The sequence below is a fragment of the Neisseria sp. 27098_8_112 genome (assembly GCF_041433235.1).
Classification (GTDB): Bacteria; Pseudomonadota; Gammaproteobacteria; order Burkholderiales; family Neisseriaceae; genus Neisseria.
In genome coordinates this window covers 57,672-144,931 of the sequence record NZ_JAPWBB010000006.1, presented here as the reverse complement: position 1 = coordinate 144,931, position 87,260 = coordinate 57,672, and the positions used below count along the sequence as shown (strand labels likewise).

Sequence of the window (87,260 nt, the reverse complement as noted above, 5' to 3'; positions counted from 1 at the left end):
TAATAGAATGGACATGAGTCCTTCCCTGTTTTAGATCTTATACGCAAACTGCCACCGGTCAGGCTTCAATCTTTACTCTTTACCCTAGAAATAGCCCATAAGAACGCAATTCGCATATATACTTCTAATTATATATATCATTTGTAATAAAAGCATTACAATTACAAAAACTGAGACCTTTTTGAAAACATCATTTCATTTATGCGCCAAATACTTTCAGACGGTCTTCGATTGGTTGGAAGGCTTTTTCACCGGCTGAAGCCGCGATACCGCCAATCACCATTTGCGCACGCAACAACCAGCTTTCCGGCAGGTTCCATTCTTTGGCAATGGCCGCATTAGGCAACGGATTGTAGTGTTGCAGATTGGCACCGATACCGGCAGCCGCCAATGTTGTCCAAACAGCATATTGAACCATGGCATTTGCCTGATCCGCCCAGATCGGGAAGTTGGCCGCATAAGATGGGAACTGCTCTTGCAAGCCTTTGACAACATCTTGATCTTCAAAGAACAAAACCGTCGCCGCGCCTGCTTTAAACAAGTTCAGTTTTTGCGCAGTGGCTTCAAACTGCTCGGCAGGGACAACCGCACGCAAAGCTTCTTCGACAAAATACCACACTTTGGTATGTTCTTCGCCAAACAATACGACCACTCGGGCAGATTGCGAATTAAAAGAAGACGGCGTATGCAAAACGGCGTGTTCGATGATTTTGGTTACTTCCTCATTGGACAGAGGCAGGGTGTTGTTCAATGCATAGATAGAACGACGGGTTTCAGCAGCTTGTTGCAAAACAGAATAAGTCATGATCTTTTCCTTAAATTAATCTTTATCTTTACCAAAAACGTTATCCAAAGCCCACGCTCCACCGCCGGCTACTGCCAGGTACAAAAACACGAAGCAGAACAAAACGGCAGATTCACCCTGGTTGACCAATGGAAACAAAACATTACCAGAAGACGCGTGCGCCATAAAGTAGGCGGCTGCCATCTGACCGGACAAAACAAACGCGGCCGGACGGGTGAACAGACCCAATATCAATAAGATACCGCCGACAATTTCCAAAATACCAGCCACCAGCATCAAGCCCTCAGGCGCGCCGCCCATAGACATCGGAAAACTGAAAAACTTGGCCGTGCCATGCAGCAAAAACAGATACGCCGTAACAATACGCAAGACGGACAATACAACAGGTTGGAATGATTTGAGGGCTGACATCTTAATAATCCTTATTTTAATGGCTACCAGAAGAGGTAGGGAACAATTTCAATAAGTGCAGTATAGATAATTCCCAGTAAGAGATATATACTCGAATTATTGATACAACGTTTCCTAATAAGAAATCATGGATACCCTATTCAGCCTAAAAGTTTTCCGCCAAGTTGTACAAAGCGGCAGTTTTACCCGTGCTGCCGATCAGCTCAACATCTCCACCGCCATGGCCAGCAAACACGTCAGCCATCTGGAAAACACCATTCAAGCCAAGCTCTTACACCGCAACAGCCGCAACCTCCACCTGACCGAAGCAGGCGAGGAATACTACCGCCAATGCAGCTACGCGCTGGATACCTTGGACACCGCCGCCCAAAAAGCGGCAGGCGGCGCAGACACGCCGCAAGGTATGTTGCGCGTTACCATGCCCCTGTGGTTTGCAGGCGGCAATATGAGCGCATGGTTGACAGAATACCGCCAGCGTTACCCCAACGTCACGCTCGACCTCGTCCTCGACAACCGCCATATCGACCTCATCGCTGAAGGTTTCGACCTCGCCTTGCGCGTTTCCAAAACTCCCTCCCCTTCGCTGATCGTCAAACCGCTGGCCAAAATCGAGTTCGTCCTGCTTGCCGCTCCCGACTATCTGGCCCGACATGGCACACCCGATACGCCCGAAGCCGTCATGCAGCACCAAGCTATCCTGCCTTCCTATACCAGTCAACAAAACTGGGAAATTACCCACCGCCAAACCGGAGAAAAAGCCATTCTCCACCTCTCCCCTGTTATCCGCAGCGACAATACGCTGATGATCCGCGAGCTGATTAAATCAGGGGCAGGCATAGGCTATCAGCCCCTTTGGGCAGTTCAGCAGGAATTGAAGGACGGCACATTGATCCAACTCCTGCCCGATTACACCATCTGGGCAGACCAACTGAACGCCACCTATGTCGACCGGGCATTTCTCAGCGCGAAAGTACGCAGCTTTATCGACTTTCTCAATGAAAAAATATCGGAAGGATAAACATCAAGACCGTCTGAAATACTTTTCAGACGGCCTTTAATCAAAGCAACAATCCAATCAATAATTGGTCGAGCAGAACTGTTCGCGTTTGTCCGCATCAGCGGCATAGCATGTCAAACCCATGCCTGACGCATTGCTGTTGTTCGCTTTCGCACCCGGTTTTTTGTTCACCAAAACCTTACCGTTTTTTCCGATTTCAACGGTCACGCCTTTGCCGTTTTTCAACTTCCATTTCAACACTTGCGCATCGGCACTTTGGCACTTACTGACCGTACAGCCGCCTTCTGTCGCGACATTGCCGTTTTTATAAATCACGCACTGCTGCTGGCTGTCGGTACAGGCCGCATACGCAGCAACGGAGAAACAGGAAATCAGCGCGGCAAACAAAACAGGTTTCATGGTTTGAACTCCTTGGGTTGTGATGATGGGTTTGTGATGTTTGGAACTATACGCTTATTTGCAGATAGCTACTACAAAATGCAACGGGCGCAGCACTATATCCATTCCACCAATTATCTCATTCGCCCCATACGATAAAGGCCGTCTGAACATCACTTTTCAGACGGCCTTCAATTGGTTTTCTACCTTAACGCTTCAACTTCGCAAACGCATCCGCCATCGCCGAATTGGTTGGGGCTCGCTCGTTACGTTGGGGTTTTCGGTCGCGGCGTTCTTGATATCGGGTTTCAGACGGCCTGTTGCTTTTGGCGGCACTGCCTGGTTCATCATCCAAACACATGGTCAGCGCGATGCGTTTACGCGCAGCATCGACTTCCAGCACTTTCACTTTCACCACATCTCCGGCTTTCACCACTTCGCGCGGGTCTTGGACGAACTTATTGGACAGGGCGGAGATGTGCACCAAACCGTCCTGATGGACGCCGATGTCCACGAACGCGCCGAAGTTGGCGACGTTGGAAACCACGCCTTCGAGTATCATGCCGACTTGCAAGTCGCTGATTTCGTGGATGCCTTCGGCGAATGAAGCCGTCTGAAACTCGCCGCGCGGGTCGCGGCCGGGTTTTTCCAGCTCGGACAGGATGTCCAGAATGGTCGGCAGGCCGAAGCGTTCGTCGGTGAAGTCGGACGCTTTGATTTGCTTCACGCGCTCGCGGTTGCCTATGAGTTCGGCGGCGGTAATGCCTTGTTGAGCCAGCATTTTGGCGACGACGGGATAGGCCTCGGGGTGGACGGCACTCGCGTCCAGCGGCTCTTTGCCGCCGTTAATCCGCAAAAAGCCCGCCGCCTGCTCGAAGGTTTTTTCGCCCAAACGCGGCACTTTCAGCAATTTTTTGCGGCTGTCGAACGCGCCGTTTTCATCGCGGTAGGCGACGATGTTTTGGGCAAGGGTTTGATTCAAACCGGAAATCCGCGCCAAGAGCGGGGCGGAGGCGGTATTCACGTCCACGCCGACGGCGTTCACGCAGTCTTCGACCACCGCGTCCAGCGATTTGGCGAGCTGGCTTTGGTTCACGTCGTGCTGATACTGCCCCACGCCGATGGATTTGGGGTCGATTTTGACCAGTTCGGCAAGCGGGTCTTGCAGCCTGCGGGCGATGGACACTGCGCCGCGCAGGGAAACATCTAAGTCGGGAAACTCGCGCGCCGCCAGTTCGGATGCGGAATAAATCGACGCGCCGGCTTCGGACACGACGATTTTGTGCAGCCCCATTTCCGGCATTCCGCGCACCAGTTCGCCCGCGATTTTGTCGGTTTCGCGGCTGGCGGTGCCGTTGCCGATGGCGATGAGCTTCACGCCGTGCTGCTTAATCAGGCGCGACAGTATTGCCAACATATTGTTTTCTTGATGTAAATAGACGATGACGGTATCCAGCAGCTTGCCCGTGTCGTCCACCACGGCGCATTTCACGCCGTTGCGGTAGCCGGGGTCGAGACCCAGCGTGGTCAGCCGTCCGGCGGGCGCGGCGAGCAACAAGTCTTTGAGATTGCGGGCGAACACGGTAATCGCGTCGGTGTCGGCGGCTTCTTTCAAACGATTTAGGGCTTCAAGTTCCAACGACAAAAAGATTTTCGCGCGCCAAGTCAGACGCACGGTGTCGCGCAGCCATTTATGGTCGTCTGAAACCTTGAAACGGCGGGCGATGAGTTGCTCGTATTCGCTTTGCTGCGTAATCGGCGTGTCATCGGGCTGGTATTTGAGCGCAATGTTCAACACGCCTTCGTTGCGGCCGCGCAAAACCGCCAGCGCGCGGTGGCTGGGCATGGCGCGGACAGGTTCGCGGTGGTCGAAATAATCGCTGAATTTTTCGCCTTCGGTTTCTTTGCCTTCAACGACTTGCGCATGGATTTCGGCTTCGTTCCACAGCTTGTCGCGCAACGTGCCGATGAGTTCCGCATCTTCGGCAAACTGCTCCATCAGAATCGCGCGCGCGCCGTCCAATGCGGCTTTGGTGTCGGGGACGTTTTCGTTCAGGTAGCCTTGAGCGGCGGCTTCCACGTCCTGCAGCTGCTCGGCAAGCAACACGTCCACCAGCGGCTGCAAACCGTATTCGCGCGCGATTTGCGCTTTGGTGCGGCGCTTGGGTTTGTAGGGCAAATACAGGTCTTCCAGCGCGGTTTTATTGTCGGCGGCTTCGATTTGCGCTTTGAGGTCGTCTGAAAGTTTGCCTTGCTCTTCAATGCTTTTTAAAACAACGGCTTTGCGCTCTTCCAACTCGCGCAGGTATTGCAGCCGCTCGGCAAGCTGGCGCAACTGCGTATCGTCCAGCCCACCCGTGGCTTCTTTGCGGTAGCGGGCGATAAACGGCACGGTCGCGCCGTCGTCCAAAAGCTCGACGGCGGCAGTGATTTGCGCGGCGGTGGCGGAGAGTTCTTGGGAGAGGATTTGGGTGATATTCATGGGGGTCCTTTGGATGGGTGCAGGCTGCTTTTTGGGCGCAGGTTATATGAAAATTATTGTTTGAACTGTTTGATTAGACTATTTAATTGTTCCAAACCGTCAAATGTGCTGGGGATTTTTTCATCGCTGGATAAGATGCTGCTAAAAATAAGATTTTCAAATTTATCTAGCGCATCTTTATCATTGGTTTTGATTTCTTTGGCATATTCGGCATAGCTTTGGATAAATTGGCAAAGCGACAACCGCAAATCTAGCTGCATGATTTGGGTTTGCACAGTACGGTAATGAAATAAGACAACGCGAAAGAAATAGATTAAGACCAATTCCAAACCTGCACTTATTGCGATTTGCTGCCAAGTTAAATTAGCACCTCCATCAGAAAGAAATTTATATGCCGGGATTGCTGAAATAATTATTGCAATAAGAAATAAAAGCAATAAAATCGATATTTTACTTGATTTCTTTTCATTAAGCATTCTGCTGAATCCATCAGATAAGGCAATAAAATTAAAGCCCTGCTTTAGATCTTTCAATGTATTACTTAACTGTTCGACTTTTCCCAGTTTCTCGTCAGCACTTTTCTGTATGTTATCTGATGTTTCTTTTAAAACAATAGAATGTTGTTCAATTTTTTTTATATTTTCTTCATAGTTTAAGAATGCTTGAAATGATTTATTTCCTAAATAATCGTTGAGCAGCATAAGCGAATAGTCGCTTTGTATGTAATTTAATTGAGATCTGTTGTTGGAGGGAATGTCATCATTTGTTAATGATTTAAACCAACCCCAAATCCTTTCATGCGTACTATCGTTCCAAATCTTTTCTTTGTACTGACGCCTCACTGTCAATTCAGCTTCTCGTAAGAATCTAATTGACATTAGGAATATATCATCTAATACTTCTGAATCCCAATTATTTTCTAAAAAGTTTAATCTTTTCTCAAAAGATTCGCCTATGTAATAATAATTGAATGGGCAGATTGATAGCCAACAATCATCTGATTGGGACATTTCATCCAATATAATCTGAGTGTAATGAATCTTATAATATTCAATATTGCCTCTCAATTCTCTTTCTTTTCTCATCTCAAGAAGATTAACTGTTTTTTCTAATAAATCCTTATTTATTCCTTTATCCATCATAAACCTTTCATGTTGTGTTTATATTTTCAGGTAGCCTATATTACCGTTTCAACGCTTTCAATTCGGCAAAATCTTCCGCTTCTGCTTAATATTTCCAACCTGCAACCCTGTTGATTTTACTGTAACCAACAAAGTGCAGGCTGCTTTTTTTATCAGAACTGCTTGAATATATCCAAAAACACGCGGTGGTTGTTATAGCGGTAATAGAAATGGTTGCTGCGGATGTGCGACCAGGTCCAGTTCAGGCGCGGGGTGAAGCCTTTCCAGGAGAGGCGGCTGTGCGACAGCGCCAGGCGGGTGAAGTATTCGGTGTCGCGGCGCTGGATATTGAAGATGTCGGGGCCGCGGTAGTTTCTGCGCTGCACGCTGATGTTGAGCGATGTGGCTAAGGTATAGAAAATAACCGCGTTGTTTACACCACAGGTTGAGAAAAATAAGCCTGCAAGACCTCAAACGGCGTATCGCCGTTCAAACTGCGGTGCGGCTTCACAGTGTTATAGAAATTAACAAAGCGGCACAACTCCTTTCGCCGGTGTTCCGGACTGTCAAACGACTGTTTCTCATGCCACATCTCCATCAGGGTGCGGATAACCCGTTCCGCCTTACCGTTGGTCTGCGGACGGGCAACCCGGGTAAACTTTTGACCAATCCCGTTCTCATAACAGGCTACACCGAAAGCATGGTTGGCCGAGCCTTTATATTCCGTACCGTTATCGGAGTAAACGCACTCAATCAGGTATGGACAGGGATCAATCAGGTGTTCGGTCAGAAACTTGGCGGCACTGTCTGCGGTTTTGTCCGGCAAAATGGCGGCGTATAGCTCCCTTGAGAAATCGTCGATGGCGACAAACAGGTAATCCCGCTTATCGGTGGCTTTCTGCCCTTTGAGCAGCGGCAGCCGTTTGGTATCGAGATGTACCAGCTCTCCGGGGTAGGATTTATTGTAGCGTTTGGCCTGCCTTTTGAGTTTTTCCTGAATGCCGCGTTCTACCTTGGCCAGGCGTTTCATTCCGTACTTTGCCTGTTTGAAACGGTTGTTGGTACTGGTTTGGGGTTTGAGCAGTCTGCCTCTTGCGGCTTTAAGGGCGCGGTAAATGGTGACGCGGCTGACTTGGTAGCGGCGTGCCAGGGAGGTGACGCTTTCCTTTTCCTGCGTGTAGGCCAGCCAAATAGCTTGGTGGTGGTGCGGGGTGAGACGGGTGTTTTTGTGCATGTTCATGTTTCAGTATTCTCTTGGAAATACTGTAAACAACGCTACTAGTTTCTACAATTAAGTTGACCTGATACAGGCCGTCTGAAAGAGATGTTTTCAGACGGCCTCTTTATCTGAAAAACACACATTCTGTCTGCTATAATCCGTTCATATTTTTTGGCTATCCTCTGAAATTTATGAAAAAAATCCTTGTTACCGGTGGCGCGGGCTTTATCGGTTCTGCCGCTGTCCGTCATATTATCCAAAACACCCAAGACTCTGTCGTCAATGTCGATAAGCTGACTTATGCCGGCAATTTGGAATCTTTGACTGAGGTAGCCAATAATCCTCGCTATGCTTTTGAGCAAGTAGATATTTGCGACCGTGCAGAACTCGACCGCGTATTCGCACAACACCAGCCAGATGCCGTGATGCACTTGGCTGCGGAAAGCCATGTCGACCGCTCTATCGATTCGGCAGGCGAATTTATCCAAACCAATATCGTCGGCACATTCAATCTGCTTGAAGCGGCCCGCGCCTACTGGCAACAAATGCCGTCTGAAAAACGCGAAGCCTTCCGTTTCCACCATATTTCTACCGATGAAGTCTATGGCGATTTGCACGGCACAGACGATTTGTTTACAGAAACTACGCCATACGCGCCGTCCAGCCCCTACTCTGCCTCTAAAGCGTCCAGCGACCACCTCGTCCGCGCATGGTTGCGTACTTACGGTTTGCCGACCATCGTAACCAACTGCTCCAACAACTATGGCCCCTACCATTTTCCGGAAAAACTCATTCCTTTAATGATTCTGAACGCGCTCGACGGCAAACCACTGCCCGTTTACGGCGACGGTATGCAAATCCGTGACTGGCTGTTTGTCGAAGACCACGCGCGCGCACTGTATCAGGTTGTTACCGAAGGTGTTGTCGGCGAGACCTACAATATCGGTGGCCACAATGAAAAAGCCAATATTGAAGTCGTCAAAACCATCTGCACCCTGCTGGAAGAGCTTGTTCCTGAAAAACCGGCGGGTGTGGCGCGTTATGAAGATTTGATTACTTTCGTACAAGACCGCCCCGGCCATGACGTGCGCTACGCCATCGACGCTGCCAAAATCGGCAGGGAGCTGGGTTGGAAACCTCAGGAAACATTCGAATCCGGTATCCGCAAAACAGTGCAATGGTATTTGGACAACAAAACCTGGTGGCAAAACGTATTGAACGGCAGCTACCGTTTAGAGCGTTTAGGCACCGGAAAATAAGTTTTCAGACGGCCTGTCCCCATATTAGGCCGTCTGAAAATCACACAAACACACACTACTCAGGAGAAAACCCATGAAAGGCATCATCCTTGCTGGCGGCAGCGGCACGCGCCTCTACCCCATCACGCGCGGCGTATCCAAACAACTGCTGCCCGTGTACGACAAGCCCATGATTTACTATCCCCTGTCCGTATTGATGCTGGCAGGAATCCGCGATATTTTGGTGATTACCACGCCCGAAGACAACGCCTCTTTCAAACGCCTGCTTGGCGACGGCAGAGATTTCGGCATTTCCATCAGTTATGCCGTGCAACCCAGTCCGGACGGTTTGGCACAGGCATTTATCATCGGCGAAGAATTTATCGGCAACGACAATGTTTGCTTGGTTTTGGGCGACAATATTTTCTACGGCCAATCGTTTACGCAAACATTGAAACAGGCCGCCGCCAAGACCCACGGCGCAACCGTATTCGGTTATCAGGTCAAAGACCCCGAGCGTTTCGGCGTGGTTGAATTTGACGAAAACTTCAACGCCCTGTCTATCGAAGAGAAACCGCAACAGCCAAAATCCGATTGGGCGGTAACCGGCTTGTACTTCTACGATCAACGCGTCGTCGAGTTCGCCAAACAAATCAAACCGTCCGCCCGCGGCGAATTGGAAATTTCCGACCTCAACCAAATGTATTTGGAAGACGGTTCATTGTCGGTACAACTTTTGGGACGCGGTTTTGCATGGCTGGACACCGGCACCCACGAGAGCCTGCACGAAGCCGCTTCATTCGTCCAAACCGTGCAAAACATCCAAGACCTGCAAATCGCCTGTCTGGAAGAAATCGCTTGGCGCAACGGTTGGCTTTCTGATGAAAAACTGGAAGAGCTGGCGCGCCCGATGGCGAAAAACCAATACGGCCAATATTTGCTGCGCCTGTTGAAAAAATAATGTTTGAGGCCGTCTGAAACTTTTCAGACGGCCTTTAGATGAAAGATAAAACGATGAACATCATTGATACCGCCATTCCTGACGTAAAACTGCTTGAGCCGCAAGTCTTCGGCGATGCGCGCGGCTTTTTTATGGAAACCTTCCGCGACGAGTGGTTCAAAACCCAAGTCTGCGACCGCACCTTCGTGCAGGAAAACCACTCCAAATCCAGCAAAGGCGTATTGCGCGGCCTGCACTATCAAACCGAAAACACACAAGGCAAACTCGTGCGCGTGGTTGTCGGCGAAGTATTCGATATAGCTGTCGACATGCGTAAAGACTCCCCCACTTTCGGCAAATGGGTAGGCGAGATTCTGTCCGCAGAAAACAAACGCCAACTGTGGGTACCCGAAGGTTTCGCTCACGGCTTCTATGTACTGAGCGATGAAGCCGAGTTCGTCTATAAATGCACAGACTATTACAACCCCAAAGCCGAACACTCGCTGATTTGGAATGATCCGACAGTCGGCATCGACTGGCCGCTACAAGGCGAGCCGAACCTGTCGCCTAAAGACTTGGCAGGCAAAGTATTGTCTGAAGCGGTAACGTTTTAAAAATAATTCAGGCCGTCTGAAAGAATGCTCCTCTTTTCAGACGGCCTACAATCCATTAATAACAATAATCGACGAAAACGCATTGTGAAAAACGCCTACATTCCCTCTCGCGGCATCCGCAAAATCCCCCATCTCTCCACCCTATTACCTGAGTTTCATATCTGCAAAGATGGAAAAGGAGCAGAGGCTGTTGTCGGCTGGGGTTTGCGCCCGACGACACACAAAGCGCGTGCTTTTGCCGCCGAACACCAGCTTCCCTTTATTGCTTTGGAAGACGGCTTTTTACGATCGCTCGGACTGGGAGTCGCTGGTTATCCCCCCTACTCTATCGTCTATGACGATATCGGCATCTACTATGACACCACGCGTCCCTCGCGTTTGGAACAACTGATTCTTGCCGCCGATGCCATGCTGTCTGAAACCTTGGCTCAGGCGCAGCAGGCGATGGATTTCATCCTGCGACACCACCTGTCCAAATACAACCACGCGCCCGAACTTTCAGACGATCATCCTTTACGTTCCCCATCCAAGCCGGAAACTGTCCTCATTATTGACCAAACCTTCGGCGATATGGCCATCCAATATGGCGGCTCAGACGCCTCTACGTTTGAACTGATGTTTCAGACGGCCTTAAATGAAAACCCGCAAGCCGATGTTTGGGTAAAAACCCATCCCGATGTTTTGTGTGGCAAAAAACAAGGCTATCTGACCCAGCTGGCGCAGCAACACCGCGTCCATCTTTTGGCAGAAGACATCAATCCAATTTCTTTGTTGCAAAACGTCGATAAAGTTTATTGCGTTACCTCACAAATGGGTTTTGAGGCGCTTTTGTGCGGCAAGCCGCTGACCACCTTCGGCCTGCCGTGGTATGCCGGATGGGGCGTGAGCGACGACCGCCACCCAAAAATCGACAGCCTTGTTCAAACCCAACGTCGCGCCACCCGCAACTTGCTGCAGCTCTTCGCAGCAGCCTATCTGCAATACAGCCGCTACCTCAATCTCAATACCGGCGAAGCAGGCAGCCTCTTTGATGTCATCGACTATCTGGCGACGGTCAAACGCAAAAACGACAAATTGCGTGGCGAGTTGTATTGCGTCGGTATGTCTTTGTGGAAACGCGCGGTTGCCAAACCGTTCTTTAACGTACCCTCTTGCCGTCTGAAATTTATCTCCTCCACACAAAAACTGGCAGGGATCAAACTGTCCGACGATGCACGCATCCTTGCTTGGGGCAACGGCAAAGAGGCCATCGTCCGTTTTGCCGAACAACACCATATCCCCCTGCTGCGCATGGAAGACGGCTTTATCCGCTCGGTCGGGCTTGGTTCTAATTTAGTCCCGCCGCTGTCGCTCGTTACCGACGATATGGGCACTTATTTCAATGCCGAAACCCCATCACGTCTTGAACACATCCTGCAAAACCAAAACTTCGACGATCAAGACTTTCAGACGGCCTTGAAGCTGCAAAAAATGCTGACCGAAAACCACATCAGTAAATACAACGTCGGCAGCTTAGACTTCACTGTCCCGTCAATCGACAAAACCGTAATCCTCGTTCCCGGCCAGGTTGAAGATGATGCGTCTATCCGCTACGGTTCGCCCAAAATCTATCGCAATCTGGATCTGCTCCGTACCGTACGCGAACGCAATCCCGATGCCTATATCATCTACAAACCGCATCCCGATGTAGTCAGCGGTAACCGCATCGGCCATATTTCCCTTGAAGATGCTGCACAATATGCCGACCAAACCGCCGAACAAGCAGATATCCTGACCTGTCTCCAATACGCAGACGAAATACATACCATGACTTCGCTGACCGGTTTTGAAGCCTTGTTGCGCGGCAAAAAAGTCAGCTGCTACGGCCTGCCTTTCTATGCAGGCTGGGGGCTTACCCAAGATCTGCTCCCTATTCCGCGCCGCAGTCGCAGACTTGAACTTTGGCAGCTGATTGCCGGCACGCTCATCCACTATCCCGACTACATCCACCCCGAAACCCATCAGGCCATCAATGCGGAAACCGCTGCCCAAATCCTGATACGACAAAAAAATATGCAAAAAAACAACAACGGATTACATCGCGGGTACTTTGCTAAAAAATTATGTAAAATCAAACAACTATATCGATCTTTCAAATAAACACCATCTAAATTAACGACACTTCATGAACTTGCCTCTGTTGCGGCATCATTGCCTTTGCATCGTTAATTCTCTTGGCGTATGCTTGAAAGTTCAACCTAAAACTATTACATAAAAAACAAAACCACATTGCGACATGAAACAGACCGTCCTCCAAAACAACCTGCAAAACCTGCTCGAAAGCGCAGAAAATATACTGCTACTTCAAGGTCCTGTCGGCAATTTTTTTCTGCGTCTTGCCGACTGGCTGACTGCAAACGGCAAAACCGTACATAAATTCAACTTTAATGCAGGCGACGACTATTTTTATCCGCCCACTCAAGCTCATACCGTTGTTTTTAACGATGACTACGATGCCTTTCCTGAGTTTTTGCAAGAATACATCGTTCAACATCACATCTAGGCCGTTGTCTGCTTTGGCGACACACGCCCTTATCACGTCATCGCAAAACGCATTGCAAACGAAAACCAAGCCAGTTTCTGGGCGTTTTAAGAAGGCTATTTCCGCCCCTACTACATCACCTTAGAAAAAGACGGCGTCAACGCATTTTCCCCTCTGCCGCGCCGTGCCGACTTTTTTCTTGAACAATTCCCCAAACTGGCCCGGCAAGAATATGAAGCGCCAACGCCGGTACGCGGCGGGTTTACGCCCATGGCAAAAAACGCCATCCGTTACTATATCGAATTGTTCCGCAATCCACGCAAATACCCCGACTACATCCACCACCGCGTACCCAATGCCGGCCATTACCTCAAACTGTGGTCGCTCTCCATCCTCAAGCGTTTGAACTACTATACTGAAGACATCCAAATCGCCAAACGTGTGGAAGCAGGCAAATACGGCAAGTTTTTTATTGTTCCCCTGCAGGTATTCAACGACAGCCAAGTCCGTATCCATTGCGACTTTCCCAGCGTCCGCAGCTTCCTGCTCCATGTTTTGAGCTCATTTGCCGAGCACGCGCCTGCTGATACCAACATCATCATCAAGCATCATCCGATGGACCGCGGCTTTATCGACTACTGGCGCGACATTAAACGCTTTATCAAAGAACACCCCGAACTCAAAGGCCGTGTGATTTATGTCCATGATGTCCCCCTACCCGTTTTCCTGCATCACGGTCTCGGTATGGTCACCATCAACAGCACCAGCGGCCTGTCCGGATTGATCCACAACATGCCTGTCAAAGTCCTCGGCCGTGCCTATTATGATATTCCCGGCATTACTGACCAGAATACCTTGGCAGAATTTTGGAATCATCCGACACCACCTGACAAAGAGCTGTTCCATGCCTACCGTATGTACCACCTCAACGTGACCCAAATTAACGGCAACTTCTATAGTCAGGTCTTTTTTCCTAACAAAAAAAATTCCAGCTCTTCCACTCCGACAACCTGACTTAGTGAAGGAAAAGTTCAGGCCGTCTGAAAAACATTTCAGACGGCCTGAAACAATCAATACCTTGGCTACTTCCATGTAAATAAAACACAAAAACCTGCATTTATCATTAACAATAAATTACAAAGACAGTATAATGACCGAGTTGTCATGAGCGCATACCGACTCAACCTGAGCCTTTTGTAACACACAAAATATGGATGTATCCCCAGGCAAAACAATATAACAAGCCAAACATCCAAAAGATAAGCCAGCAAGGCAATACACTCTACAAAACTATGCCGAGCAAAATTTTTACAAAGCCCTCAACCGGTATCGCCGCCCATATGCCGCAGCATCCGTCTTCCACTTTATATCCGCCCGCAAACCATGACCGCCGCTCCTGATATCCTCTACCGGCAAGCCGCCGCCCTTTTGGAACAATCCAATACTGCCCAAGCCCTGCCCCTGCTGCAACAGGCGGCAGAGCAGGGTTATGCGGAAGCTGCTTTCGCATTGGGCAACCATCTGCTGCAAAACGGCCAACTGGAGCAGGCACTTTCATGGTTGGAAGCCGCCACTGCCCAACGTCACCCCAAGGCACTCTTTATCCTGCTGCAACAACGCGAACACAACGGCACTCCGACCGGACAGCTTCTTAACGAATACGCCTGGCTGGGTGAACAGGGTCACCTCGAAGCCCAATTAATCCTCATGCGTTACCACGCGCAACGTAACAACCCACAATCCCTCTACTGGGCAGAGCTTGCCGCCGCCCGATATGCGGCGCCTGCGTATTACCATCTGGCACGCCATCATCAACGCCAAGGCGACGTTGAAACAGCCATCGAACAATACGAAAAAGCGGCCGCCCTCGGCGTGACTGCCGCCTGCTGGCAACTCGGTCAAATCTACTTCTACGGTACAGGTGTCAACCCCAATCACGCACAAGCCGAACACTATCTCGAACAAGCCGCGCAAGCCGGCCACATCGCCGCACAAACCCTGCTGGCCGACCTTCTTGCCGCCCAACGCAAACCCGAAGCCTTAGAATGGTATCGTCGTGCCGCCGATAAGGAGCAAGCGGAAGCACAGGCCAAGCTGGCCCAATACGCCCTAACCGGCGAACTTTCCGAACGCGATCCGTTCCAAGCGGCGCGCTATGCCAAAGCTGCTGCCGAGAAAGACCATCCCGAAGCCCTGAAAATCATGGGCGACCTCTACCGCTACGGCCTCGGCATCAAAGCCGACAACCATATCGCGCACGATTACTACCACCGTGCCGCCACGTTAGGTTCTGCCTCCGCGGCACAAAAACTCATCAGCGACGCCGCACTGTACCATCCGCAACAATACGAACAAATCAAAACAGCCGCCCTGCAACAGCAACAAACCGAAACCATCTACCGTTTGGCAGAAGCACAAGCCCACGCCATCGGCCGTCCTGCCGACTACAATACCGCGCGCAAAAATTACATGGAAGCGGCCGAGTTCCACCATAAAAACGCGGCGGCAGCCTTAGGCCGCATCTACCATTACGGCCTCGGTACAGTGCAAGACTCTCGGGCGGCTGCACACTGGTACGCCATCGCTGCCGAACAAAACCACCCTTCCGCCCAATACCACCTCGCCTGTTTTTACTATCACGGGCAAGGTGTCGGCTGTCATGTTCCGACTGCCTGCTACTGGCTGCAGGCCGCCATCAGCAACGGCCACACTTCGGCCGAATCATTAACATCCCTATTAGAACAATGGCGCCGCGAAGCGCATCATGCCATCAGACAAAAGGCCGTCTGAAAAGATTTACACTCGCATTTTTTGACAATCTTTAACTATTCCCCTAATATTTGCCAGTTATTTTTCACGGACACGTCATCGTTTTCATTTCTTTCTGAAAACACCTTGTCCGCGCATCAATACCATGGCGCCCGGCGGATAACGCCAAGCGTTGAAACACACTGCATCCGGAAAGAAACGGATACTCGGAAAAACATTTCTAGGAGGTGAAACAACATGGAATGGGAATTCAACAGTTATTACACACTGATTGCCGCCACGCTCGTGTTGCTGGTTGGTAAATTTCTGGTTCAAAAAATCAAATTCTTAAGAGACTTCAATATTCCCGAGCCGGTCGCCGGCGGTTTGATTGCCGCTATCGTCCTGTTCGCCCTGCACGAAGCCTACGGCGTCAGCTTCAAATTTGAAAAACCGCTGCAAGATGCGTTCATGCTTATTTTCTTTACATCCATCGGTTTGAGCGCCGACTTCTCCCGTTTGAAAGCGGGCGGTTTGCCTTTGGTTATCTTTACCGCCGTGGTGGGTGCATTCATCATCGTCCAAAACTTTGTCGGTGTCGGCTTGGCGAGCGCATTGGGCTTGGATCCGCTGATTGGCCTGATTACCGGTTCGATTACCCTGACCGGCGGTCACGGTACCGCCGGTGCATGGGGTCCTGACTTTGAAAGCAAATTCGGCCTGACCGGTGCAACCGGCTTGGGTATGGCTTCCGCAACATTCGGCCTGGTATTCGGCGGTTTGATCGGTGGTCCTGTTGCACGCCGTCTGATCAACAAAATGGGCCGTAAACCTATCGTCAAAACTGCCAAATCCGACGACAACGATGCTACTGATGACATCTTCGAACAAGCACAGCGCACCCGCCTGATTACGGCTGACTCCGCTGTCGAAACGCTCGCGATGTTTGCCGCATGTTTGGCTTTTGCCGAAATTGTCGACGGCTACGACAAAGCCTTCTTCGACTTGCCTAAATTCGTATGGTGTCTGTTTGCAGGCGTGGTCATCCGCAACGTCCTGACCGCAGCTTTCAAAGTCAATATGTTTGACCGTGCCATCGACGTATTCGGTAACGCCTCCCTGTCCCTCTTTCTGTCTATGGCTCTTCTGAACCTGAAACTGTGGGAATTGACCGGTCTGGCAGGTCCTGTGACCATCATCTTGGCCGTACAAACCGTCGTGATGATTCTGTACGCAACCTTCGTTACCTATGTCTTCATGGGTCGCGATTATGACTCTGCCGTATTGGCGGCCGGTCACTGCGGCTTCGGTTTGGGTGCTACCCCGACCGCCGTTGCCAACATGCAGTCCATTACCCAAACTTTTGGCCCGTCTCACAAAGCCTTCTTGATTGTGCCTATGGTGGGTGCGTTCTTCGTTGACTTGCTCAACGCCGCCATCCTCTCCGGCTTCATCAGCGTCATCAAAGGCTGATACGTCCGACATAGAAAAGCACTTGCCGCATTTACTTGCTGCAAGTGCTTTTGTTATGATAAGCACGTCAGGCCATCTGAAAGGCCGTCATCTTCAGGAGTACCCATGTACAAAAAAACCGCTTCCGTATTGATTTTAAGCACGATTCTTCTTGCCGCATGCAGCAAAGAAGAGCCGAAAGCCGCGCTTGATTGCGCCCAACCGGCCACACTGCAAAACATCCGTACCACCATCGAAGACACCCTCAAACAACAAGCGCGCTCCTTTGCCCGCAATGACAACCGCCAATTCGTCGATGCCGACAAAATCATCGCCGCCGGCCTCGAATTAGAAACCCTGCTTGAAGACCCCAAAGAAACCGAAGACGACGGCAAAGCCATCTGCCGTGCCAACCTCAAAATCCGCATTCCCGACACCATCCTCAAGACGGCCATAGACAACAGCCCACTGATTTACGGCAGTACCCCGTTGTCCGACATGCTCGAACAAAAACTGATGGGCAGCAACCTGACCTTTGAAAACAACACGTTCAGCACCACCCTGCTCTATACCCCCGACAAAGACGGCAAACCGGTTTTCGAAGACAATACCCTGAGTTCCACCGCCCAAACCCTTTCCGCCACCCTGCTGCCCTACGGCGTGAAAAGCATTGTTATGATAGACGGCAAGCCTGTATCCAAAGAGCAGGCCATCAAGCTGCTGCAAAACCAAAACACGGAAGAGCCGCCCACCCTCAATCCGCAAGACATCCTTGAAAACAACGCCGCCAGCCAAGCCGTCGGTTTGACCGATGACGGCGACGATTCAGATTACGAAGTCCTGCGCCCCGACCATGAAACCCAACGCAACGAGCCGCCAGGCCTCAGCCAAAGCGAACTTGACAACGCGCGCGCACAAAACCGTCAGGCGGACGGCGAAATCAACGACCTCTGGGGCGGCTTAGACAGCGATGTCAAACAACAAATCCTCGGCGAACAACGCGCCTGGATTCAAAGCAAAAAACTCAACTGCCAACAAGCAGCCGCGTCCGCAGATAACGCCGCACAAGCAGAATACCTGCGCCTGCAGTGTGAAACCCGCATGACCCGCGAACGTACGCAATACCTGCGCGGCTATTCCATCAACTAAAACCGATAAGGCCGTCTGAACATTCAGACGGCCTACAAGAAAGCACATCACATCATGCAATACCGAATCCACCGTGAAGGTGATGCCCAAAACACACCCTCTTCAGCCTCCACCCCCGTCGACAACTGGGAGCGCAACACCCTGCGCGAAGTCCTCCTCGCCGCCTACCAAGAACAGCGCCGCGCCCGCATTTGGCGCAATATCTGGCGCGGCGTCGCCGTCCTCATCTTCCTCAGCCTAATCTTCGGCCTTGCGGAAGAAGAAGGAAAAACCACGAGCATCCAAGCCCGCAGCGAACACACCGCCGTTATCGACCTGACCGGCGAAATCGGCAACGACATCGACGACCAAGTCCAAATCCTGCGCGACAGTATGGAAGCCGCCTACAACAACGGCAACGCCAAAGCTATCATCATTCGCGCCAACAGCCCCGGCGGTTCGCCTGTTGTGTCCAACACCGCCTTTAACGAAATCCGCCGCCTCAAAGCCGAACACAAAGACATCCCTGTCTACCTCGTTGCCGAAGACATGTGCGCTTCCGGATGCTACTACATTGCCGCCGCAGCCGACAAAATCTACGCCGACCCTTCCAGCATTGTCGGCAGCATCGGCGTGATCGGCGGCGGTTTCGACTTTACCGGCCTGATGGACAAAGCCGGTGTCAAACGCCGTCTGAAAACCGCCGGCAGCAACAAAGGCATGGGCGACCCTTTCACGCCTGAAACACCGGCACAAACCCAAATTTGGGAAACCATGTTGGGCGATATCCACCAAGAATTTATCAAAGCCGTTAAACTCGGCCGCGGCGCAAGGTTGAAAGACAAACAGTATCCCGATGTTTTCAGCGGCCGCATCTACACCGGCAAAGAAGCCAAACAGGTCGGCCTGATTGACGACTTCGGCAGCATTTACAGCGTCGCCCGCGATGTCGTCAAAGCTCCCGATCTAGTCAACTACACGCCGCAAGACGATTTCAGCAAAATGCTCAGCCGCCGCTTTGGTGCGGAAGTGAAGGCCAAAGTCAAAGAAACTTTGTCTGAAATTTGGTAAACCAAAAAACCAAAAGGCCGTCTGAAACCCAAAACATGGGGCTTCAGACGGCCTGCTGCATATTGTGCGCCATATCAAGCGCGGCGCGGACAGCGGTAATCAAACTGCCGGAATCGGCTTTGCCCGTACCGGCCAAGTTCAAGGCAGTACCATGGTCGACGGAGGTGCGGATAAAGGGCAAGCCGAGGGTGATATTCACACCTTCGCCGAAACCGGCGTATTTGAGCACCGGCAGTCCTTGATCGTGATACATGGCAAGGACGGCGTCGGCATCTTTGAGCAGGAAGGGTTGGAACACAGTATCGGCCGGATAAGGGCCGCGCGCGTCTATGCCTTCGGCCTGCAGGGCATGAAGCGCCGGAATAATGGTGTCGATTTCTTCGTGTCCCAAATGGCCGCCTTCGCCCGCGTGGGGATTGAGGCCGGTAACGAGGATGACCGGTTTGGCTATGCCAAACTTATGGCGCAGGTCGTGTTCAAGAATGCGGACAACCGACTCGATTAAATGCTTCGTGATGGCGGCGGAAATGTCTTTCAGCGGCAGATGGGTGGTAACCAATGCCACACGCAGGCCGCCGCCGGTCAACATCATGACGACTTGTTCGGTATGGCTTTTTTCGGCGAGGTATTCGGTATGGCCGCTGAAAAAGCCGTTGCCTGCGTGGGCATCGTTGATGATGCCTTTGTGCAGCGGCGCGGTCACCATACCGGCAAACAGGCCGTCTGAAATGCCTTGATACGCCGTATCCAGCAGCCGGAGGACATACGCGGCATTGGCAGGATTGAGCTCGCCCGCCCGACACTCGGCATCTAGAGGAATATGCAGGACTTCGAGTTCGCCCTTGGGCAACGGATCAGCCGCTTGGGCTTGAAAATCGTGCAGGATGACGGACTTGCCGAGCTGTTCAGCCCTTTGCGCCAACAGGTTTTTGTCGCACAAAACAACGGGACGGCAAGGAAGATCGGCAAAAGCCAAATCAAGGCAGATGTCGGGGCCGATGCCGGCCGGTTCGCCGGAAGTGATGGCGAGAATGGGAGCAGTCATGGTGTTTCTCGGTACGGTTTGCAGTATTTAGACAACGTCAGGCAAAATGCCTGCCCTACTTTTGCAGATTAACACAAATACAAAAAGGCCGTCTGAAAACAGTTTCTGCTTGGTCAAACTGTTTTCAGACGGCCTTGGCTGTTTACCGTTTTACACTTAAGAACGGTGGCCGATCATGCGGTACAAAACGTCGTGGCCTTGAATGCGGTGGACGACAACCATGACAATGTGGCCGGCGACAAGCGCGAAGAGCAGCCAGCCGAGTTTGCCGTGCGCCATATTGCCGAGGTTGGACATCCATTCGATTTTCTCTGGCGAACCCTGCATCACTTCGACACCGAATACTTTCAACGGGCCGCGGCCGCCGCCGTATTGGCGGATCATGCCGATAACGGGAACGGCAAGCATGAGGACGTAAAGGGCAAGGTGGCCTGCTTTGGCGGCAAAGCTGTCGGCGGCAGGACGTTTGGATACATTAAGCAAGGCCCAAACAATGCGCACGGCAATCACCAGCAGCGTGATGAAACCGATGGATTTATGCACGCCGAAGAGCGATTTGACCCATTCTTCGCCATCGTAGACGGTCCAAACGGTAATGGTGGAGAGGATGCCGATGAAACCGAGTACGGTCAGCCAGTGCAATGCGCGCGAGACGGTATCGTAGGTTTGGGGGCGTGTAGTGGTCATAATGTTTCCTTGTTTTTGATTTATTTGATTTTTTGAAGCGGCGGATTGTATCAAAAATACCCAACCAATTATGTTGCCTTTTTGAAGAGATTTCGTAAATGTTTGGAAAATTTGAAGAAACGGCGGTTTTATCCGTAAAGCTACACAGGCCGTCTGAAAACAAGGGCAGGAATACCACCTTCTATGCCGAACTCGGGCTAAAATAGGCATTTTTATTCTCGGGTACGCATCGATGCAGGTTTGGATTCGGCGGTTTGCGCTGTTGCTTCTGCCTTTAGGTTTCTTAGCGATTATGGTGGCCGCGCCTTTGCTGTCGTTGGCGTTTTACGACGGCGAAGGCGCTTGGGCGGAAGTGGTGGCTGATGACTATATGCGCCTGCGCTTGGGCTGGACGGTAGCGCAGGCGGTTTTGACCTGCGTCTTGGTCACGGCTTTGGGCGTGCCTGCGGCGTGGGTGCTGGCGCGGATGGACTTTGCCGGACGGCGCACGGTTTTGCGCCTGCTGATGCTGCCTTTCGTGATGCCGACTTTGGTGGCAGGCATGGGCGTGCTGGCCTTATTTGGCGCACACGGCATGCTGGCGGCAGGTTGGCAGGACACGCCGTGGCTGCTGATTTACGGCAACGTGTTTTTCAACCTACCGGTTTTGGTGCGCTCGGCGTATCAGGGATTTGTGCGTGTGCCGCAGGCGCGGTTGCTGTCGGCACAATCTTTGGGCGCGGACGCGTGGAGGCGGTTTGTCTGGGTCGAATGGCCGGTGGTGCGCGCGTGGGTTGCCGGCGGCGCGTGCCTGGTGTTTTTATATTGTTTTTCAGGCTTCGGGCTGGCCTTGCTGCTCGGCGGCGAACGTTTTGCGACGGTGGAAGTGGAAATCTACCGGCTGGTGGCGTATGAGTTGGACATGGCGCGTGCGTCGGTGTTGGTGTGGCTGGTGCTGGCGGTTACGGCGGCGGCAGGCGGTTTGTATGCGTATTGGAGCAGGCGCGTGACTGTGGATAAGTCAGTCTCGCCTTTGCCTCCGCGTGCGCCGATATGGGCTTGGGAAAAATGGCTGACGGCAACGGTATTGACCATGTTGGCAGTGTGCTGCCTGCTGCCTTTGGCGGCGGTGTGGCTCAAGGCGGTATCGGCAGGCTCTTCGTGGTCGGTTTTGTTTGAAGCGCAGACTTGGACGGCTGTGTGGAACACCGTCCGTTTCTCTGCGGCAGCAGTGGCGGCGGCGACGGTATTGGGCGTACTGTATGCGGCGGCGGCACGGCAAATGGCGTGGTTGCGCGCGCTGATGTTTTTGCCGTTTATGGTGTCGCCCGTGTGCATTGCGTTCGGCGTATTGCTGCTCTATCCGCAGTGGACGGCTTCGCTGTGGCTGCTGACGGCGACTTACGCGCTGTTGGCGTATCCGTTTGTGGCCAAAGATGTATTGGCCGCGTGGGACGGTTTGCCCAAAGATTACGCGGCGGCGGCGCGTACTATGGGCGCAAACGGTTTTCAGACGGCCTGTTATGTAACCGCGCCTTTATTGAAACCGGCTTTGCGGCGCGGTCTGACTTTGGCTTCGGCAACGTGTATCGGCGAATTTGCGGCCACATTGTTCCTGTCGCGCCCCGAATGGCAGACGCTGACCACTTTGATTTACGATTATCTCGGGCGCGCCGGTGCGGACAATTACGGACGGGCGATGGTGTTGACGGCAGTATTGACCGCTTTGGCTTTGACGGCATTTTTGCTGGTGGACGAAGCGGAAGGACAAAAGGCCGTCTGAACATGATCTGCTTAAATTCCCTTCACATTCACCACACTATTGCCGCGCCTTGTATCGAAAATTGATTGAATCCGCTATATAATTTGTTTTTAACCGCACTCAACACGACCTATCATGACCGACTTAGAAACCAAACGCCTTGAAACCCAAGCCATGCTGGACAATGCCGACTTGCTGTTTAACCAAGAACAATGCCGCGCGGCCTTGCAAAAAGTTGCCGACGACATTACCCGCGACTTGGGCGAAAAATACCCCCTGCTCCTGCCTGTGATGGGTGGTGCGGTGGTGTTTACAGGGCAGCTGCTGCCGCTGTTGCGCTTTCCTTTGGACTTTGACTACGTCCACGTTTCACGCTACGGCGACAAGCTCGCAGGCGGCGCGTTCAACTGGAAACGCATGCCCGACCCCGAGCAAATCAAAGGCCGTCATGTAGTCGTTTTGGACGACATTCTGGACGAAGGCCACACCATGGCCGCCATTCAGGAAAAACTGTTGGAAATGGGCGCAGCAAGCTGCCGTGCGGCCGTATTTGCCAACAAACTGATCGACAAAGAAAAACCAACCAAAGCCGATTATGTCGGTTTGGACGTGCCCAACCGCTACGTCTTCGGCTACGGTATGGACGCCGCCGGCTGTTGGCGCAACCTCGGCGAAATCTACGCCTTAAACAATAAATAAAACAAAGGCCGTCTGAAAAATCTTCAGACGGCCTCAACCCCCATGCTAGGAACACATCATGATAGGTTTGTTAATCATTACACATGAAACCATAGGTGAAGCCTATCGCGGTTTGGCCGACCATTTCTTTCCCAACGGCTTCCCCGAAAATCTCCACATCCTTGGCGTACAGCCCGATGAGGATCAAAACGACATCATCAACAACGCCATCGCCGCATTGCAGGAATTTCCCAACAACCGCGGCGTGCTGATCATGACCGACATCTTCGGCGCAACCCCGTGCAACGCCGCACGCCGACTGGTGCGCGAAAACAAATCCGCCATCCTGACCGGCCTCAACGCCCCGATGATGATTAAAGCCATCCAATACTCATCACAAGCCGAAAACCTCTCCGACTTCACCGAAACCGTCAAAGAAGCCGCCATCCGGGGCATTTTCGCCATTACATCCGCACCTGAAGACCTGGTGTGCAAAGAACACGGCTAAGGCCGTCTGAAAACATTCACTTTACGAACATTACATTTAGGGGACATCCATGCTCAAACAAGAAATCGAAATCATCAACAAACTCGGCCTGCACGCGCGCGCCTCCAGCAAATTCACCCAAACCGCCTCCCAATTCCAAAGCGAAGTCTGGGTCACCAAAAACGGCAACCGCGTCAACGGCAAAAGCATCATGGGCCTGATGATGCTGGCCGCCGCCAAAGGCACCGTGATTGAGCTGGAAACAGAAGGCGCAGATGAAGCCGCCGCCATGCAGGCGTTGACAGACCTCATCAACGACTACTTCGGCGAGGGCGAATAATGAGCATCGTCCTACACGGGGTGGCCGCGGGCAAAGGCATTGCCATCGGCCACGCTCACCTCATCACGCGCGGCACAACGGAAGTCCCCCAATACGACATCGATCCCGACAAACTCGATGCCGAAGTTGCCCGTTTCGACAACGCCATCAAAGCCACGCGCAAAGAACTGGAACAGCTGCGCGGCGCGATTCCCGAAAATGCCCCGACCGAATTAGGCGCGTTCATCTCCCTGCACCTGATGCTGCTGACCGACGTCACCCTCTCGCGCGAACCCATCGACATTTTGCGCGAGCAGAAAATCAACGCCGAATGGGCATTAAAACTACAAAGCGACAAGCTTTCCGCCCAGTTCGACAGCATCGACGACGACTACCTGCGCGAACGCAAACAGGACATGCTCCAAGTCGTCCGCCGCATCCACAACAACCTTGTCGGCCAAAGCAACGAAATCAACCTCGCCGGCAACCTGTTTGACGATACCGTCCTCATCGCGCACGACCTCTCGCCTGCCGATACCGTATTGTTTAAAGAGCAGCACATTACCGCCTTCGTAACCGATGCCGGCGGTCCGACCAGCCACACCGCCATCTTGGGCCGCAGCCTCGACATCCCGTCCGTCATCGGCCTGCACAACGCCCGCAAACTCATCACCGAAAACGAAATCGTCATCGTCGACGGCATCAACGGCATCCTCATCATCGATCCCGACGAAGTCGTCCTCAACGAATACCGCCGCCTCGCCCGCGAATACCGCAGCCACAAGCGCGAACTCAACAAAATCAAAAAAACCGCCGCCACCACGGCCGACGGCATCAACATTGAGTTGCTCGCCAACATCGAATCCGCCGAAGACATCAAAGCCCTGCACAACTTCGGCGCAGACGGCGTCGGCCTGTTCCGCAGCGAATTCCTCTACCTCAACCGCGACAACATGCCGACCGAAGACGAACAATACGAAGTCTATGCCGGCATCGTCAAAAAACTCAAAGGCAAAAACATCACCATCCGCACTGTCGATTTGGGTGTCGATAAAAATCCGCGCTGGTTCGGCCAAAACAGCACGCCCAACGGCAGCCTCAACCCCGCGCTCGGCCTGACCGGCATCCGCCTGTGCCTCGCCGAGCCGGTCATGTTCCGCACCCAAATGCGCGCCATCCTCCGCGCCGCCGCCCACGGCCCTGTGCGTATGATGTGGCCGATGATTACATCCATTTCCGAAGTGCGCCAATGCCTTATCCATCTGGACACAGCCCAACGCCAACTGACCGAACGCGGCGAAACCTTCGGCCCGGTCAGCATCGGCTGCATGATTGAAATCCCGTCCGCCGCCATGACCGTCGGCAGCATCCTCAAGCTCGTCGACTTCGTTTCCATCGGCACCAACGACCTGATTCAATACCTCCTGTCGGTCGATCGCGGCGACGACAGCGTCAGCCACCTCTACCAACCCGGCCACCCTGCCGTCCTCAAAACGCTGCAACACATTATCCGCACCGCAAACCGCATGGAAAAAGGCGTGTCCATCTGCGGCGAAATGGCCGGCGATACCGTCTTCACCCGACTGTTGCTCGGCATGGGCCTGCGCCGCTTCTCCATGAACCCCAACAACCTGCTTTCGGTTAAAAACATCATCCTGCACAGCCACACCGGCCATCTCGAAAACGATGCCGCCAAAATCCTGCGCTGCGAAGACCCGGAAAAAGCCGAAAAACTGATTAAAATCCTCAACCAAAGCGAACAGGCGGAATCACAGGCCGTCTGAATCTCTAAAAAGGGCGTGTTTCGATACACGCCCTTTTTATTCGTCCCCATTTTGGGTTTACGCCCGACTCTCCCTCAAGCCCTCTTCTTCCCTATTTCGCCATTTCAAAAACCAACCTTTTTCACTTTTCCCAAACACTACTTACAGGCCGTCTGAAAAATATAGGGCGCAAGTGAAATAAAACTTTTATGCCTCCACCAAAGGCCGTCTGAACCCTGATTGCAAGGTTTCAGACGGCCTTGTTTTCAACCGAATACCTTTTATTTTTTTGCAATAAAAAACCCTTTACCGATCTATTCCAGCTACTGCCCACTATGGCTTTAGGTACCCCATATCATTCCTTTTTACTAGGTCTTCAGTACACCCAAGCCCTATATAAACACTATCCCTTCGTTTTAATGATGAAACTTTTTATTTCGAAATATGTCTATCCCTACATTCGCTTGAAAAAAGATTCAATACCTTGTAAATTTATAAAAAGATAGTAATTATCATCATATTTTAAAGGAATGATTCATGAGATTTACGCAACTTTCTGCTTTGATTGCCGCCGCCGCTTTATCAGTCGGCTCCGTATCCGCTTTTGCCAAACCCGTTCAGCTGACCGATATCCTCGGTCGTAAGGTAACTGTCGACCTGCCTGCCAAGCGCGTGGTGTTGGGCTTCTACTACCAAGACTACATGGCCATCGGCGGTAAAACCGCGCTGGACAACGTCGTTGGTTTCTCCAAAGCAGTTTGGGCTGACTGGGCGCCGCCAAGCTGGGCGGCATTCAGCAAAGCCGTGCCTAAACTGAATCAGCTGACCGACGTGGGCGAAGTGGAAGTCGGCACGTTCTCGATTGAGAAAGTATTGGCACTGAAACCCGATTTGCTGGTTTTGGCCGAATGGCAATACAAGGCTTTGGGTTCCGATCTCGACCGCATCAACAAGGCCGGCATCCCCATCGTCGTGTTGGACTACAACGCGCAAACAGTGGCCAAACACGTTCAATCGACCAAACTCATCGGTACATTGACCGGCCAGCAGCAAAAAGCCGACAAACTGGCGGCAGACTACAAACGCGTTGCCGACACCATCCAGGCGCGCGTGAAAAAAGCCAACCTGCCCAAGCCTAAAGTCTATATCGAGTTCGGTAACAAAGGCCCTGCCGAACACAGCGTTACCTTCGGCAAGAGCATGTGGGGTTCGATGGCGACACTGGTCGGCGGCAACAATATCGCCGCTTCTTCGGTCGAATTCTACGGCCCGATCAATCCTGAAAAAGTCCTCGCCGCCAAACCCGACGTGATCGTGATTACCGGCCGCGAAACCGAATTGAAGAAAAACCCTGCCGCCATGGTGATGGGCTGGGGTATTCCAAAAGCCGAAGCGGAAAAACGCTTGGCAGGCTTTGCCAAACGCTCCGGCTGGGCCAACCTGCCTGCGATTAAAAACAACCGCCTCTACGCCGCCTACCACGCTAACTCGCGCACGCTGTCCGACAGCGCGTCGATTCAGTTTATGGCCAAAGCGATTTATCCGCAGTTATTTAAGGATTTCAACCCTGAGAAGACCTATCTGGACTTCTACCGCCAAAACCTGCCCGTCGTACCGAACGGCACGTTCTACCTCTATCCGAAAGGACAATAAGGTAATTTAGATTTTCAGACGGCCTTTTAAATCGGAAGGCCGTCTGAAATTTTTGCGGAAGAAAAAGGCAAACCTGTTTCTCCCCTTTCACAACACTCTTTTTTAAAGGTTTGAAACATGAATGATTCGGTTGTCGCCGAGATTGTGAAAAACCAGCGCAAGTTGGAAGGCAAGCGTTGGTTGATTGTGTTGATGTTTTTAGTCATCGCGGCGGTCAGTTTCCTATTCGACATCGCCACCGGCCCTGCGATGACGGACACGCTGCCCGTCGGCGAAGTGGTCAATGTTTTGCTGGGCAAACCCGAAGTCGATGAAATGAACCGCCTGATTGTGATGGATTTGCGCCTGCCGATTGCGGTAATGGCCTTGGTGGTCGGCGCGGCTTTAGGTGTCGGCGGTGCGGAAATTCAAACGCTCCTGAACAACCCGATGGCCAGCCCTTATACGCTGGGCTTGGCGGCGGCGGCGGGTTTGGGCGCGTCGGCGGTGATTGCGTTCGGCGGTTTCGGGCTGCCTGAAACGGTCGCCGTTCCCATCGGCGCGTTTGTGATGACCATGCTGGCTTCGGGCATCTTGTTTCTGTTTGCCTCAGCGCGCCGTTTCAACTCGGCGATGTTGGTGCTGGTAGGGATTGCGCTGTTGTTCCTGTTTCAGTCGATTTTGTCGCTGATTCAATTTATCGCCGCACCTGAGATTTCGCAGCAGATTCTGTTTTGGCTGTTCGGCAGCCTGACCAAGGCGACTTGGGAAACAGTCATCGTTACGGCGGCGGTTACGGCGGTATGCGTGTTTCTGCTTTCGCGCGATGTGTGGAAGCTGACTGCGCTGCGCTTGGGCGAAGAACGCGCCGTCGGGCTGGGCATCAATCTGCAATTTTTGCGTCTGAAAACGCTGGTGTTGGTGGCGGTAATGACGGCGACGGCCATCAGTTTTGTCGGCGTCATCGGCTTTATCGGCTTGGTTGCGCCGCATGTGGCGCGGATTCTTTTGGGCGAAGACCAACGTTTCTTCCTGCCCGGCGCGATGCTGGCGGGGGCGGCGTTTTTGTCGGTGGCCAGCGTGTTGTCCAAGGTGATTATCCCGGGCGCGCTGTTTCCGGTGGGGATTGTTACGTCGTTTGTCGGCGTGCCGTTCTTCTTCTGGATTGTATTAACGAAACGATAGGCCGTCTGAAATGTTGAAACTTGAAAACGTACACATCCGGCGCGGCGATTATGTGGTCGCCGACAATATCGATTTGACGCTGGAACAAGGCAAAGTCTATTCCGTGCTCGGCCCCAACGGCACGGGCAAATCCTCGCTGATGAAAACGATTTTCGGCGAAGTGGCGCACAAAGGCACCATCCGCTACGGCGACGAAGTGTTGAGCAAAATCCACCTGCAAAGCTGGCGCAAACGCATAGGTTATATGCCGCAGGACACCGCCGCCGAAGCCTCGCTGACCGCGCTGGAAGTCGTGTTGCTCGGCCGCATGGACGCGCTGCACATGCACGTCGGCGACGAGCTGCTGCACGAAGCCGCAAGTATCATGGCGGAGCTGGGTATCGGCCATCTGGCGCACCGCGACGTCATGCGCCTTTCCGGCGGACAGCGGCAGCTCGTCATGTTTGCCCAAGTCATGCTGCGCCGTCCCGAAATCCTGATGCTGGACGAACCGGTCAGCGCGCTGGATATGCACCATCAACTCAATCTTTTAGAACGCGTGGTGCAATACACGCACGAACACAATCTGGTTACGCTGATGGTCTTGCACGATTTGAGCCTCGCCGCGCAGTTTTCAGACGGCGTGATTCTGCTTGGCGAAGGCAAAGTACAGGCGCAGGGCGCGCCGCAGGACGTGTTGCAGGCGGACATGATAGGCAGGCTGTATAAAGTGGACATCGAGCTTTTGTACGACAGCAAAGGCCTGCCCGTTATCCGCCCGATGCGGAAGAGTGCGTAACTTAACCGCTCCTGCAAATGTCGGATTTGAGCATCCGGCCTGCAAACTCCCTGCAATTTATCCCCTCTCCCGTGGGAGAGGGTTAGGGAGAGGGCGGTAAGCCCAAGGCTTGCCTCTCCGACTCATCAGCCCGCCCCATATTTTTTTATCCTTAGAAAGGACTTTCTCCATGAAAAAATCCCTCTTCCTCCTGATGCTGACCGCTTCCCTCGGCGCATACGCCGCCAACCACGAAGTCAAAATGCTCGACAACGGCAAAGACGGCAGCATGGTGTTCGAGCCCGGCTACGTCAACGCCAAAGTCGGCGACACTGTTACCTTCAAAGCCGCCAACAGCGGCCACTGGGTACAAAGCAAAGCCCTGCCCGACGGCGTTGCCGACTTCCTTTCCGAAGACGGCAAAGACTTCACGCTCAAGCTCGACAAAGAAGGCGTGTACGTATACACCTGCCCGCCGCACCGCATGATGAACATGAGCGGCGTGATTCAGGTCGGCAAACCGGTGAACAAAGCCAAAGCGCAAGCCGTTGTCGATGAAATGGAAAACCGCGCCATGCAAAGCAAAGGCCGTCTGAAAAAATACATGGCGCAAGTGAAATAAACGCGTTTATACCTGTATTAAAGGCCGTCTGAAACCTTTCAGACGGCCTGTTTCCTTTGCGTAAAACACGCATCAAAGCTATATCTTCCGTTTCAGTTTCCGATAAAATAGGCCTATTCTGACACAAGACCCGTAAGCATGATACGCCGCCTTTACGCCACGCTGTGGCACCTTGCCCCCTTCCTGATCCGCCGCCACCTGCGCCGCCGCGCCCTCAAATCCCCAGCCTATCTCGAGCATTGGGGCGAGCGTTTCGGGCAGGCGTATCCCAATCCCGTACAACGCCCGATTTGGATACACGCCGTATCCGTCGGCGAAACGCGTGCGGCCGAACCCTTAGTCCAGGCATTACGCCGCCATTTTCCCGACTCGCCGTTTCTGATTACCCAAATGACGCCGACCGGACGCGCCACCGCGCAATCCCTATTCCCCGATGCGCAATGCCGTTACCTGCCCTACGACAAATCCGAATGGGTCGCCCGATTTTTAGCCGAACACCGCCCCATCTGCGGCATTTTGATGGAAACCGAAATCTGGCCCAACCTAATGCACGGCTGCCAAGAAGCAGGCATTCCCCTCTTTTTGGCCAACGCTCGCCTCTCCGAAAAATCCCAACGCGGCTACCTCAAAATCCGCAAGCTGGTCGAGCCTGCCATGCAGAGCCTCTCCGGCTGCTTTGCCCAAACCGCCGCCGATGCCGAACGCCTGCACCTCATCGGCGCATCCAACGTCCACGTCTGCGGCAACACCAAATACGACATCGCCCCCCCCAACGACTCACGCCCGCTTGCCGCCGCCTTTAAAGAACGCATCGGCGCACGAGCCGTCGTCGTCTGCGCCAGCACGCGCGTGTACAAAGGCACAGACGAAGCCGAGCTGCTCCTCAAAGCATGGCAGGGCTACCGCGGCAATGCCTTGCTGGTCATCGTACCGCGCCACCCTGAAAACTTTCAGACGGCCTACGATACCGCCAAATCGCTTGGTTATACCGTGCAAAAACGCAGCGACGGACAACCCGTTTCCCCCGATACACAGGTTTGGATAGGCGACAGCATGGGCGAGCTTGCCGCCTACTATCTCAGCGCAGACATTGCCTTCGTCGGCGGCAGCCTCGTTGATGCCGGCTGCCAAAACATCATCGAACCCATCTCCTGCCGCGTCCCCACCCTCTTCGGCTACTCCAACTACAACTTCGCCCAAGCCTGCAAAGGCGCCGTCGAAGCCAAAGCCGCCGTCCGTGTCGAAACCGCCGAAGCCTGGTACAGAACCACGCGCCAATACCTCGACGATGAAACACTGCGCCAACAGCTGATCAGCCACACCGAGCAATTCATTTCGCAACACCAAGGCGCCAGTGCCAAAATTGCCAAAGCGATTGCAGATTGTTTAAATCAGCGTTAAACAACAAAAAACCGCCCGTTCATGACAAACAGGCGGAAAATGAAAAACAGTTTTTTGTTTTCAGCCGTTTAATTGACTAAGAGCAGGAACAGGGTTAAGATAATCCTAACGACTGTCCGCAGTCTCAGCCATGAACGACCCGTGCAAGTGGTATGTTTCATGATTGAAACCATCCTTTCTAGGGCGGTTTCAGCACAAAGCCCCACTGCCATGGGGCTTTTTTGCTACCAGCCCCGCGATAATTATACCCAAACTTCCTAAAATCATTCCAAACAAATTTCCACTAAAAAGGCCGTCTGAAACCAAAGTTTCAGACGGCCTTTTCTCAACCTACAAACTTAACGTCCTGCTTTCAACACGCGGCGTGCAAACACGAACATACCGAAAACAAAAAACGCCAAGCCCAGCCATTTGGCGGCCGTGTCCCAGTTTTCCAGGTTCAGGGCCAAAGGCGCATCCGAACCGCCGTTGGTTACGGAGAAAGCGATGATAAACGCCATAATCACACCGATCAGGCTCTCGCCGACAATCAAACCGGCAGAGAACAGCGTACCGATACGTTCCGCATTTTTCAGACGGCCCTCACGGTTTTCTTGACGGCGGGCGATAACGGATTTCAACACAGCCGCCAATACCGCACCAATCACAATCGGCATATTCACAGACGGCGGCAGGTAAATGCCCATGCCCACGGCCAATACCGGCAAAGCACGCTTGCCGCCGGAAGATTTGCGCAATGTGAAATCAACCGCAATCAACGCCACACCAATGGCCACACCGGTGAAAATATAATCCCATTGCAGATTGTGCGAGAAAATACCTTGGGCGATGGTGGTCATCAAAGTTGCCTGAGGCGCGGCAAGGGCTTGGGCCGCATCCATGCCTTCACGCGGCATCGCGCCGGTAAAGCCGTAGGCTTCATACAAAAGCTCCAACACAGGCGAAATCACCACGGCACCGACAACGCAGCCGACAATCAGCGCAACCTGCTGTTTCCAAGGCGTCGCTTTTACCAGATAACCCGTTTTCAAATCCTGCAGGTTGTCATTGGAGATCGAAGCCACACAAATCACAGATGCGCCGCAAAACAGCGTCAACGCCAGCAGGAATTTGCGGTTTGCCTCATCAGCCATCAAGCCGCCGGATTCGCCGACTAACAGCAACACCAGCGAAATGATAACGATAGAGACGATGCCCACACCCGAAATCGGGCTGGAAGAAGAACCGACCAAACCTGCCATATAACCGCAAGCCGCGGCCACCAAAAAGCCGATAATCGAAGCCAGCAGCGTACATACGACCACCAACAGCCAAGCCAAACCGCCGGAAATATGCGAGTCGCCGATAAAGTGGAAGAAGGACACGCCCAATACCAGCATCATCGCCAACACCCAGGCAATCATCGCCTTAGGCGACAAATCCTGTTCCGTGCGTTCGGTCATATGCGCACCGCCGAAATTGCGGAAAGACAGGCGCATACCCTCGACCATCGGTTTCATCAAAGTCAACAGCGTCCAAATCGCCGCAATACCGATCGTACCCGCGCCGATAAAACGGACTTTTTCCTTCCACAAAGACATCGCAAAAGGAATCATCTCCATATCGGCAGGTTGCGGAATATGTGCCGACAGATAAGGCACGGCCACGCCCCAGGCAATCGAAATACCCAGCAAAATCGCGATACCGCCGGTCAGGCCGACCAAATAGCCCGCGCCCAGCAAAGCCAAAGAAAAGCCCATCGGCACTTGAAACACCGACGCGCCGCCTTTAAACCAAAAGCTCGCGCTGTCCGCCACCACGCGCAAACCGCTTGCGCAAAAGCTCATCAAACCGGCCAATGCGCCGCCCGACACCAATTCCTTGATACCGCTGCCGCCTTCCTGTTGGTCCGCATCATGGTCGCCGACCTTCAAAATCTCGGCTGCCGCCACGCCTTCCGGATAAGGCAAATCGCTCTTCACCACCATCGCATAACGCAAAGGCACAGTGAAAATCACGCCCAAAATACCGCCGGACATACACAGCAGCGTAGTCTGCCAAAACGGAAAGCCAGCCCAATAACCGGCCATCAGCAAACCCGGCAGAATAAAAATAATACTGGAGAGCGTCCCCGCGGCCGAAGCCTGAGTCTGCACCATATTATTTTCCAGAATATTACTGCCTTTAAAAAACTTCAAAACCGCCATCGAAATCACAGCAGCCGGAATCGAAGACGCAAAAGTCAAGCCCACCTTCAAGCCCAAATACACATTGGATGCCGTAAAAATCACCGTAATCAACGCGCCGAGTATCATCCCCCGCAGCGTCAGTTCACGGAAACTCGCATAAGGATCAACCGCCTGTTTCATAAAAATCTTCCTGTATCAGGTAAACAATCAAATCAAAACTTTTCAGACGGCCTTTTGATACATCCATCAGGCCGTCTGAAAAGCCTCTCTCTTACCATTTTAATGAACTATCCGACTACACGCAAAAGCCCTATTTATTTTCATTTGACGCCAAACAATAAAATCATATCGATACAGACGTTTGGGGCAGTTTGACGGTTTCAGGTAAAATAACGCCAAATTCATCAACCGTTCAGAAAGCCGCCGCCATGTATTCACTCGTCCGTCCTATCCTGTTCCGTTTCGATGCAGAAAAGGCCCATCATTTCACGCTCAACAGTTTGCGTTCTATCGAAAAACTCGGCCTGCTGCCCAAGGTGGACAGCCACACCCGGCCAACCGAGCTGATGGGTTTGCAGCTGCCCAATCCGGTCGGCTTGGCGGCAGGTTTGGACAAAAACGGCGAGTGTATCGATGCGTTTGCCGCTTTAGGTTTCGGCTTTGTCGAAATCGGCACGGTAACGCCCAAGCCGCAGCCGGGCAATCCGCAGCCGCGCCTTTTCCGCGTTCCCGAACACCAAGGCATCATCAACCGCATGGGTTTCAACAACCACGGCATCGACGCGATGATCCGCAACATTGAAAACAGCCGCTTTAAAGGCATTTTGGGCATCAACATCGGTAAAAATGCCGTTACGCCGATTGAAAACGCGGCCGACGATTATCTGATTTGTCTGGAAAAAGCCTACGCCCACGCGAGCTACATCACGGTCAATATTTCCTCCCCCAATACGAAAAACCTGCGCACCTTGCAAGGCGGCGACGAGTTGAGCGCATTGTTGGAAGCCTTGAAAAACAAACAGGCACAACTGGCGGCCGTGCATGGCAAATATGTGCCGCTAGCGGTCAAAATCGCGCCGGATTTGGACGAAGCGCAAATCGACGACATCGCCCATGTGGTCAAATCCGTAGAGATGGACGGCATCATCGCCACCAACACAACCATCGACAAATCAAGCTTGGGCAGCCATCCGCTCGCAGGCGAACAAGGCGGCTTGAGCGGCTTGCCCGTACGCGAGAAAAGCAATCAGGTGTTGAAACTTTTGGCGGAACGCATTGACGGCAAGCTGCCGATTATCGGCGTCGGCGGCATTATGAACGGCGCGGACGCGGCAGAAAAAATCCGCTTGGGCGCCAGTGCGGTTCAGGTGTATAGCGGTTTGATTTATCGCGGCCCTGAGTTGATTAAAGAGTGTTTGGCTGCGTTGAAATAATACTTTTCTAAAAATAAGGCCGTCTGAAATCTTTCAGATGGCCTTTTGATATGCTTTCATTCTTCAAACAGATTGCCTTGTGCCAATAAGGTTTTGACCGGTGCGAAATCGCGGCGGTGTTCCGGCAATACGCCGTATTGTTTCAACGCGGCCAAATGTTGCGCCGTGCCGTAGCCTTTGTGACGGTCAAACCCGTATTGCGGATAGCGTTTCGCCAATTCATACATTTCCGCATCACGCGCGGTTTTGGCCAAAACCGAAGCGGCGGAGATTTCAATAATTTTGCTGTCGCCTTTGACCACGGCTTCGGCAGGAACATTCAAATCTTTCGGCACGCGGTTGCCGTCTATCCATACTTTGTCAGGTACGACCGACAGCCCCTCGATGGCGCGCTTCATCGCGGCCATGGTTGCGTGCAGGATGTTCAGTTGCAGGATTTCGTCGGGGTCGGCAAAGGCAATGCTCCACGCAACCGCCTGTTCCTTAATCATCTGCGCCAACATATCGCGCTTTTTTTCGCTCAGCTTTTTTGAGTCGGTCAAACCCGGCAGGTCAAAATGTTCCGGCAAAATCACTGCCGCCGCAAATACGCTGCCGACCAAAGGGCCGCGTCCCGCTTCGTCCACGCCTGCGCTTAAAACCGTCGCCATTTCTTCACCGCCTGTCTGATTCAAAGCCGCCATTATATCCGCTTGCGGCAGAGAAATTCTGCAATAGTTCAAACCGTTGGAGAGCAGTTCAAATTTCATCTGCTTTACCAATCAGTTATAATTTACACCCCCACATACCGATACGTCTTACAACATGCCTGCCCAATCCGAACGCCTCCATTTTTCCGAACGCTGGCTCAACGCCTACGAACGCTACCGCTATCGTCGCCATATCCACGCCTTCCGCCTCGGCTTGGCAATCGTGTTTTCCACCCTGTTGGCCAAAGTCTTCCACCTGCAACACGGCGAGTGGATCGGCATGACCGTCTTTGTCGTCCTCGGCATGCTGCAATTCCAAGGCGCGATTTACTCCAAAGCGGTCGAACGCATGCTCGGCACGGCCATCGGTTTGGGCGTCGGTCTGGCCGTTTTATGGTTGAACCAGCATTATTTGCAAGACGGCGTTTTCTTCTATCTGATTATCGGTGCCGCCAGCGCAGTGGCCGGTTGGTCTGCGGTCGGCAAAAACGGCTATGTCGCCATGCTTGCCGGTTTGACCATGTGTATGCTCATCGGCGACAGCAGCCACCACTGGCTCGACAGCGGCCTGATGCGCGCCATGAACGTTTTGATTGGTGCCGCCATCGCCATTGCCGCCGCCAAACTCCTGCCCCTGCGCTCCACACTCATGTGGCGCTTCATGCTTGCCGACAACCTCACCGACTGCGCCAAAATGATTGCCGAAATCAGCAACGGCAAGCGCATGACGCGCGAGCGTTTGGAACAAAACATGATTAAAATGCGCAAAATCAACGCCCGTATGGTCAAAAGCCGCAGCCATCTGGCCGCCACATCCGGCGAAAGCCACATCAGCAACAATATGATGGAAGCCATGCAGCATGCCCACCGCAAAATCGTCAACACCACCGAGCTGCTCCTGACCACCGCCGCCAAACTTCGCGCGCCCACGCTCAACGAAAGCGAAATCCGCCTGCTCGACCGCCATTTCAACCAACTCCAACGCGAGCTTCGGCTGACCGTCCGCCTCATCAAAGGCCACTACGCCCGCCGTATCCGCATCGATACTTCACTCAATACCGAACTAAGCAAACCGGCCGCCCGCCTGCATTACGACTGGCAAGGCTTCCTCTGGCTCAGCACCAATATGCGCAACGAAATCGCCGCATTGGTGATCCTGTTGCAACGTTCGCGCAATAAATGGTTGGACAAAAAAGAATTGCAACGCCTGAAAGAATACCTGCGCAACGATACCGATCCGGAGCAACAATAGGCCGTCTGAAAAACACAAATTCAAAATAAAAGACAAAAACGAATTAGCCGCCGATGTCATCGACCAATAAAAAAGGCCGTCTGAAACCCAATGGTTCAGACGGCCTTTCCATCAATTCATCCGCAATTCGCAATAAATGCCGCATAAAGCAAAATCCCCTGCCATTGCAGGGGATTTTTATATTTGGTTGCGGGAGCAGGATTCGAACCTACGACCTTCGGGTTATGAGCCCGACGAGCTACCATGCTGCTCCATCCCGCGTCAGAAGTTGTAACTATACGGAAAGACGGAATCGCTGTCAAGCGTTTTTGACAGAAAATATCCAAACGTTGCTTTACAAAAAACCGTCCGCATGGTTTAATTTTTCGTTAATAAAGAAACAGGGGTGCTGCTTTCAAACCGAGCGGCTGAGAAATACCCTTTACACCCGAACAGGATAATACCTGCGTGGGGAGTTTCGGCAAATGTGATTTTAAACGGTTGATTGAAGATATCCACAAGGCCGTCTGAAAAAAAGCAATGCTCCTGTTTCCATTTCATAACCGAAAAACAGGAGCAATTTTTTATGACTACCGCTAAAAAAACCGGCGATGAGGCGCGCCGCCTTTCCGACTTGAGCGAAGATATCGGCATCCGCTTCCAATATCCCAATTCCGACCGCGTCTATATCCCTGGCAGCCGCGCCGACATCCACGTGCCTTTGCGCGAAATCCGTCAGGACGACACCTACACGGCGCAAGGTACGGAAGCCAATCCGCCTATTCCGGTGTACGACACCAGCGGCGCATACGGCGACCCGGCGGCACACATCGACTTAAAACAGGGTTTACCGCACGTCCGCACCGCATGGCTGGACGAACGCGGCGATACCGAAATCCTGCCCAAGCTTTCTAGCGAATACGGCACCGAACGCGCACACGATCCGAAAACCGCCCATCTTCGCTTCAACCAAATCACCCGTCCGCGCCGCGCCAAAGCAGGCCGCAATGTAACCCAGCTCCACTACGCCCGCCAAGGCATCATCACGCCGGAAATGGAGTTTGTCGCCATACGCGAACGCATGAAGCTGGACGAGCTTTTCAGACGGCCTGAATACGCCAAGCTCTTGAAACAACACGCAGGGCAAAGTTTCGGCGCGAATATCCCAACCCATCCCGACCAAATCACGCCCGAATTTGTGCGCCAAGAAATCGCCGCCGGACGCGCGATTATCCCTGCCAACATCAACCATCCTGAACTCGAACCGATGATTATCGGCCGTAACTTCCGCGTCAAAATCAACGGCAACTTGGGTAACTCTGCCGTAACCTCCAGCCTGACCGAAGAAGTCGAAAAAATGGTGTGGTCGCTGCGTTGGGGCGCGGACACGATTATGGATTTGTCCACCGGCGCGCACATCCACGAAACGCGCGAATGGATTATCCGCAACGCGCCCGTTCCCATCGGCACGGTACCCATCTATCAGGCTTTGGAAAAAACCGGCGGCATCGCCGAAGACCTGACTTGGAATTTGGTGCGCGACACCTTAATCGAGCAGGCGGAACAAGGCGTAGACTATTTCACCCTGCACGCAGGCGTATTGCTGCGTTATGTACCGATGACGGCCGACCGCCTGACCGGCATCGTATCGCGCGGTGGCTCCATCATGGCGAAATGGTGTCTTGCCCACCATCAGGAAAACTTCCTCTACACGCATTTCGACGAAATCTGCGAAATCATGAAAGCCTACGACGTGTCGTTCAGCCTCGGCGACGGCCTGCGCCCCGGCTGCATTGCCGATGCCAACGACGAGTCCCAATTCGCTGAGCTGCACACCTTGGGCGAATTGACCGCCAAAGCGTGGAAACACGACGTACAAGTGATGATCGAAGGCCCCGGCCATGTACCGTTGCAACGCGTGAAAGAAAACATGACCGAAGAGCTTCAACACTGCTTTGAAGCGCCTTTCTACACCCTCGGCCCACTCGTTACCGACATCGCCCCCGGCTACGACCACATCACCTCGGGCATAGGCGCGACCAATATCGGCTGGTACGGCACAGCCATGCTTTGCTACGTTACCCCGAAAGAGCATCTCGGCCTGCCCGACAAAGAAGACGTGCGCACCGGCATCATTACCTACAAACTTGCCGCCCACGCCGCCGACCTCGCCAAAGGCTGGCCGGGTGCACAATTACGCGACAACGCCCTGAGCAAGGCACGTTTCGAATTCCGCTGGCGCGACCAATTCCGCTTAAGCCTCGACCCCGAACGCGCCGAGAGCTTCCACGACGAAACCCTGCCCGCCGAAGGCGCGAAAATCGCCCACTTCTGCTCGATGTGCGGCCCCAAATTCTGCTCGATGAAAATCACGCAGGAAGTGCGCGACTACGCCGACAAGCAAAAAGCCCAGCAGCAAGGCATGGAAGAAAAAGCGATTGAGTTCGTCAAAAAAGGAGCGAAGCTTTACAGTTAAAACGTAAAGCAAGAAAAGGCCGTCTGAAAATGTTTCAGACGGCCTTTTTTGGGGAGTTGTTTTCTTATTGCACTACACTCATTTCATCTGTAGGCCTTATTTCATCAGGACTGGATACGTTAGTCTCAGGTAATTGTACAGGATTCATCTCATCGAAGGACTGTTGTTGCCATTCTGACCTATGGTAAGCTGCCTCCTGATTCTCAATTTCTTCCTTAGCACGTTTTTCTTCTAAATTCTGGTTGATAATTATGTTTTTTGACAAAGCATAATTCAACATTGAACTAATACCAGCAACAGCATTGATACTATCTTCTATTTCAGAATAAATCTGTTTCCCATCATCGGTCGGCTGAAGATTATAAACAAGATCAATTTGATATTTATTGGCAGCGGTTGCTGATTTCTTATAATTAAAGCTCGTCAGAAATTTTTCTATGTTATCGTTCTGTCCACTTTCCTCTAATGCAACCTGTATATCGCTAAGAAGGCCAGTAGGTATGCTAAGCGTGAGCTTACTTTCACAAAAAACTTTATTACTGTTAGGATCATTTTTAGATGTGCGGATATCTTCAAAAGACATTCCGATTTTTGCAATTGTTGCACGGATTGAAGACAAAGTTAAGTTACTATTCTCTGAACGTAACTGCTTTTCTGTAGCTTCGGTAACTAAATTTTTCAAGACAAGTAGTCCATTCTCATCACTACAAGCAATTTTATTTTTAGAGCCACAGCCTGATAGCAAGAACAGACCTACTGCACTGATATATAACAAACCTTTAATCATCAACGGGTGCTCACACTGACACGGTTGCGGTAAATATCAACGTAAATTACGGGATTGCCATCAACAATGCGACGGATAGTAGCCTGTCCAATACTACCCGAAGCTAACCAACGTTCTAAGCGCGAACGATTTTCGGCTGACGCAAATACGCAATCGCCTTCATCTTCGTTATCTCGCACACCAAATTTGTGGAAATTGGCACGTTCTTGGCGGATGATAGCAGCAACAACATCTTTACTGTATTGCGTAGCGATATAATTACCGCTGCTGTTAAATTTATCGTTCTGAGATATCCTCGCACGATAAGAACATAGATAATCTGATGAGAAAGCTTGTGTTGATAATAAAATACTTCCTAAAATTAACCATTTTTTCATAAGTTTTCCTTTAAAGTGAACGACATTGTTTGATTAATAATTCCGGCCTATATTCAAAATGCACGGAATCATAGTGATACCATTTCCCTCCCCAAATGAAGCCATGCTTTTCAAAGACTGCAACCATTCTCTTTAAGATAGCATCTTGGCGCAGAGCTTGTGGATAGGTACAGGCTTTACCCTCTTTACAGCCTGACCACTGCCAATATGTACCTAGGCCTTTAGGCAATGAGAAGTCAATGGCAATACCGAAAGCATGGGCACTACGCCGCTTAGTTCCACTAATGAAGCGATAGTTAAATGTCCCTGCAGTTTTGGCAGCATAACTTTTTAAGTTAAAATCAGCCGCCAACTCTCTACCAACTGTCTCCAGTTTTTCAGCTGCTCCATTTACTTTGTTAAACATAACTGTTCTTCCTGACGGAGCCCAATAGATAGGGACCAAATTTTTTCTTACCTCTGCCTCATTTTCGCCATACATTTCAGCAAAGAAAGCATCATCACGCAAACGCCCTGCATCTTCATTAGCTTTAGGAGTTGAAAAATCCAAAGGATAAATCTGTTCCAGTTGATCTAATAAACCTGCGCTATTCAATTTTTTAAAATAATCTGAATATTTCGATTTTGCCAATGCAAATGTTTGTCCGTTAACCGAAACGGTTGCGCCGATAGCTTTAACAGTTTGCGGATAGGCAGCCTGAAAACATTGAGCAGCAGCTTGTTGCACAATTTCCCGAGCATGGCTTTGCATGGTAATAGTTAAGAAAAACACAAAGGAAATAAAAGTTCTCCAACCCATCATTATGCTTAAGGTATCTATTTATAATGGCATAATTTTATGTAACCAACTGCTGGTAAGCCAGCAACCAAAAGTGATAAAATCCTACTGAAGTTTGGGTTGAAATTAATAAAAAGTGGTAACTATGAAGACATATGAAAAAATCCGGTTAATGCGAGAAATGAACCAATGGTCACAGGAAGAGGTTGCGGATAAATTAAATCTTTCCACCAACGGTTATGCAAAAATTGAACGCGGTGAAACTAGATTGAACTTACCACGCCTGGAGCAAATTGCTGAAATTTTTCATATTGACTTACTCGATTTGCTTCAATCCGAAAATAAAGGTTTTGTATGCCAAATTAATGAAGGCGACAACAACAGTGATATTTCTTTCTATGCAACACCTTCACAAGAGTTAACTGCAGAAATTGAAAAATTAAAGCTGACTATTAAACATCAACAAGAATTAATGTTGCACAAAGATCAACTGCTACAGCAAAAAATAGATGAAAATCTATTACTGAAAGAATTGATTGAAAATCTGCGTTCGAAATAAAATAAAAGGCCGTCTGAAAATGTTTCAGACGGCCTTTTTTGCGAATAGTCTTTAAGCCAAGCTATACGCCCTACGGTTGCTTATTTTTCCACTCTACGGAAATGATGCGGACGGAAGCCGAGCGCGGCGAGGGAAACAAAGTAGAGGCCTCCGCCCAAGGCAATCAGGACGCAGAGTTGGCCTGCTTTTTTAAAGCCGCCGACGTGTACCCATTCAAACGGCAGATAATATTGCGCCAGCCACAAACCGCCGCCCATGACGACCAAAGAGATGACCATTTTGACCAAAAACGCTGCCCATCCTTTACCGGGGCGGTAGATACCGTGTTTGCGCAAAAGGAAAAACAGCAAACCTGCATTCAGACACGCGCCCAAACCGATAGCGAGGGACAGGCCGACGTGTTTAAGCGGCGAAATGAAGGCAAGGTTCATCAACTGCGTGCAAATCAGCGTGAAAATAGCGACTTTAACGGGGGTTTTGATGTTTTGGCGCGCGTAGAAACCGGGAGCCAACACTTTAATCATAATTAGACCGATCAAGCCGAAGGAGTAGGCAATCAGCGCATGTTGGGTCATTTGCGCGTCGTGCAGCGTAAATTCACGGTACATGAACAAGGTCGTAACCAGAGGGAAAGACAACACGGCAAGGCCGACGGCGGCAGGCAGGGTCAGCAGCATGCACAGGCGCAAACCCCAGTCGAGCAGGCCGGAAAACTGCTCGGTATCCTGACTGGCGGCATGTTTGGACAAGGTGGGCAATAAGATTGTACCGAGTGCTACGCCCAAAACGCCGGTCGGCAATTCCATCAACCGGTCGGCGTAATACATCCATGACACGCTGCCGGACTGCAAAAACGAGGCGAAAATGGTGTTGATAACCAAGGAAATCTGCGCCACGCTCACGCCCAAAATAGCCGGCCCCATCTGTTTCATTACGCGGTTGACCGCTGCATCTTTAAAGCTGAGTTTGGGCATTTTCAAGAAGCCTAGTTTCGCCAACCAAGGCAGTTGGAACACCAGCTGCAACACACCGCCGACAAATACCGCCCACGCCAAAGCCATAACAGGCGGATCGAAATATGGTACAAAAAACAGGGAAAAGACGATAAAGGAAATATTCAAAAATGTCGGCGTAAAAGCGGGGATACCGAATTTATGATAGGAATTAAGGATTGAGCCGACAAAAGACGACAAGGAAATCAATAAAATATAAGGAAACGTCACCCGCAGCAGGTCGATAGAAAGCTGAAACTTATCGGCTTCTTTGGCAAAACCGGGCGCGGAAACATAAATCACCCACGGCGCGGCAAGTATGCCCAGCGCGGTAACGATGACCAATACAAACGACAACATACCGGCCACATGACGCACAAACGCCTGCGTGGCTTCGGGCGAGCGGGTTTCTTTGTATTCCGCCAAAATCGGTACGAAGGCTTGGGCAAATGCGCCTTCTGCAAACACGCGCCGCAGCAGGTTGGGCAGTTTGAACGCGACAAAAAACGCATCCGTCGCCATGCCTGCACCAAACGCACGGGCGATAATCGTATCGCGCACAAAGCCTAAAATGCGCGACACCATCGTCAGGCTGCCAACCTTGGCCAAGGCTCCCAATAAATTCATGTATTTTCCTTACTTGTCTTTCAGGCCGTCTGAAAATCCGGCTTCTTCCAATACTGCCGCCGCCGCCAATGCCGCCGTATCTTTTTTCAACAGCAGATGCAAGGCGTGGAAATCCTGTTCCAATGCGGCCACGGCTTCAGGGCGGTCATACCAGTCTGCAACGGCCTGCGCCAGTTTTTCAGGGACGGCGTCGTGTTGTAGCAACTCGGGAGCGACAGCTTTACCCAACAGAATATTGGGCAAACCGACATGCGGCACTTTGATTTTGTTTTTCACATACGCATAAGTCAGCGGTGAAATCTTGTAGCTGATGACCATAGGCCGCTTGCACAAGGCCACTTCCAAAGTCGCCGTACCGCTGGTGACCAATACCACGTCGGCAGCGGTGCAAACCGTATCCGACTGCTTGTCGGTCAACGTAATAGGAAGGACTGCGAACTCAGGCTGCGCCAAAATTTCGCTAATGCGTTTGCGCGTTGCGGCCGTTGCCACAGGCAGCAAAAACTGTGCCTGCGGATAACGTTTCAGCAGCAATAAGGCCGTCTGAAAAAACACCGCCGCCATGTAATCGATTTCGCTCACACGGCTGCCGGGCAATATGGCAAACACGGGCACGTCCGCAGGCACGCCCAGCTTCTGCCGTGCCGCCGCCCTATCCGCTTCCACTGGCATGGTTTGCGCCATCGGATGGCCGACAAACTCAGCCTTGCCGCCGGCATCGATATAAAGCTGAGGCTCCATCGGAAACAGGCACAACACGCGGTTGACCTGATGCACAATTTTATTGACCCGTTCGCGCCGCCATGCCCAAACCGACGGGCTGACGTAATGAATGGTATGAATGCCTGCCTGCTTGAGTTTTTCCGCCACGCCGAGATTAAAGTCCGGCGCATCGATGCCGATAAACACATCCGGCTTGAGGCGGATTAAATCGTTCACCAGCCCTTTGCGGATTTTCAAAATCTGCGGCAGGCGTTTGATGACCTCAACAAAACCACGCACCGCCAGCTTTTCCTGATCGTACAAACTCTCGAAACCCTCCGCCTTCATGCGCTCGCCGCCGATGCCGGTAAACCGCGCATTCGGGCAACGCGCCTTAATGGCACGGATTAAATGTGCGCCAAGCAAGTCGCCGGAAGCTTCACCGACGCTGATGGCGATAAGGGGGGAAGGTTTGGGGTTCATGTTGTTGAGGTTCGGAAGCTAAAAGATTTGGGGGCGGACATTTACCCACCCGTTTTCAGACGGCATCAGCGCAAACAGACAGGAAAACTGCCCCACTGCGCGGATTTTTGCAATCCAAAGGCCGTCTGAAAAAGTTTCAGACGGCCTTCAATCCATCCATCAACGGATAATGCCGCGTGTGGATTGTGCAAAAAAGTCTTTAAATACCGCCAATTCGCTTTGGGTTTCGGCACGTTTCAGAATGTCTGCCTTGGCCTCTTCAAACGGAATGCCGCGATGGTAAATGGTTTTATACACATCTTTGACGGAGGCAATTTGTTCGGCCGTGAAACCGTTGCGGCGCATACCTTCGCTGTTGAGACCGGCCGGTTCGGCGCGGTAGCCTGCAGCCATAAAGTACGGCGGTACGTCTTTGTGTACGCCGGCGGCAAACGCGGTCATGGCGTAATCGCCGATTTGGCAGAACTGGAACACCAGCGTGTAGCCGCCCAAGACGACGTAGTCGCCGATGGTAACGTGGCCTGCGAGTGAGGCATTGTTGGCGAAGATGGTATGGTTGCCGACCACGCAGTCATGGGCGAGGTGGCAGTAGGCCATAATCCAGTTGTCGTCGCCGATACGGGTTTCGCCGATGCCGGTGACTGTGCCGAGGTTGAACGTCGTAAATTCGCGGATGGTGTTGCCGTTGCCGATAATCAGCTTGGTCGGCTCGTCGCGGTATTTTTTGTCCTGCGGAATTTCACCGAGGCTGGCAAATTGGAAAATGCGGTTGTTTTCACCGATGGTCGTATGGCCGTTGATGACGACGTGCGGGCCGATTTCGGTATTCGCACCAATTTGGACATTGGGGCCGATGATGCTGTACGGGCCGACTTTGACGCTGGAGTCGAGTTCGGCTTTAGGGTCGATGACGGCGGTCGGATGGATAAGGGTCATGCTGTCTCCTTGCTGTCTGATACAGGTATTGCCTGCAAGATGCCGCCTGAACGTTCAGACGGCCTGTCCCATTCTTACACCACGCGTTTGGCGCACATAATCACGGCTTCAACGGCAACTTGGCCGTCGACTTTGGCAACGGCATTGAATTTGCCGATACCACGTTTGTTGGTCAACAGCTCGACTTCAAAAACCAGTTGGTCGCCGGGGATGACTTGGCGTTTGAAACGGGCATCGTCGATACCGGCAAAGAAGAAGAATTCGTTTTCTTTGCGGCCACCTTCGCTGAGGATGGCCAGTGTGCCGCACGCTTGCGCCATGGCTTCGATAATCAACACGCCGGGCATCACGGGCAGGTCGGGAAAGTGGCCTTGGAACTGCGGCTCGTTCATGGTGACGTTTTTAATCGCAGTCAGGGTTTTCATCGGTTCGAACGCAGTAATGCGGTCGAGTTGCAAAAACGGATAACGGTGTGGGATAAGTTTTTGAATGTCTTTGGCTTCGATCGGGAGTTGTACGTCCATGATGTTCGTCTTTCCTTGTTTGTATTGGGTTTAAACGTATTCGGATGCGGGGGCGCGGACCGTTTGCACTGCCTTTAGGCTTCGTCGCTGTCGGCAAGCTGTTTTTCCAGCGTTTTTAGGCGTTTGTTCATTTCGCTCAAACGGTGGATATAAACGGCATTGCGCGCCCAGTCTTTGTAGCCCGACATCGGGAAAATACCGGCCAGATGCTGGCCGCTTTCGGTAATGCTGTGGGTAACGGATGTACCGCCGCCGATGGTGGTTTTATCGGCGATTTCGATGTGTCCGACCGTGCCGACGCCGCCGCCGATAATACAATAATTGCCGATGGTGACGCTGCCGGAAATGCCGGTTTTGGCGGCGATAACGGTGTGCGAACCGATTTTGCAGTTGTGGCCGATTTGGACTTGGTTGTCGATTTTGGTGCCGTTGCCGACGGTCGTGTCGCTCATTGCGCCGCGGTCGATATTGGTGTTCGAACCGATTTCCACATCATCGCCCAACGTGACTGCGCCGGTTTGCGGGATTTTAAACCATGAATCGCCAGCGAAGGCCAAGCCGAAACCGTCCGCACCGATGACGGCGCCGCTGTGGATTTCAACACGGTTGCCCAAAGTGCAGCCGTAATAGATGACGGAGTTGGAATGCAACACGACTTCATCACCCAACGTACAATCGTGTTGGACAACGGCATTGGCCAAAATACGGCAGCCTTCGCCCAATACGGCATTCGCGCCGATATAGGCATTCGCGCCGATTTCGCAGCTTGCCGGCACTTTGGCGCTGGCCTCAACAACGGCAGTCGGATGTACACCGCCCTGTGCTTTGACAATCGGCGAGAACAATCGTGCCACTTTGGCAAAATAAAGATAAGGGTCGGCAGCCACAATCAGGTTGCGGCCTGCAAATTCATCTGCGGCTTTCGGCGACACAATCACTGCGCCTGCCTGGCTGTCGTGTACTTCGGCTTTGTATTTCGGATTGGCCAAAAAGCTGATGTGTTCCGCCTGAGCCTGATCCAACGGACGGACGGCGGTAATGGCGATGTCTTCGCCTTTCCATTCGCCGCCGAGTTGGGAAACGATTTGGGACAGGGTGTATGCTTGTGAAGTCATGATAATCTGCCGTCAAGATGTCAGGCCGTCTGAAAGATGCCGGTTTGGGTTTCAGACGGCCTTAGGTTTGTCTGTATGGTTACATTCGCTGCCGAGCAGGGTCAGTGAGCATTTAGGGCTTTGATAACGCTATCGGTAATGTCGTAGCGGCCGTTGACGTAAATCACGTCCTGCAAGATGAAGTCGTAACCTTCGCGTTTGGCTAAATCGACGATGACGCGGTTGGCATTTTGCTGGAGCGCGGCGAATTCTTCATTGCGGCGCAAGTTGTAGTCTTCAGCCAACTCGGCCTGCTGCTTGCGGAATTTCTGTACCAGATTGCGCCATTTTTGGGTTTCCGCTTCCCTTTGGCTGTCGCTGAGCTTGTCACCGCTCAGTTTTCGCTCCAAAGCCTCGCCTTCCTGCTGCAGCTTTTGCAAGGCGGTTTGACGGCTTTTGAACTCTTTTTCCAAAGTCATCTGAATGTTTTGCGCCTGCTTGGATTCCTGATAAACGCGCTCGGTATTGATAAAACCGATTTTCTGCACGCCATCCGCCGCCGCTTGCGGCAACAGCACGAAACCCGGCAGGGCTACGGCGAGGACACGGAGGGTGTCGGCTATTTTACTCATGATAAAAATCCTTGCTTGAAAACAAACGGGCGGTTTGCAATAAGCTTGCCGCCAATCTGCCATGAGGCCGTCTGAAACGGACAAACCCGGTTTCAGACGGCCTAAACATCATCAGAATGTCGTACCGAGTTGGAATTGGAAGCGTTGGATTTCGTCGCCTTCTTTTTTCTTAATCGGATAAGCATAACTGAACTTCATCGGACCCAGCGGAGAGAGCCAGGTCACGGCAGCACCGGCAGAGTAACGCAATTCGTTTTTGAATGTCGATTTGTGGGTCTTGCCTAAACCGTATGGGTTTTGAGCATCATTGTTGGTGTAATAAAAATTACTGCTACTATCGCTGTAGGTTTTGCCATCCCACACGCTGCCTGCATCGGCAAACAGGCTCAAACGTACAGTACGCGAGTCTTTAATGCCCGGCATCGGGAAGAGCAACTCTGCGGAAACGTTGGCTTTTTTGTTACCGCCGTAGCTGATTTTCTCGCCGTATTCGTCATAAACTTTCGGGCCCAGCGTACCGCTTTCAAAGCCGCGGACAGAGCCTAAGCCGCCGCCGTAGAAGTTTTCAAAGAACGGCATGGTTTTGGTTTTGCCGTAGCCGTTGCCATAACCGACTTCGCCACCCAGCATCAATGTGAAATCTTTGCTCAACGGGAAGAACCAAGTTTGGTTGTGGGTCAGGGTGTAGTATTGCAGGTCGCTTCCCGGCAAGGCGATTTCGCCGTTTACGCCGGTCAGGTAACCGCGGGTCGGCCACAAGGCATTGTCGGTTTTGTTGCGGCCCCAGCCGATGGTACCTTTGTACAACCAGCCTTTGAAGTTACCCACGCCGCTACCGTCGCCTTTGCCGTATTGTTTGATAAAGTCGGCATAGCGTTTAGGCGCGCCTTTGTAGGTGTTAACAGTCAGACGCTCTGCGGCCAAACCGAAATTCACACGGTCATATTCGGTAACCGGAATACCGATACGCAAACCGCCGCCGAAAGTCGTGGTTTTATACTGTTTCGCGCTGGAAGAAGCTTTACGCGGGTCGTAAGTCTTGCCGTAAAGGTCGTAGCCCAAGCTTACGCCGTCAGGTGTGAAGTATGGGTCGGTAAACGACAATGAGCCGTTTACTGTGGTTTTACTGCGGGAAGCACGCAAGGCAACGGATTTACCCGTACCGAACAGGTTGTCTTGAGCCACGCCGGCAGACATCACCAAACCGGTATCCTGAACCCAACCTGCGCTCAAGTCGAGCGAGCCGGTAGAACGTTCGGTCAGGCTCATGTTCAGGTCGACTTGGTCAGGCGTATTGGCCACAGGAGCCGCATCAAATTGAACGTTGTCGAAATAGCCCAACAACTCAACGCGCTCTTTAGAACGTTGCAGTTTGGCAGAATCGTAAGGCGCCGATTCCATTTGACGCAACTCGCGGCGGATGACTTCGTCACGGGTTTTGTTGTTGCCGGTAATGTTGATTTCGTTCACATAGATTTTGCGGCCCGGTTGAACGGTCAACACAAAATCAACAGTATGCGTTTCGGCATTGGGAATCGGTTGGACATTGATTTCGCTGAATGCGTAACCTGCCTGACCCATGCGGTTTTGGATGGCTTCGAGCGAATTGGACATTTGCGCGCGCTCGTACCATTTGCCCGGCTTCATGGTCAGCAGTTTTTCCAAATCTTCTTTCGGCACTTCCAGCGTATCGCCTTCGATGCGTACATTGCCCCAGCGGAAGCGGTCGCCTTCGCTGACGGTTACTTTAATGGTTTGCTTGGTTTTGTCTTCGTTGGTTTGGATATCGGTATCCAAAATACGGAAGTTGAAGTAGCCGTTGTTTTGGTAGTAATTGGTGATTTTTTCCATGTCCTGAGCAAATTTTTGCTCATTAAACTGGTTGCTCTTGGTGATCCAAGTCCACATGCCGCCTTCGCTCAGGGACATTTGTTTCAGCAGGCGGCGGTCGGAATAAACTTCGTTGCCTTCAAAGGAAATATCGGTAATCTTGGTAGATTTGCCCTCTTCGATGGCAATATCGATAGACACGCGGTTGCGGGCGAGTTTAGTTACAGTCGGAGTGATTTGGACAGACTGTTTGCCACGGCTCAAATACTCTTCTTTCAAACCGGCAACGGCTTGGTTCAGCGTTGCTTGGTTGAAGTATTGGGATTGCGCCAAACCAAATGCTTCAAGGTTTTTCTTGATGGCATCGTTTTGCAGCATTTTCGCGCCGGTAATATTGAGCGAGCTGATGGTCGGACGCTCAATCACGGTCAGTAGGACTTGATTGTCCATGGTTTCGACGCGCACGTCGTCAAAGAAACCGGTTGCGTAGAGTTTTTTGATGATTTCTTCACTGCGCGCATCATTGAAATTATCACCGACTTTAACGGGCAGGTAGTTGAAGACGGTACTCGGCTCGGTGCGTTGCAGGCCTTCGACGCGGATGTCCTGAATGGTAAAGTCAGCCAATGCCAGTGGAGACAGGCTCAATACCATTAAAGCGGAAGCAATCTGGTTCAGTTTCATAAATTATCCAAACAAACGGTTGATGTCATTAAAGAAAGCCACAGCCATCATCAAAAGCATGGCTGCCAGTCCGAAACGCAGGCCGACTGCCTGTATGCGCTCGCTCAAAGGCTTTCCGCGTATCCATTCGGCGGTATAGAAAACCAGATGTCCGCCGTCTAAAACGGGCACGGGCAAAAGGTTCAACACGCCTAAGCTGATGCTGACCAAAGCCAGAAATTCGAGGTAGCTCTGCAATCCGAGTTTGGCGGACTGTCCGGCGACATCGGCAATGGTCAGGGGACCGGAAATATGGTTCAAAGAAGCATTGCCTGTAACCAGTTTTCCGAAAAATTTGAGGGTCGTCCACGAATAGTTGACGGTTTTGTTCCAACCCAATTCAAAGGCTTGGGCAACGGAAGGCGTATAACGGTAGCGGATGGTTTTATCCCACTCTTTATCCGCTTGGGCGGCAAGCCCTGCTCTACCCACCAGCACGCCTGCCGACTGCTCGACGCTGTCCGGCCGGATAGCGGTTGCCAGCACTTTTCCGTCGCGCTCGTAAGTCAGTTCGATTCGTTTGCCGGGGCTGGCGCGGAAAAGTTCCGTCCATGCCTGCCAGCTTTCGATGGGCTTCCCATCGGCGGTCAGCAGTTTGTCGTTTTCCTTCAAACCTGCTTTTTCGGCCGGACTATTGGCCAAGACTTTGCCGATGCGGTTAGTAATTCTAAAAGGCAAAAGGCCAATGTTGCCTTGGCTTTTCGCAACTTTACCTGCTTCAGGCGTGCCGGCGGCATCAATTATGCGGATGGCTTGGGTATTGGAGGCCGTCTGAACAGCAACTTTTACAGGACCGGCTTCAAGGTTCAACACCATCTCGGTTTGCGCATCACTCCAGTCTTTAACGGCAATTCCGTTGACCGATACAATTTTATCGCCTGCCTGAAAACCTGATTTGGCGGCAATGCTGGCAGGCTCGACCATGCCGACATAAGGGCGCAACTCGGTCACGCCGAAAGAAAAGCTCAAGCCGTAAAGCAAAACGGCCAAAATCAAATTGGTCAAAGGGCCGGCGACGACAATGGCGATGCGCTTGGCCGGATGCTGCTTGTCAAAGGCGTACGGCAAATCCGCCTCCGCCACCTCACCTTCGCGCGTATCGACCATTTTAACGTAACCGCCCAGCGGAATCGGGGCAAGACACCACTCGGTATCGCCGCGCTTTCGGGTGAAAAAGGGCTTACCGAAGCCGACGGAAAAGCGCACGACTTTAACGCCGCACCAGCGGGCAACAATATAGTGTCCGAACTCATGCAGGCTGACCAAAATCAGAATGGCGACGATAAAGGCTAAAAAGGTTTGCAAAAAAATCCCCTGAGTGGAATGTAATAATCAACGGATAAGGCCGTCTGAAAACCGATTATAAAGGCAGTTGCTCCATTTTGTCTGCCTAAATGCCAAGCGGTTGACGTTTCAGACGGCCTGTCATTGAAGCTTTATTGTTTGCCGATAAAGGCTTCTGCCTGCCTGCGTGTTTGCGCGTCTTGCGCCAGCAGGCCTTCGATATCGTGACGGCCGTCTGAAAAATCCTGGGCAAGGCAGTGGGCTACGACTTGGGCAATATCGGTAAACTTGATGCGTTTATCCAAGAAAGCGGCCACGGCCACTTCGTTTGCGGCGTTCAACACGCAAGGCGCGGCGCCGCCTGCATTCATGGCCTGATAGGCAAGTTTCAAACACGGGAAACGGTCAAAGTCAGGCTTTTGGAAGGTCAACGCGGACAATGCGCCGAAATCCAGCTCGCCCACGCCGGAATCGATACGTTCGGGCAGGCCCAAGCAATAGGCAATCGGCGTACGCATATCGGGATTGCCCAACTGCGCCAATACCGAACCATCGCGATAACGCACCATGCTGTGAATCACGGATTGCGGATGGATGACGACTTCTAGTTTTTCCGGCGGACAGTTAAACAGCCAATGCGCCTCAATCAACTCCAAGCCCTTATTCATCATTGACGCGGAATCGACAGAAATTTTGCGCCCCATGCTCCAATTCGGATGCTTGACCGCCTGCTCGGGCGTAATGCTGTCAAATGTACTTAAATCGGTGTTAAGGAAGGGGCCGCCCGATGCAGTCAGAATAATCGAATTGATACCGTGCTCATTCAGACGGCCTGTGTAATCCCTTGGCAATACTTGGAAGATGGCGTTGTGTTCGCTGTCAATCGGCAAGACAGTAGCGCCGTTTTGACAGGCGGTTTCCATAAACAATGCGCCGGAAACCACCAGTGTTTCTTTGTTTGCCAGATAAATGGTTTTGCCTTTTTGAGCGGCGGCCAAAGCCGACGGCAAACCGGCCGCGCCGACAATGGCACACATCACGCCGCTGACTTCCTCGGCAGAGGCGACATCAATCAGGGCTTGAGCTCCATATAAAACCTGCGTACTGATGCCTTCTTGCTTGAGTTTCTTTTCCAGCTCGGCCGCATGGCCAGTATCGCCGACAACGGCATATTCCGGGCGGAACTGTTTGCATTGCACCGCCAGCTTGTCCACCTGCCTATGCCCTGCCAGCGCGAACACGCGGAATTTTTCGGGATGGCGGGAGACAACGTCTAAAGTGCTTTCGCCTATGCTGCCGGTACTGCCTAATATGGTCAGAACTTGTTGTGTCATGGTGTGTTCTTTATGTGCTGTGCAAACGGTATTCATTGTGTTTGAAATAAATTTCTTTGCCGTTTTCAATTTTCAGACGGCCTTTTGCCTCCCAGCTGAAAAGGCCGTCTGAAAGAATTACTCAATGCCGTATTCGATGGTAACAACCAGTCGGACTTGTTTGCCGACGGTGCTTTTATCGTAAGAACCGCCGTATTCGTCGTCCTCGCTGCTGCCGGTGTCGGCATAGATGTTGAACGAGCCTTGCGAAGCAGAACGCATGGCGCCCACTTTGCCGCCGCCGGTTTTGGCAAATTCGGCCGCGCGTTTCTGCGCATCCTCAGTCGCCTGCGTAATCAAATCGCGTTTGATGGTTTCCAAATTGCCCAGCAAATATTGCGGATTGTCGAAGCGGATAAATTCGTTTTGCGCACGGAAGTTCAAAATGGCGCGCTGGGCGGCTTGGATTTTGTCCAATTTTTTGGTGTTGACCACAATATTGAGGTCGCCATCGTAGCCGTTGGGCGTGCGGGTTACGTTGCCGAGTTCGTCACGGGTTTCATTGAAAACGCGTGACACTTCAGGCAGGCTCACTTTCATTTCAGCCGCCGTAAAGCCTTGCTCGCCCAAAAATTTAGACAGCTTCTTACGTCTTGCCGTTAGCAAATCCAAAACTTCCTGATAGCTTTCGCCGTGCGCGTTCACGCCCGTATTCCACGTCGCGCTGTCGGATTGGAAGTTTTTCTCCGCCAAACCTTTTACGGTAATCGTCCCGGGTTGACGCAGGTTCTTAAACTGCACGCCCAAAATAAACGCCGCAGCCATCAATCCCAGTGCCAACAATACGCCCAAGATCGATAAAGATGAAATATGTTTTTGTTCGGACACAATCAGCTCCCTCAACCACGTCAGACAGGCGGTTTAAAACAAATATACAAAGGCGGCATAAATGCTGATAACGGCGATCAGACTGTCCACACGGTCGAACACGCCGCCGTGACCCGGCAGCAGATTGCTGCTGTCTTTGATACCGGCCGCACGTTTGAGCCAGCTTTCCAGCAAATCGCCGCACACGCTGACAACGGTCAGAATCAAGCCGATCAAAATAGTTTTTAACCAACCGGCTTCAAAAGCCAGCCAACCGGCTTTCCATACGATGGTCATGTACACGGCAACGCATAATGCGCCGCCGATCGCACCTTCCCAGCTTTTACCCGGACTGATGGTCGGCGCAATTTTGCGCTTGCCAAACGATTTGCCGCAGAAATATGCACCAATATCGGCCACCCACACCAAACCCATAATCGCCAATAAAGACAGCGCGTCTTCAGGATGAGGGCGCAGGTAAACCAGTGCGAACCAAAACGGCATCACCAACAACCAACCGACCGTGTAAGCCTGCCAGCCGCCGTTCAACTTCCATTTCGCTTTCAGCCACCAAGGCATGACAATCAGCCAAAACGCCAATACGACATACCAAACCAAATCAGGCAACTGCCAACCGCCGGCATAGGCAATCACGCCAAACACCAGCGTTGAAGCCAAATAATGATTGATTTTCAGCTTGTCCAAGCCGCTCATACGGGCATATTCCCACAAAGTCAGCATGGCAATCAGGCCGCAAAACGCCGCCCACAGCCACATAGGCGCATAAAACAGCATACCCAGCATCAGCGGCAAAAGCCACAGCGCCGTTAAAATCCGTTGTTTCAACATAGTTCTCAACCCCGTTGCTGCTCAACCGGCAGCTGTTCGGAAGTCCGCCCGAAGCGGCGTTCCCGTTTTTGGAACGAAACAATCGCTTCATTCAGCGATTTCTCATTAAAATCAGGCCACAGCGTATCCGTAAAATACAATTCCGCATACGCCATCTGCCACAGAAGGAAATTACTGATGCGCGTCTCGCCGCCGGTGCGGATAAACAAATCCGGCTCGGGTGCATCACCCAACATCAAATAGCGCGACAACGCCTCTTCCGTAATCTCAGTTACACCCTCGGCAATCAACTGATTTGCCGCCTGCAAAATATCCCAACGGCCGCCATAATCGGCGGCAATGCTCAAAGTCAAGCCGGTATTGTTTGCCGTCAACGCCTCTGCCGCCTCAATCCCCTTCAGGATTTCAGCGTTAAACCGCTCACGGCTGCCGATGATCCTCAAGCGCATATTGTTATCGTGCAAACGGCGCACCTGCTTTTGCAAAGCCTGCAAAAACAGCCCCATCAGAAAAGAAACCTCTTCCTCGGGGCGTCGCCAGTTTTCAGTCGAAAAAGCAAACACGGTCAAATACCGCACACCCAGTTCAGCACAATGCTTCACCATGTTCTCCAGCGCATCCAAGCCGCGCTTATGCCCCATCACACGGGGAAGAAAACGCTTCTTTGCCCAACGTCCGTTACCGTCCATAATCACAGCAATATGTCGGGGGATGGCAGAGTGTTCCAAAATCGTCTGCGTACTGCTTTTCATGTCTGCCTTTCAGGGAGCAAACCGTCCAAAGGCCGTCTGAACGGTTTGCACACAGGATTAAATCGCCATCAAATCTTCTTCTTTGGCAGCCAAGAGCTTGTCTGCCTCAGCAATGTATTTGTCGGTCAACTTCTGAACCGCTTCCTCGCCACGGCGTGCTTCATCTTCAGAAATTTCTTTATCTTTCAACAATTTTTTGATGTGGTCGTTTGCATCACGGCGCACATTGCGGATAGACACACGGCCTTCTTCCGCCTCTCCGCGTACCACTTTGATCAAATCTTTACGGCGTTCCTCAGTCAACATAGGCATAGGGACACGGATCAAATCGCCGACAGAAGCAGGGTTCAGGCCCAAGTTGGAATCACGGATCGCTTTCTCGACTTTTGCAGCCATATTGCTCTCGAAAGGTTTCACACCGATCGTACGCGCATCCAAAAGCGTTACGTTTGCCACTTGGCTCACAGGCACCATGCTACCCCAGTATTCCACTTCCACTTGGTCGAGCAGGCCGGTATGCGCACGGCCGGTACGTACTTTAGCCAAATTGTCTTTCAATACTTCCAGAGAACGCTGCATTTTGCCTTCAGCTGTCTTTTGAATATCATTAATCATCTTATACTTTCAATTTCATAGGAATAAAACAGAATTAACCAAGAATAGTACCGTTAAACCGCCCCCACGACAAGGCTTTACGTCCCAACAGCCTTGTTTTCTAACCGATATTTAACATCAAACAAAATAAAGGCCGTCTGAAAATCTTTCAGACGGCCTTTTCCTTATTCAAATCCTACTCTCTATTCCGCTCATTCCAAAAGTAACGCCATACGAAGCATGGGAAAGCAAAAATCAGGTAGAGGCAGACAACGGTCGCGTAAAACTCCCAGTCTTGGGCATGTACGGCTCCGGCGCGTGATTCGAGAATATAGGCGAGAATCGCGGTAAGAAGGAAGCCCGCCAGCAATTCGATCAAGTGATGGCCGATGTGTTTGCGTTTCAGGGCGATGATGCCGAAGAATTTGGTGGTAATAAATGGTGCGTTGGCAAAGATAAGTGCCAACAGCAAAAGAATGTACATGGATGCGGTCATGATGGTCTTTCTGTTTTCAGACGGTCTGTGTGTGATTTTAACATGTTAAATGGGCATTCTTGCCTATCATTATCCGTGGAATATTCAATATCTTGATGATACCTGCTTGATGATTGTTCAAAGGCTTGAGGCCGTCTGAACTTTGGGTATATTTCATCCGAATGAGAATCCTAACAAAAACGGCGACTTTGGAACAGCCGCCGTTGGTTTTGTTTGAAGCTTACAGGGTATTTATCAATGCTTTGGCACACCAGTCGATAACGGTTTGCGGCATGATACCCCACAGGAGCAGCAAGAAGGCATTGACCGTCAGAACAAATTTAGCGGCATAGTTACTGCCGACCGGCTGGTCATGGTCAGGAGCATCGAAGTAGATGACTTTGACCACGCGCAGGTAGTAGAACGCACCAATCAGCGACATGATGACGGCAAATACGGACAACCAAACATGGCCTTGTTTCAAGAGCGCCATAATCACGCCGAACTTGGCGTAAAAGCCCATCAGCGGAGGAATGCCTGCCATAGAGAACATGGACAGCAGCATCAGGAAGGCAAACCATGCATGGCGTTGGTTGAGGCCTGCGAGGTCTTTGATGTCTTCACACTCAATGTCTTTGGTAGACAATACCATCAAAACACCGAAGCTGACTGCCGCCATCAAAGCATAGGTAATGGCGTAATACAAACCTGCGGTAAAGCCGACCGCGCCTGCCATAAACGCCAACAGGATAAAGCCCATGTGCGATACGGTGGAATAGGCAAGCATACGTTTGATATTGGTTTGCATGATGGCGGCAAGGTTACCGACCACCAAAGAAGCAACGGCAAGGATGGCCAACATCGGCGCCCAGTCTGAATGTATGGTACCCATACCGGTAACAAGGATACGGAATGCAAAGACAACAGCGGCAATTTTCGGAGCCGTACCCACAAAGGCGGTAACAGAGGTCGGCGCGCCATCGTACACATCAGGTACCCACATATGGAATGGCACCGCACCCAATTTAAATGCAATGGCAACTACAATAAACACCATACCCAATTTCAACAACCATTCATTGGCCTGCTCATTGAAAGCAGAAGCCAAGACGGAAGCAAAATCAAGAGAACCGGTGGCGCCATAAACCATGGAAATACCATAGAGCAGCAAACCGGAGGCCAACGCGCCCAATACGAAGTATTTCAGCGCAGCCTCGGCAGAGCGGCCGGAATCGCGGCGCAGGGCAATCATGGCGTACAGCGACAAAGACAACAATTCCAAACCGATATACGCAGTCAAGAAATGTGCCGAGCTGACCATGACGCTCATACCCAACAGGGCAAACAGCGACAAGGTATAAAACTCGCCTTTAAAAATTTGGCGGTCTTGGTTGTACGGTTTACTGTAAATAAACAGACCAAACGTCAGCGCATACAGTACCAGTTTTGCCAAACGGGACATGCCGTCTGCAATATACATCCCGTGAAAGGCATCGACACTGCCCTGCTCCCATACCGCCAATTGGGTGACGGCCACAACAATGACCGTTCCCAAACTCATCAAATGGGTCAGATAGCGGTTTTTATCGCAAATCCACAAGTCTGCCAGCAATACGACACCCAATAGCGCAAGCAGCACGATTTCGGGCATGGCGGGCATTAAATTCAAATCAGACCAGTTCATTTACACACCTCAAATCTTGCTTTGTGCCACATGGGCAATCAAATCGTTTGCCGCTTGATGCACCACTTCGATAAACGCTTGCGGATACAGACCCATGCCCAATACAGCAACCGCCAAAATCGCCAAAATCGCAAATTCGCGGCAATTGATGTCTTTCATTTCGGCAACGTGCGGATTGTGGATCGCACCAAAAATAACGCGTTTGTACATCCACAGAGTATAAGACGCACCGTAAATCAGGGTCATGGCGGCCAACGCACCTACCCAGAAATTCACTTTAACCGCGCCCATAATCACCATAAACTCGCCCACGAAGCCGGAAGTCGCAGGCAGACCGGCATTGGCCATACCGAACAACATCATAAACGCCGCAAACTTAGGCATTACATTGACCACGCCGCCATAATCGGCAATATTGCGGGTATGCAGGCGGTCGTACATTACGCCGATACACATAAACATGGCGGCAGACACAAAACCGTGGGAAATCATTTGAATGATTGCGCCTTTCAATGCCCAGTCATTCAATTGGCCGTTTACAAACAGGAACATGCCCAAAGTGACAAAACCCATATGGCTGATGGAAGAGTATGCCACCAGTTTTTTCATATCGGTTTGCACCAAAGCCACCATACCGATATAAATCACGGCAATCAGGCTCAATACGATGATCACAGGGGCAAAATAGCGTGCAGCATCCGGCATAATCGGCAGGATAAAGCGCAAGAAACCATACGCACCTAGTTTCAGCGTAATCGCCGCCAACACCATCGAACCGCCGGTCGGCGCTTCAACGTGGGCATCCGGCAACCAAGTGTGCACAGGGAACATCGGCACTTTTACAGCAAATGACAGGAAGAACGCCACAAACAAAAGCTGTTGTACACCCAGCGGAATCTGTTTGATGTTTTGGAAATCGACAATAGAGAAGCTGCCTGTTTGATAGTACAGGTAAACCATGGCAACCAGCATCAAGAGCGAACCCATCAGCGTATAGAGGAACAGCTTGACCGACGCATAGACGCGGCGCGGGCCGCCCCATACACCGATAATCAGGTACAGCGGAATCAGCATACCCTCGAAGAACACATAAAACAGAATCGCATCCTGCGCGGCAAACGCGCCGTTAATCAAACCCGACATCATCAGGAATGCCGCCATATACTGCGCCGGACGTTTCTGAATGACTTCCCAACCGGCCAATACCACCAACAGCGTAATAAACGCATTCAAGATGATAAAGAGCACTGAAATACCATCTACACCCAATTGATAGTTGATTTTCAGAAGCGGAATCCACTCGTGGAACTCGGTAAACTGATAGCCGCCGCTCAAACGGTCGAAACCGGTAAACAGGGGCAGCGTTACCAAGAAACCGGCAAGCGCACCCATGAAGGCAAGCACACGCGCCAGCGGCGCACGGCTGTCTTTACCGGTCGCCAAAACCAGCACACCTGCGGCGATGGGTATCCATATTGCCAAGCTGAGTAGGTAGTTGGAAAACATAGTGGTTAACCTGTGGTTAAAATAAAAATGTGTTTATGTGGATATTTCTTCGTTTCAGACGGCCTGAAGGTTTAAGGCCGTCTGAAGCCTTATTCTTATCGGAACAATCCCCAGAAGGTCATGCCGAGCAGTACCAATACGCCAAATACCATAGCGGCAGCGTAGGTGTAGATAAAGCCGGTTTGGACTTTGCGTACCTGCGCGGCAATCGCGCCGACCAGTTTGGCGGAGCCGTTGACGATACCGTTGTCGATAATGGCGGTATCGCCGACTTTCCAGAAGAAAGTACCCAATGCGCGCGTGCCTTTGGCGAAAACATTGAAATACAGGGCGTCGAGGTAGTATTTGTTTTCAAACAAAACGTAAACCGGACGGAACGCCTGTGCAATTTTCGCAGGCAGGTGCGGCAGTTTGACGTACAAGAGCCATGCGCTCAACACGCCTGCGATAGCAAGGTAGAGTACAGGCGAATGCAGGCTGTGTGACACCATTGCCAATGCGCCGTGGAACTCTTCCTTCATGATGTGCATGGTTGGATGCGCGTCGGTATTGACGAAAATCACGTCTTTGAAGAAATCGCCGTAAAGCATAGGCTCGATGGCAACATAGCCGATGATGACGGACGGAATGGCAAGCAGAATCAGCGGCAAGGTAACGACCAGCGGGCTTTCGTGCGGATTGTCGTTTTTGCCCAAGCCGTGATGTTCTTCGCCATGATGATCGTCATGATGTTCAGGCAGGCTACGCCATTTCTCTTCGCCGTGGAACACCATAAAGTATTGGCGGAACGCGTAAAACGCAGTAACAAACACGCTGGCAAGGACGGCAAAATAGGCAAAGCCGCTGCCCGGCAGGGTGCTGTATTTCGCTGCTTCGATAATCGAATCTTTGGAATAGAAGCCGGAGAAGAACGGCGTACCGATCAGCGACAAGTTACCGATCAGCATGGTCAGCCAAGTAATCGGCATGTATTTTTTCAGGTTGCCCATGTGGCGCATATCTTGGTCATGGTGCATACCGATAATCGCGCTACCTGCGGCCAAGAACAACAAGGCTTTAAAGAAAGCGTGGGTCATCACATGGAACATCGCCACGGAATAGGCAGACGCACCCAGAGCCACGGTCATGTAGCCCAGTTGCGACAGGGTGGAATACGCAACCACACGTTTGATGTCGTTTTGAATCACGCCCAAGAAACCCATAAACAGGGCAGTAATCGCACCGATTACCATAATGACAGACAGCGCAGTGCTGCTCATCTCATAAATCGGAGACATACGCGATACCATGAACAGACCGGCGGTAACCATGGTTGCGGCGTGAATCAATGCGGAAATCGGTGTCGGGCCTTCCATCGAATCAGGCAGCCAAACGTGCAGCGGGAATTGCGCCGATTTACCCATCGCACCCACAAACAGGAGCAAACAGGTTACGGTAATCAAAGACCATTCCACACCGGGGAACAGTTGGATAGTGGCCGTCTGAACATTAGGCAGATAAGCGAATACATCTTGATAGCGTAGGCTGCCGCCGAAATAGGCAAGCACCAAGCCGATACCGAGCAAGAAGCCGAAGTCGCCGACACGGTTGATCAAAAAGGCTTTCAGGTTGGCAAATGTTGCGCTCGGACGTTTGAAATAGAAACCGATCAAAAGGTACGACACCAAACCCACAGCCTCCCAGCCGAAGAAGAGCTGGATGAAGTTGTTGCTCATAATCAGCATCAACATGCTGAAAGTAAACAAAGAAATATAGCTGAAGAAGCGTTGGTAGCCGACTTTTTCATCGTGCATATAGCCGATGGTATAGATATGTACCATCAACGACACGCCGGTAACCACGACCATCATCATCGCCGTCATCGTATCGACCAAGAAGCCGACGGAGAAATCCAAGCCGCCCATTGTCAGCCAGGTATAAACGTTCTCGTCAAACTTGGTACGGCTGCCATTGAGGAATCCCCACAGCACATAAGCCGACAGCAAGGCGGACACTGCCACACCGAGTATTGTTACGGTATGCGCGCCGGCACGTCCGATTTTGTTACCGAACAAACCTGCAATCAGCGATCCTGCCAAAGGCACAAGGGCAATTACCAAATATAAAGTCATGTCGTTCATGATTACCCTTTCAACTCATCCAAATCGGCAACGTTGATTGTTTTTCTGTTACGGTACACCAGTACCATAATCGCCAAACCGATGGCAGATTCGGCAGCGGCAACAGTTAGTACGAAGAATACGAAAATCTGTCCGGCAGTATCGCCCAAATATTGGGAGAAAGCGATAAAGTTGAAGTTCACCGCCAAGAGCATCAGCTCGATCGACATCAGCAATACCAGCACGTTTTTGCGGTTCATAAAGATACCCATTGCGCTGATACCGAACAGGAGCGCACCCAATACCAGATAATGCGTCAAGGTAATCATGCTTTGCCCTCCCCTTCCGGCTTGAGGCCGTCTGAAACTTCGCTTTCTTCGGCAGATTCGATTTGCGGTTTGACCGCTTCCATTTTCACCAGACGCATACGGCCTTGATCGGCGCGTACTTTAACTTGGTCGGCAGGATCCATGCGTTTCGGATTGGTGGTTTTACGGTGAACCAGCGCAATCGCGGCCACCATACCCAACAGCAGCAATACCGCCGCCAATTCAAACGGTAACAGGTAGTCGGTATAAATACGGCTGCCCAAATCGCGGATATTGTTGTAATCGGCCGGAATGTCTTTCATCAGACCAAATGCGGCCAGGTCGGTTTTCGGGTTGATCAGAATCAGGATCAGGGCAACCGCCAACAATGTGCCGACCACACCGGCAACCGGCGCATGACGCCAGAAACCGGCGCGCATTTCTTCAATGTCGATGTTCAACATCATCACGACGAACAGGAACAACACCATCACGGCGCCGACGTAAACCACCACCAGCGTAACGCCCAAAAACTCAGCCTGCATCAGCATCCAAAGCATCGCGCTCACGCAGAAGGTCAGCACCAGATGCAAAGCGGCGTGAACAGGGTTTTTAGCGGTGACGGTACGAACCGCACCGTACAAAACGATGGCGGCAAGAATATAGAACAGAATCACGGAAAAAGTCATTCGTCTGCTCCTTAACGATACGGCGCGTCAGCGGCTTTGCGTTTGGCTATTTCAGCTTCGTATTTATCGCCAATGGCCAAAAGAATCGGCTTGGTCATGTGCAAGTCGCCTTTTTTCTCGCCGTGGTATTCAAAAATATGGGTTTCCACAATCGCATCGGTCGGGCAGGCCTCTTCGCAGAAACCGCAGAAGATGCACTTGGTCAGGTCGATGTCGTAACGCTTGGTGCGGCGGGTCCCGTCTTCGCGTTCTTCCGATTCGATGTTAATCGCCATTGCCGGACAAACTGCCTCACACAATTTACACGCAATACAGCGCTCTTCGCCGTTCGGATAACGGCGTTGCGCGTGCAGGCCGCGGAAACGCACGGATTGCGGCGTTTTCTCTTCGGGGAAATAAATTGTGTCTTTGCGGGCAAAAAAGTTTTTGAGCGTTACGCCCAAGCCTTTTACCAATTCGCCAAGCAGAAAGGTTTTTACTAAGTTAGCCATATTATGTTCCCTCAAAACAGGGATTTCGTTAGGTATTCAAAATCACTTTGTTCAGACGGCCTCAAGATGCCGTCTGAAACTTATTTCCACAAATTCAGTGGTGAAATCATCCACACGCCCAAAATCACGATGTAGGCGAAGCCGATCGGAATCAGCACTTTCCAGCCCAAACGCATGATTTGGTCGTAACGGTAGCGTGGGAAGGTTGCACGGATCCACAGGTACCAGTACAGCACCGCCGCCATTTTCACAAACATCCAGAATGCGGAAGGCGTACCGATAAAGCCCCAGCTTTGCGGGAACGGAGACAACCAGCCGCCGAGGAACATCAGCGATGTCAGCGCGGCAATCAGAATCATGAAAATGTATTCGGCAAGGAAGAACAGCGCGAATGCGAAGCCGGAGTATTCAACGTGGTGTCCGGCAACGATTTCAGACTCACCCTCTGCTACGTCAAACGGCGCACGGTTGGTTTCGGCAACGGCGGAAATCAGATAGACGATGAAGATGGGGAAGAGTGGCAGCCAGTTCCAAGAGAATACCGAACCGCCGGCAATACCTTTGGCCTGTGCGGCAACGATGTCGGAGAAGTTCATGCTGCCCGATACCATCACGACGCACACCAGCGCGGCACTCATGGCAATCTCGTAGGAAATGCTTTGCGCGGAAGCACGCATTGCGCCCAAGAACGAATATTTGGAGTTGGAAGCCCAGCCTGCGATGATCACGCCGTAAACCGACAGCGAGGTAATCATCAGGATGTACAAAAGGCCGATATTGATGTTGGTCAGCACCCATTCTTCGTTAAACGGAATCACTGCCCATGCCGCAAAAGACGGAGCAAGCGACATAATCGGGCCGATGTAGAACAGGGCTTTGTTTGACAGCTTCGGACGGGTTACCTCTTTAAACAAGAGTTTGAACACGTCGGCAAACGGCTGAATCAGGCCCCACGGGCCGGTTACGTTCGGGCCGACGCGAAGCTGCATAAAGCCGATGACTTTACGTTCGAAATATGTCAGGTAGGCAACGGTCAGAATCAGCGGAATCAGGATAATCACGATTTTGACGATGACGGATACCACCAAACCTACGGTGATACCCAAATCGCCCAGACCGAGCGTTGCGGCAAAGAGGTTTTGGAACCATTCTTGCATGATCAAGCTCCCGCCAGTTCAATAGTGTCCATCAACGCACCCAGCGCGGCATTTTCGGTATGCAGCGGCAGATGCACCACGTTTTCAGGCAAACCGGCATCGGCTTTGACTGCAACCGATACGCTTGCGCCGTTTTGTTTGGCGACAGCGGTTTGTCCGTCTTGCAGGCCCAAGCGTGCCAAAGTATTTGGATTTACACGCGCGGCAGGCACGGCGGCATGGCTGGTTTCTTGCAACGGCGCGGAACGGCGCACGATAGAATCAGTGTGATAAATACCGATGCCGCCGACACGGACGAGACGATCTGAGGCCGTCTGAACGCCTTCCCCTGTCCATGCGCTGCGGTTATCCAGTTTGGACGGCAGACTTTCTGCATCCAGCGCATCTTTCAGAATCGCGGCGGTATCGTGGTATTCAAAACCTTTCAGGTCAAACAGGTTGCCCAATACGCGCAACACTTTCCACATCGGACGCGAATCGCCGAAGCCTTGTACCACGCCGTGGAAAGATTGCAGACGGCCTTCCATATTGATGAAGCTGCCCGAGGTTTCGGTAAACGGCGCAATCGGCAGCAATACGTCGCACACGTCCAGCAGCGTTTCGCTGACAAACGGCGTAAACGCCATCACGCTTTTCGCCTGTTTCAACGCGGCCACGGCTTTTGCGCCGTCCGCCGTATCGATTTCAGGCTCGACGTTGAGCAGCAAGACTGCCTGTTTCGGCGCGTTTACCATTTCGACAACGCTCTCGCCGGAGTTTACATTCAAGACATCCGCACCAACGCTGTTGGCGGCTTGCGGCAAAATGCCCAGCACCGCGCCGGTCGCGTCCGCCAGCTCTTGCGCGGCTGCATAAATCGCGGCGTAATCGGGATGGTTTTGCACTTCCGCGCCCAAAATCACCGCTGCTTTTTCAGCGTTTTTCAGGCTGGCGGTAACGGCGTGTTCCGCATTGGCAGACAGGTTTTTCAGACGGCCTGCCCACTCGTCGGGATGTGCGGCTTCTTGAGACAGAAGCGGCATAAACAATTCTTCTTTACTGCTGGCCAATACGCTCAAGGCCATACGGTCTTTGGCGGCGCGGCGCAGGCGGGCGGTCAGGAGCGGCTGTTCTTTGCGCAAGTTCGCGCCGACTACCAATACGGCATCGTTGTCAGCCAGCGATTCAATACTTTGTCCCAACCATTGCGCACCCTTAATGCCGTCTGAAAGACGTTTGTCTTGTTGGCGCAAACGGGTTGCAAAGTTTTTAACACCCAAGCCGTCGGCGAGTTTTTTCGCCAGATACAGCTCTTCAACCGTATTCATCGGATTGGCCCAAATGCCGACTTGGTTTTGGTTGCCGTCTTTGGCGATACAGTCAATCGCGCTGCGGACATATTCCAACGCGGTTTTCCAATCCACGTCCATCCACTCGCCGCCCTGTTTGATTTTCGGGTTTTTCAGGCGGCTTTCGTGATACAGGCCTTCGTAAGCAAAACGGTCGCGGTCGGACAGCCAGCATTCGTTGATGGCTTCGTTTTCCAACGGTAACACGCGGCGGACGGTATGGTCTTTGGTTTGTACAATCAGGTTGCTGCCCAAAGCGTCATGGGCGGAAACGGATTTGCGACGGTTCAATTCCCAAGTACGCGCGTTGAAGCGGAATGGTTTGCTGGTCAATGCGCCGACAGGGCACAAGTCGATGACGTTGCCTGACAATTCGGTTTCCACCGCTTTGCCGATAAAAGGCATGATCTCGGAATGTTCGCCGCGGTTGGCCATGGCGATTTCTTGCACGCCGGCGATTTCTTCAGTGAAACGAACGCAACGGGTACAGTGGATACAACGGCTCATTTCCTCGGCGGAAACCAAAGGACCCATATCCTTGCCGACGACGGAACGTTTTTCTTCGGTATAACGGCTGGTGGTTTTGCCGTAGCCCATCGCCAAATCCTGCAACTGGCATTCGCCGCCTTGGTCGCAGGTCGGACAATCAAGCGGATGGTTGATGAGCAGGAACTCCATCACGCCTTCTTGCGCCTCTCGGGCTTTTGCCGAATGCGTACGCACAATCATGCCGTCTGTAACCGGCGTGGCACAGGCGGGCAGGGGTTTGGGGGCTTTTTCCACGTCCACCAAACACATACGGCAGTTGGCGGCGATGGAAAGTTTTTTGTGGTAACAGAAATGCGGGATATAAGTACCGAGCTTGTGCGCGGCTTCAATCACCGTCGCGCCCTGCTCCACAGATACCTGTTTGCCGTCGATTTCGATTTGTAACATGGTTCGTTCCTAGTTACGGGTATTTAATAAATAATTCTTTTAGAGGCCGTCTGAAAACTTAGCACCACTTATTCGGTTTCATCGGTCCGCCGTGTTCGATGTAATGCACAAACTCATCACGGAAATGCTTGGTAAAGCTGCGGACAGGGAAGACGGCGGCATCGGCAAGGGCGCAGATAGTGCGGCCTGCCATTTGGTTGCCGACGGAATCCAGCAAATCCAAGTCTTCCATGCGGCCTTTGCCTTCTACGATGCGGTGGACGATGCGGTAAAGCCAGCCAGTACCTTCACGACAAGGCGTACATTGGCCGCAAGACTCGTCGTAGTAGAAGTAGCTCAGGCGTTCAAGGGCTTTCACCATGCACACGTCTTCGTCCATGACGATAATCGCGCCGGAACCCAACATCGAGCCTGCTTTGGAAATCGAGTCATAGTCCATATTGGTCTGCATCATGATATCGGCAGGCAACACGGGCGCGGACGAACCGCCGGGAATGACGGCTTTAAGTTTTTTACCGCCGCGCATACCGCCCGCCATTTTCAGGACTTCGGCAAACGGCGTACCCAACGGCACTTCATAGTTGCCCGGGCGCTCGACGTGGCCGGAAATACAGAACAATTTGGTACCGCCTGCATTCGGAATACCTTTATCGGCAAATGCCTGTCCGCCGTCACGGATAATGAAGGGGACGGAGGAGAACGTTTCGGTATTGTTGATGGTAGTCGGTTTGCCGTACAGGCCGAACGAAGCAGGGAATGGCGGTTTAAAGCGCGGCTGGCCTTTTTTGCCTTCCAACGACTCGAGCAATGCGGTTTCTTCGCCGCAAATATATGCGCCGTAGCCGTGGTGGGCGAAGAGTTCAAATTCAAAATCCGAACCCAAAATATTTTTACCCAAAAAACCTGCGGCGCGCGCCTGCTCCAAAGCGGCTTCAAAGCGTTGGTAGCCTTCGAAAATTTCGCCGTGGATATAGTTGTAGCCGGCTTTCGCACCCATCGCGTAACCGGCAATAATCATGCCTTCAATCAGGGCATGAGGATTGAACATGATGATGTCGCGGTCTTTAAATGTACCGGGCTCGCCTTCGTCGGTGTTGCAAACCACATATTTTTCGCCCGGGAAGGAACGGGGCATAAAGCTCCATTTCAAACCGGTCGGGAAGCCTGCACCGCCACGACCTCGCAAGCCGGAGGTTTTGACTTCGTCAATCACATCGGTTTGCGAGATGTTTTCGGACAGGATTTTACGCAGGGCGGTATAGCCGCCACGTTTGACGTATTCGTCCAATGTCCAGCAATCGGGATTGGCGGTATCCACTTGGTCAAAAATCACGCCTGATTGGTAAATAGCCATTTTTGGTGTGCCTGTTCGTTTTCGTATCGGTTGCGGTCGCTTTTTCAGACGACCTTTAATTGTTTTTGTTGGGTCTCAACCCAACCTTACTGCTTATCTTTTTTGAAATCTTCGAGCTGCAATCTGCCCATATTTCGCTTACAAAAAAACCTAGATATAACGCCAATAAAGCAGACTTTGCTCCAATTTCATAATTAAAATAAACAAGTGCAAGCGCAACGCATAAGACAAATGCAACTATGCCCGGAATTAGAATTGAGAGGCGAATGTCCCTTTCTTCGATTTTTGCACCGATAAGCTTACACAATTCCCAAATAACCCCAGAAACGCCTCCAACAAAAGCAGAAAAAAACAATTCCTGAAAAGAAAAAAATATAGCACCCTCTATACAGACAGTGAAAACAATTAACAAAAACAAGAAAACATACTTCATTATTTCCATCCTTATATTTCAAACGACCTTTAAACGTTTTTGTTGGGTCTCAAACCTACTTTGCTTGTCTACCGTCATTCCCGCGCAGGCGGGAATCCATCCTTGATGATAAGCAATACTTTTATTAAATTCAGAAACCGAATCTTACCGGTGGATTCCCGCCTGCGCGGGAATAACGGCATTTCGGTATTTCAGTAGTCGGTTTCTTGAATCCGACATTTTGCCTCTTTACCCACTCTGTCGGATACAAGTATCCGACCTACGTTTAAATCGTCGTTTCAGACGACCTACTCCAACTCCGCCAGTTTCCTCTCAATCGCCTCTTCGGTCATAAAGCTGCACATGCTGTGGTTGTTTACCAGCATGACCGGTGCGTCGCCACATGCGCCCATGCATTCGCCTTCGACAAGGGTAAATTTGCCGTCGGGCGTGGTTTCGCCGTAGCCGATACCGAGTTTTTTCTTCAGGTATTCGCCGGTATCCATACCGCCGCGCAGGGCGCAGGGCAGGTTGGTACAAACGGTCAGTTTGTATTTGCCGACAGGCTCAAGGTCGTACATATTGTAGAAAGTAGCGACTTCGTAGGCTTGTGCAGGCGAGATGCCGATATAGTCTGCGACAAAAGCGATGGTCTCGGGAGCAAGCCAGCCTTTTTCGGTCTGGGCAATACGCAATGCGCCCATAATGGCGGAGCGGCGTTGGTCGGCAGGATATTTTGCCAACTCAATATCAATTTTTTTTAAGGATTCTGCGGATAACATTATCGGTCAACCTCCCCGAATACGATGTCCTGCGTACCGATGATGGCAACGACGTCGGCGAGCATGTGGCCTTTTGCCATTTCGTCCATGCCTTGCAGGTGGGCGAAGCCGGGTGCGCGGATTTTCAGGCGGTAGGGTTTGTTTGCGCCGTCTGAAATGATGTAAACGCCGAACTCGCCTTTCGGATGTTCGACAGCGGTATAGGTCTCGCCCTCGGGAACGTGCATACCTTCGGTAAAGAGTTTGAAATGGTGAATCAGGTCTTCCATACCTGTTTTCATTTCGGTACGTTTGGGCGGAGCGAATTTGTGGTTTGTGGTAATGACCGGACCCGGATTGACACGCAACCACTCGGAACACTGTTTGATGATGCGTACGGATTGACGCATTTCTTCCATACGGCAGAGGTAACGGTCGTAGCAGTCGCCGTTGACGCCGACGGGGATGTCGAAATCCATTTTGTCGTACACTTCGTAAGGCTGTGTCTTACGCACGTCCCATTCCACGCCTGAACCGCGCAACATAACGCCGGTAAAGCCTTTTTGCATGGCGCGCTCGGGGGGGACGACGCCGATGCCGACGGTACGTTGTTTCCAGATGCGGTTGTCGGTCAGAAGGGTTTCGAGTGTGTCGATGTTTTTCGGGAAGCGTTCGCAGAAGGCGTCGATGAAGTCGAGCATGGTGCCTTCGCGGGATTCGTTGAGCTGCTTCAATACTTTGGCATTGCGGAATTTACTGCTCTCGTATTTGGGCATGAAGTCGGGCAGGTCGCGGTAAACGCCGCCGGGACGGAAGTAAGCGGCGTGCATACGCGCGCCGGACACGGCTTCGTACAAGTCCATCAGTTCTTCGCGGTCACGGAAGGCGTAGAGGATGGCGGTCATCGCGCCGATGTCGAAGGCGTGCGAACCGATGCCCATCAAGTGATTGAGGATGCGCGTTACTTCGGCGAACATGACGCGGATGTATTGGGCGCGGATAGGCACATCAATTCCGGCGAGTTTTTCTACCGCCAAGCAGTATGCCTGCTCGTTGACCATCATGGAAACGTAGTCCAAACGGTCCATATAGGGCAGGGCTTGCAGATAGGTTTTGGTTTCAGCCAGTTTTTCAGTACCGCGGTGCAGGAGGCCGATATGCGGGTCGGCACGGACGATGGTTTCGCCCTCCAACTCCAAAATCATACGCAATACACCGTGCGCCGCAGGGTGTTGCGGGCCGAAGTTGATGGTGTAGTTTCTTAATTTATTGGCCACCGTAGTTCTCCTCACGGACGATACGCGGCGTGATCTCGCGCGGCTCAATGGTAACAGGTTGGTAAATCACGCGTTTTTGCTCTTCGTCGTAACGCATTTCCACATAGCCGGAAATCGGGAAGTCTTTGCGGAACGGATGTCCGACAAAGCCGTAATCGGTCAGGATGCGGCGCAAGTCCGGGTGGTTGTTGAACATGATGCCGTACATATCGAAGGCTTCGCGTTCGTACCAATCCGCGCTGTTGTAAATATCGACTACGGATTCGACTACGGGGAAGTCGTCGTCTGAAACCCAGACGCGTACGCGGATGCGTTGATTGTTTTTAACGGAAAGCAACTGACTGACGACGGCAAAGCGTTTGCCCTGCCATACTTCGTTTTTGTAAGTGCTGTAATCGACACCGCACAAGTCAACCAGAAGCTCGAAATGCAGCTCTTCATGGTCGCGCAATGCGGTCATGACTGAAATATAGTGTTCGGGCAGACACTCGACGGTAATCTCGCCCAAAGCTGAAATGACTTTGCTTGCCTGATCGCCAAGCACGCCGACGACGGTCTCGTATAAGTTTTGAATGCTTGCCATGTCGTCCTCTCCTTACTCGTCACGCGCGATGGTGGAAGTGCGCTTGATTTTTTGTTGGAGCTGAATCAGGCCGTAAATCAGGGCTTCCGCAGTCGGCGGACAACCCGGCACATAAACGTCTACCGGCACGACGCGGTCGGCACCGCGCACAACGGAATAAGAGTAATGATAATAGCCGCCGCCGTTGGCACACGAGCCCATAGACAATACCCAGCGCGGCTCTGCGAGCTGGTCGTATACGCGGCGCAGGGCGGGCGCCATTTTGTTGGTCAGCGTACCTGCCACAATCATCAGGTCGGCCTGACGGGGGGACGGACGGAAAATGATACCGAAACGGTCAAGGTCATAACGCGCCATACCCGCATGCATCATTTCCACGGCGCAGCAGGCCAAGCCGAAAGTAACCGGCCACAATGAACCGGTACGCATATAGTTCAACACCGTATCCGCGCTGGTGGTGATGAAACCTTTTTTCAAAACGCCTTCTATTCCCATTCCAGCGCACCTTTTTTCCATTCGTAAATAAAGCCTACCGTCAAAACAACGATAAACACCAGCATAGACCAGAAGCCGTACGCGCCCAAATCTTTGAACACAACTGCCCATGGCAACATGAACGCGACCTCCAAATCAAATAGGATGAAGAGGATGGCGACGAGGTAATAGCGCACGTCGAACTTCATCCTTGCGTTTTCAAAGGCTTCAAAACCGCATTCGTAAGCCGCGTCTTTTTCGGCATAGTGATGTTTCGGGCCTAAAATTGTGCCGAGCAGAATAAACAGCACGCCGGCCGCAAGGCCGACGAGGATGAATACGAGGACGGGAAAGTAACTGGCCAACATGGTCGTACCTAACTGGTTGACAGACAAATCTTAAAAATAGATTACCATTTTATCGAATTTCAAAAGCCATTTAAAGGTAAATATCAGCAAATCAGCAAAAAAACCCTAATAAATTCAATAAAGTTATGAGAACAATTCTTATTCTTATTTAATATTTCACAATTTTAATTTCGTTTTAATCATGTATCATTTAATTCGGATTTTCCGCCTGTCCGATTTACTTCAAAAATCTGGAAAACCGTCCTTTCCCAAACCTCAATAAAAACATCAGGCCGTCTGAAAACTGATTCTTTTCAGACGGCCTGTGTACATCACATTATTTTAAATAGAAAAATCAATCGACACCTTTGAGCATGCGGTTCAATACCGGGGTAAGTACCAGCAGGATACCGCAGGTCACTGCGCCGATGGTGGCCAGCATCCAGTAGAAATCCAATGGCGACTGAGCATTGTAGTAGTCTTTAAACAACACTCCGCCCAAGGTAAAGCCGATGGACAATGCCAAGAAATTCAAAGCAACCATTTGTGTTTTAAACATACTCGGTGCGATTTTGGTGGAAAACGACAGCGAAATCGGCGACAGCATCAGTTCGCCTATCGTAATCGCCAGCAACACCAGCATAAACACGATAATCGGCATCGGGGTCTCGGATGAAATATACGGAATGAAACACAAATAAGAGACGCCGGTTATCAACATGGCCAGCGCAAACTTCAACGGCGTTTTAGGTTGGCGCTTGCCCATTTTCGTCCACACCGCCGCCATCACGCCGGAAAAGAGAACCACCCACATGGCCTGTATCGAATCTTTCCATGAAACAGGTACGGTAAAGCCGAAGAAAGTACGGTCAACCGTTTCGTCAAAATAAACCGTCGCAACGGTGTACACCTGAAACCAAACCGCCCAGAACATACAAATAGTCAAAAACAGCGGAATATAGGCCATGATGTAACGTTTATTGGCTGCCTCAACCTGGCTGCTGCCCAGCAGGCGTGCAAAATAAGCGATAACGGTGATAATGACCACGCCCAAAAGCCAGCGTGAAAAGTTCTCAAGATTGAGCGCGCCGGAAGCAATCACGCTGCCCAACACCAAAACCAGCAACACACCGACAGCTATTGCAGTCTGTACCTTTTCAGGTCGCAACGGATTGGGAGCCGGCGTATGCGGCAGGTTTTTACGGCCGCGCGAATACCACAGCAGGCCAAATGCCATACCGACGGCCGCCGCACCGAAACCGTAATGAAATCCCATTCTGTCTTGCAAAATACCGGTCAACAAAGGGCCTAAGAAACCGCCGATATTGATGGAAATATAGAAAATGGAGAAACCGGCATCGCGCAATTCTCGCAGGTCGTCCCGTTCATACAAAGAGCCGACCATCGAACCGGCAGACGATTTCACGCCGCCGCTGCCCAGTGCGATAAACACCAAGCCCAACAGCAATCCCATCAAACCCGGCACAATCGCCAATAAAATATGGCCGGTCATCACGACGATACCGGCGATAAACAGGGTACGTTCCGCGCCCCAAATGCGGTCGGCCAACCATGCGCCGAGAATGGTGGACAGGTAAACGCTGCCGCCGTACGCGCCGACAATGCCGCCGGCCAAGGCTTTATCCATACCCAAACCGCCTTGACTCGCGGTGTAATACAGATAAATCAGCAGGATGCCCTGCATACCGTAGAAGGAAAAACGCTCCCACAGCTCAATATGGAATAGGGTGGATAATTGCAAAGGATGGCCGAAGAAAGTTTTCTCGGCAGAAGACAGCTTTTGACCGGACATTTAATAAGTTCTCCTAATATATCGGACAGGATCAGGCTTCAGACGGCCTATTGCACCTACCAATCATTTTTATAGAAACTATATATTACCGCCAATCTTTGCATTTGCAAAACATGTTTTAATATTTGCAAAATAATGTTTCTTTCAAACTGAAAAATGCCGTCTGAAATCTTTCAGACGGCATTTTATGTTTTACGGTTTATACGCCTTGTTTCAGGCTGGCTTCGATGAAGCCGTCCAAGTCGCCGTCCAATACAGCTTTGGTGTTACCGACTTCGTAGCCTGTACGCAGGTCTTTGATGCGTGAGGAGTCCAAAACGTATGAGCGGATTTGGCTGCCCCAACCCACATCGGACTTGCCTTCTTCCAATGCCTGTTTCTCTTCGTTGCGTTTGCGCATTTCCAATTCGTACAGTTTGGATTTCAACATTTCCATCGCGGCGGCTTTGTTGGCGTGTTGCGAACGGTCGTTTTGACATTGAACCACGATACCGGTCGGCTCGTGGGTAATACGCACGGCGGAGTCGGTTTTGTTAATGTGCTGACCGCCGGCACCGGATGCACGGTAAGTGTCGATACGCAAATCGGAGGGATTGATTTCGATTTCGATGGAGTCGTCGATTTCGGGGTAAACAAACACGGATGAAAAAGACGTGTGGCGTTTGTTGTTCGAGTCAAACGGCGAGTAGCGCACCAAACGGTGAACGCCGGTTTCCGTGCGCAGCAAGCCGTAGGCGTATTCGCCTTCCACTCGAATGGTGGCGCGGTTGATGCCTGCGATTTCGCCGTCGTCTTCTTCAAGGATTTCGATTTTGAAGCCTTTGCGCTCGGCGTAACGGCTGTACATGCGGAACAACATGCCTGCCCAGTCTTCGGCTTCGGTACCGCCCGCGCCTGCGGTGATGTCGATAAAGCAGTTGTTCGGGTCGGCAGGCTGGTTGAACATTCGTTTGAATTCGAGGTCGGCCATTTGTTTTTCCAAACCGGCCACGTCTTCCTGCACGGCGGCGAAACCTTCTTCGTCGTTTTCTTCGACGGCCATTTCAATCAGCATACGGTTGTCTTCGATACCTGTGGCGATGTTGTCGAGGGTCACCACGATGCCTTCGAGGATTTTGCGCTCTTTGCCGATTTCTTGGGCGCGTTTGGGGTCGTTCCAGAGTTCCGGGTCTTCGGAGAGGCCGACGACTTCTTCAAGGCGGTCTTTTTTGCCTTGGTAGTCCATATAAACGCGGATGTCTTCGCTGCGCTTCTCCAAGTCGTTTAGGGTGTTGTTAAGCTGGTTGATTACTTCGGCTTCCATGATTCTTGTGTTCTTTCAAAATTTTAGGGGCGTATTGTAAGGGATTTGCCCGTTTTTTTCCATGACCGGGCCGTCTGAAAATGTGCGGTTTGGGTTTTCAGACGGCCTCGGTTTTAAATTTTTCCATCCAAAGCCGCCAGTCGTAGTCTATAGGCGCTTGTACGGTCATCCGGCTGCCGTTTTCTATGCTTTGAAAACTGAGGCTTCGCGCGTGCAACATCAGGCGTTGCGTGCCGACATGTTTGGCAACGGCATGGTTTTGGCGCAAATCGCCGTAGTTGGTGTCGCCGACGATGGGGTGGAAAATGTGTTTCATATGGCGGCGGAGTTGGTGTTTGCGACCTGTGTGCGGCGTAAGTTCGGCCCACGAATAACGCGAGGTCGGATAACGCAGGGCGGATTGGAACGGCAACTCGGTTTGCGCCAGACAGCGGTAGGTGGTTTGCGCTTCCTGCAATGTGGCTTCGGTCTGCGCTTCGGCGATTTTGTCGGGCATATATTTGAGGGCGTAATCAATCAGGCCGTCTGAAGGCAGATGACCGCGAACAATCGCCCAATAAGTTTTTTCGATGGTTTTGTTTTCAAACTGCTGCATCAATAACCGTGCGGCTTCCGTATCGAGGGCAAACAGCAAGACGCCGGAAGTCGGGCGGTCGAGGCGGTGGACGGGATAGACGTGCTGCCCGATTTGGTCGCGCAGGGTCTGCACGGCAAAACGGGTTTCGTGTTTGTCTAACCAGCTTCGGTGCACCAGCATTCCGGCAGGTTTGTTGACGGCGATGGTGCGGCTGTCGCGGTGGATAATATCGAGCATGGCGGAGCAGTTGAATAAAAGCAGATATTGTAACGGGCTTTTGAAAATGTGGCAGGTACACTTACCACCGAAACCCGACTTTCAGACGGCCTGCCCCTTTCGGGTTACAATACGGCACATAAAAACTCGAAGGAAAAACCGTGAGCCTGCTCAAAAAACTGCCCAAACCCATGCTGCCCGACGAAACACGCCGCGATATTCAGGCGCGCGAGTCGTATCATGTATTGAAGATTATTTCCGAATTTGTCGAAGCCGGCGAAGAGTTACGCGCCATTCAGCCGGCCATCAGCATTTACGGTAGCGCGCGCACGCCCGAAAACCATCCCGACTACGAGTTCACATTGCGCTTGGCCCGCAAACTGTCGGATGCCGGATTTTCCGTGATTTCCGGCGGCGGACCGGGCATTATGGAAGCGGCCAACAAAGGCGCGTTTGCAGGCGCAAGTCCGGCGGTAGGGCTGAATATCGTGCTGCCGCACGAACAAAAAGCCAATCCGTATCAAGATTTGTCGATTAAATTCCAACACTTCTTCCCGCGCAAAGTCATGTTCGTCAAACACGCTGTGGCATATGTCGTCATGCCCGGCGGTTTCGGTACATTGGACGAATTGTTTGAAAGCCTGACTTTGGTGCAAACCGGCAAAACGCCCGACCGCCCGATTATCTTAGTGGGCAAAGCATTTTGGGCTGGACTGTTGGACTGGATACGCGAGCAGTTGCTGGGCAGAAACCTGATTTTGGAAGAGGATTTGAACCTGATCCGCGTCATCGACGACGAAGACGAAATCATCGAAGAAATCTTCGCCCATTACGAAAACCGCTTGGAAGACTTGTCCGAACACCAAAATGCTTGGTCGCTGGGGCTGTAAAAAACTAAGGTTTCAACTGACAAAGGGCGGTTATCCCACCTGCCCTTTGCTTCATTAATAAAGGCCGTCTAAAAATGTTTTCAGACGGCCTTTTATCTTCTTTCAAAGCGTTTAATTGTTTTCCCACTCGACATGCTCACTCAAGAAGCCGCCGCTTTGGTGCGCCCAAAGTTTGGCGTACAGGCCTTGTTTCTCGAGCAACTCGGTGTGGCTGCCTTCTTCGATGATGCGGCCTTTGTCCAAGACGATGAGGCGGTCCATCGCGGCGATGGTGGAGAGGCGGTGGGCGATGGCAATCACGGTTTTGCCTTCCATCATTTTGTCGAGGCTTTCTTGGATGGCTGCTTCGACTTCGGAGTCGAGCGCGCTGGTGGCTTCGTCAAGCAACAGAATCGGCGCATCTTTGAGCATAACGCGGGCGATGGCGATGCGTTGGCGCTGGCCGCCGGAAAGTTTCACGCCGCGTTCGCCAACGTGTGCATCATAGCCGCGTCGGCCTTTGGCATCGCTCAAGTTAGGAATAAAACCGGCGGCCTCGGCGCGTTCGGCGGCAGAAATCATTTCGGCTTCGGTCGCATCGGGACGGCCGTAGATAATGTTGTCGCGGACGGAGCGGTGCAGCAGGGAGGTATCTTGCGTCACCAAACCGATTTGGGCGCGCAGACTTTCTTGGGTAACGCTGTCCACGTTTTGACCGTCGATCGAAATCGTGCCGCTTTGCGGTTCGTAAAAACGCAGGAGCAGGTTGACGATGGTGGATTTGCCCGCGCCGCTGCGGCCGATCAAGCCGACTTTTTCGCCGGGCTTGATGTTCAGATTAAAGCCGTTAAGGAGCGGTTTGCCTGCTTCGTAGGAGAAATCGACGTGATCAAACTTGATTTCGCCTCGGGTGACTTTCAGCGGCAGGGCTTGCGGCTTGTCGAGGATGGTGTGTGGTTTGGACAGGGTGGCCATGCCGTCGTTGACGGTACCGATGTTTTCAAACAATCGGGCAGACTCCCACATGATGTATTGCGACAAACCGTTCACACGCAATGCCATGGCCGTGGCCGTAGCTACCGCGCCTACGCCGACTTGGCCGTGATACCAAAGCCAAATACCCAAGGCGGTCGTGCCGACGGTCAGCGAGCTGTTGACGATAAAGCTGCAGGTGTGCAGCAGCGTTGCCAAACGCATTTGGGCATGGACGGTTACCATAAACTCTTCCATCGACTGCTTGGCATAAGCGGCCTCGCGTGCGCCGTGGGAGAAGAGTTTGACGGTGGCGATATTGGAATAGGCGTCGGTAATGCGGCCGGTCATCAGCGAGCGCGCATCGGCTTGGCGTGCAGCGGTTTTGCCGAGTTTGGGAATCAGGAAGCGCATAATCATCGCGAATCCAATCATCCAGCAGATAAACGGCACGATAAGCCAGGCATCGAATGAGGACAGAATCACACCGGAAGTGATGAAGTACACCAGCACATACACAACCATATCGGCGACGGTCATCACGACATCGCGCAGCGCCAGCGCGGTCTGCATGACTTTGGCGGATACGCGGCCGGCAAATTCGTCCTGATAAAAGCCTAGGCTTTGTCCCAACATCAGGCGGTGGAAATTCCAGCGCAGGCGCATGGGGAACACGCCTTGCAGGGTTTGCAGGCGCACATTGGAAGCGAAAAAGGTCCAAACGGCAAAAAATGCCACCATGGCCATCATGCCGATTAATGCATGGCCTTTTTCAACAAAAAGCGTTTGCGGCGTATAAGCGCCGAGCCAGTCGACCACCTTGCCCATAAATTGGAACATCAAGGCTTCCATGATGCCGATGCCGACCGTAAACACGGCCAACACGGCAATCCATTTGCGCACGCCTTCAATGTTGCTCCAAATAAACCGCCACAACCCTTTTTCTGGCGTTTTCGGAGCAGCTTCTGGATAAGGGTCGATACGTGACTCGAACCATGAGAATATTTTTTTAATCATTGTTTTTGCAAATGTGATAAAACGGTCAGGCCGTCTGAAAGAGGTGTTCAAATACATTCAAGACTGTATTTTACGGGAAAAATCCAACTGATGACAGCGGATACCGTCAGTCCGATCAAACCAATCTATCGGCTTGACCATCTAAAAATCCCTTTGCTTGGCATAAAACAAAGGCCGTCTGAAACTTTTCAGACGGCCTTTGCTGGATTTAGGTTGCCCTTAAAATCACTCTTTACGTTGACGGCCCAAATCGGCAGCGGCAGTAAACAAAACGTCGGTGGAAGAGTTCAACGCAGTTTCTGCAGAGTCTTGAATCACGCCGATGATGAAGCCGACAGCAACCACCTGCATGGCCACATCGTTATCGATACCGAACAGGCTGCACGCCAACGGAATCAGCAACAATGAGCCACCAGCCACACCGGATGCACCGCACGCGCTGACGGTAGCCACCAGACTCAGCAGCAGGGCAGTGGCGAAGTCAACCGTAATGCCTTGCGTGTGCGCCGCAGCCATCGCCAAAACGGTAATGGTGATTGCCGCACCAGCCATATTGATGGTTGCACCCAATGGAATGGAGATAGAGTAAGTGTCTTCGTGCAGACCCAGTTTTTTCGCCAATGCCATGTTCACAGGGATGTTGGCGGCGGAAGAACGGGTAAAGAAGGCATACACGCCGCTTTCGCGCAGGCAGGTAAACACCAGCGGGAAAGGGTTGCGGCGGATTTGCGTCCACACAATAATCGGGTTGACCACCAAAGCAATAAACAGCATACAGCCGAGCAATACGGCCAACAGCTTCATATAACCGGCAAGCGCTTCAAAACCGGTTTCCGCAATAGTAGAAGATACCAAGCCGAAAATACCCAGCGGCGCAAAACGGATAATCCATTTCACAACGGTCGAAACGGTATCGGCCAAGTCGGCCGCCACTTGGCGGGTCGTATCCGAACCGTGATGACGCAAAGCCGCGCCCAATACCAAAGCCCAAGCCAAAATGCCGATATAGTTGGCATTGGCCAGCGCGTTAATCGGGTTGGCCACCAAATTCATCAGCAGCGTTTTCAACACTTCGACAATGCCGGAAGGCGGCGCAACGGATACATCGCCTGCCGTACGCAGAATCAGCGTGGTCGGGAATGCCATACTGGCGACAACCGCCACCACAGCCGCTGCGAACGTACCGAAAATATACAAAATCAAAATCGGTTTGATGTGGGCCTGATTGCCTTTTTGGTGTTGCGCAATGGCGGCAGTCACCAAAACAAATACCAAAATCGGCGCGATAGCCTTAAGCGCACCGACAAACAGGCTGCCCAGCAGTCCTGCGCTGATACCGACTTGCGGTGAAACTGCACCCACAAGAATACCTAAAACCAAGCCGATGGCGATTTGTGCCACCAGGCTGACGCGATTGAGCGCGTTCAAAAGCGGATTGCCACTTGCCATATCCGTTCCTTCAATTTAAAGATATGTTAAAAAAGTCTTACATTCTAAAATAAAAAATCATTTGTCGGCGAGGTTTTCATGCACACCTCACAAAAACAGCATCAAAGTTTAGCATTTATGACACAGTTGGCACTTTATGCCAAAAATACGGTCAAAACTGCTCAAACCCTACTTTAAAGTATGCCCATACCGTTGCTTTACTTCTCTGTATCTTGCTTTCAGACGGCCTGAAATCTGCGCCATAAGGCCGAATACAAAGGCAACTTCATCAGTAAAAACACAAAAACATAAATATTACAATCAGATAGAAACAAACCAAAATCCGCCCTTAAGTCGCATTTTGCAACGTTATCGCGCTAAATTTCCGTTTATAACCATAGCCTGAAACCTTGTAGAAATAATGTTAAAATCCCCAAACTGAAGAATTGTCGCTGTCGAACACACATCATGACCAAACTGACCTACCCTGTTTTATTTGCATCATTGGCGCTCGCCTACGGACACGCGTTGGCAGTAGATACTTCCGTTCCCAAAGCAGAAGACTACGAAGCTGTTCCCGAATCCGAAATGCCCAAGCAGCCCAAAGACGACCAAACAGGTAAACTCAAGCCCAAATTCCCCGTCAAAATCGACACCCAAGACAGCGAAATCAAAGAAATGCTTGAAGAATACCTGCCGCTGATTACCCAGCAGCAGGAAGAAGAGCTAGACAAAGAGCAGGTCGGCTTCCTCGCCGAAGAGGCGCCCGACAACGTCAAAACCATGCTCCGGACCAAAGGCTACTTTAACAGCAACGTCAATATTCAAGACCATGGCGAAAGCTACACCGTTAACGTCACCCCTGGCCCGCGCACCAAAGTCGACAACGTCAGCGTGGCCATCCTCGGCGACGTATTGAATGACGACAACTTGGCCGAATACTACCAAAATGCGATGGAAAACTGGCAACAGCCCGTTGGCGAAAACTTCGACCAAGACGGCTGGAGTGCAAGTAAAACCTCCGTCCTCAGCGCGGTAACACGCAAAAAATACCCTTTGGCGAAACTTACCACCACCCAAGCCACCATCAATCCCAATACCCAAAAAGCCGATTTGAACGTCATCGTAGAGAGCAACCGCCCCATTTACTTTGGTGATTTCCAAATCACCGGCACACGCCGCTACCCTGAGAGCGTGGTTTCCGGCATGGCGCGCTTCCACCCTGGTTCGCCTTACGACTTAGACAAAATCCTCGACCTGCAACAGGCGCTTGAACAAAACGGCCACTATTCCGGCGCGTCCGTACAGGCCGACTTCGATCAACTGCAAGGCGACCGCGTTCCCGTCAAAATCAACGTGACCGAAGTCAAACGCCACAAACTGGAAACCGGTATCCGCTACGACTCCGAATACGGAATCGGCGGCCGCATCGCCTACGACTATTACAACCTCTTTAACAAGGGCTACATCGGTTCCATCGTTTGGGACATGGACAAATACGAAACCACGCTGGCCGCCGGTATCAGCCAACCGCGCAACAACCGCGGCAACTACTGGACCAGCAACGTTTCCTACAACCGCTCGACCACGCAAAACCTTGAAAAACGCGCCCTGACCAGCGGTATTTGGTATGTCCGCGACCGCAACAATATCGATGCCCGCTTCGGCCTCGAATTCATTACCGAAGACCGCAAAGTCCCCGACACCAGCTACGATTTGGGCCGAAGCCATGCCACCATGCTGACCGCCTCATGGAAACGGCAAAGCATCGAAACCGAGCTGCACCCTCAAAACGGCTACTACCTCGACGGCAAAATCGGGGCAACTTTGGGCAAATTCCTCTCCTCCACCCAAATGGCACGCGCCACGGCACGGGCAGGCTATTTCTTCACGCCTGAAAACAAAAAACTCGGTACATTCATCGTACGCGGACAGGCAGGCTACGTTTATGCCCGCGAAGGCGAAGAAGTGCCATCCAGCCTGATGTTCCGTACCGGCGGCGCAACTTCCGTACGCGGTTACGAACTCGACAGCATCGGCTTGGCAGGCCCCAACGGCTCCGTCCTACCGCAACGCGCCTTAGTGGTCGGCAGCCTCGAATATCAATTCCCGGTTACCAAAAGCTTCTCCGGCGCCATCTTCCACGATGTCGGCGATGCGGCAAGCAACTTCAAACACATGACCTTAAAACACGGTACCGGCTTGGGTGTGCGCTGGTTCAGCCCGGTTGCGCCGTTCTCCTTCGACATTGCCTACGGCCACCACGACAAAAAAATCCGCTGGCACATCAGCTTAGGCACAAGGTTTTAACAAACATACACCATCCATTCTTTCAGACGGCCTCAGCCATTCCAGGCCGTCTGAAAAACAGACAAACAGAAAAATATCATGACCGATACTGCAAACACTTCCACGCCGTCTGAACAACAGCCCGCCCCGCCAAAGCGCAAAAAACGCCTGTTGCGCGGCTTTGTCCTGTCCGCCTTGGGCGTATTGACCGTTTCCGCCGGCGCAATCGGCTGGCTGGTCGGTACGGAATCGGGTTTGCGTTTCGGTTTGTACAAAATCCCGTCATGGTTCGGCGTCAAAATCTCTTCGGATACGCTGAAAGGCACGCTGATTGAAGGTTTTGAAGGCGACAAATGGTTGATTGAAACAGAGGGTGCGGACATCAAAATCAGCAGCTTCCGCTTTGATTGGAAACCGTCCGAACTAACCCGTCCTTCCTTGCACATTACTGAAGTCGTGGCCGGCGACATCGCCATCGTGACCAAACGCACGCCGCCCAAAGAAGAAGAGCCTTCAAAAGGCCTGCCCGACAGCATAGACCTGCCCGTTACCGCCTATCTCGACCGTTTGGAAACCGGCAAAATCAGCGTGGGCAAGCGTTTTGACAAGCAGACCGTCTATCTCGACCATCTGCACGCAGCCTATCATTACGACAAAAAAGAACACCGCCTCCACATCAAAACCGCCGATACGCCATGGAGCAGCTCGACAGGCGCGGTGGTGCTCGGTTTGAACAAACCCTACGTCCTCAATACCGCCATCTATACCAAAGGCCAGCTTGAGGGCGAAACCCTACATGGTACGGTGCGCCTGTGGGGCAGCCTGCAAGACGTATCCACCGACTTGCTGCTCGATAGCGACAACGTTCATTTGTCGGCAAAATCCACCATTCACCCATTCGCCGACAGCCTCAATGAAACCGTCGGCGAAATCCTGATTAAAGGTTCCAACATCAATCCGCAGGCCTTCCTGCCCAGCCTGCCCAAAGCGCGCCTAAATTTCGACGCCACCACCATTCCGTCGTTTACCGACGGCGTTGCGTTGGAAGGCTCGATTGACTTGGAAAACGACCAAGCCGGTTTTGCCGATGAAAATCATATCCCCGTCAAACGCATCCTCGGCGAATTCATCGTCGACGATAAAGGCACGGTCATGATTGAAGACATCGGTGTAGATCTGCTCAAAGACGGCAGCATCGATGTATCCGGCTCAATCGATACCGCCCAAGACCAGCTCAAACTCGCACTGGGCATCAACAATACCGGCGCAGACGACTTCGTCCGTCAAAACATCGCAGGCCGTCTGAACGGCAGTATCGACGTCAAAGGCGAAACCTCCTCCCCCGTCGTCAACTGGAATCTCGACAGCGGATTTGCGCGTACAGACGGCATGCTGTTTTTCCAAACCGACAAACAGCTCGGCCAGCGCACGCTCAAGCTCGACAAAGTCCGCCTGATTCCGCAAAACGGTGGCGAACTCAACGCCAAAGGCTCGCTCGAACTCTTCAAAGACCGCAAACTGCAACTGGACATCGTCAGCAAAGCCTTCAACCCTGCGCGCATCGATCCGCAGCTTCCGCAAGGCAGCGTCAACGGCAACATCAACTTGACCGGCATACTGGCGCAAGAGAAATTCGCCGGCAAAATGCAGTTCGCACCGAGTACGCTCAACGGCGTTCCGCTCAGCGGCAAAGCCGACGTCGCCTATGAAAACAAACACCTCTCGCGCGCCCTGACCGACCTGACCCTCGGCAGCAACATCGTCAAAACCAACGGCAGCTTCGGCAAAAAAGGCGACCGCCTCAACCTCAATATTACCGCCCCCGATTTGTCGCGTTTCGGCTTCGGCTTGAGCGGCCTGCTCAACGCGCGCGGCTACATCTCCGGCAGTTTTTCAGACGGCCTCAAAACCCTTGAAGCCGATTTGAACGGCGAAGCGCGCAACTTCAAAGTCGCCGATGCCGTCAACATCCGCACCCTCGACTTCAAGCTCAAAGGTTCGCCCGACACCAACCGTCCGTTGAGTGCCGATATTAAAGGCGAACACATCGCTGTATCCGGCGGCGCGGCCATGATTGACAACGTCAACCTGCTCATCAGCGGCACAGGCTCACACCACCACATCCGCGGCAACAGCAGCATGGCTGTGGACAACAAACGCTATAAGCTCGACCTCGACGCCACCGGCGGCCTCAACAAAGACCAAACCCAATGGAAAGGCACGGTCGACACGCTCGACATCAGCGGCGCGTTCAACCTCAAACTGCAAAACCGCCTCAATCTCGAAGCCGGCAGCGAACGCGTTTCCCTCAGCAGCGCACGCTGGGCGGCTATGGGCGGCAGCCTCAACCTGCAAAATTTCGTTTGGGACAAAAAAGCCGGCATTACCAGTAAAGGCAGCGCACAAAATCTGCACATTACCGAATTGCACAACTTCTACACTCCGCCCATCGAACACAACCTCGTCTTGGGCGGCGACTGGGATTTGGCGTACAGTCAAAACGCGCGCGGCTTCCTCAACATCAACCGTCAAAGCGGCGACATCATCTTGCCGAACAAAGACCCGAAAAACAAACAGCCTTTGGGGCTTTCCGCACTCGCCCTGCGTACCCGTTTCCAAAACGGCCGCATCGACAGCACGCTGGAAGGCAATACCCGCTTCGGCAAAGTTGACGGCACGCTCGGCATCGCCCAGCAGTTCGGCAACAACATCAACAACGCCCCTGTCAGCGGCAAAGTCAATATCAGCGTTCCCGATTTAGGCTCGCTCAAATCCTTTATGCCGGCGACAGCCCAAGGCATTGCAGGTCGTCTGAACGCGACCGCCACCATCGGCGGCCGACTCGGTTCGCCCACCGTCAACAGCAACCTCGACCTCCAAACCAATTACGGCCGTGCCAACGGTACTGTCAACATCGGTCAAGGCACCAGCTTCGATACCGCCCCTATGAGCGGCAAGCTTAACCTGAACGTTGCCAACCTCGAAGTCTTCCGCAACTTCCTGCCCGTCGGCCAAACCCTCAAAGGCCGTCTGAACGCCGCCATCAACTTGGCAGGCCGTCTGAACGATCCGCAACTGAGCGGCCTGATTAACGGCGACAACCTCTATTACCGCCATCAAACCCAAGGCCTGATTCTCGACAACGGCGTATTGCGTTCACGCCTGCAAGGTCAAAAATGGGTCATCGACAGCCTCAAATTCCACCGTGGCGGCACGATTGAGCTCAAAGGCGCGGTCAACCTTGCCAACGCCAACCCCGATGTCGACGTGGACATCGTCTTCGACAAATACCGCACCCTCTCGCGTCCAAACCGCCGACTGCAGCTCTCCGGCGCGGCCAAAGTCCTCTACAATCCGGGAAAAGGCGTATCGCTCAACGGCACGCTCAATACCGACTACGGTATGTTCGGTTCGCAAAAATCCTCCATGCCGACCCTCGACGATGATGTGGTTGTATTGGGCGAAACCCCAAAAGAAGCAACGGCCACCACGCCGATTAATATGAACCTTGTCTTGAATATCAACGACAATGTCCGTTTTGTCGGCTACGGCGCAGACGTTACCATCGGCGGCAAACTGGCCATCACGTCCCGTCCGAGCGAAGCCGTACAAGGCGTTGGTACCGTGCGCGTTGTCAAAGGCCGCTACAAAGCCTACGGCCAAGACCTCGACATCACCAAAGGATCGGTTTCCTTTGTCGGCCCGCTGACTAATCCAAACCTCAACATCCGTGCCGAACGCCGCCTCTCCCCAGTCGGCGCGGGCGTCGAAGTCCTCGGCAGCCTCAACAATCCGCGCGTGACCTTGGTTGCCAAAGAAGCCATGAGTGAAAAAGACAAACTCTCCTGGCTCATCCTCAACCGTGCCAGCAGCGGCAGCGACGGCGACAACGCCACGCTCTCTGCTGCCGCCAGCGCGCTGCTTGCCGGCCAAGTCAACGACCGCATCGGCCTTGTGGATGATTTGGGCTTTACCAGCAAACGCAGCCGCAATGCCCAAACCGGCGAGCTCAACCCTGCCGAACAAGTCCTGACCGTCGGCAAACAGCTCACCAACAACCTCTACGCAGGTTACGAATACGGCATTTCCAGCGCCGAACAATCCGTCAAACTCGTGTACCAACTGACCCGCGCCATCCAAGCCGTTGCCCGCATCGGCACGCGCTCCTCCGGCGGCGAGTTGAAATACACCATCCGCTTTGACAACTGGTTCGGCAAAGACGAACCCGAGCCGGAAGAACAACACTAAAAGCCGTGAAAAAGGCCGTCTGAAATTCATCTTTCAGACGGCCTTTATCTTGTTCTGCCGTATCAAAATCCGCAGCCATGCCTCAAAAGGCAAAGGCTAACGGCGCAAGTTTGAAAACAGATACTGCTAAAAAAGTGAGCTGTAAACCATATCTTATTCAAGATTAGCGATAAATAAGCAGATACAAAAAGGCCGTCTGAAACTGACAGGGGTAGGTTTCAGACGGCCTTTTTTTAATCATCGAAACATCTTGTGCATGGCGTTGCTGATTAATTCGAGCTGTTTCTTATATTCGCGGCAACGGGGGCAGAGCGACAGGTGGACGGCAAGGGCAATGCGGTTAAAAAGACTGAGACGTACTTGGTCTTGCTGTTTGGAAATCAGATCGGTCATTTTGCGGCATTTTTTCATGGCATTTTCCTGTCAGGCATGGGAGAACCATTTGATTTGCAGGCACTGGCGCAAGGTTTCGCGCGCGCGGTGC

76 protein-coding genes, 1 tRNA gene, 1 pseudogene and 1 riboswitch (1 of these 79 only partly in view) are annotated in these 87,260 nt (G+C 52.0%); of the genes and pseudogenes, 27 read left to right on the top strand and 51 right to left on the bottom strand.

All coding sequences use genetic code 11. From position 1 onward, the window contains the following. Window positions 1-199: 199 nt before the first annotated feature. The gene (locus tag O3682_RS05745) at window positions 200-805 is read right to left on the bottom strand and encodes a nitroreductase family protein (protein ID WP_371508949.1); all 606 of its coding nucleotides are present in this window, start codon (window positions 803-805) and stop codon (window positions 200-202) included. A 15-nt stretch (window positions 806-820) separates the two neighbouring features. Continuing rightward, the gene (locus O3682_RS05740) at window positions 821-1,216 is read right to left on the bottom strand and encodes a DoxX family protein (protein WP_222570710.1); all 396 of its coding nucleotides are present in this window, start codon (window positions 1,214-1,216) and stop codon (window positions 821-823) included. 127 nt (window positions 1,217-1,343) lie between these two features. On the opposite strand from O3682_RS05740, the gene O3682_RS05735 reads away from it, so the two are divergent. Beyond that, complete coding sequence (locus O3682_RS05735; RefSeq protein ID WP_371508948.1) at window positions 1,344-2,234, top strand: LysR family transcriptional regulator; 891 nt, start codon at window positions 1,344-1,346, stop codon at window positions 2,232-2,234. 57 nt (window positions 2,235-2,291) lie between these two features. Here O3682_RS05735 and O3682_RS05730 read toward each other — a convergent pair whose 3' ends face one another. From O3682_RS05730 to O3682_RS05710, 5 genes are all read right to left on the bottom strand, one after another. Continuing rightward, window positions 2,292-2,633, bottom strand: a complete 342-nt coding sequence (locus O3682_RS05730) for a hypothetical protein (RefSeq protein ID WP_003683849.1) — start codon at window positions 2,631-2,633, stop codon at window positions 2,292-2,294. A 187-nt stretch (window positions 2,634-2,820) separates the two neighbouring features. After that, a complete protein-coding gene (locus O3682_RS05725; protein WP_371508946.1) occupies window positions 2,821-5,094 on the bottom strand; it encodes a Tex family protein in 2,274 nt (757 codons plus the stop codon). Window positions 5,095-5,147: 53 nt separating this feature from the next. Beyond that, window positions 5,148-6,236 carry a hypothetical protein gene (locus tag O3682_RS05720; protein WP_371508945.1) on the bottom strand — a complete coding sequence of 363 codons (1,089 nt, stop codon included), beginning with the start codon at window positions 6,234-6,236 and terminating at the stop codon, window positions 5,148-5,150. 152 nt (window positions 6,237-6,388) lie between these two features. Further along, window positions 6,389-6,637 (bottom strand): surface lipoprotein assembly modifier, encoded by a 249-nt coding sequence (locus O3682_RS05715; protein WP_371508955.1) that lies wholly within the window; start codon window positions 6,635-6,637, stop codon window positions 6,389-6,391. A gap of 11 nt (window positions 6,638-6,648) precedes the next feature. After that, the gene (locus tag O3682_RS05710; RefSeq protein WP_371508943.1) at window positions 6,649-7,455 is read right to left on the bottom strand and encodes an integrase core domain-containing protein; all 807 of its coding nucleotides are present in this window, start codon (window positions 7,453-7,455) and stop codon (window positions 6,649-6,651) included. Window positions 7,456-7,625: 170 nt separating this feature from the next. Here O3682_RS05710 and rffG point away from each other — a divergent pair, with 170 nt between their 5' ends. The 9 genes and pseudogenes from rffG (at window position 7,626) to O3682_RS05665 (ending at window position 19,146) form a co-directional block, all read left to right on the top strand. Continuing rightward, window positions 7,626-8,693, top strand: coding sequence for a dTDP-glucose 4,6-dehydratase (gene rffG, locus O3682_RS05705; RefSeq protein ID WP_371508941.1), 1,068 nt, complete (start codon window positions 7,626-7,628; stop codon window positions 8,691-8,693). Between the two features lie 73 nt (window positions 8,694-8,766). Beyond that, window positions 8,767-9,633: a glucose-1-phosphate thymidylyltransferase RfbA gene (rfbA, locus tag O3682_RS05700; protein ID WP_371508940.1), complete on the top strand. Its 867-nt coding sequence runs from the start codon at window positions 8,767-8,769 to the stop codon at window positions 9,631-9,633. Between the two features lie 53 nt (window positions 9,634-9,686). Next, window positions 9,687-10,226: a dTDP-4-dehydrorhamnose 3,5-epimerase gene (gene rfbC, locus O3682_RS05695; RefSeq protein ID WP_371508954.1), complete on the top strand. Its 540-nt coding sequence runs from the start codon at window positions 9,687-9,689 to the stop codon at window positions 10,224-10,226. Window positions 10,227-10,250: 24 nt separating this feature from the next. Next, complete coding sequence (locus O3682_RS05690; protein ID WP_371508938.1) at window positions 10,251-12,365, top strand: capsule polysaccharide biogenesis protein; 2,115 nt, start codon at window positions 10,251-10,253, stop codon at window positions 12,363-12,365. A 136-nt stretch (window positions 12,366-12,501) separates the two neighbouring features. Further along, window positions 12,502-13,761 (top strand): annotated as a pseudogene (locus O3682_RS05685) (capsule polysaccharide biogenesis protein). A 369-nt stretch (window positions 13,762-14,130) separates the two neighbouring features. Beyond that, window positions 14,131-15,537: an SEL1-like repeat protein gene (locus tag O3682_RS05680; protein WP_371508937.1), complete on the top strand. Its 1,407-nt coding sequence runs from the start codon at window positions 14,131-14,133 to the stop codon at window positions 15,535-15,537. 216 nt (window positions 15,538-15,753) lie between these two features. Continuing rightward, on the top strand, window positions 15,754-16,968 hold the full coding sequence (gene gltS, locus O3682_RS05675; RefSeq protein ID WP_063068530.1) for a sodium/glutamate symporter: 1,215 nt from the start codon (window positions 15,754-15,756) through the stop codon (window positions 16,966-16,968). 105 nt (window positions 16,969-17,073) lie between these two features. Continuing rightward, the gene (locus O3682_RS05670) at window positions 17,074-18,096 is read left to right on the top strand and encodes a lysozyme inhibitor LprI family protein (protein WP_371508935.1); all 1,023 of its coding nucleotides are present in this window, start codon (window positions 17,074-17,076) and stop codon (window positions 18,094-18,096) included. Between the two features lie 54 nt (window positions 18,097-18,150). Then, window positions 18,151-19,146 (top strand): S49 family peptidase, encoded by a 996-nt coding sequence (locus O3682_RS05665; RefSeq protein WP_371508933.1) that lies wholly within the window; start codon window positions 18,151-18,153, stop codon window positions 19,144-19,146. A 43-nt stretch (window positions 19,147-19,189) separates the two neighbouring features. On the opposite strand, the gene pdxA is transcribed toward O3682_RS05665, so the two are convergent. Together pdxA and O3682_RS05655 are read right to left on the bottom strand one after the other, a co-directional pair. Further along, window positions 19,190-20,191 (bottom strand): 4-hydroxythreonine-4-phosphate dehydrogenase PdxA, encoded by a 1,002-nt coding sequence (gene pdxA, locus O3682_RS05660; RefSeq protein ID WP_371508932.1) that lies wholly within the window; start codon window positions 20,189-20,191, stop codon window positions 19,190-19,192. Window positions 20,192-20,347: 156 nt separating this feature from the next. Next, window positions 20,348-20,878 carry a cytochrome b gene (locus O3682_RS05655; protein WP_371508930.1) on the bottom strand — a complete coding sequence of 177 codons (531 nt, stop codon included), beginning with the start codon at window positions 20,876-20,878 and terminating at the stop codon, window positions 20,348-20,350. A 232-nt stretch (window positions 20,879-21,110) separates the two neighbouring features. Between O3682_RS05655 and O3682_RS05650 the strand changes: the two genes are divergently transcribed. The 10 genes from O3682_RS05650 (at window position 21,111) to waaA (ending at window position 31,463) form a co-directional block, all read left to right on the top strand. Continuing rightward, window positions 21,111-22,640 carry an ABC transporter permease gene (locus O3682_RS05650; RefSeq protein WP_049335779.1) on the top strand — a complete coding sequence of 510 codons (1,530 nt, stop codon included), beginning with the start codon at window positions 21,111-21,113 and terminating at the stop codon, window positions 22,638-22,640. Between the two features lie 114 nt (window positions 22,641-22,754). Next, the gene (locus O3682_RS05645) at window positions 22,755-23,318 is read left to right on the top strand and encodes a hypoxanthine-guanine phosphoribosyltransferase (protein WP_371508928.1); all 564 of its coding nucleotides are present in this window, start codon (window positions 22,755-22,757) and stop codon (window positions 23,316-23,318) included. 58 nt (window positions 23,319-23,376) lie between these two features. Further along, window positions 23,377-23,805 (top strand): PTS sugar transporter subunit IIA, encoded by a 429-nt coding sequence (locus tag O3682_RS05640; protein WP_049335776.1) that lies wholly within the window; start codon window positions 23,377-23,379, stop codon window positions 23,803-23,805. 49 nt (window positions 23,806-23,854) lie between these two features. After that, window positions 23,855-24,124, top strand: a complete 270-nt coding sequence (locus tag O3682_RS05635) for an HPr family phosphocarrier protein (protein WP_003683718.1) — start codon at window positions 23,855-23,857, stop codon at window positions 24,122-24,124. Continuing rightward, complete coding sequence (gene ptsP, locus O3682_RS05630; protein WP_371508926.1) at window positions 24,124-25,887, top strand: phosphoenolpyruvate--protein phosphotransferase; 1,764 nt, start codon at window positions 24,124-24,126, stop codon at window positions 25,885-25,887. Before O3682_RS05635 ends, ptsP begins: the two co-directional genes overlap by 1 nt. Before the next feature lie 516 nt (window positions 25,888-26,403). After that, entirely contained in the window at window positions 26,404-27,519 is a 1,116-nt protein-coding gene (locus O3682_RS05625; RefSeq protein WP_371508924.1) for an ABC transporter substrate-binding protein, read from the top strand. 117 nt (window positions 27,520-27,636) lie between these two features. After that, window positions 27,637-28,683 (top strand): FecCD family ABC transporter permease, encoded by a 1,047-nt coding sequence (locus tag O3682_RS05620; RefSeq protein WP_049332949.1) that lies wholly within the window; start codon window positions 27,637-27,639, stop codon window positions 28,681-28,683. A gap of 10 nt (window positions 28,684-28,693) precedes the next feature. Continuing rightward, window positions 28,694-29,461 (top strand): ABC transporter ATP-binding protein, encoded by a 768-nt coding sequence (locus O3682_RS05615; protein WP_063068539.1) that lies wholly within the window; start codon window positions 28,694-28,696, stop codon window positions 29,459-29,461. 169 nt (window positions 29,462-29,630) lie between these two features. Further along, the gene (locus O3682_RS05610) at window positions 29,631-30,062 is read left to right on the top strand and encodes a plastocyanin/azurin family copper-binding protein (RefSeq protein WP_036492256.1); all 432 of its coding nucleotides are present in this window, start codon (window positions 29,631-29,633) and stop codon (window positions 30,060-30,062) included. Window positions 30,063-30,200: 138 nt separating this feature from the next. Then, a complete protein-coding gene (gene waaA / locus O3682_RS05605; RefSeq protein ID WP_371508922.1) occupies window positions 30,201-31,463 on the top strand; it encodes a lipid IV(A) 3-deoxy-D-manno-octulosonic acid transferase in 1,263 nt (420 codons plus the stop codon). 338 nt (window positions 31,464-31,801) lie between these two features. Here the strand turns inward: waaA and O3682_RS05600 are convergent, their stop codons facing one another. Next, a complete protein-coding gene (locus O3682_RS05600) occupies window positions 31,802-33,811 on the bottom strand; it encodes an OPT family oligopeptide transporter (protein WP_371508920.1) in 2,010 nt (669 codons plus the stop codon). A 248-nt stretch (window positions 33,812-34,059) separates the two neighbouring features. On the opposite strand from O3682_RS05600, the gene O3682_RS05595 reads away from it, so the two are divergent. Then, window positions 34,060-35,064, top strand: a complete 1,005-nt coding sequence (locus O3682_RS05595; protein WP_371508918.1) for a quinone-dependent dihydroorotate dehydrogenase — start codon at window positions 34,060-34,062, stop codon at window positions 35,062-35,064. Between the two features lie 56 nt (window positions 35,065-35,120). On the opposite strand, the gene rnhB is transcribed toward O3682_RS05595, so the two are convergent. Further along, window positions 35,121-35,714, bottom strand: coding sequence for a ribonuclease HII (gene rnhB / locus O3682_RS05590; protein WP_036493965.1), 594 nt, complete (start codon window positions 35,712-35,714; stop codon window positions 35,121-35,123). Between the two features lie 154 nt (window positions 35,715-35,868). Here rnhB and O3682_RS05585 point away from each other — a divergent pair, with 154 nt between their 5' ends. Further along, a complete protein-coding gene (locus O3682_RS05585; RefSeq protein WP_254324302.1) occupies window positions 35,869-37,005 on the top strand; it encodes an FUSC family protein in 1,137 nt (378 codons plus the stop codon). A 184-nt stretch (window positions 37,006-37,189) separates the two neighbouring features. Here the strand turns inward: O3682_RS05585 and O3682_RS05580 are convergent. Continuing rightward, window positions 37,190-37,266, bottom strand: a tRNA-Met gene (locus O3682_RS05580). 110 nt (window positions 37,267-37,376) lie between these two features. Next, a riboswitch (TPP riboswitch) is annotated at window positions 37,377-37,476 on the top strand. Window positions 37,477-37,570: 94 nt separating this feature from the next. Between O3682_RS05580 and thiC the strand changes: the two genes are divergently transcribed. Beyond that, window positions 37,571-39,460: a phosphomethylpyrimidine synthase ThiC gene (thiC, locus tag O3682_RS05575; protein ID WP_371508915.1), complete on the top strand. Its 1,890-nt coding sequence runs from the start codon at window positions 37,571-37,573 to the stop codon at window positions 39,458-39,460. A 64-nt stretch (window positions 39,461-39,524) separates the two neighbouring features. Here thiC and O3682_RS05570 read toward each other — a convergent pair whose 3' ends face one another. The 3 genes from O3682_RS05570 to O3682_RS05560 are packed head-to-tail and all read right to left on the bottom strand — an operon-like array spanning window position 39,525 to window position 41,426. After that, complete coding sequence (locus O3682_RS05570; protein WP_371508913.1) at window positions 39,525-40,247, bottom strand: hypothetical protein; 723 nt, start codon at window positions 40,245-40,247, stop codon at window positions 39,525-39,527. After that, entirely contained in the window at window positions 40,247-40,624 is a 378-nt protein-coding gene (locus tag O3682_RS05565) for a hypothetical protein (protein ID WP_101755719.1), read from the bottom strand. The genes O3682_RS05570 and O3682_RS05565 overlap by 1 nt, the downstream gene beginning before the upstream one ends. A 10-nt stretch (window positions 40,625-40,634) precedes the next feature. Further along, entirely contained in the window at window positions 40,635-41,426 is a 792-nt protein-coding gene (locus O3682_RS05560) for a M15 family metallopeptidase (protein ID WP_224783380.1), read from the bottom strand. Between the two features lie 121 nt (window positions 41,427-41,547). Here O3682_RS05560 and O3682_RS05555 point away from each other — a divergent pair, with 121 nt between their 5' ends. Beyond that, entirely contained in the window at window positions 41,548-41,961 is a 414-nt protein-coding gene (locus O3682_RS05555) for a helix-turn-helix domain-containing protein (protein ID WP_101755717.1), read from the top strand. A gap of 80 nt (window positions 41,962-42,041) precedes the next feature. On the opposite strand, the gene murJ is transcribed toward O3682_RS05555, so the two are convergent. The 32 genes from murJ to truC form a co-directional block, all read right to left on the bottom strand. Continuing rightward, complete coding sequence (murJ, locus tag O3682_RS05550; RefSeq protein ID WP_371508910.1) at window positions 42,042-43,580, bottom strand: murein biosynthesis integral membrane protein MurJ; 1,539 nt, start codon at window positions 43,578-43,580, stop codon at window positions 42,042-42,044. Window positions 43,581-43,589: 9 nt separating this feature from the next. Continuing rightward, window positions 43,590-44,765: a lipid-A-disaccharide synthase gene (gene lpxB / locus O3682_RS05545; protein WP_371508909.1), complete on the bottom strand. Its 1,176-nt coding sequence runs from the start codon at window positions 44,763-44,765 to the stop codon at window positions 43,590-43,592. Window positions 44,766-44,924: 159 nt separating this feature from the next. Beyond that, entirely contained in the window at window positions 44,925-45,701 is a 777-nt protein-coding gene (gene lpxA, locus O3682_RS05540) for an acyl-ACP--UDP-N-acetylglucosamine O-acyltransferase (RefSeq protein ID WP_003681706.1), read from the bottom strand. A gap of 74 nt (window positions 45,702-45,775) precedes the next feature. Next, complete coding sequence (gene fabZ / locus O3682_RS05535; RefSeq protein ID WP_003681704.1) at window positions 45,776-46,225, bottom strand: 3-hydroxyacyl-ACP dehydratase FabZ; 450 nt, start codon at window positions 46,223-46,225, stop codon at window positions 45,776-45,778. A gap of 74 nt (window positions 46,226-46,299) precedes the next feature. Further along, a complete protein-coding gene (gene lpxD, locus O3682_RS05530; RefSeq protein WP_371508908.1) occupies window positions 46,300-47,340 on the bottom strand; it encodes a UDP-3-O-(3-hydroxymyristoyl)glucosamine N-acyltransferase in 1,041 nt (346 codons plus the stop codon). A gap of 101 nt (window positions 47,341-47,441) precedes the next feature. Further along, the gene (locus tag O3682_RS05525) at window positions 47,442-47,951 is read right to left on the bottom strand and encodes an OmpH/Skp family outer membrane protein (RefSeq protein WP_039864258.1); all 510 of its coding nucleotides are present in this window, start codon (window positions 47,949-47,951) and stop codon (window positions 47,442-47,444) included. Window positions 47,952-48,062: 111 nt separating this feature from the next. Continuing rightward, complete coding sequence (bamA, locus tag O3682_RS05520; RefSeq protein ID WP_371508907.1) at window positions 48,063-50,465, bottom strand: outer membrane protein assembly factor BamA; 2,403 nt, start codon at window positions 50,463-50,465, stop codon at window positions 48,063-48,065. Between the two features lie 3 nt (window positions 50,466-50,468). Beyond that, window positions 50,469-51,809, bottom strand: a complete 1,341-nt coding sequence (rseP, locus tag O3682_RS05515) for an RIP metalloprotease RseP (protein WP_371508905.1) — start codon at window positions 51,807-51,809, stop codon at window positions 50,469-50,471. Between the two features lie 131 nt (window positions 51,810-51,940). Further along, window positions 51,941-53,122, bottom strand: a complete 1,182-nt coding sequence (ispC, locus tag O3682_RS05510; RefSeq protein ID WP_371508903.1) for a 1-deoxy-D-xylulose-5-phosphate reductoisomerase — start codon at window positions 53,120-53,122, stop codon at window positions 51,941-51,943. 117 nt (window positions 53,123-53,239) lie between these two features. After that, on the bottom strand, window positions 53,240-53,989 hold the full coding sequence (locus tag O3682_RS05505; RefSeq protein ID WP_371508901.1) for an SIMPL domain-containing protein: 750 nt from the start codon (window positions 53,987-53,989) through the stop codon (window positions 53,240-53,242). Window positions 53,990-54,022: 33 nt separating this feature from the next. After that, entirely contained in the window at window positions 54,023-54,817 is a 795-nt protein-coding gene (locus O3682_RS05500) for a phosphatidate cytidylyltransferase (protein ID WP_114926460.1), read from the bottom strand. 5 nt (window positions 54,818-54,822) lie between these two features. Continuing rightward, window positions 54,823-55,569 (bottom strand): undecaprenyl pyrophosphate synthase, encoded by a 747-nt coding sequence (uppS, locus tag O3682_RS05495; protein ID WP_371508899.1) that lies wholly within the window; start codon window positions 55,567-55,569, stop codon window positions 54,823-54,825. A gap of 57 nt (window positions 55,570-55,626) precedes the next feature. After that, window positions 55,627-56,184: a ribosome recycling factor gene (gene frr, locus O3682_RS05490; protein ID WP_003686718.1), complete on the bottom strand. Its 558-nt coding sequence runs from the start codon at window positions 56,182-56,184 to the stop codon at window positions 55,627-55,629. Between the two features lie 175 nt (window positions 56,185-56,359). Then, the gene (locus O3682_RS05485) at window positions 56,360-56,659 is read right to left on the bottom strand and encodes a DUF2818 family protein (RefSeq protein WP_003686671.1); all 300 of its coding nucleotides are present in this window, start codon (window positions 56,657-56,659) and stop codon (window positions 56,360-56,362) included. 220 nt (window positions 56,660-56,879) lie between these two features. Beyond that, window positions 56,880-58,322, bottom strand: a complete 1,443-nt coding sequence (gene nuoN, locus O3682_RS05480) for an NADH-quinone oxidoreductase subunit NuoN (RefSeq protein ID WP_371508897.1) — start codon at window positions 58,320-58,322, stop codon at window positions 56,880-56,882. 9 nt (window positions 58,323-58,331) lie between these two features. Beyond that, window positions 58,332-59,828 (bottom strand): NADH-quinone oxidoreductase subunit M, encoded by a 1,497-nt coding sequence (locus tag O3682_RS05475; RefSeq protein ID WP_128582403.1) that lies wholly within the window; start codon window positions 59,826-59,828, stop codon window positions 58,332-58,334. 95 nt (window positions 59,829-59,923) lie between these two features. Then, window positions 59,924-61,948, bottom strand: coding sequence for an NADH-quinone oxidoreductase subunit L (nuoL, locus tag O3682_RS05470; RefSeq protein WP_371508895.1), 2,025 nt, complete (start codon window positions 61,946-61,948; stop codon window positions 59,924-59,926). Window positions 61,949-61,950: 2 nt separating this feature from the next. Continuing rightward, window positions 61,951-62,256 (bottom strand): NADH-quinone oxidoreductase subunit NuoK, encoded by a 306-nt coding sequence (gene nuoK / locus O3682_RS05465; RefSeq protein ID WP_003747881.1) that lies wholly within the window; start codon window positions 62,254-62,256, stop codon window positions 61,951-61,953. Continuing rightward, window positions 62,253-62,924 (bottom strand): NADH-quinone oxidoreductase subunit J, encoded by a 672-nt coding sequence (locus O3682_RS05460; protein WP_371508893.1) that lies wholly within the window; start codon window positions 62,922-62,924, stop codon window positions 62,253-62,255. Before O3682_RS05460 ends, nuoK begins: the two co-directional genes overlap by 4 nt. 11 nt (window positions 62,925-62,935) lie before the next feature. After that, window positions 62,936-63,415, bottom strand: coding sequence for an NADH-quinone oxidoreductase subunit NuoI (gene nuoI, locus O3682_RS05455; protein ID WP_002218650.1), 480 nt, complete (start codon window positions 63,413-63,415; stop codon window positions 62,936-62,938). Between the two features lie 80 nt (window positions 63,416-63,495). Further along, entirely contained in the window at window positions 63,496-64,572 is a 1,077-nt protein-coding gene (gene nuoH, locus O3682_RS05450; RefSeq protein ID WP_002216340.1) for an NADH-quinone oxidoreductase subunit NuoH, read from the bottom strand. A gap of 2 nt (window positions 64,573-64,574) precedes the next feature. Then, window positions 64,575-66,836: an NADH-quinone oxidoreductase subunit NuoG gene (nuoG, locus tag O3682_RS05445; RefSeq protein WP_371508891.1), complete on the bottom strand. Its 2,262-nt coding sequence runs from the start codon at window positions 66,834-66,836 to the stop codon at window positions 64,575-64,577. Between the two features lie 58 nt (window positions 66,837-66,894). Continuing rightward, window positions 66,895-68,190, bottom strand: a complete 1,296-nt coding sequence (gene nuoF / locus O3682_RS05440; protein ID WP_003686543.1) for an NADH-quinone oxidoreductase subunit NuoF — start codon at window positions 68,188-68,190, stop codon at window positions 66,895-66,897. A gap of 55 nt (window positions 68,191-68,245) precedes the next feature. After that, window positions 68,246-68,623 carry a hypothetical protein gene (locus O3682_RS05435; RefSeq protein ID WP_371508889.1) on the bottom strand — a complete coding sequence of 126 codons (378 nt, stop codon included), beginning with the start codon at window positions 68,621-68,623 and terminating at the stop codon, window positions 68,246-68,248. Window positions 68,624-68,910: 287 nt separating this feature from the next. Further along, on the bottom strand, window positions 68,911-69,384 hold the full coding sequence (nuoE, locus tag O3682_RS05430) for an NADH-quinone oxidoreductase subunit NuoE (RefSeq protein ID WP_371508888.1): 474 nt from the start codon (window positions 69,382-69,384) through the stop codon (window positions 68,911-68,913). Then, window positions 69,384-70,640 (bottom strand): NADH dehydrogenase (quinone) subunit D, encoded by a 1,257-nt coding sequence (gene nuoD / locus O3682_RS05425; protein ID WP_371508886.1) that lies wholly within the window; start codon window positions 70,638-70,640, stop codon window positions 69,384-69,386. Before nuoD ends, nuoE begins: the two co-directional genes overlap by 1 nt. Then, a complete protein-coding gene (locus tag O3682_RS05420) occupies window positions 70,630-71,223 on the bottom strand; it encodes an NADH-quinone oxidoreductase subunit C (protein WP_002216335.1) in 594 nt (197 codons plus the stop codon). The genes nuoD and O3682_RS05420 overlap by 11 nt, the downstream gene beginning before the upstream one ends. Window positions 71,224-71,235: 12 nt before the next feature. Beyond that, the gene (gene nuoB, locus O3682_RS05415; protein WP_002215610.1) at window positions 71,236-71,718 is read right to left on the bottom strand and encodes a NuoB/complex I 20 kDa subunit family protein; all 483 of its coding nucleotides are present in this window, start codon (window positions 71,716-71,718) and stop codon (window positions 71,236-71,238) included. Further along, entirely contained in the window at window positions 71,709-72,065 is a 357-nt protein-coding gene (locus O3682_RS05410; RefSeq protein WP_070606431.1) for an NADH-quinone oxidoreductase subunit A, read from the bottom strand. The genes nuoB and O3682_RS05410 overlap by 10 nt, the downstream gene beginning before the upstream one ends. A 334-nt stretch (window positions 72,066-72,399) precedes the next feature. Continuing rightward, window positions 72,400-73,857 carry an oligopeptide:H+ symporter gene (locus O3682_RS05405; RefSeq protein ID WP_371508884.1) on the bottom strand — a complete coding sequence of 486 codons (1,458 nt, stop codon included), beginning with the start codon at window positions 73,855-73,857 and terminating at the stop codon, window positions 72,400-72,402. Between the two features lie 199 nt (window positions 73,858-74,056). Then, the gene (prfB, locus tag O3682_RS05400; protein ID WP_063068574.1) at window positions 74,057-75,160 is read right to left on the bottom strand and encodes a peptide chain release factor 2; all 1,104 of its coding nucleotides are present in this window, start codon (window positions 75,158-75,160) and stop codon (window positions 74,057-74,059) included. Window positions 75,161-75,257: 97 nt separating this feature from the next. Continuing rightward, window positions 75,258-75,974: a tRNA pseudouridine(65) synthase TruC gene (gene truC / locus O3682_RS05395; protein WP_371508881.1), complete on the bottom strand. Its 717-nt coding sequence runs from the start codon at window positions 75,972-75,974 to the stop codon at window positions 75,258-75,260. A 140-nt stretch (window positions 75,975-76,114) separates the two neighbouring features. Between truC and O3682_RS05390 the strand changes: the two genes are divergently transcribed. Continuing rightward, window positions 76,115-76,843, top strand: a complete 729-nt coding sequence (locus tag O3682_RS05390) for an LOG family protein (protein WP_371508879.1) — start codon at window positions 76,115-76,117, stop codon at window positions 76,841-76,843. Window positions 76,844-76,954: 111 nt separating this feature from the next. Here O3682_RS05390 and O3682_RS05385 read toward each other — a convergent pair whose 3' ends face one another. Next, window positions 76,955-78,811 carry an ABC transporter ATP-binding protein gene (locus tag O3682_RS05385; RefSeq protein ID WP_371508877.1) on the bottom strand — a complete coding sequence of 619 codons (1,857 nt, stop codon included), beginning with the start codon at window positions 78,809-78,811 and terminating at the stop codon, window positions 76,955-76,957. A 225-nt stretch (window positions 78,812-79,036) separates the two neighbouring features. Beyond that, window positions 79,037-80,260 carry a serine/threonine transporter SstT gene (gene sstT, locus O3682_RS05380; protein ID WP_371508875.1) on the bottom strand — a complete coding sequence of 408 codons (1,224 nt, stop codon included), beginning with the start codon at window positions 80,258-80,260 and terminating at the stop codon, window positions 79,037-79,039. Between the two features lie 447 nt (window positions 80,261-80,707). Between sstT and O3682_RS05375 the strand changes: the two genes are divergently transcribed. Both O3682_RS05375 and O3682_RS05370 read left to right on the top strand, forming a co-directional pair. Further along, window positions 80,708-82,549, top strand: coding sequence for an autotransporter assembly complex protein TamA (locus O3682_RS05375; RefSeq protein WP_371508873.1), 1,842 nt, complete (start codon window positions 80,708-80,710; stop codon window positions 82,547-82,549). A gap of 78 nt (window positions 82,550-82,627) precedes the next feature. Beyond that, window positions 82,628-86,776, top strand: coding sequence for a translocation/assembly module TamB domain-containing protein (locus O3682_RS05370; protein ID WP_371508871.1), 4,149 nt, complete (start codon window positions 82,628-82,630; stop codon window positions 86,774-86,776). A gap of 237 nt (window positions 86,777-87,013) precedes the next feature. On the opposite strand, the gene O3682_RS05365 is transcribed toward O3682_RS05370, so the two are convergent. Next, the gene (locus O3682_RS05365; RefSeq protein ID WP_315093250.1) at window positions 87,014-87,187 is read right to left on the bottom strand and encodes an anti-sigma factor family protein; all 174 of its coding nucleotides are present in this window, start codon (window positions 87,185-87,187) and stop codon (window positions 87,014-87,016) included. Window positions 87,188-87,199: 12 nt separating this feature from the next. Further along, window positions 87,200-87,260, bottom strand: partial view of a sigma-70 family RNA polymerase sigma factor gene (locus tag O3682_RS05360; RefSeq protein ID WP_371508868.1) — the final stretch only. The gene runs 518 nt beyond the window's last position; the window shows 61 of its 579 coding nt (coding positions 519-579); its start codon lies beyond the right edge, outside the window; the stop codon is at window positions 87,200-87,202.

What these genes read in the sequence shown, in the direction of transcription:
- O3682_RS05745 (WP_371508949.1), bottom strand. Translation starts at nt 805, where the DNA reads ATGACTTATTCTGTTTTGCAACAAGCTGCTGAAACCCGTCGTTCTATC.
- O3682_RS05740 (WP_222570710.1), bottom strand. Translation starts at nt 1,216, where the DNA reads ATGTCAGCCCTCAAATCATTCCAACCTGTTGTATTGTCCGTCTTGCGT.
- O3682_RS05735 (WP_371508948.1), top strand. Translation starts at nt 1,344, where the DNA reads ATGGATACCCTATTCAGCCTAAAAGTTTTCCGCCAAGTTGTACAAAGC.
- O3682_RS05730 (WP_003683849.1), bottom strand. Translation starts at nt 2,633, where the DNA reads ATGAAACCTGTTTTGTTTGCCGCGCTGATTTCCTGTTTCTCCGTTGCT.
- O3682_RS05725 (WP_371508946.1), bottom strand. Translation starts at nt 5,094, where the DNA reads ATGAATATCACCCAAATCCTCTCCCAAGAACTCTCCGCCACCGCCGCG.
- O3682_RS05720 (WP_371508945.1), bottom strand. Translation starts at nt 6,236, where the DNA reads ATGATGGATAAAGGAATAAATAAGGATTTATTAGAAAAAACAGTTAAT.
- O3682_RS05710 (WP_371508943.1), bottom strand. Translation starts at nt 7,455, where the DNA reads ATGAACATGCACAAAAACACCCGTCTCACCCCGCACCACCACCAAGCT.
- rffG (WP_371508941.1), top strand. Translation starts at nt 7,626, where the DNA reads ATGAAAAAAATCCTTGTTACCGGTGGCGCGGGCTTTATCGGTTCTGCC.
- rfbA (WP_371508940.1), top strand. Translation starts at nt 8,767, where the DNA reads ATGAAAGGCATCATCCTTGCTGGCGGCAGCGGCACGCGCCTCTACCCC.
- rfbC (WP_371508954.1), top strand. Translation starts at nt 9,687, where the DNA reads ATGAACATCATTGATACCGCCATTCCTGACGTAAAACTGCTTGAGCCG.
- O3682_RS05690 (WP_371508938.1), top strand. Translation starts at nt 10,251, where the DNA reads ATGCTCCTCTTTTCAGACGGCCTACAATCCATTAATAACAATAATCGA.
- O3682_RS05680 (WP_371508937.1), top strand. Translation starts at nt 14,131, where the DNA reads ATGACCGCCGCTCCTGATATCCTCTACCGGCAAGCCGCCGCCCTTTTG.
- gltS (WP_063068530.1), top strand. Translation starts at nt 15,754, where the DNA reads ATGGAATGGGAATTCAACAGTTATTACACACTGATTGCCGCCACGCTC.
- O3682_RS05670 (WP_371508935.1), top strand. Translation starts at nt 17,074, where the DNA reads ATGTACAAAAAAACCGCTTCCGTATTGATTTTAAGCACGATTCTTCTT.
- O3682_RS05665 (WP_371508933.1), top strand. Translation starts at nt 18,151, where the DNA reads ATGCAATACCGAATCCACCGTGAAGGTGATGCCCAAAACACACCCTCT.
- pdxA (WP_371508932.1), bottom strand. Translation starts at nt 20,191, where the DNA reads ATGACTGCTCCCATTCTCGCCATCACTTCCGGCGAACCGGCCGGCATC.
- O3682_RS05655 (WP_371508930.1), bottom strand. Translation starts at nt 20,878, where the DNA reads ATGACCACTACACGCCCCCAAACCTACGATACCGTCTCGCGCGCATTG.
- O3682_RS05650 (WP_049335779.1), top strand. Translation starts at nt 21,111, where the DNA reads ATGCAGGTTTGGATTCGGCGGTTTGCGCTGTTGCTTCTGCCTTTAGGT.
- O3682_RS05645 (WP_371508928.1), top strand. Translation starts at nt 22,755, where the DNA reads ATGACCGACTTAGAAACCAAACGCCTTGAAACCCAAGCCATGCTGGAC.
- O3682_RS05640 (WP_049335776.1), top strand. Translation starts at nt 23,377, where the DNA reads ATGATAGGTTTGTTAATCATTACACATGAAACCATAGGTGAAGCCTAT.
- O3682_RS05635 (WP_003683718.1), top strand. Translation starts at nt 23,855, where the DNA reads ATGCTCAAACAAGAAATCGAAATCATCAACAAACTCGGCCTGCACGCG.
- ptsP (WP_371508926.1), top strand. Translation starts at nt 24,124, where the DNA reads ATGAGCATCGTCCTACACGGGGTGGCCGCGGGCAAAGGCATTGCCATC.
- O3682_RS05625 (WP_371508924.1), top strand. Translation starts at nt 26,404, where the DNA reads ATGAGATTTACGCAACTTTCTGCTTTGATTGCCGCCGCCGCTTTATCA.
- O3682_RS05620 (WP_049332949.1), top strand. Translation starts at nt 27,637, where the DNA reads ATGAATGATTCGGTTGTCGCCGAGATTGTGAAAAACCAGCGCAAGTTG.
- O3682_RS05615 (WP_063068539.1), top strand. Translation starts at nt 28,694, where the DNA reads ATGTTGAAACTTGAAAACGTACACATCCGGCGCGGCGATTATGTGGTC.
- O3682_RS05610 (WP_036492256.1), top strand. Translation starts at nt 29,631, where the DNA reads ATGAAAAAATCCCTCTTCCTCCTGATGCTGACCGCTTCCCTCGGCGCA.
- waaA (WP_371508922.1), top strand. Translation starts at nt 30,201, where the DNA reads ATGATACGCCGCCTTTACGCCACGCTGTGGCACCTTGCCCCCTTCCTG.
- O3682_RS05600 (WP_371508920.1), bottom strand. Translation starts at nt 33,811, where the DNA reads ATGAAACAGGCGGTTGATCCTTATGCGAGTTTCCGTGAACTGACGCTG.
- O3682_RS05595 (WP_371508918.1), top strand. Translation starts at nt 34,060, where the DNA reads ATGTATTCACTCGTCCGTCCTATCCTGTTCCGTTTCGATGCAGAAAAG.
- rnhB (WP_036493965.1), bottom strand. Translation starts at nt 35,714, where the DNA reads ATGGCGACGGTTTTAAGCGCAGGCGTGGACGAAGCGGGACGCGGCCCT.
- O3682_RS05585 (WP_254324302.1), top strand. Translation starts at nt 35,869, where the DNA reads ATGCCTGCCCAATCCGAACGCCTCCATTTTTCCGAACGCTGGCTCAAC.
- thiC (WP_371508915.1), top strand. Translation starts at nt 37,571, where the DNA reads ATGACTACCGCTAAAAAAACCGGCGATGAGGCGCGCCGCCTTTCCGAC.
- O3682_RS05570 (WP_371508913.1), bottom strand. Translation starts at nt 40,247, where the DNA reads ATGATTAAAGGTTTGTTATATATCAGTGCAGTAGGTCTGTTCTTGCTA.
- O3682_RS05565 (WP_101755719.1), bottom strand. Translation starts at nt 40,624, where the DNA reads ATGAAAAAATGGTTAATTTTAGGAAGTATTTTATTATCAACACAAGCT.
- O3682_RS05560 (WP_224783380.1), bottom strand. Translation starts at nt 41,426, where the DNA reads ATGATGGGTTGGAGAACTTTTATTTCCTTTGTGTTTTTCTTAACTATT.
- O3682_RS05555 (WP_101755717.1), top strand. Translation starts at nt 41,548, where the DNA reads ATGAAGACATATGAAAAAATCCGGTTAATGCGAGAAATGAACCAATGG.
- murJ (WP_371508910.1), bottom strand. Translation starts at nt 43,580, where the DNA reads ATGAATTTATTGGGAGCCTTGGCCAAGGTTGGCAGCCTGACGATGGTG.
- lpxB (WP_371508909.1), bottom strand. Translation starts at nt 44,765, where the DNA reads ATGAACCCCAAACCTTCCCCCCTTATCGCCATCAGCGTCGGTGAAGCT.
- lpxA (WP_003681706.1), bottom strand. Translation starts at nt 45,701, where the DNA reads ATGACCCTTATCCATCCGACCGCCGTCATCGACCCTAAAGCCGAACTC.
- fabZ (WP_003681704.1), bottom strand. Translation starts at nt 46,225, where the DNA reads ATGGACGTACAACTCCCGATCGAAGCCAAAGACATTCAAAAACTTATC.
- lpxD (WP_371508908.1), bottom strand. Translation starts at nt 47,340, where the DNA reads ATGACTTCACAAGCATACACCCTGTCCCAAATCGTTTCCCAACTCGGC.
- O3682_RS05525 (WP_039864258.1), bottom strand. Translation starts at nt 47,951, where the DNA reads ATGAGTAAAATAGCCGACACCCTCCGTGTCCTCGCCGTAGCCCTGCCG.
- bamA (WP_371508907.1), bottom strand. Translation starts at nt 50,465, where the DNA reads ATGAAACTGAACCAGATTGCTTCCGCTTTAATGGTATTGAGCCTGTCT.
- ispC (WP_371508903.1), bottom strand. Translation starts at nt 53,122, where the DNA reads ATGACACAACAAGTTCTGACCATATTAGGCAGTACCGGCAGCATAGGC.
- O3682_RS05500 (WP_114926460.1), bottom strand. Translation starts at nt 54,817, where the DNA reads ATGTTGAAACAACGGATTTTAACGGCGCTGTGGCTTTTGCCGCTGATG.
- uppS (WP_371508899.1), bottom strand. Translation starts at nt 55,569, where the DNA reads ATGAAAAGCAGTACGCAGACGATTTTGGAACACTCTGCCATCCCCCGA.
- frr (WP_003686718.1), bottom strand. Translation starts at nt 56,184, where the DNA reads ATGATTAATGATATTCAAAAGACAGCTGAAGGCAAAATGCAGCGTTCT.
- O3682_RS05485 (WP_003686671.1), bottom strand. Translation starts at nt 56,659, where the DNA reads ATGACCGCATCCATGTACATTCTTTTGCTGTTGGCACTTATCTTTGCC.
- nuoN (WP_371508897.1), bottom strand. Translation starts at nt 58,322, where the DNA reads ATGAACTGGTCTGATTTGAATTTAATGCCCGCCATGCCCGAAATCGTG.
- O3682_RS05475 (WP_128582403.1), bottom strand. Translation starts at nt 59,828, where the DNA reads ATGTTTTCCAACTACCTACTCAGCTTGGCAATATGGATACCCATCGCC.
- nuoL (WP_371508895.1), bottom strand. Translation starts at nt 61,948, where the DNA reads ATGAACGACATGACTTTATATTTGGTAATTGCCCTTGTGCCTTTGGCA.
- nuoK (WP_003747881.1), bottom strand. Translation starts at nt 62,256, where the DNA reads ATGATTACCTTGACGCATTATCTGGTATTGGGTGCGCTCCTGTTCGGT.
- O3682_RS05460 (WP_371508893.1), bottom strand. Translation starts at nt 62,924, where the DNA reads ATGACTTTTTCCGTGATTCTGTTCTATATTCTTGCCGCCATCGTTTTG.
- nuoI (WP_002218650.1), bottom strand. Translation starts at nt 63,415, where the DNA reads ATGGCTAACTTAGTAAAAACCTTTCTGCTTGGCGAATTGGTAAAAGGC.
- nuoH (WP_002216340.1), bottom strand. Translation starts at nt 64,572, where the DNA reads ATGCAAGAATGGTTCCAAAACCTCTTTGCCGCAACGCTCGGTCTGGGC.
- nuoG (WP_371508891.1), bottom strand. Translation starts at nt 66,836, where the DNA reads ATGTTACAAATCGAAATCGACGGCAAACAGGTATCTGTGGAGCAGGGC.
- nuoF (WP_003686543.1), bottom strand. Translation starts at nt 68,190, where the DNA reads ATGGCTATTTACCAATCAGGCGTGATTTTTGACCAAGTGGATACCGCC.
- O3682_RS05435 (WP_371508889.1), bottom strand. Translation starts at nt 68,623, where the DNA reads ATGAAGTATGTTTTCTTGTTTTTGTTAATTGTTTTCACTGTCTGTATA.
- nuoE (WP_371508888.1), bottom strand. Translation starts at nt 69,384, where the DNA reads ATGTTATCCGCAGAATCCTTAAAAAAAATTGATATTGAGTTGGCAAAA.
- O3682_RS05420 (WP_002216335.1), bottom strand. Translation starts at nt 71,223, where the DNA reads ATGGCAAGCATTCAAAACTTATACGAGACCGTCGTCGGCGTGCTTGGC.
- nuoB (WP_002215610.1), bottom strand. Translation starts at nt 71,718, where the DNA reads ATGGGAATAGAAGGCGTTTTGAAAAAAGGTTTCATCACCACCAGCGCG.
- O3682_RS05410 (WP_070606431.1), bottom strand. Translation starts at nt 72,065, where the DNA reads ATGTTGGCCAGTTACTTTCCCGTCCTCGTATTCATCCTCGTCGGCCTT.
- O3682_RS05405 (WP_371508884.1), bottom strand. Translation starts at nt 73,857, where the DNA reads ATGTCCGGTCAAAAGCTGTCTTCTGCCGAGAAAACTTTCTTCGGCCAT.
- prfB (WP_063068574.1), bottom strand. Translation starts at nt 75,160, where the DNA reads ATGGAAGCCGAAGTAATCAACCAGCTTAACAACACCCTAAACGACTTG.
- truC (WP_371508881.1), bottom strand. Translation starts at nt 75,974, where the DNA reads ATGCTCGATATTATCCACCGCGACAGCCGCACCATCGCCGTCAACAAA.
- O3682_RS05385 (WP_371508877.1), bottom strand. Translation starts at nt 78,811, where the DNA reads ATGATTAAAAAAATATTCTCATGGTTCGAGTCACGTATCGACCCTTAT.
- sstT (WP_371508875.1), bottom strand. Translation starts at nt 80,260, where the DNA reads ATGGCAAGTGGCAATCCGCTTTTGAACGCGCTCAATCGCGTCAGCCTG.
- O3682_RS05375 (WP_371508873.1), top strand. Translation starts at nt 80,708, where the DNA reads ATGACCAAACTGACCTACCCTGTTTTATTTGCATCATTGGCGCTCGCC.
- O3682_RS05370 (WP_371508871.1), top strand. Translation starts at nt 82,628, where the DNA reads ATGACCGATACTGCAAACACTTCCACGCCGTCTGAACAACAGCCCGCC.
- O3682_RS05365 (WP_315093250.1), bottom strand. Translation starts at nt 87,187, where the DNA reads ATGAAAAAATGCCGCAAAATGACCGATCTGATTTCCAAACAGCAAGAC.